The organism is Agathobaculum butyriciproducens, from assembly GCA_003096535.1.
GTDB classification, from domain to species: domain Bacteria; phylum Bacillota; class Clostridia; order Oscillospirales; family Butyricicoccaceae; genus Agathobaculum; species Agathobaculum butyriciproducens.
The window spans coordinates 1-102,650 of the sequence record QEKJ01000008.1 but is presented as its reverse complement, the minus strand read 5'-3'; the positions used below and the strand labels follow the sequence as shown (position 1 = coordinate 102,650).

At 55.0% G+C, this 102,650-nt stretch carries 78 protein-coding genes, 3 tRNA genes, 1 rRNA gene and 2 pseudogenes; 40 read left to right on the top strand and 44 right to left on the bottom strand.

Annotated features, from left to right (window positions below; all coding sequences use genetic code 11):
* Both C7386_RS07955 and C7386_RS07950 read left to right on the top strand, forming a co-directional pair.
* Nucleotides 1-672 (top strand): extracellular solute-binding protein (locus C7386_RS07955; protein WP_116705246.1); only part of this gene is annotated, 672 nt, incomplete at its 5' end.
* Between the two features lie 181 nt (nt 673-853).
* The gene (locus tag C7386_RS07950) at nt 854-4,444 is read left to right on the top strand and encodes an S-layer homology domain-containing protein (RefSeq protein ID WP_116705245.1); all 3,591 of its coding nucleotides are present in this window, start codon (nt 854-856) and stop codon (nt 4,442-4,444) included.
* 424 nt (nt 4,445-4,868) lie between these two features.
* Here C7386_RS07950 and C7386_RS07945 read toward each other — a convergent pair whose 3' ends face one another.
* Both C7386_RS07945 and C7386_RS07940 read right to left on the bottom strand, forming a co-directional pair.
* On the bottom strand, nt 4,869-5,126 hold the full coding sequence (locus tag C7386_RS07945; RefSeq protein ID WP_116705244.1) for an HPr family phosphocarrier protein: 258 nt from the start codon (nt 5,124-5,126) through the stop codon (nt 4,869-4,871).
* A 14-nt stretch (nt 5,127-5,140) separates the two neighbouring features.
* Nucleotides 5,141-7,006, bottom strand: a complete 1,866-nt coding sequence (locus tag C7386_RS07940) for a PTS mannitol transporter subunit IICBA (protein WP_116705243.1) — start codon at nt 7,004-7,006, stop codon at nt 5,141-5,143.
* A gap of 462 nt (nt 7,007-7,468) precedes the next feature.
* Between C7386_RS07940 and C7386_RS07935 the strand changes: the two genes are divergently transcribed.
* The 4 genes from C7386_RS07935 to C7386_RS07920 all read left to right on the top strand — a co-directional run bounded on the left by C7386_RS07935 (nt 7,469) and on the right by C7386_RS07920 (nt 12,738).
* On the top strand, nt 7,469-9,514 hold the full coding sequence (locus C7386_RS07935; protein WP_116705242.1) for a BglG family transcription antiterminator: 2,046 nt from the start codon (nt 7,469-7,471) through the stop codon (nt 9,512-9,514).
* Nucleotides 9,515-9,727: 213 nt separating this feature from the next.
* A complete protein-coding gene (gene pfkB / locus C7386_RS07930; protein ID WP_116705241.1) occupies nt 9,728-10,657 on the top strand; it encodes a 1-phosphofructokinase in 930 nt (309 codons plus the stop codon).
* 43 nt (nt 10,658-10,700) lie between these two features.
* Nucleotides 10,701-11,969: a zinc-binding dehydrogenase gene (locus C7386_RS07925; protein ID WP_116705240.1), complete on the top strand. Its 1,269-nt coding sequence runs from the start codon at nt 10,701-10,703 to the stop codon at nt 11,967-11,969.
* 16 nt (nt 11,970-11,985) lie between these two features.
* Nucleotides 11,986-12,738: a DeoR/GlpR family DNA-binding transcription regulator gene (locus C7386_RS07920; protein ID WP_116705239.1), complete on the top strand. Its 753-nt coding sequence runs from the start codon at nt 11,986-11,988 to the stop codon at nt 12,736-12,738.
* A gap of 438 nt (nt 12,739-13,176) precedes the next feature.
* Here the strand turns inward: C7386_RS07920 and C7386_RS07915 are convergent, their stop codons facing one another.
* From C7386_RS07915 to C7386_RS07905, 3 genes are read right to left on the bottom strand one after another with little or no spacing between them, the layout of a single operon-like run.
* The gene (locus C7386_RS07915; protein WP_116705238.1) at nt 13,177-14,583 is read right to left on the bottom strand and encodes an ATP-binding cassette domain-containing protein; all 1,407 of its coding nucleotides are present in this window, start codon (nt 14,581-14,583) and stop codon (nt 13,177-13,179) included.
* Between the two features lie 3 nt (nt 14,584-14,586).
* Complete coding sequence (locus C7386_RS07910; protein WP_116705237.1) at nt 14,587-15,591, bottom strand: sensor histidine kinase; 1,005 nt, start codon at nt 15,589-15,591, stop codon at nt 14,587-14,589.
* 13 nt (nt 15,592-15,604) lie between these two features.
* The gene (locus C7386_RS07905; RefSeq protein ID WP_116705236.1) at nt 15,605-17,218 is read right to left on the bottom strand and encodes a response regulator; all 1,614 of its coding nucleotides are present in this window, start codon (nt 17,216-17,218) and stop codon (nt 15,605-15,607) included.
* Between the two features lie 220 nt (nt 17,219-17,438).
* On the opposite strand from C7386_RS07905, the gene C7386_RS07900 reads away from it, so the two are divergent.
* The 6 genes and pseudogenes from C7386_RS07900 to C7386_RS13730 all read left to right on the top strand — a co-directional run.
* Nucleotides 17,439-18,596, top strand: a complete 1,158-nt coding sequence (locus C7386_RS07900) for an MBL fold metallo-hydrolase (protein WP_116705235.1) — start codon at nt 17,439-17,441, stop codon at nt 18,594-18,596.
* Between the two features lie 217 nt (nt 18,597-18,813).
* On the top strand, nt 18,814-20,559 hold the full coding sequence (locus C7386_RS07895) for an alpha/beta hydrolase family protein (protein ID WP_165815503.1): 1,746 nt from the start codon (nt 18,814-18,816) through the stop codon (nt 20,557-20,559).
* A 52-nt stretch (nt 20,560-20,611) separates the two neighbouring features.
* Complete coding sequence (locus C7386_RS07890) at nt 20,612-22,087, top strand: sugar ABC transporter ATP-binding protein (RefSeq protein WP_116705233.1); 1,476 nt, start codon at nt 20,612-20,614, stop codon at nt 22,085-22,087.
* Complete coding sequence (locus C7386_RS07885; RefSeq protein ID WP_116705232.1) at nt 22,084-23,070, top strand: ABC transporter permease; 987 nt, start codon at nt 22,084-22,086, stop codon at nt 23,068-23,070. Before C7386_RS07890 ends, C7386_RS07885 begins: the two co-directional genes overlap by 4 nt.
* 57 nt (nt 23,071-23,127) lie before the next feature.
* Nucleotides 23,128-24,162, top strand: a complete 1,035-nt coding sequence (locus C7386_RS07880; protein WP_116705231.1) for a substrate-binding domain-containing protein — start codon at nt 23,128-23,130, stop codon at nt 24,160-24,162.
* 288 nt (nt 24,163-24,450) lie between these two features.
* A pseudogene (locus C7386_RS13730) lies at nt 24,451-24,636 on the top strand (IS3-like element ISLgar1 family transposase); the annotation flags it as partial.
* Nucleotides 24,637-24,645: 9 nt separating this feature from the next.
* Here the strand turns inward: C7386_RS13730 and C7386_RS07875 are convergent.
* The 3 genes and pseudogenes from C7386_RS07875 to C7386_RS07865 form a co-directional block, all read right to left on the bottom strand.
* Nucleotides 24,646-25,494 (bottom strand): annotated as a pseudogene (locus C7386_RS07875) (IS256 family transposase); the annotation flags it as partial.
* A gap of 288 nt (nt 25,495-25,782) precedes the next feature.
* Nucleotides 25,783-25,859, bottom strand: a tRNA-Arg gene (locus C7386_RS07870).
* A 223-nt stretch (nt 25,860-26,082) separates the two neighbouring features.
* The gene (locus C7386_RS07865; protein ID WP_116705229.1) at nt 26,083-27,450 is read right to left on the bottom strand and encodes a TrpB-like pyridoxal phosphate-dependent enzyme; all 1,368 of its coding nucleotides are present in this window, start codon (nt 27,448-27,450) and stop codon (nt 26,083-26,085) included.
* A gap of 541 nt (nt 27,451-27,991) precedes the next feature.
* Here C7386_RS07865 and C7386_RS07860 point away from each other — a divergent pair.
* Nucleotides 27,992-28,960, top strand: coding sequence for a leucine-rich repeat protein (locus tag C7386_RS07860; RefSeq protein WP_116705228.1), 969 nt, complete (start codon nt 27,992-27,994; stop codon nt 28,958-28,960).
* An 82-nt stretch (nt 28,961-29,042) separates the two neighbouring features.
* Nucleotides 29,043-30,329, top strand: a complete 1,287-nt coding sequence (locus C7386_RS07855; RefSeq protein ID WP_110435584.1) for a vWA domain-containing protein — start codon at nt 29,043-29,045, stop codon at nt 30,327-30,329.
* 11 nt (nt 30,330-30,340) lie between these two features.
* Here C7386_RS07855 and C7386_RS07850 read toward each other — a convergent pair whose 3' ends face one another.
* Entirely contained in the window at nt 30,341-33,517 is a 3,177-nt protein-coding gene (locus C7386_RS07850) for an ATP-binding protein (protein ID WP_116705227.1), read from the bottom strand.
* Nucleotides 33,518-33,725: 208 nt separating this feature from the next.
* Here C7386_RS07850 and C7386_RS07845 point away from each other — a divergent pair, with 208 nt between their 5' ends.
* Nucleotides 33,726-34,682: a ketopantoate reductase family protein gene (locus tag C7386_RS07845; protein WP_116705226.1), complete on the top strand. Its 957-nt coding sequence runs from the start codon at nt 33,726-33,728 to the stop codon at nt 34,680-34,682.
* 100 nt (nt 34,683-34,782) lie between these two features.
* Here C7386_RS07845 and C7386_RS07840 read toward each other — a convergent pair whose 3' ends face one another.
* From C7386_RS07840 to C7386_RS07825, 4 genes are read right to left on the bottom strand one after another with little or no spacing between them, the layout of a single operon-like run.
* Entirely contained in the window at nt 34,783-37,572 is a 2,790-nt protein-coding gene (locus C7386_RS07840; protein ID WP_116705225.1) for a molybdopterin-dependent oxidoreductase, read from the bottom strand.
* A gap of 20 nt (nt 37,573-37,592) precedes the next feature.
* Nucleotides 37,593-39,137: a sodium:solute symporter family protein gene (locus tag C7386_RS07835; RefSeq protein WP_116705224.1), complete on the bottom strand. Its 1,545-nt coding sequence runs from the start codon at nt 39,135-39,137 to the stop codon at nt 37,593-37,595.
* A 14-nt stretch (nt 39,138-39,151) separates the two neighbouring features.
* Nucleotides 39,152-39,409, bottom strand: coding sequence for a hypothetical protein (locus C7386_RS07830; protein WP_116705223.1), 258 nt, complete (start codon nt 39,407-39,409; stop codon nt 39,152-39,154).
* Between the two features lie 28 nt (nt 39,410-39,437).
* Nucleotides 39,438-40,112, bottom strand: coding sequence for a cysteine hydrolase family protein (locus tag C7386_RS07825; protein WP_116705222.1), 675 nt, complete (start codon nt 40,110-40,112; stop codon nt 39,438-39,440).
* Nucleotides 40,113-40,803: 691 nt separating this feature from the next.
* Between C7386_RS07825 and C7386_RS07820 the strand changes: the two genes are divergently transcribed.
* The 7 genes from C7386_RS07820 to C7386_RS07790 all read left to right on the top strand — a co-directional run bounded on the left by C7386_RS07820 (nt 40,804) and on the right by C7386_RS07790 (nt 48,230).
* A complete protein-coding gene (locus C7386_RS07820) occupies nt 40,804-41,850 on the top strand; it encodes a methionine ABC transporter ATP-binding protein (protein WP_116705221.1) in 1,047 nt (348 codons plus the stop codon).
* Nucleotides 41,831-42,511 (top strand): methionine ABC transporter permease, encoded by a 681-nt coding sequence (locus C7386_RS07815; RefSeq protein ID WP_116705220.1) that lies wholly within the window; start codon nt 41,831-41,833, stop codon nt 42,509-42,511. Before C7386_RS07820 ends, C7386_RS07815 begins: the two co-directional genes overlap by 20 nt.
* Nucleotides 42,512-42,523: 12 nt before the next feature.
* The gene (locus C7386_RS07810; RefSeq protein ID WP_116705219.1) at nt 42,524-43,477 is read left to right on the top strand and encodes an L-lactate dehydrogenase; all 954 of its coding nucleotides are present in this window, start codon (nt 42,524-42,526) and stop codon (nt 43,475-43,477) included.
* Nucleotides 43,478-43,524: 47 nt separating this feature from the next.
* Nucleotides 43,525-44,415: a MetQ/NlpA family ABC transporter substrate-binding protein gene (locus C7386_RS07805; RefSeq protein WP_116705218.1), complete on the top strand. Its 891-nt coding sequence runs from the start codon at nt 43,525-43,527 to the stop codon at nt 44,413-44,415.
* Nucleotides 44,416-44,478: 63 nt separating this feature from the next.
* Nucleotides 44,479-45,867, top strand: a complete 1,389-nt coding sequence (locus C7386_RS07800) for an FAD-binding oxidoreductase (protein WP_116705217.1) — start codon at nt 44,479-44,481, stop codon at nt 45,865-45,867.
* Between the two features lie 2 nt (nt 45,868-45,869).
* A complete protein-coding gene (locus C7386_RS07795; protein WP_116705216.1) occupies nt 45,870-47,042 on the top strand; it encodes a pyridoxal phosphate-dependent aminotransferase in 1,173 nt (390 codons plus the stop codon).
* A gap of 18 nt (nt 47,043-47,060) precedes the next feature.
* Entirely contained in the window at nt 47,061-48,230 is a 1,170-nt protein-coding gene (locus C7386_RS07790) for a M20 metallopeptidase family protein (protein WP_116705215.1), read from the top strand.
* Between the two features lie 62 nt (nt 48,231-48,292).
* Here the strand turns inward: C7386_RS07790 and C7386_RS07785 are convergent, their stop codons facing one another.
* The 3 genes from C7386_RS07785 to C7386_RS07775 all read right to left on the bottom strand — a co-directional run bounded on the left by C7386_RS07785 (nt 48,293) and on the right by C7386_RS07775 (nt 59,002).
* Nucleotides 48,293-49,594 carry a hypothetical protein gene (locus tag C7386_RS07785; protein ID WP_116705214.1) on the bottom strand — a complete coding sequence of 434 codons (1,302 nt, stop codon included), beginning with the start codon at nt 49,592-49,594 and terminating at the stop codon, nt 48,293-48,295.
* 400 nt (nt 49,595-49,994) lie between these two features.
* The gene (locus C7386_RS07780) at nt 49,995-58,049 is read right to left on the bottom strand and encodes an InlB B-repeat-containing protein (RefSeq protein ID WP_116705213.1); all 8,055 of its coding nucleotides are present in this window, start codon (nt 58,047-58,049) and stop codon (nt 49,995-49,997) included.
* A 314-nt stretch (nt 58,050-58,363) separates the two neighbouring features.
* On the bottom strand, nt 58,364-59,002 hold the full coding sequence (locus tag C7386_RS07775; protein WP_165815502.1) for a GDSL-type esterase/lipase family protein: 639 nt from the start codon (nt 59,000-59,002) through the stop codon (nt 58,364-58,366).
* A 121-nt stretch (nt 59,003-59,123) separates the two neighbouring features.
* Here C7386_RS07775 and C7386_RS07770 point away from each other — a divergent pair, with 121 nt between their 5' ends.
* Nucleotides 59,124-60,029, top strand: coding sequence for a LysR family transcriptional regulator (locus C7386_RS07770; protein ID WP_110435564.1), 906 nt, complete (start codon nt 59,124-59,126; stop codon nt 60,027-60,029).
* Nucleotides 60,030-60,268: 239 nt separating this feature from the next.
* Here C7386_RS07770 and C7386_RS07765 read toward each other — a convergent pair whose 3' ends face one another.
* The 4 genes from C7386_RS07765 to C7386_RS07750 form a co-directional block, all read right to left on the bottom strand.
* The gene (locus C7386_RS07765; RefSeq protein ID WP_116705211.1) at nt 60,269-61,714 is read right to left on the bottom strand and encodes a TrkH family potassium uptake protein; all 1,446 of its coding nucleotides are present in this window, start codon (nt 61,712-61,714) and stop codon (nt 60,269-60,271) included.
* Complete coding sequence (trkA, locus tag C7386_RS07760; protein WP_116705210.1) at nt 61,711-63,081, bottom strand: Trk system potassium transporter TrkA; 1,371 nt, start codon at nt 63,079-63,081, stop codon at nt 61,711-61,713. Before trkA ends, C7386_RS07765 begins: the two co-directional genes overlap by 4 nt.
* Nucleotides 63,082-63,324: 243 nt before the next feature.
* Nucleotides 63,325-64,173, bottom strand: coding sequence for a hypothetical protein (locus tag C7386_RS07755; protein ID WP_116705209.1), 849 nt, complete (start codon nt 64,171-64,173; stop codon nt 63,325-63,327).
* Nucleotides 64,174-64,533: 360 nt separating this feature from the next.
* The gene (locus tag C7386_RS07750) at nt 64,534-66,261 is read right to left on the bottom strand and encodes a phospho-sugar mutase (RefSeq protein WP_116705208.1); all 1,728 of its coding nucleotides are present in this window, start codon (nt 66,259-66,261) and stop codon (nt 64,534-64,536) included.
* A 330-nt stretch (nt 66,262-66,591) separates the two neighbouring features.
* On the opposite strand from C7386_RS07750, the gene C7386_RS07745 reads away from it, so the two are divergent.
* Entirely contained in the window at nt 66,592-69,171 is a 2,580-nt protein-coding gene (locus C7386_RS07745) for a X2-like carbohydrate binding domain-containing protein (RefSeq protein ID WP_165815501.1), read from the top strand.
* 85 nt (nt 69,172-69,256) lie between these two features.
* Here the strand turns inward: C7386_RS07745 and C7386_RS07740 are convergent, their stop codons facing one another.
* Both C7386_RS07740 and C7386_RS07735 read right to left on the bottom strand, forming a co-directional pair.
* Nucleotides 69,257-69,436 (bottom strand): S-layer homology domain-containing protein, encoded by a 180-nt coding sequence (locus tag C7386_RS07740; protein ID WP_207655861.1) that lies wholly within the window; start codon nt 69,434-69,436, stop codon nt 69,257-69,259.
* Nucleotides 69,437-69,448: 12 nt separating this feature from the next.
* Nucleotides 69,449-70,165 (bottom strand): WG repeat-containing protein, encoded by a 717-nt coding sequence (locus tag C7386_RS07735; RefSeq protein ID WP_165815500.1) that lies wholly within the window; start codon nt 70,163-70,165, stop codon nt 69,449-69,451.
* 404 nt (nt 70,166-70,569) lie between these two features.
* On the opposite strand from C7386_RS07735, the gene C7386_RS07730 reads away from it, so the two are divergent.
* Genes C7386_RS07730 through C7386_RS07720 form a run of 3 tightly spaced genes read left to right on the top strand, consistent with a single transcriptional unit; the run spans nt 70,570 to nt 72,572 of the window.
* Entirely contained in the window at nt 70,570-71,478 is a 909-nt protein-coding gene (locus C7386_RS07730) for a hypothetical protein (RefSeq protein WP_116705204.1), read from the top strand.
* Nucleotides 71,406-71,963, top strand: coding sequence for an S-layer homology domain-containing protein (locus C7386_RS07725; protein ID WP_133241586.1), 558 nt, complete (start codon nt 71,406-71,408; stop codon nt 71,961-71,963). The genes C7386_RS07730 and C7386_RS07725 overlap by 73 nt, the downstream gene beginning before the upstream one ends.
* A gap of 15 nt (nt 71,964-71,978) precedes the next feature.
* Entirely contained in the window at nt 71,979-72,572 is a 594-nt protein-coding gene (locus C7386_RS07720; RefSeq protein WP_116705202.1) for a stalk domain-containing protein, read from the top strand.
* Nucleotides 72,573-72,617: 45 nt separating this feature from the next.
* Here C7386_RS07720 and C7386_RS07715 read toward each other — a convergent pair whose 3' ends face one another.
* Nucleotides 72,618-73,583, bottom strand: coding sequence for an S-layer homology domain-containing protein (locus C7386_RS07715; RefSeq protein ID WP_116705201.1), 966 nt, complete (start codon nt 73,581-73,583; stop codon nt 72,618-72,620).
* Nucleotides 73,584-73,588: 5 nt separating this feature from the next.
* On the bottom strand, nt 73,589-74,014 hold the full coding sequence (locus tag C7386_RS07710; RefSeq protein ID WP_116705200.1) for a hypothetical protein: 426 nt from the start codon (nt 74,012-74,014) through the stop codon (nt 73,589-73,591).
* A 374-nt stretch (nt 74,015-74,388) separates the two neighbouring features.
* On the opposite strand from C7386_RS07710, the gene C7386_RS07705 reads away from it, so the two are divergent.
* Nucleotides 74,389-74,475 (top strand) — tRNA-Leu (locus tag C7386_RS07705).
* Nucleotides 74,476-74,526: 51 nt separating this feature from the next.
* On the opposite strand, the gene C7386_RS07700 is transcribed toward C7386_RS07705, so the two are convergent.
* Both C7386_RS07700 and rfbD read right to left on the bottom strand, forming a co-directional pair.
* Nucleotides 74,527-75,801, bottom strand: coding sequence for a dicarboxylate/amino acid:cation symporter (locus C7386_RS07700; RefSeq protein WP_116705199.1), 1,275 nt, complete (start codon nt 75,799-75,801; stop codon nt 74,527-74,529).
* Complete coding sequence (gene rfbD / locus C7386_RS07695; protein WP_110435546.1) at nt 75,798-76,661, bottom strand: dTDP-4-dehydrorhamnose reductase; 864 nt, start codon at nt 76,659-76,661, stop codon at nt 75,798-75,800. Before rfbD ends, C7386_RS07700 begins: the two co-directional genes overlap by 4 nt.
* Nucleotides 76,662-76,792: 131 nt before the next feature.
* Between rfbD and C7386_RS13460 the strand changes: the two genes are divergently transcribed.
* The 8 genes from C7386_RS13460 to nagA all read left to right on the top strand — a co-directional run bounded on the left by C7386_RS13460 (nt 76,793) and on the right by nagA (nt 83,634).
* The gene (locus C7386_RS13460) at nt 76,793-77,071 is read left to right on the top strand and encodes a hypothetical protein (RefSeq protein WP_165815499.1); all 279 of its coding nucleotides are present in this window, start codon (nt 76,793-76,795) and stop codon (nt 77,069-77,071) included.
* Nucleotides 77,072-77,204: 133 nt separating this feature from the next.
* The gene (locus tag C7386_RS07685; protein WP_116705197.1) at nt 77,205-77,975 is read left to right on the top strand and encodes a copper homeostasis protein CutC; all 771 of its coding nucleotides are present in this window, start codon (nt 77,205-77,207) and stop codon (nt 77,973-77,975) included.
* Nucleotides 77,972-78,814, top strand: a complete 843-nt coding sequence (licT, locus tag C7386_RS07680; RefSeq protein ID WP_116705196.1) for a BglG family transcription antiterminator LicT — start codon at nt 77,972-77,974, stop codon at nt 78,812-78,814. The genes C7386_RS07685 and licT overlap by 4 nt, the downstream gene beginning before the upstream one ends.
* A 371-nt stretch (nt 78,815-79,185) precedes the next feature.
* Nucleotides 79,186-79,677 carry a PTS sugar transporter subunit IIA gene (locus C7386_RS07675; protein ID WP_116705195.1) on the top strand — a complete coding sequence of 164 codons (492 nt, stop codon included), beginning with the start codon at nt 79,186-79,188 and terminating at the stop codon, nt 79,675-79,677.
* 19 nt (nt 79,678-79,696) lie between these two features.
* Nucleotides 79,697-79,954 (top strand): HPr family phosphocarrier protein, encoded by a 258-nt coding sequence (locus C7386_RS07670; RefSeq protein WP_116705194.1) that lies wholly within the window; start codon nt 79,697-79,699, stop codon nt 79,952-79,954.
* 123 nt (nt 79,955-80,077) lie between these two features.
* Entirely contained in the window at nt 80,078-81,565 is a 1,488-nt protein-coding gene (locus tag C7386_RS07665; RefSeq protein ID WP_116705193.1) for a PTS transporter subunit EIIC, read from the top strand.
* A 203-nt stretch (nt 81,566-81,768) separates the two neighbouring features.
* Nucleotides 81,769-82,506, top strand: coding sequence for a glucosamine-6-phosphate deaminase (gene nagB / locus C7386_RS07660; protein WP_110435539.1), 738 nt, complete (start codon nt 81,769-81,771; stop codon nt 82,504-82,506).
* Between the two features lie 15 nt (nt 82,507-82,521).
* Nucleotides 82,522-83,634: an N-acetylglucosamine-6-phosphate deacetylase gene (gene nagA, locus C7386_RS07655; protein ID WP_116705192.1), complete on the top strand. Its 1,113-nt coding sequence runs from the start codon at nt 82,522-82,524 to the stop codon at nt 83,632-83,634.
* A 101-nt stretch (nt 83,635-83,735) separates the two neighbouring features.
* On the opposite strand, the gene C7386_RS07650 is transcribed toward nagA, so the two are convergent.
* From C7386_RS07650 to C7386_RS07640, 3 genes are read right to left on the bottom strand one after another with little or no spacing between them, the layout of a single operon-like run.
* Nucleotides 83,736-84,140: an LptM family lipoprotein gene (locus tag C7386_RS07650; RefSeq protein WP_110435537.1), complete on the bottom strand. Its 405-nt coding sequence runs from the start codon at nt 84,138-84,140 to the stop codon at nt 83,736-83,738.
* A 60-nt stretch (nt 84,141-84,200) separates the two neighbouring features.
* Complete coding sequence (locus tag C7386_RS07645; protein ID WP_116705191.1) at nt 84,201-84,779, bottom strand: flavin reductase family protein; 579 nt, start codon at nt 84,777-84,779, stop codon at nt 84,201-84,203.
* Nucleotides 84,780-84,836: 57 nt separating this feature from the next.
* Entirely contained in the window at nt 84,837-86,027 is a 1,191-nt protein-coding gene (locus tag C7386_RS07640; RefSeq protein ID WP_116705190.1) for an AfsR/SARP family transcriptional regulator, read from the bottom strand.
* Between the two features lie 610 nt (nt 86,028-86,637).
* Between C7386_RS07640 and C7386_RS13725 the strand changes: the two genes are divergently transcribed.
* A complete protein-coding gene (locus C7386_RS13725) occupies nt 86,638-86,769 on the top strand; it encodes a hypothetical protein (protein WP_275945119.1) in 132 nt (43 codons plus the stop codon).
* A gap of 296 nt (nt 86,770-87,065) precedes the next feature.
* On the opposite strand, the gene C7386_RS07630 is transcribed toward C7386_RS13725, so the two are convergent.
* The 11 genes from C7386_RS07630 to C7386_RS07570 form a co-directional block, all read right to left on the bottom strand.
* The gene (locus C7386_RS07630; RefSeq protein ID WP_207655860.1) at nt 87,066-87,521 is read right to left on the bottom strand and encodes a DUF4368 domain-containing protein; all 456 of its coding nucleotides are present in this window, start codon (nt 87,519-87,521) and stop codon (nt 87,066-87,068) included.
* 221 nt (nt 87,522-87,742) lie between these two features.
* Nucleotides 87,743-90,727, bottom strand: a complete 2,985-nt coding sequence (locus C7386_RS07625) for an S-layer homology domain-containing protein (RefSeq protein ID WP_116705188.1) — start codon at nt 90,725-90,727, stop codon at nt 87,743-87,745.
* Nucleotides 90,724-91,077 carry a glycosyltransferase gene (locus C7386_RS07620; protein ID WP_116705187.1) on the bottom strand — a complete coding sequence of 118 codons (354 nt, stop codon included), beginning with the start codon at nt 91,075-91,077 and terminating at the stop codon, nt 90,724-90,726. The genes C7386_RS07625 and C7386_RS07620 overlap by 4 nt, the downstream gene beginning before the upstream one ends.
* Before the next feature lie 156 nt (nt 91,078-91,233).
* A complete protein-coding gene (locus C7386_RS07615; protein ID WP_252197209.1) occupies nt 91,234-91,863 on the bottom strand; it encodes a PrsW family glutamic-type intramembrane protease in 630 nt (209 codons plus the stop codon).
* Nucleotides 91,860-92,486, bottom strand: coding sequence for a histidine kinase (locus C7386_RS13720; RefSeq protein ID WP_252197210.1), 627 nt, complete (start codon nt 92,484-92,486; stop codon nt 91,860-91,862). The genes C7386_RS07615 and C7386_RS13720 overlap by 4 nt, the downstream gene beginning before the upstream one ends.
* Nucleotides 92,473-92,835, bottom strand: a complete 363-nt coding sequence (locus C7386_RS07605; RefSeq protein WP_116705185.1) for a DUF4179 domain-containing protein — start codon at nt 92,833-92,835, stop codon at nt 92,473-92,475. Before C7386_RS07605 ends, C7386_RS13720 begins: the two co-directional genes overlap by 14 nt.
* Nucleotides 92,822-93,370, bottom strand: coding sequence for an RNA polymerase sigma factor (locus tag C7386_RS07600; RefSeq protein ID WP_116705184.1), 549 nt, complete (start codon nt 93,368-93,370; stop codon nt 92,822-92,824). The genes C7386_RS07605 and C7386_RS07600 overlap by 14 nt, the downstream gene beginning before the upstream one ends.
* Before the next feature lie 1,008 nt (nt 93,371-94,378).
* Nucleotides 94,379-94,455, bottom strand: a tRNA-Arg gene (locus tag C7386_RS07585).
* Between the two features lie 97 nt (nt 94,456-94,552).
* The gene (locus C7386_RS07580; protein ID WP_110435533.1) at nt 94,553-95,119 is read right to left on the bottom strand and encodes an epoxyqueuosine reductase QueH; all 567 of its coding nucleotides are present in this window, start codon (nt 95,117-95,119) and stop codon (nt 94,553-94,555) included.
* A 35-nt stretch (nt 95,120-95,154) separates the two neighbouring features.
* Nucleotides 95,155-95,787: a GyrI-like domain-containing protein gene (locus C7386_RS07575; RefSeq protein WP_116705181.1), complete on the bottom strand. Its 633-nt coding sequence runs from the start codon at nt 95,785-95,787 to the stop codon at nt 95,155-95,157.
* Nucleotides 95,788-95,798: 11 nt separating this feature from the next.
* Nucleotides 95,799-96,239 (bottom strand): zinc ribbon domain-containing protein, encoded by a 441-nt coding sequence (locus tag C7386_RS07570; protein WP_116705180.1) that lies wholly within the window; start codon nt 96,237-96,239, stop codon nt 95,799-95,801.
* A gap of 203 nt (nt 96,240-96,442) precedes the next feature.
* Here C7386_RS07570 and C7386_RS07565 point away from each other — a divergent pair, with 203 nt between their 5' ends.
* Entirely contained in the window at nt 96,443-97,288 is an 846-nt protein-coding gene (locus C7386_RS07565) for an aminotransferase class IV (protein WP_116705179.1), read from the top strand.
* A gap of 101 nt (nt 97,289-97,389) precedes the next feature.
* Entirely contained in the window at nt 97,390-98,247 is an 858-nt protein-coding gene (locus C7386_RS07560) for an NAD(P)/FAD-dependent oxidoreductase (protein WP_116705178.1), read from the top strand.
* A 57-nt stretch (nt 98,248-98,304) separates the two neighbouring features.
* On the opposite strand, the gene C7386_RS07555 is transcribed toward C7386_RS07560, so the two are convergent.
* The 4 genes from C7386_RS07555 to C7386_RS13455 all read right to left on the bottom strand — a co-directional run bounded on the left by C7386_RS07555 (nt 98,305) and on the right by C7386_RS13455 (nt 102,037).
* Nucleotides 98,305-99,048 (bottom strand): YebC/PmpR family DNA-binding transcriptional regulator, encoded by a 744-nt coding sequence (locus C7386_RS07555; protein WP_110435528.1) that lies wholly within the window; start codon nt 99,046-99,048, stop codon nt 98,305-98,307.
* Between the two features lie 701 nt (nt 99,049-99,749).
* Nucleotides 99,750-101,594 (bottom strand): DNA helicase RecQ, encoded by a 1,845-nt coding sequence (gene recQ, locus C7386_RS07550; protein ID WP_110435527.1) that lies wholly within the window; start codon nt 101,592-101,594, stop codon nt 99,750-99,752.
* A gap of 10 nt (nt 101,595-101,604) precedes the next feature.
* Nucleotides 101,605-101,793: a hypothetical protein gene (locus C7386_RS07545; RefSeq protein ID WP_110435526.1), complete on the bottom strand. Its 189-nt coding sequence runs from the start codon at nt 101,791-101,793 to the stop codon at nt 101,605-101,607.
* A gap of 67 nt (nt 101,794-101,860) precedes the next feature.
* A complete protein-coding gene (locus C7386_RS13455) occupies nt 101,861-102,037 on the bottom strand; it encodes a hypothetical protein (protein WP_165815498.1) in 177 nt (58 codons plus the stop codon).
* A gap of 543 nt (nt 102,038-102,580) precedes the next feature.
* Between C7386_RS13455 and C7386_RS07540 the strand changes: the two genes are divergently transcribed.
* Nucleotides 102,581-102,650 (top strand): 16S ribosomal RNA (locus tag C7386_RS07540); the annotation flags it as partial.

The window sequence follows — 102,650 nt, the reverse complement described above, 5'->3', positions numbered from 1 at the left end:
ACCTGCTGGGACGATCTGCTGTCGCCTGCACTGGCAGGGCAGATTGTGATGGCAACTCCGAAAAGCTCGGGTACCTCGTATACTACGCTGGCAACACTTGTGCAGATGCGCGGCGAGGACAAGGCGTGGGAGTATCTTCAAAAATTAGACCAAAACGTCGGTTTGTACACCCGTTCGGGTGTGGAGCCGGCAGAGCGGGTAAAAAACGGCGAATACGCCGTCGGTATCGTGTTCTCGCACGACGCCTTCCGTGCGGCGCTGGATGGCTATCCCATTGAGGTGCGCAGTCCGGCAGACGGCACCGGCTATGAGATCGGCGCGTGCGCGCTTGTGCGCAATGCACCGGAGCAGGAGCGCGAAAACGCCCGCATCTTTATCGACTGGCTGACCTCTTCCCGCGGAGAGGAATGTTACATCGAAGCGAAAAGCTGCCGCCTTCCGGCAAACAGCACCGCCCGCGCAGCGGACGGACTGCCGCCGCTGGACGAGGTCAAGCTCATCACCTACGATTTGGAGTGGGCAGGCGAGAACCGCACGCGGCTGATTTCGTACTTCGACACGCATATTTACAGCGCGCGAACCTTAAGGCAACACCGCACAATTAAAGCGGCGGCTCCTTGTGCAGGCTCTGGTCGCACTGCCGCGGTGCTTTGCGGAAATTTTGTGTCCTGACTTTGTTGCAGTTTCACGGTAATACATCAAGTATTACCGCAAAACTGTGCCTCGTCAGTACGCAAAATTTACTCGCAAATCACTCTTGTTCAATTATACGGTATTGCCTTAACTTAAAAGGTTTAACATAGACGCGGCGGTATGGCAGCAGCCGTACCGTGAAGAGAAAGGAGAAAAGAAAATGGCTAAAAAATCTTCGCGTATGCGGCGGCTGCTCAGCGGTGTGCTGTCGGCCGTGATGCTGGCAACACTGGTGCCGAGCACTGCTTTCGCAATCGGAAGGACGGATACCGGCTCCTTCCTGACGGGTCCGTACCTGATGACCCCGAAAACAAACGGCATGGTTGTCGTTTGGGAACTGGATAAACCGATGAAGTCCACCATTACCTACGGTACGAGCGATGCGGACAAGAAAACGCTCGAGGTTCCGGTAGAGGAGGGCGAAAAGTTTAAGGGTGAGAGCATGCACATGTATCGTGCCCGCCTGACCGATCTGACTCCGGGTACGACCTATACCTACAAGGTTGAGACCGAGGACGGACAGACTATGGATGGTCACTTCCGCACGCTGCCCGAAAATTCGAATGAGATCCGCTTTGTGGTTGTCAGCGACAGCCATCGCTTTGAAACGGCAACTAAGGTTTCCGATGTGATCGCACAGTTCGATCCGGACTTTATCCTGCATACCGGCGATATGGTAGAGGGCACTGGCTCTCAGAAGGATCAGTTCCCGTACTGGTTCCAGAATGTCGGCTCGTTCCTGCACAATGTGCCGGTTATCTACAACAGCGGCAACCACGATTACGGTGTCTACTTTGATGAGTATGTCACCAAGGTGCAGAAGGAGCAGTATAAGTCCAACGAGACCGGACGCAACGTAGCGTTTGACTGCGGTCCGGTGCATTTCGATATGCTGGACAGCAACCCGTGGTCCCTGTTTGAGCTGAACTCCACCGCAGGAGGCGGCGAGGCGGATGCGGCAACCAAGGCCGTTGTAAACGAGTCGCTCGACTGGCTCAAGGCGGATCTTGCAACCGACAATGCCAAGAAGGCTGACTTCCGCGTTGTTACCATGCACCATCCGTTCGAGGATGATCTGACCCGCAAGTACGTTCCCTCCATCGTGGAGAACGGCAACGTAAATATTATGTTCAGTGGCCATACCCATCTGTATTCCCGCTATGCTTCTGCTGACCCGAAGCGCGGCGCAGATACCCTGTATGTAACTCAGGGCGATGCCCGCATCGGCGACGGCAAGATCGACACCGGCAAGCCGGATCAGCGCCTGAATGACAACTATCCCAACCTGCTTGCAACCGGCAAGGGCGATATGCTCGAAGTAACCGTCAAGGACGGTCTGCTGACCTATAAGAATCTGGGCCTGAGCAGCGACGGCGAGAAGGTATTTGAGACGGTTACGCTGTCCAAGGACGGCGCCAAGCTGGCGTACAGCGATATTTCCATCACCCCGGACACCGTTCAGTCCAACGGCACTGTCACGGTATCCGCAAAGGTGACCAATGTCGGCAAGGGTCTGGCGACTGCCTCCATGTGTGTCAAGGACAACGGCACCGACCGCTGGCTGTATGAGTTCGGCAAGAGCGGCAAGGAGCGCGTTGTCGGTCTGAATCCCGGTGAGTCCGTAACGCTGAGCGCACCGCTGACGCTTTCCGCACTCGGTACGCATACCCTCAAGCTGGACAGCTACACCAAGACAGTCAATGTTACCTTCCGCAAGGCGACCTACGCCTACAGCAACCTGCGCCTGCAGCTTGGCAGCGGCACGGTAAGCGAGCCGACCAGCGATGTCATCTACGCCAAGGCGGATGTGCAGAACATCGGCAATGAGGACGGCACCGCAGAGGCAGTACTGTACATCAACGGCGCAGCCGTTACCTCGCAGAAGGCTGCGCTCAAGGCAGGCGAGACCCGCACGGTTGAGTTTGCCTACAAGGCACCGGCAGGCGGCAGCTATACCGTCAAGGTCGGCAACTCGGCAGAGAAGACCGTTGCCGTGCTCGGTTCCATTCAGGGCACCCCGATCGTAAAGGATAAGTCCGGCAAGGGCAACGACGGCATCATCCGCGGCAATCCGACGCTCGTTAAGTACAACGGCAGCTGGGGTCTGTCTCTGGACGGCGTGGACGATTATGTGGAAATTCCGGATAACAAGAACTATGTGGTAGACAACGGCGTTACCGGCATGGTTTGGGCAAACATCGATCGTCTGGCAACGGGCGATGAGTGGGACCACAACCCGCTGCTGATGAAGGGCGCTTCCATCAGCTACGGCACCAACTACCTGTTCCGCATGGCAGTCCGCAAGACCGGCATGGTTACCTACGGCATCGGCTTTAACAACGATAACGGCGAGTACTTCTGGAACGACGACGAGAATATGGGCGGCGGCGTTACCCTCGGCAAGTGGGTACAGTACACCGGCGGCTTTGATCGTGCAACCGGCGGCGACAGCTACGAGGATACCAAGGCAAGCGGTCACACCGATGCACCGGCTTTTGATTCTGAGATCCGCAACTGGGAAGGCAAGTCCATGTACTCCGGCTTTGCATTCCACCGTCATCTGCTGACGGGCCGCGGCCGCGGCAAGACGCACACCATGCTGACGGGCGACATCGGCCAGCTCCGCTTCTACACCACCAAGCTGACCGCAGAGGAGAACAAGCAGATTTACGCAAATCCGACTGCAAAGGGTCCGGAAAGCGACAAGCTGGTCGTATGGCTGGATTACGCACCGGAGAATATCGTCACCAAGGGCACGCACACCACCGAGTGGCGCGCAATGACCGGCAGTGCAGCAAAGTTTACTTATAACGCAGAGATCACCGGCGCGGCTTCTGCAACCGCAACCGTTGAGACCTCGGACGACGGCAAGACCGTAAAGGCTTCCCAGTCCGCAGAGCTGAAGAACGGCAAGAACACGGTTGATATTTCCGCACTGGGCAGTGCAAAGTATGTTCGCGTTACTACCGTACTGAACTCCTCTGTTGCAGAGAAGTCCACCGATATTCCGGTTATCAACTCGTATTCCATCAAGGCAGGCAATACCAATATCTGGGCAACGCTGGCAGACTGGAACGAGGGCACCTTCACCGATGCAGTAGGCTACGAATCCGATGATGTATTCAACGATTACTCTGTGGATTACGACAACTACGGCACCGTAGGCAAGAATGTCAAGGTTGTTGAGGGTACGGTAAGCACCTTCACCGACATCGCGGGCCACTGGGCAAAGGATGCCATCGAATATGTGACCGATAAGGCGCTGTTCAACGGCACGACCGCAACCACCTTCTCCCCGAACGAGGGCATGACCCGCGGCATGTTTGTCACCGTGCTTGGCCGTATGGCAGGCGCAGATATCTCCGCGTACAACACCCAGAGCCAGTTTGCCGACGTAGACAGCAAAATGTACTACAACGCATACGTCAACTGGGCAGCAGCCAACAAGATCGTTTCCGGCGTGGACGCTTCGCATTTCAATCCGAATGCGCTCATCACCCGTGAGCAGGCTGCGGTTATCATGGATAATTATCTGACTGCCACCGGCACTAAGGTAGAGGAAACCGGCAGTGCAGCTGCATTTGCCGACAGCGCAAGCATCCGCGCTTACGCGAAGGACGCTGTAACCAGAATGCAGAAGGCTGGTCTGCTGAGCGGCAAATCGGGCAACCGTTTTGACCCGCAGGGCACGGCCACCCGTGCACAGGTAGCTGTTATCATGCAGAAGCTGTGTGAAAAGACCGGTAAATAAGCCGGTAAAATGAGAAAGGGTCTCCCGCCATTCGGCGGGAGACCCTTTGCGGCTGTCGAAAAACTCCGTTTTTCGAGCAGCCTCTCGATTGAAACCACGCTTTCAATCGAATCTTGACGAAAAGCCGCGCCCTACGGGCACAATTTTTCGTCCCTTGTATAATTCCCGAGGTACACAAGGTGAATTGCCGCATAGCGGCAAGAGAGGGTGGCCTGGGCCACGCCCCCGGGAATTATGAATTTGCTGTGCAAATTCTATTTTATGCGTGCTGCCGCACGAAAAGTAAAAACGATAGATTGACTTTATCGACAGACTGAAAGGGTCTCCCGCCATTCGGCGGGAGACCCTTTGCGTTCAGAACAGGAAAAACCAGGAGAGGTTATCCCTCTCCTGGTTTTTCAGGTTTGATTGTGTCGAAATTTAGTTACTTGATCTCAGCGAACATCTTCTCGAGCGCAGCCGCTGCAGCCTCCTCGTCCGCGCCGTCGCAGGTAACAGTGATGCTGTCGCCGCCCTTGACGGCCAGACCCATTACTGCGAAAATCTTCTTGAGGTCAGCGGTCTTTTCGCCCTTGGTGAGCGTTACTGCGCACTGGAAGCCCTTGGCGGCCTTACTCAGCAGACCGGCCGGACGGGCGTGCAGGCCTTCCTTATCCTGAATGGTGATGGTAAACTGTTTCATGAAACTCTCTCCTTTTACTGCAGGTGGGTCAGTACAAACTTGATATCCGGGGTTTTCTTCATCATTTCAAGCGCCTCCTCGTCCTCGAGGACCTCGCAGACATGGGCGAGCAGGTCAAGGTGTGCATCACCGACACCGGCAATGCCGAAAATGAGGTATGCTTTCTCGTCACCGAAGTCTACGCCGTCAGGGTACTGCAGCATGACAACGCCGGACTTCTTGACAGTGGATTTCTTTTCGCTCGTGCCGTGCGGGATGGCAACGCCCATGCCCATGTAGGTGGTAACGAGCTTTTCGCGCTCGACCATTGCATCGGCGTAGTCGGCATCGACATAGCCGCGTTTGGCAAGCAGCGCACCTGCGGCGCGGATCGCGGTTTCCTTATCAACAGAGGGTAAGCCAAGCTGAATGTCCTCGGCCTGGATTACAAGGCCCTGATCCTGCGCGGCAGGTTCGTCAGTGGTTTCGGGAGCCGCGGCTTTCGCGGCAGGTGCAGCGGTCAGCGTCTGGTACAGGGTGTCCAGATTCGGGTCCGCAAGGAAGTTGTCAATCGTGATGATCTGTGCCTGCGGTGCACTCCTGCGGGCACGCTCGGCGAGAACACGCTGGCAGACAACGATATCTGCGTCAGCAGGTACGTTATCTACACTGGAGTTAGTGACGATCAGCTCCGGACGCTCGGCCTTGATGCGGTTGTGGAACTTGGTCGCGCCCATCGCGCTCGACCCCATGCCTGCGTCACACGAAAAGACGATCTTGTGCACGTCACCGGCGTTTATCGGTGCGGATTTGATGGCTGCGGGTGCTTCCCCCTTGGCCTGCGCCTTCATATCCTGCATTTTGGCCTGCGCTTCGCTGAGGTTCTGCGCATTGCCGGAAGTTGCTTTGAGAATGACAGACGAGAGTACAAACGATACGGCAGCTGCAAGGACAACGCCGATAAATACCGTCAGAACGGAGTCACGCGGCGCCATCGCCATGTAGGCAATGATCGAACCGGGGGATGCCGGGCCGGACAGACCGGTACCGGTCATGGTGTAGAACAGGATCGCGCAGAAGTTGCCCGCGATCGGAGCCAGAATGATGATCGGATTCATCAGAATGTACGGGAAGTAGATCTCGTGGATACCGCCGAGCAGGTGAATGACAACCGCGCCGGGAGCGGACTGACGTGTGGTCTTGTCCTTGCAGAACAGGCAGTACGCCAGCAGAACGCCCAGACCGGGACCGGGATTGGTCTCGAGCATGTACATGATGGAGCGGCCGGCCTCTGCAGCCTGGCTGACGCCAATTGGGTTGAAAATACCGTGGTTGATGGCGTTGTTCAGGAACAGCACCTTTGCCGGTTCAATAAAGATGGAAACCAGCGGCAGCAGGCTGTGGCTGACCAGAAAATCAACGCCTGCGGTAAGTACGGTGAGAATGGCGGTCATAAACGGGCCGATAACGTAGTAGCCGAGGATCGCCAGCAGCATGCCGAGGATGCCGATGGAGAAATTGTGGACCAGCATTTCAAAACCGGCGGGAATGTGCTCCTCCACGCGGTTGTCAAACTGCTTGATGACCCAGCCTGCCAGCGGGCCCATCACCATCGCACCCATCAGCATGGTGTAGTCCGAGCCGCAGATGCAGCCGATAACGGCGATGCAGGCAATGACGCGGCCGCGTTCCTTTGCGACCATATAGCCGCCCTGACCGGCGATGAGAATGGGCAGCAGGTAGCTCAGCATCGGTGAGACCATCGAGCTGAGCCGTTCGTTCGGGAACCAGCCCTTTTCGATGAACAGCGCTGTGAGGAAGCCCCATGCAATAAATGCACCGATGTTCGGCATGACCATGCCGCTCAAAAACTTGCCAAAACGGGAAATTGCGTTTTTCATAGCTTTTCAACTCCTTATCTGTGTTGCCGCATGACTTGCGGGATTCGGGGAGTCGCTTTCGTTTCGTTTGACTATATTGTACAGGCGGAATCCGGGTCTGACAAGGGAAACTATAGTGACTGATGTCACCGGCGAATGGTGACAAGTGTCGTAAGACTGTCGAAAACGCGCAGGGGAAAGGATGGCTGCTTGTGCAGTCTGCACAGAACAATGGTGACAGCAGAGCGGGTTGTCGGAGTTGTGTCACCGGAAGATGGTGACAAAAAACGCAGGATACGGAACAGTGTCACTTGTGCTGTCATTTTAGAATGTGGTATCATAGAGATAAGTAATTGAGAATGGAAAAGGGAGAATTAACGTATACACGATTGCAAATGAATTTACAAATGAATGCACTATGCTGACAGTGACATTCATTTTCCATTCTAAACCTGTTGGATTTTATAGAAAGGAGCTATCCCGATGTCTGAAACCCTGCCTTCGCTGACTGCGAACGGACAAAAGTTAATCGACCGTCTACTGACGCTGCCGCAGGGCTGGGTGACGGCGGCGATGCTCGCGGAGAGCATCGGCGTGAGCCGCCGCACGGTGCTGCGTGAGCTGCCGAGTGTGGAGCAATGGATTGCCGCAGCAGGCTATCGCTTTGTACGCAGTCCGGGACAGGGACTGCTGCTGGACGAGCCGCCCGCACGCCGGGAGCAAATGCGCGCGCTGCTGAACGGCAGCACAGTCTACGCGGAGCTGCCGCGCCGTCAGCGGCGGCAAAAGCTGCTCGGTATGCTGCTGCAGGCGCGTGAGCCGATGAAAACCGCAGCACTGGCGCGGGAGCTGCTCGTCTCCGAGAGCACACTGGCCGCCGATCTGGACGAAATCGGGCAGTGGGTATCCTCGTATGCGGTGACGCTGCACCGCCGACCCGGTGTGGGCGTATGGCTCAAGGGCGAAAAGCTGTCCTGCCGCCGCGCCGCTGCCGCGCTGCTGCAGAGCAGCCTGACCGAAGAAGAGCTGCAGGCGGTGCTGCGCGGTAATTTTGCTGCAGGCGGCGCATTTGCCGCGCTGCTGAATACGAAAATCGCCGAGCGGGTATGGCAGGTGCTGCAGCAGTTCGAGCAGAAGGAGAAGCTCCGTCTGCCGGATGCGGGTTTTCTGACGCTTGCCATCCACTGCACGCTGGCGGTGCAGCAGCTGCGCGAACAGGGCGGTTCGTCTGCCGCAGTTCACCCGCCGGAAAACGCCGCACAGCGGTTAGGGGCAGCTTTGGGACAGGCGTTCGGCCTGACGCTGCCGACCGAGGAAGTGCAGTATTTAGAGCAGTATCTGGCAGCGTATATCACCGGTGACGATGGCGAAAAATGGGGAGCCGGCGAGATGTACCTGCGCCATCTGACCGGACGGCTGATCAGCGAGGTAGGACGCGCGATGCGCGTGAATTTCTCGGGCTATGCATCGCTGAGAGACAACCTGTTTACGCATTTACGGCCGATGCTGCTGCGCGTGCGTGAGCAGATTCACATGGATAATCCGCAGCTGGACACGATTCAGCGTGAATATCCGCAGTTGTGGGCGGCAACACGCGCCGCATGCGACACCGTCGAGATGGAACTGGCGTTGCCGCACATTCCGGACAGCGAAGCGGCATATCTTGCCATGCACTTTGGCGCGGTGCTCGAGCAGAACGGCGCACTGCGGCAGGCCGCTCGCGTGGTGGTTGCGTGCCCGCTGGGTATGAGCTCAAGTCGATTTCTGGCTTCGCGTATCGAGGGCGAATTCCCGACCCTCAAGGTGGACGGCTGCTGTTCGGTGCGCGAACTCGATCCAGAGCAGCTGCACAGCCGCGGCATCGACCTTGTGATTGCAACCGTGCCGCTCGAGCTGGCGTATCCGTCGATTACGGTCAATCCCGCGCTGCTCGAGCCGGATCGCGCCCTTCTGCGGGATGCGGTGCAGCGGCTGAACGGCACTGTGCGGACCGGCACACCGGCAGAGCCGTCTGCCGCCTCGGCGGCCGAAGGCGGCCTGCGCTACACCTATCGCCTCACGCGCTCGATGGTGCAGATGCTCGACCATTTATGCATCCGGACTGTGTGCAAACCGGTTTCGCGGCAGGGCCTGATTGACGCGGCAAGCCGTCTGTTCTGCCCGAATGAGGACGCATCGCGTCTGGTGGCGCAGCAGCTGCGCCGACGGGAAGCCATGGGCGATACTTATATCAAGCCGCTGTTCGCGCTGCTGCTGCATTGCAGGACAAAGGCGGTATCGGACTGCCGATTCGGCTATTTACAGGCACAGCCGCCGGTCTACGAGGCCGGAAAGATGATTATGGGGGCATTTGTGCTGCTTGCGCCGGATACCGGTGATCCGATTCCGGTGGAGGTCATGCGCATGGTGAGCGCACAGCTGATCGAGGAGCCTGAGCTGATCGAGCGCCTGCGGACCGGTCAGCGCGACGCAGCCGTGCAGCTGTTGGAAGAAAAGCTGGATCGTCTGTTCTCAGAACACGGAAATTAAGCATAAAAGGGAGCGGTAATGCGGAAAATATTCTGCATTGCCGCTCCTTTTGCGCGCAGAACAGAATTTACAGAGAGAATGCGCTCTTGTGAATCATCACAAAAATGAAAGTGATTATTTGTTGAAATAACAGATTGACGCTTGCACAGGCTGTTGGTATTATAATTATAGCTTTCGTTTCAACAGTTTCAAATATCTGAAAGGGGTCATTCCATGATCTATACGGTAACACTCAACCCCGCATTGGATAAAACGGTAGAAATTCCGGGTATGGCGCTTGACACGGTCAACCGCATCACGGAAATGCGCACGGATCCCGGCGGCAAGGGCATCAACGTAAGCAAGGTGATTGCCAAACTCGGCGGAGACAGCCGCGCAGTCGGCATTCTGGGTGGTGAGAGCGGCAGAACGCTCGAAAAGCTGCTCGAAAACGAGAATTTCACCACGCAGTTCCGGTTCGTTGAGGGGCAGACCCGCACGAATATCAAAATCATTGACCGGGTCGGCCACACGAATACCGACATCAATGAGCCGGGGCTGACCGTCACGGACGCAGATTTAGATGCGCTGCTGAACGACCTTCTGGCCGAGGTGCACGCAGGCGACATCGTGGTGCTGGCGGGCAGTCTGCCGAAGGGCGCACCGCAGGACACCTACTGCGTGTGGACGAGCGCATGCAAAAAAGCAGGTGCGCGGGTGTTCCTCGATGCGGACGGCGCTTTACTGGCAGAAGGCTTAAAGGCCGCGCCGTACCTCATCAAGCCGAATGATGATGAGCTGTCGCGTCTGGCGGGCAAAAAACTGGAAACCATCGAAGAGTTGACCGCAGAGGGTCAAAAGCTGCTGGAGAGCGGCATCGAACGGGTGGTTATCTCGCTGGGCGGACGCGGCGCGCTGTATCTGCGCAAGGGCAGCACGATTTATGCTGAGGGACTCAAGGTTCCGGTCGGCAGTACGGTCGGTGCGGGTGACAGCGTGGTGGCCGCGCTGGCGTATGCCGAGTCGCAGGATATGAGCGAGGAGGACGCTGTCCGTCTCTCGACTGCGACCGGAGCCGCGAATGTCATGTGCAGCGGCACACAGGCCGCCGAGCGCTCGGTTATCGAGGAGCTGCTTCCGAAAGTACGTTTTTCCAAGCTGTAATTGTTGAAATCTATTGCCTAAGTGATAAAGGAGAGTTATTATTATGAAAGCAAGGGCTGTACGTCTGCATGCTGCGAATGATCTGCGTCTGGATACCTTTGAGCTGCCGGAAATCCGTGACGACGAAATCCTGGTCAAGGTCGTATCCGACAGCATCTGCATGTCCACCTACAAGTGCGCGATCCTTGGTACCGAGCACAAGCGCGTGCATCCCGATGTTGCCGAGCATCCGGCCATCATGGGTCACGAGTTTGCGGGCGATATCGTCAAGGTTGGCGCGAAGCATCAGGATAAGTTCAAGCCGGGTATGAAGTTCACGCTGCAGCCGGCGCTCAACTACAAGGGTACGATGTGGAGCCCCGGATACTCCTATGAGTTCTTCGGCGGCGATGCGACCTACTGCATCATTCCGGCTGAGGTTATGGAACTTGGCTGCCTGCTCGAGTACAAGGGGCGTGCCTACTACGAGGCGTCTCTTGCCGAGCCGATGAGCTGCTCAATCGGTGCGTTCAACGCCGCTTATCATACCAAGATGGGTGTTTACCATCACGAAATGGGCATCAAGCAGGGCGGCAAGCTGGCTATCATGGCCGGTGCGGGCCCGATGGGTCTGGGTGCGTTGACGTATGCGCTGCACCGTGACGTCCGTCCGTCCATGGTCGTTGTGACCGATGTGAACGAGGACCGTCTGGCACGCGCCGAGGCGCTGTTCCCGCCTGCCGAGGTCAAGGAGAAGGACGGCATCGACCTGCACTTTGTCAACACCGGCAAGATGGAGAATCCGGCGGCAGAGCTGCGCGAAATGACCGGCGGCACCGGTTTTGACGATGTATTCTGCTACGCGCCGGTTGCGGTGGTTGTCGAGCTTTGCAGCGCGGTGCTCGGCCGCGATGGCTGCCTGAACTTCTTCGCCGGCCCGACCGACAAGCAGTTCTCTGCCAAGATGAACTTTTATGATGTACACTATAATTCCACACATGTTATGGGCACGACCGGGGGCAATACGGCGGATATGATCGAGTCGCTCGAGCTGACCGCATCCGGACGTATCGACCCGGCGGTTATGGTGACGCATATCGGCGGTCTGGATGCGGCAGCCGAGACTACGCTCAATCTGCCGAAGATTCCGGGCGGCAAAAAGCTGATCTACACACACCTGACCATGCCGCTTACCGCGCTGACCGATCTGCGGGCAAAGGGCGCGGAGGATGCGCGGTTTACCGCGCTGGCTGACATTGTGGACGCACACAACGGCCTGTGGTGCTCGGAGGCAGAGGAATATCTGCTGGCAAACTTTCAGCAGCACGACTAATTGGAGGAAACAACCGATGGAACAACGCCGCAATGCAATCGTCGAACTGGTCAACCGAGAGGGAAGCCTGAGCTTTGTACAGCTGAAGGAGGCTTTTCCGTCGGTGTCCGAAATGACGCTGCGAACCGATCTGAAGGCACTCGATCAGGCGCGAAGAGTGGTTCGCGTGCACGGCGGCGTCAAATCGGTCGAGGTAGTCGTCGGCACGGACGACCAGTTCGGCAGGCGCACGGCGCGCAATGCGTCGGAAAAGCAGATCATTGCGGAGAAGGCGGCGGCGCTGCTGCGGCCGAATACCACGGTGTTTCTGGATTCCGGCAGCACGGCAACCGCCGTGGCACGCTGTGTGCCGGATGAGCCGATGCTGATCTTCACGAGCGGATTGACGTGCGCGATCGAACTCGCGCGGCTGGAAAAGCCCAAGGTGTCCATTCCCGGCGGCACGCTCAACCGGTTCAGCCACAGCGTGTGCGGCGTGCGCGGCATTCAGGAACTGGAGGGCGTGCATTTCGACCTGCTGCTGCTCGGCGTGACGAGCTACAGTCCGGAGACCGGCTTTGCCTGCGGTGTAGAGGAGGAGGCGCTGCTCAAGCAGACTGTGCTGCATCGCGCGGAGCATGTGGCGGTGCTGCTGGATTCCTCTAAAATTGATCGAAGAAGTACATTCCGCATTTGCGGTCTCGATGAGGTAGATACCGTCATTTCGGACGGCAGACTGCTGCCGGAATTCCTTTCGGCGTGCGAGAACGCGGGCGTAAAAGTGCTGTAAAAGTGAGAAAACCCTGTCTGGTGTTGGAACAGACAGGGTTTCTTTTAGGGCTAAAGTTAGGTATTCGGCTCGTATGCCGGTATGGCGGCGGCATCTTTATATTGGCTCTTGCAAATCGGAACAAAAATTTTGACCTATATCAGAAAATAAGAAAAACCGGTCATTTCTTACGAAATAACCGGTTGATCTGGTACGCCAGAAGGGATTCGAACCCCCGACCTTTTGGTTCGTAGCGCTTGTGAAACTGTTTCAACCGACAAAATATCGTGTAAAACCGTCCCGTTTGGGTCGGTTTCTGCTTTTCGGAACGCTAGGAATTGGGAAAATCCAATGGTGTCCAAAGCGTTCGGACGGTTAATGGACGGTAAAAATAGGTGATTGCTTTTGCGAACTTGATTATACGCTATCTGCAGTTCATTTTTATAAGGCATGCTTTATTCACAACACCGTAACACTTTCACAGTTATCCTGCAGCACTGAGCGGTCATTGGAGCTCCACAGCACGGCGGTTCCTCGTGCGCGAAGTACCGCAATACAGTGCAGCAATTCCGCTTTAATCTGCTCATCAATGGTATAAAAAGGATAGTCCAATACCAGCAGACCAACCGGTGCAAACATGACACGCAGCAGCACAAGCTGATTCCGCATACGATTGGACAGGTGACGCGGATATACGTCCAACCCTTCCGGATCAAAGCCCATCTCTGCTGCAAAATCACGCAGCGCTAGCCGCAGCATTCGACGATTGATCACATCACCGCGTTCACGAAAACGATTCATCGACCGGAATACGATATTCTCTGCCGCTGTCAGATTCTCAAACACGTCCTTCTCCCAAAAGCGCGGTCCCATACAGCAAATCTCACCTGCATGTCGCTGCCGCCAATCAGCTAAATGGTACATCCGGCCGTCCTGCATTGCAATACCTTCCGTCTGCCCCTGTCCGGAAAACATACGGTATATGATACCCCTACCATTTAAACCGCAGCACAGCACCCCTGAGGCTCGCCCAGTGTATAAATCCACAGAAAACGGCGCTATATCATTATCTATCAGACTGATTTCCTGCAGCGAGAGATACAGACGCGGCACGGTCCTTTCCTTCGGAGACACCACCATTGATGAAATACGCAGGCGCTGATGAATACCATAAGCTGTCATATCCTTCCGCAGACGTTCCCAGCATATCATACCGCTGCGCATCACCGCGATACGATCCGCATATTGCAGCACCTTAAATACACTGGAATTAAATACAATGACCGATACGCCTTCATCCCGCAGCTGATGTAGGAAGGCGGCAAACCGTATCAGTTCGTCCCTGTCAAGACCCTCACCGGCCTCCCGGCAGACCAACACCTTTGCACCGCACAGCAGTGCACGGCAGATAGAGATTTCAAGCCGCTGCTCGTTTGTCAGACTGCTGCCGCAGGCGTGCGGCTCACAGCCGATGCCATAGTGTTCAAACACTTGTTTGGACATTTCAGCTATATTCTTTCGGCGTAAAAGTAGATTCTTCCATGAGAATCTACGTAATACGGCCAGATTTTCCGCTGCTGTCATACCATTCACTACGGAAGCCTGATGGGTAATCTCGTAAATTCCCAGCTTGCGGGCTTCGTTCTCCGAACGGTAGCTGACCGGAACGCCATCCAGATAGATCGTGCCCGAAGCCGGGCATAACTTGCCGCACAGTACATCCGCCAGTACAGAGGCACCGCTTTCGCTGATACCCGTAACACCCAGTATTTCACCCGCTCGAAGGGACAGGGAAACATACTCCAGATTCTGTCCGGATGGCTGTGCAGTAACAATCTGCTCCAGATAAAGAATCTCCTGTTTCATGGTTTAATTTCCCCTCATCTGCGGCAGTGTTACGATAACTGTTGTACCGATATCCTGCGTGCTAGCCACATCCACACCGTACTGCATGCCAAAATAAAACTGGATACGGCGGTTGACATTGCGCAGCGCAATACCTGTTGACCGAGAACTGTCTGCTCTGCGTTCAATCGGACCGCTGCGTTCCCTCAGATTTTTGCGCACACGGTGCAGTTCGTCTTCGGCAATACCGACACCGTTATCCTCCACTGAAATCTGCAGACGACTTCCTATACTTTCCACACGCATGGTGATCTTACCGCCGTCTACCCGGCGGTTAATACCATGTGACAGCGCATTTTCTACCAGCGGCTGCAGTGTCATAACAGGCAGACTGCTGTCCATTACGTCTTCATTCTCGATATGCTCCTCATAGGTGAAGCGATCGCCATAGCGATACCGCTGAATGAGCAAATAGTGATGTACATTGTCCAATTCCTGTGCCAGCGTAGCCAGTTCTCCCGGGCTGTTAATGCAGTAGCGGAACAGCATGCCAAGTGCTTCGGCCATCTCCGCTACATCCGCGCTACCTCGCCGCATAGCGCGACTGCGGATAATTTCCAGTGTGTTATACAGGAAATGCGGATTGATTTGGTTTTGCAGCGCGTGCAACTCGGCTTCGGTCTTCAGCGCTCGTGAAATAGATACCTCATGCAGCTTGTCAAACACCTGCTCAAGCATTTCCTGGTCATCCATGTGCAGCAGACGGTCTTTTTCCTCCGGTTCAAGGTAATCCGTATCGCCATCTGCCAGCATATTTTCTAATGCACGCCGTCTGCCAATATTACACCGTAGTTCCGCTGTATAGCTGATGGCCATCGCCAGCAGAGCTGCCGTGATACCGCATATTGGTATAATGCTACGTCTGCCGAGCGTGCACAGCATTCCTGTCATGACACCCAGCAACAGCACAAAGCCGCCCGCAAACAGCCATACACTTCGTTGATTGCGAATCTCTTTCCAATATTTCATGGTGCTTCCAGCCTTATGAATAGAATTTACGGTACTCAGACGGAGTAACCGTAGTTTCCTTTACAAAAATCTTGTTGAAAAACTTGATATCGCGGTAGCCTACTTTCTCAGCAATATCTGCAATGCGCATCTTTGAGGTCTTCAGTAGCTTCTTCGCCTGTTCAATGCGGATATGCTGCAAATACTCGACAAATCCAACACCGGTCTCGGTCTTGAATAGCGTGCTGAAATACGATGTGCTCAGGCACACATGCTTTGCTACCTGCGCCAGAGAGATGCTCTCTGCATAATGCTGCACCACAAAGTTTTTTGCCTGTCGAATCACATTATTCTCCCGATTTTGCACAAACTGACGGCAGTTCTCGAGCATCTGCGTAGTCAGATCTACAAACCGTGTTGCAAGTTCTTCGCAGGAATAACCGCCGCACAGTACGTCAAACGGCTCTAGCAGCCGAGGTGCCCGGGCCTGCTCATCACGCGGCAGCTGTTCTGCCGCATCATTAAGGCAGGACAGCATCTGCTCCAGCAGAAAACAGCGGCTGCCTGGTACGATATTCTCGCTTTCCCACTTGCTCCATACCCGGCGAATGAGGGCAGCGGCACTGTCCGTATCCATGTGCTCCACCGCATCACTCAGCGAGTTTTCCCACTCGCCGGTATAAAACATGACGATTTCCCGCAATGCAGCATCGGTCTGTTCATTGAACACCAGCACCGAGCTTTGCCGCTTTTCTAGACGCCACTTGAGCGCTGTTTTCGCCTGCTCTACCGCAGTCGGAATATTTTCGGTATCGCCGTCCAACAGCTTACTTGCTGCACCGGTCAAATGGATCAGATGATTGACGCTGTTCAGGCTGCGAATCTCCTGTCTAATAGCACGGAGCAGCGTCTCGCTTTCGGATTCAGCCTGCTCTGCGGAATAGGACAGCAGGCATACTGTATCCAGATGATCAGAAAACGCCGCTAGCAGAGTGCTGTGCTCCTGTGCAAGCGCTCGAATGTGCTCGAGCGTATCGCTCGCCTGATTGACCAGTGAACCGGCCTCATCGGACGATGCCGTAAAATTGCTGTCAATGCAGAAGGTCACACACTGCAGTTTTGTGTTATCCAGCACAAACAACTCACCGCCATGCCGTTGGGAACGTGTCGGCGTATGTCCGGTCTTCCATACAGTATGCACGTATTGCTCCCGCAGGGTATCCATACTCTCCTGCAGTTCATTCTGTACACGGGCTGCCTGCTGCCGCTGCTCGGCCCGCTCGCACAGTTCATGATCCAGTTTTTCGAGTGCTCGGTTCAGTTCGGCTTTCTTGAGCGGCTTGAGCAGGTAATCCCATACGCCGAAACGCAGTGCTGTCTGCGCGTATTGGAACTCGGTATAGCCGCTCATCACAATAAAATTTATAGCCGGGAATTCCTGCTTGGCGCGTTCGATCAGTTCCAGTCCGGTCATGCCCGGCATACAAATATCCGTAATGACAACATCTGGATGGAGTTCCTCTATCTTTTTCAACAGTTCTATGCCATTGCACGCTTCACCGACTATCTCTGCACCGGGATAGGTGATTAGCGCACGGCATAACTCAACAATATCAAATTCATCATCCGCAATGATAATCCTCAACATGGCGATTCCCCATTCTCTCTTTGCGCGGGTGTTCTCTTCTTCTGATAATAGAGTACCACAAAATTTCTCACGATTCAAATTTTTACGGCAGGTTCAAAAGATACCCCCTGTGAATCCAAAAAACGACCTGTTCTATCTGTCCGCCAGTCTGCTATACTGGTTACAGTGAGAGAACCCCACTGGCATTCTCTTCTTTAACACAGCAAAGGAGTTTTGCGTTATGGGAAAAACCGCTATCCCATCTGTTTTTCCGGCAGAGGGTACTTACGAGCTGTCCACACTTCATGTAAATCTTTCTTGCGCGGCATCGCATGCCGTAATCCATTACACCATTGACGGTACCGAACCGACAGCAGACAGCCCGATTTACCACCGTGAGGCAGGTCTGATTCCGGTCAAGCACACAGATGGAGCAGAATCTATTACTATCCGCGCTTTTGCACAGGCAGACGGTCTGCAGCCAAGCGATACTGTTGCGTTTACCTACCGTTTTGCCTGCCGCCCCAAGGGCGTATTCCGCCATTCACTGCTGCGTGAACCGTCGGATACGGCTGCCGGTCTCATCCGTATTGAGGATTTCGATCTCGATCGTATGTATCTCATCATCGGTCAAAAACGCGCTGCACTGATTGACGCTGGCTGGGACTATGACGGTGATCTTCCGGCGCTATGTCACGCGCTCACCGGCGGTCTTCCGGTCGATCTGCTCATTGCACACGGTCATCCCGACCATGTTGCACAAGCTGGAAAATTTATTGAATACGGCTGCAAGGTCTATGCTCCCTATGCTGACAAATCTATGAAGCAATTGGACTGCGGATTGGACTTTACCCATATTGAGGATTTGAAAGACGGCATGCGCTTTGACCTCGGCGGCACCGTACTGCAAATCTATGCTACGCCCGGACATACTCCCGGCAGCGTTGTTATTTTAGATGAAAACACCGGTGATCTGTTTGCATCCGATTCGTTTGGCAGCAATCGCCGTGAAATTCCGGACAGTGCATGGCTCCAGCTGAGCGGATACTCGCTGGAAAGCTGTCTGCGCTCTCTGGAGGCTTTTCTTGATGCCGCAGGAAATAAATGCAAACGCATTTTCACCGGTCACAACGCAGAAATGATGGACGCCCAACAATATTTGTCCACCTTGCGCAAAGCTATGCACAACGCTGTGGATAACGGTGCAGCCTGTCTTTTTCCCTCTCTGCGCAGCGCAGCCGAGTCGTTCGGCTCCGGCTCTATTGCCGTAGAAGGTGACTGGCGGCATGATCCAATCTGGGCTGCGGCTAATCTGCAATTCCTGTACGATACCGACACACAACAGGATCCACCACGTTATGCACCCGGCTTTGATCCAACGATCAAAACCATACTTTGACATCATTCCCCACATCTTTCATCTCATCTCTCTTCTCTGCCGCCGATCGGTTCTCCGGTCGGCGGTTCTTCTTTGCGCGAGTGAATATGGGATGATTTTTACGCCTCTCTGCCAACTTCGAAAAAACACCCCCATAAATCAAAAAATACCCGCATTGGAAAATCGATTAGAAACCGGTATGCTTATATCATCAAAAAGAAACACGGGAGGGAAAACGATGAAACGTGAATATTGTCTGGATATCGACGGCAACGTATATACCATTGGTGATCTGAATATGTTTCTTGACAATAAGGAGCCAATCTCCTATCCGGCAGCTGACTCACAGAATCCGACTAGGCCCTTCTTTACCGGAACCATCCGGCAGGAAGTCGAGGTAAACGGCGTAAAGCGTTCGTTCCTTCTGTATATTCCGCAGCATTATCCCATTTCGGGTGCAGGCATTTTCCTCTATCCGGATGACGACATATCTGCCGAAGATTATCTGGAAAATAGCGGCTGGAAGCCGGTTGCCGAGCAGACCAATGCCGCATTGATCGTGCTTGAATCCCGTTCCGGCGGCTGGAATAAAAAAGATATTCAAAGCGAAATCAGTTATAGCGAAGCGGTTTTCAAAAAATCCATTGCCCGCGTGTATTTCAGCATGAACGAAGCCACCTACTACTGCATGGGTTTTGGAAACGGCGCTTACGTTGCAGCAGCATACGCTATGCTCAACTCGGCATTGATTGCAGCTGTCGCTCTGGATGGAGACTACGACCTGCATCCAGATTTAATGGCACAGCTCCGCAGCATTCGCTCTGACCGAGACGCAAACAAGTCCAAACTGGATGTGGCGATGCCGGCCTGGCTGATTGGAAAAGCTACTCCTCTGTTGGACAGCCTGAAACGTGCAGCCGATGTCAGCGACGAACAGCTTTACAATGATGCTGCATACATCTATCGTCAAAATCTCAAGCAGTATTTCGACCAGCCGAACGGTCTGCCGATGGTGGAAATCTGGCACACCGAACCTGGTCGATGGAATCCCGAAGCAGATGAAAAATACCGTCGCATGGCAGAATTTGTGCTTCGATTTAAACGGTGGTTGAGCACCGGCAACGGCGATTTCCGACCCGCTCGGACATGGCAGGACATGAGACTTCACCGCTTCACCGCCGAGATAGACAACAGACAGCGCGAATGGTTCGTATACGAGCCTACGGCACTCCGTGCCGGCAAACTGCTGCCGTTGGTACTGGCCATTCATGGATACAGCTGCACCGGCGAACTGTTTGCAGAAAACAGCAGTTGGCACGAGTTAGCCGAACGGCGTGGTTTTCTTCTGGTTTATGTTTCCGCTTTTCCTGATAACGGCATCAGTGGTGGACACACCGTGCCGCTTCCTTCGTGGAATGCGCTGAATATCCACGCGCAAACCGATGATGTGAAATACATTGACTATGTACTGAGCAGTGTTAAAAACTCCTATCCGGTTGACTCTGAACGTGTTTACGTTTCCGGTCACTCCAATGGCTCTCTGCTGACGCAGCGACTGATGGAGGAACGACCGCTTGCATTTGCAGCCTTCGGACCACAGGGCGCACCCTATCATATGGGATTGGACGGTACTGCTGTTGATCGTACTATCCACAAGGATGGCATCATCCGTCCGGTATGGCTGATGATGGGTGCCGAGGATATCGGTGATCAGGACAAGTTGGACTGCGGCTCGATCAACGACCGTTTTCTCGATATGATGTGTGAGCTGAACGATCTCGATCGCACAGGTGGCATTGACCGTGAAAACGGCAAGTATCATACCCGCACCTTTGTGAACGCAGAACGCGTTCCGCTGGTAAAGTTCACCGGCATCACAGACACGCCGCATACCTATACTCCGGAATTTGCCCAGCTTTACTGGGATACGTTTTTCTGCCACTTCCGCCGAAAATCCGACGGAACGATCATTTATACAGACTAAGCGCTTTTAGAGGAAAAAGATTGGAGGGATTCCTATTAGCACGATACTGGAAATGCGGGACATCACGAAATCGTTCCCGGGTGTGAAAGCCCTCGACGGCGTGAACCTGAAAGTGGAAAAGGGTACTGTCCACGCACTAATGGGAGAAAACGGCGCAGGCAAATCTACACTGATGAAAATCCTGTTCGGTCAACAGCCTCCTGACAGCGGTACGATCCTGTTTAACGGACAGGAAGTCCACTTCAAATCAGTAAAGGAAGCGGTAAACGCGGGCATCTCGATGATCTATCAGGAACTCAGCCCGATCAAGGAACTTTCCATTGCGGAAAACGTATTCGTCGGCCGCTATCCGAAAACCAGAGCGGGTGCGATCGACTGGAAAACCATGTACGATTCTTGCCAGAAGATCTTTGACCGCTGGGGACTCAATTACAATCCTCGCACCAAGATCAAGATGCTCAAAACTGCAGATATTCAGATGATTGAAATCATCAAGGCTATCTCGTTTAACGCACAGCTTGTTATCATGGACGAACCGACTTCCTCCATCTCTCAGAACGAGATCGAGATGCTGTACGACTTCATCCGTGCTCTCAAGCGTGAAAACATCACCATTATTATCATCACGCACAAGCTGGATGAGGTATACACCATCGCAGATGAAGTTACCGTCCTCCGTGATGGTCAGTATATCGGCGCCAAGCCGATTGGTGAACTCAGCCGTCCCGAGCTGATCAAGATGATGGTAGGCCGCGAAATGACCAACCTGTTCCCGCCCAAGGACATCGGCTACGGCGATGTTCTGCTGGAGGTCAAAAACCTCAATAACGGTGCCAAGGTAAAGGACATCTCCTTCCAGCTGCACAAGGGCGAAATCCTCGGCTTCGCTGGTATCGTTGGCGCCGGCCGTACCGAGACCATGCGTTCGATTTTCGGACTTGATCCATGTGAGTCCGGCGAGATATACTTAGAAGGTCAGCAAATCAAAATCCGCTGTGTACGCGATGCCATTAAGCACGATATTGTAATGGCGACCGAAAGCCGTAAGGACGACGGTCTGGTGCTCTGCCGCTCGGTAGAGGAGAACATCATGCTGCCGTCGCTGTACCGTCGTTCCAAGGGCGGTATCCTGGATGTAAAGAAAGAGCACGAAATCGCAGATTCTGCTTCCAAGCGTCTGTCGGTTAAGACCAGTTCACTGTCCACGATGGCTAACTTCCTGTCCGGCGGCAATCAGCAGAAGCTGATCCTGTGCAAGTGGCTGCTGATGGATCCCAAAGTGCTCATCCTCGATGAACCGACCCGAGGTATCGATATCGGTGCAAAATGGGAGATTTACAACATCATTATTGATCTGGCAAAGCAAGGGGTAGGCGTAATTCTTGTTTCGTCCGAAATGGAGGAAGTCATCAACCTGTCCGACCGCGTGATGGTCATGTGTGAGGGACAGATCAACGGCTGCCTGCATAAAGAAGACGGCATTACGCAGGAAAAGATCATGACTCTGGCATCGGAGGTTCAAAAATGAATAAGAAAAAAGAAGGATTGTTCAAAGGCGCATCTGTTGCGGAACTATACAGTAAATTCGGTGTTGTACTGATTCTGATCCTCTGCCTGATCATCGGCACCATCCTTTCGCCGGAATTCCTTACCGGCTCCAACCTGATGAGCGTAGCGCGAAATGTCGGCGTTTACGCAATCATTGCACTCGGCATGACCCGACTGCTAATTGGCGGCGGTGTTGACCTTTCCGCTGGCTCCAACGTAGCATTCTGCAGCGTTATTGTTGCGGTTATCTACGCACAGACCGGCAGCACGCTGATGGCCGTTATTGCTGCTATCCTCTGCGGTATGATCATCGGCGCGATCAACGGTTACTTTGCAAGCTATATTGGCCTGATGCCCTTTATCGTTACACTGGCCACCCAGATGACAGTTCGTGGTCTTGCTTATCTGGTAGCAGGCGGCGCTCCGGTTTACGGTGTCAGCAGTTCGATCGTATTCCTCGGTCAGGGCAATATCCGCGGCTTTCCGATGCTACTGATCGTTGTACTGGTAGCAACCGCAATCATGCTGTTTGTTATGACCCGCACCTCTCACGGCCGTTATCTGTACGCCATCGGCGGCAACCCGGAAGCAGCAAGCGCATCCGGTATCAACGTAAAGCGTCAGGTATTTGTCAACTACATTATCATGGGCCTGATGTGTGCCTTCGCCGGTATTCTGTATGCAGGCCGTACCAACAGCGGTCTGCCGGCAGGCGGCGTAAACTTCGAGTTTGAGGCCATCATCGGCAGCGTACTCGGCGGCACCAGCATGGCAGGCGGCATCGGCAACGTGGCTATGTCCATCGTAGGTATTTATGTTGTAGGTATTATCAACAATGTTATGAACCTGTGCAGTGTCAACGCATTCTGGCAGCAGGTTGTAAAGGGTATCGTTATTCTGATCGCGGTACTGCTCGATATCTTCACTCGCAATGCGATTATGAAATCCACGAAAAAGCGTTAAACTGCTTGTATACGGATTTTATGATAGAACCATGAGAAAGAGAACGGAGGAAAAAGAATGAAAAAGAGATTACTGGCGACATTATTGGCGGCAAGCGTAGCACTCTCCCTGGCAGCATGTGGACGGGGCGGCAGCTCCTCCGGCGGTGACTCCGCAGACGGTGAGCAGGCACTCAACAAGCTCGGTTATATCTCCGCTGCGTGGAATGATGATTACTGCAAACGTCTGAATGACGCAATCGTTGAGCATGGTCCGGAATACGGCTTTGAGGTTGAAGCACTGAACGCCAGCCCGAACGGTATGATGGACGTTACCGGCTATATTGAAGCCACCGAAGCACTGGCTCAGAAGAACATCGATGCTATCCTCTGCCAGCCACTGTTTTCCGTGCCGGATATGCTGATGCAGTTCCAGCAGAAGGATGTTAAGGTTGGCTTTGTCAACATCGTACCGCAGATTTCGGATTCCAGCAAGGATCTTGATTTCTGCTACGCGGGCAGCTCGGAGGAAGCAATCGGTGCTCAGCTAGCGGAAGCTATGTCCCCCGGCTTGAAGGATGGCGCAAAAATCTGTGTTATCTGCCTGCCGTATGGTCAGGACAACGCCGCAGGCCGCCTGAAGGGCCTGCAGGACTGGTTCGCGGCAAACCGCCCGGACGTTGAAATTCTCGAGGTCAACTATGTAGAGCGCAACGAGGCTACTCTCGCACAGAGTATTTTCGAAGACTGGATCCAGAAGTACGGCGTTGGCGGCTTTGACGGCGTAGCAACCCAGAGTGATATGCAGACGCAGGGCATCGTGGAAAGCATGAAGGCTCTTGGTCTGGACGCTACCAACTTTACGCTGGTCGGTATCGGCGCTTCCACCAGCCAGTGGATCACGGATGGTGTGGAATATGCAGATCTGTATCAGGATGCACAGGTTGAAGCCAAAGCTGCACTCGATATGATGCGTCATATGGTAGATGGCACCACTGATGAACTGGAATTTCTGGATGGCGCTCCCTGCAAGAACTTTGTAAGTGTTCCGATGACTACGGTTAATGCAGATAATGCAGATCAGTTCACTGAAGAAGCACTGGCAGCAAAATAACACCATTTCTTCTTGTTTATTAAACCAATCCCCCCTAATGAAAGGCGCGGCACATCGTGTGCCGCGTCTTAGTTTGTCAAGAAACCCGGTTGCGCATTAAGCTACAATTGGGTTTCTATCATATTTAGAACAAGTCAAAAGCAAGAAACGGAAATAATCCTTCCATTTCCATATCGCTAACTTTTTCAAATTCATAGCAGCAAACTTAAACTTCACCCAGTTTGTCACCTGAGCCAAGCCTCTGTACTGTGTATAATGCATAAAGCGTTTGAACGATTTCCTTCTGTACAAGATTTGATTATGCACTCAGATCAGGGCTGGCAGTACTAGCACGCATTTTACCGGAGCGAACTTCAAAAGTATGGAATTATTCAATCTATGTCCCGAAAGGGCAACTACTATGACAACTGCATTATGGAGACCTTCTTCGGCAGGCTGAAAAATGAAATGTTCTATGGCTTAGAGAAGGATTATCCCCGCCGTAGGCGCCAGCCGGATTCCCTTGAGTGTCTCAGCGAAGGATTTCTTCTCTTTCTGCGGCACATAGGCCAGAATATTCCGCATGAAATGCACCTTGCAGCGCTGCCATGAGGCTCCGGAAAAGGACTCACGGATTGTCGAAGCCAACCCAGAGTGAGCATCTGAAATGATAAGCCTGGGCGTGGACAGACCACGGTCCTTCAGATTCTGAAACAGCACTCCATAGGAACTTCTGGATTCATCGGTCATGGGTTCAACGGCGATGATGTCTCGATGTCCATTTTCGTCCACACCGCACACGATAAGTACCACTATGCTAACAATTCTGCCATCTACACGAACTTTTTCATACAGTGCGTCCACCCACAAAACCGGGTACACCGTACCGGCAAGAGAGCGATTACGGAACTCCTCGACCTGCTCATTCAGTCCTTTTGTCATCTCACTGACCTGGCTTCTGGATAGATTTTCAATGCTGAGGCTATGCGCCAGCTTCTCCATTTTCCGGGTAGACACGCCCTGCACGAAGGCTTCCTGAACCACCTGTACGAGCATGGCTTCACTGCGCTTGCACTCCGTGACGAAGAACGGAATGTAGCCGCCCTGACGAACCTTGGGCACCATGAGGTACATTGTTCCCATCCGGGTATCCAAGCGGCGTGGACGATAACCGCTGCGGTAGCCGCTCCTGCCGTCCGTGCGCTGGCTTTTCTCTGCTCCCAGCTGCTGATTGACCTCTGCCTCCATCAGTTCTGTACACAGCCATTCCAGCATACTCAACATCGGATCCGGCTGCGTCACACATTGCAGTAGCAATTCTGTCAGATTTGTGGTATTCTTTTTGTGAGCCATTAGGGTCTCTCCTTTATATCATGATTTTTTCGACAACTATCATTTTACAGGAGCCCTGATGGCTTGTCTATTGCCTATTTGCTTTTGCGAACTTGATTATACGCTATCGATTTGAAAAACCACTTTTAACAAAAGAGAGACATAGCAAAAGCCTCAGACGATAAAATGTCTGAGGCTTTTGCTATGTCCGCATGGACGGTAAATAGACGGTAAAAATTTTTTCTTCGATTTCTATTTGTACAGAAAATAAGAAAAACCGGTCATTTCTTACGAAATAACCGGTTGATCTGGTACGCCAGAAGGGATTCGAACCCCCGACCTTTTGGTTCGTAGCCAAACACTCTATCCAGCTGAGCTACTGGCGCATACAAGATCTATTTTCCTTCGCTGTCGGCGTTTCGTTTTGTCGTTCTCGCTGACTGCCTTATTATAATATCACGGGTGGGGCCTAATGTCAACAATTATTTTCAGATTTTTTGAAAGTTTTTTCGGAAACCTGTTTTCGGCAAAACAAAGCCGCCTGTGGGGGAACAGGCGGCTATATACAGCAGAGAAATTGGAGGTCTGCCATATACCTTATATTGCGTTTTATTCCTGCGGCGGAATGGTATCGAAGCCGATCTGCAGCTCTTCATCGGTGGGAATGTGGTTGCGCATGGTGCCGTTGTGATACGCCTCGTATGCTGCCATATCAAAGTAGCCGGTACCGGTCAGACCGAACAAGATGGTCTTAGCTTCGCCGGTCTCCTTGCACTTGAGCGCTTCGTCGATTGCGGCGCGGATGGCGTGGCTGGACTCCGGCGCCGGAAGAATGGTCTCCACCTTGGCGAACTGAACTGCCGCGTCGAATACATCGGTCTGCTTGACCGAAACCGCCTCCATATAACCGTCGTGGTACAGCTTGGAGAGGATCGGACTCATGCCGTGGTAGCGCAGGCCGCCTGCGTGGTTGGGCGCGGGCATGAAGCCGTTGCCGAGCGTATACATCCGTGCGAGCGGCGTAACGTGGCCGGTATCACAGAAATCGTAAACATACTTGCCGCGGGTAAGCGACGGGCAGGAGGCCGGTTCCACCGCGATGATGCGCGGGTCGGCCTTGCCGAGCAGCTTATCCTGCATGAACGGGGAAATCAGGCCGCCGAGGTTGGAGCCGCCGCCGGCACAGCCGATCACGATATCCGGATACTCGTCGAGCATTTCCATAGCCTGCTTGCTCTCCAGACCGATGATGGACTGGTGCAGCAGCACCTGATTGAGCACGGAGCCGAGTACATAGCGGTAACCCTCGTGCGTAGTAGCCACTTCTACGGCCTCAGAAATCGCACAGCCGAGCGAACCGCCGGTGGTCGGATCGTGTGCCAGAATAGCGCGGCCTGCCTCGGTCGTATTGGACGGAGACGGCGTTACATTCGCGTCAAAGGTTTGCATGATGGCCTTGCGGAACGGCTTCTGCTCGTAGGAGACCTTAACCATGAATACCTTCAAATCCAGTCCGAAGTAAGCGCATGCCTCAGAGAGTGCAGTACCCCACTGACCGGCACCGGTCTCGGTGGTAAGGCCCTTGAGGCCCTGTTCCTTGGCGTAGTACGCCTGTGCGATCGCGGAATTCAGCTTGTGGCTGCCCGAGGTGTTGTTGCCCTCAAACTTGTAGTAGATCTTAGCCGGGGTGTCCAGCGCCTTCTCCAGATTGTACGCGCGGCACAGCGGAGACGGACGGTACAGCTTATACATATCGAGCACCGGCTCGGGGATATCAATGTAGCGGGTGTCGTTGTCCAGCTCCTGGTGCGCCAGCTTTTGACAGAAGATGGGATACAGCGCTTCTTCCGGCAGCGGCTGGTGCGTGCCCGGATGAATCAGCGGGTCCGGCTTTTCCTTCATGTCCGCCCGCAGGTTGTACCACTGCTTGGGCATCTGGTCTTCGGTCAAATAAAGTCTGTGGGGGATCTTAGCCATGGTGATTTCTCCTTTACAAATTTCAGATAGAGTGGAGAGATGGTGAATAGTTTCACTCTCAATTTGTTTTACAAAATAAAAAGCTCCTGTCCCAGATTTCTCTTGGGACAGGAGCGAATACGCTCTTGCGGTACCACCCAGATTGACGCAAACTGCGTCCACTCTGCTCACACATCAAACAATGCGCGCTCCCCTGATAACGGGCGGAGTCCCCGTCGCAGTTACTTGGCCGAAGCCGTTCGCCTTGCCCTGCTGAAGTCCATTCACACGGTCCTTGCCTGCCGCAATCACACCGCCTGCGGCTCTCTTGGAGGTTCGGTCTCCCTGCTACTCGTCTTCGTCATTGGTTTGTGTTGGTTTACTTGGTATGGTCACAGTATATTCGCAAAACAGTGGATTGTCAAGTATGATTTGCGAAAAACAATATATTATTTCTGTTATAAATTCTTATTATGAGAATGAAGGGCGCAGTATCGTCTTTTTCTGCACACTGTGCTATAATGGGTAGCAGAATGAAAAAGCAGAAAGGACATGAGTGCAAATGCGGGTGATCGAGGGCGAAAACGAACTGCGGCTGACCTGTTCGCGGAGTGCGAGCGGCGGCATTGCGCTTTTGCGGTGCGAAACGCAGGACGATATTGTGCGTCTGCCGGATGAGATAGACGGTGTGCCTGTTACCGAGGTCGGCGCGTATGTACTCAGCGAGCGGGCCCCCGATCTGACAGGCAAGGACACGTTCGCTGTCCGTATCACCTGCGGCGGCACGGAGCCGAAGCACAATGCGGCGGCTATCCGCACGGTTACGCTCCCGAAGGATGCAAAAAGTGTTGGCAGTTATGCATTTTATAACTGCCGAAACCTTGAACGCATCGAACTGACTGATTCCGTCAGCGAGTTCGGCGGCGGTGCGCTGATGAACTGCATGAGCGTGCGCGAGGTCGTTATCCACGCCGAGCCGTCCGCGCCGACCTGCCTGCCCAGGCTGCTCGGCGAGTACGCCGGAGAACTCGATGTGCGGTTTGATGAGCACGCGCGGTTGCTGTTCCCCGAGTACGTCGAGGAACTGGAGGACCTCAGTCCGGCGCATATTTTTCAGCGGCGCATTCACGGTGCAGGATACAGCTACCGTCAGTGCTTTGACAGCGGTGTGCTGAATTTTCGGCAGTATGATGCTGCCCTGAGCGAACTGCTCGAGCGGCACGATTTTTCGGTCGCGGCACGTGTAGCCGTGCGGCGGCTTGCCATACCGTTTGCGATCTCGGATGCCGCAAAAGCGGAGTATCTTACGGTTTTGCGCGCACACGGCGGCAATCTGGCGCAGTCCTGCGCCAAGACAGGTGAGACCGCTGCCTTGACCTTCCTGCTGTCGCTCGGTGTGCTCTCTGCCGCCGATGTGGATGCCGCGTGCACGTCTGCCCGCGAAGCAGAGCAGACCGCCGCACTGTCCGTTCTGCTGTCAGCCGCCGGCAAAACGCAGTCCAAGGGACGCGCCAAATCGTTTGAATTATGATATAAATATATAGAAGTTATCAATAAATCCGTAGGGCACCCCGCCCTACGATGCAAGATGAACCTGTGAGGTGATGTTTTCTATGTCGCAGTCCTCCCGCTGGACTTCTATCGGACGCGAAATCCTGTTTTCCGCCCGCACCGAACTGTACATGAACCTGCCGTTCCTCGATTCCGCGCTGGCGGCACTGCCTGCGGCAGACGGTTACGATACACCCACGCTCGCTACCGACACGCGCGTGCTGTTTTTCAGCGGTGCCTGGCTGGCACAGCAGTACGAGCGCTCCCGCGCGAACGTCAACCGCGCCTATCTGCACACGCTGTTCCACTGTCTGCTGCGCCATCCCGGAAAGACACGCGGACGCGATGCCGATTTGTGGGATCTGTCGTGCGATATTGCGGTCGAAAGCATGCTGGATTCGCTGGATTACCGCTGCCTGCAGGCGGAAAAGGTGTCAGTTCGGCGGCAGAATATCTACCGTGAACTGCGGGACGAGCTGCCGGTCCTGACGGCTGAGGCGGTCTATCGCCACTTTCGCCGCACGCGGCTGAATTCGTATGACTGTGCCACGCTCACGCGCGTGTTTGCGACAGACGAGCACACGCTGTGGTACAAGGAGGATGACGATCAGCAGGAGCGCCGCTGGCAGCAGCAGGCCGAGCGCACGCAGACCGCGATGGAGACGGTTTTCGCGAACAAGGCGGAAGGCGGTCAGGCTGTGCGGGAGCAGCTTGCCGTTTCCACCCGCAAAACGACTGATTTCCGCGCGTTCCTGCGCCGGTTTGCCGCTCTGCGGGAGGAGGTCTCGGTGGATGCGGATTCGTTCGACTACGGCTACTACGCCTACGGGTTGCGTCATTTCGGAAATATGCCGCTTATCGAGCCGTTAGAGACGCGGGAGGTGCGGAAAATAGAGGATTTCGTCATTGCCATCGATACCTCGATGTCCACCTCCGGTGAACTCGTGCGCGCGTTCCTCAGCCGCACCTATGAGCTTTTGCAGGAGAACACCAGCTTTTTCCGGCATTTCAATCTGCGTATTCTGCAGTGCGATGATCAGCTGCGCTCGGACAAAAAGGTGACAAATGCGCGGGAACTTGCGGAATATATGGAGCATTTTGAACTGATCGGTCAGTCTGCGACCGATTTCCGTCCGGTTTTCGAGCACGTTGACCGCTTAAATGCCGAAGGCGCGTTCCGCCATCTGCGCGGCCTGCTGTACTTCACGGACGGACTCGGCATCTACCCGAAAAAACGTCCGAAGTACGATGCGGCGTTTGTCATGCTTGAAGGCGAAGCCTATCCGGATAAGGTGCCGTCATGGGGGATTCGGGCGGTAATCAGCGAGGATGCGTTATCTGTAGAATGAAAAAGGACGCTTTACGCGTCCTTTTTTGCAGTTCGGTTATTTTTCACCCATTCGGCGATCGTCTGCTTGACCTTCTTTATCTGCAGCGGCTTTGCCAGATGGGCATTCATGCCTGCGGCGAGGCACTTCTGTGCATCCTCGTAAAAGGCGTTTGCGGTCATGGCGATGATGGGCAGCGTTTTCGCGTCCGGTCGGTTGAGCGAGCGAATGGTCTTCGCAGCGTCAATGCCGTTCATCACAGGCATCATCACATCCATGAGAACCGCGTCGAATGTGTCCGGTGGATTGTTCTGCACGATCTCCACAGCCTGTTTGCCATCCGTGACGACAGTTACGGTCGCTCCTTCGTCGGTCAGCAGAATCTGTGCGATTTCGGCGTTGAGCGCATTGTCCTCGACGAGCAGCAGCTTGCAGCCTGCAATGCTGATATCCGGCGCGGCATGTGCGTCCGGTGTCTGCTCAGGAGACGGTGCAATTTCAAACGGCAAAGTGATTACAAAGGTGGAGCCGACACCAAGCTGACTCGTGACCGTAATCGAGCCGCCCATCCGGTCGACAAGCTCCTTGGTGATGGTCATGCCGAGACCGGTGCCGTGATAATAGTTGCGCGCGTCCTGCTTTTCCTGCGTGAACGGTTCAAAAATATGGTCAACAAAGTCCGGACTCATGCCGATACCCGTATCCGAAATCGTCCAGCGATAGGTGCATTTGCCGTCCTGTTCACCGAGCGAGTCCGTATGGGTGGTGATTTTACCGCCGGGACGGTTGTATTTGATGCAGTTGCTGTAAATATTGAGGAAAATCTGCCGCAGATGCAGCGGACTGCCGTAAATATACGGATACGGAATGATAGATTTGTCCTTTTCGTACTCCCACTTAATGCCGGCTTCTTCGGCGCGGCCGATGATGATGGTAATGATATCGCGGGTCAGCTCCACCAGACTGATGCGCTCGTGCGTAAGGACGGTCGTGCCCTCCTCCAGCTTGCTCATCTGCAGCACATCGTTGATGAGCGACAGCAAGTGATTGGCGGAAATCTGCATTTTTTTGTGATTTTCCAGCAGCAGCGCCTTGTCATCAAAGTGGGTTTCGTCCACCTGCAGCAGACCGATAATGCCGTTGAGCGGTGTGCGGATATCGTGACTCATGTGCGAGAGAAATTCGGTTTTGGTGCGGTTCGCAATACGCATTTCATCGAAGGCGGCCTGCAGACGGGCGTTCTCTTGCTCGTCGCGGGCGTGCATCTGCGAGGTATCCTGCAGCAGGATAATCGCCGTGACCATCGGCATTTCGGCATTGATTTCCGGATCAAACACGGTGGTCTGCGTCATCAGCACGGTTTTCTGTACCCAGCGGATAGCGCCGTCATCCTCCTGCACGCAGTATTCCACCGTGATGTGTTTTTCACCGGCGGCAAAGCGCTTGAGCAGACGGGCACTGGTATCTGCCGTGCGGTAGCTGCCGAGTGTTGCCGGTGTGACGCGCTTGCGGTACTCGTCGCAGTAGTCGCGGTAGGAGCAGGGAAGCGGGTAGTCAAGGAACAGCGCCCGGTCCGAATCGCTCTTGCCCGCAGGTGAAATGTTGCGCTCGAGGGTGTCGCGCGTGAGGTTTACCGTGTAGATTGTGCCCGCCATATCGAGCAGCGCGTCCACATAGCTGTCGTTCTCAAGGATAGACTGCTTTAGCTGCTCGTAGTACAGCGTCAGCTGCTCCTTCGGGTCGATGGCTTGGTCGGCGTTCAGCCGGATGGTCTCGAACGCGAGGATAAAGTGGTGCAGCACACCGGCTTCATCCCAGTCAATCGGAAGAACGGTCAAACGGCTGTAGCGGCTTTCCTCGGCCGCGTTGTACTGCAGTTCGAGGGTATCCTCTGCGCTATGCAGGCTGCGCTGCAGTACGTCAAGCTGCAGCGCAGAACGGACGCGGCTGCGCTCGCTTTTAGCAGCCTGTTCCTCGGCAATCTGCTCGACGGCGCCGGTGTAGCTGCCGTCCGATGCCAGAAAAAAGCTCTCGCATGCGCGGATGGTGCGGTAGGTGTCCAGATGCGCATCGCAGTACAGACAGTCGGAAAAGCTGCGGTGCAGGCGGTTGACCTGCTTCAGCAGCTGAAAATCCAGCCGCTTTTCGGCGGCGGCTTCCTCGCGCTTGACGTGGTTTTTGTTGATGTACATGTTTTTGTCCGCAAGGTCAAACAGATCGCGCATATTGCTGTCCGGATTGTCCGATGCAAGCGCAAAGCCGGCCGCATAGCTGAGCGGTGTATCCGGATGCTGTCGGGAATCCTCAGCAAGCTGTTTACGAACATGGGAGAGTAATTTCTGAAGCGCATCGGCATCCGGTCCGTGCGTTATCGCGAGGAACTCATCGCCGCCTGTACGGCCGACAAAATGCTCCTCGGGCATGGCCGCACGCAGCGCGACCGCAAATCGCCGGATGTATGCGTCACCGGCCTCATGACCCATGCTGTTGTTGATGCGGCGCAGATTATTCAGGTCAAAGCTGCACACGCCGGTTTCTGGCGCAGGCGGCGTCGGATCGTCGAGCAGCTCCTCGCACTTGTTCTTGTTGGGCAGGCCGGTCGCGGCATCTAGATAGACCTTATGCTGCAGAGCGCGGTTCATCGCAGCCGTATGCAGCGCCTGAAACAGCTGGTAGCCGATCAGCAGCATGAGCACAACGATATCCGCTGTGATGTACTTCTCCAGAGCGGAAAGCGAGGTTGCCTTGCGCTGCGAGTACGCCTCCGCCAGACCGGTCGCGTCGTCGCAGATGCCGAAAAAGGTTTCGCTGATGGGAATGATGTCTGTGTTATTTGAGCCGACTGCGCGCACGCGGCCGATCTCCTGCTTGAGTGCTTGAAAATAGTCATCCAGCTCCTGCATTTTGCTTTGGAAGGCATCATTGTTCAGCCGCACGAGGCTGAGCTCGTCGCTGCCGAAGCGCAGTCCGTCGATAAACGCGTCAATATCTGCGATCATGCCGTCCTGCGGCTGACCGGAGATTTCCAGCTTGACGATACGCTGGGTCTTGCCGCGCACGAGTCCGGCGTAGTTGATGATACGCGCGGTGCCCTGAATACCGGAAACGAGGTTCATCATCCAGACAATCAATATAGCCAGCACGACTGCCAGCGCGCCAATGGCGGCGTTGACGATGCCGGTGCTTTTCTTTTGGGGTTTGCCAGCCATGTGCAATGACCTCCTTGCAGGCTGTCGAATTTTGTCGAACAAATTAGACAGGTGAGAAAGTTATATATAAAATCATTATATCGTGAAAAGGGAACAGATGCAATGACAGAAGCGGAGAATCACGCGCTTCACAGAGATATCCACAGACTTGTGGATACATTGCCGATTTTGTGCTATAATGCAGAAAAAGCAATCGGAGGAACAGAGGATGAAGCTGCGTTATATGATTATCGGTGCCGGTGGCGTTGGCGGACCGGTAGGCGCGTATTTGAGCAAATCCGGTGCGGATACCACACTTATTGCACGCGGAAAGCATCTTGCGGTCCTGCAGGAGCACGGCTTGACGCTTGTATCCGGAGAAAATGAGCGCGAGAGCATTCCGGTCAAGGCGATCGACATGGACGGCTTTCTTGCCGCGAGGGAGCAGGGCGCTTCCGCGCCGGATGTGATTTTCGTGTGTGTCAAGGGATACTCTCTCGCGGATACCGTGCCGTTCATCCGCAAGGCAGCAGGCAGGGACACGGTAGTTATTCCGGTGCTCAATATCTACGGCACGGGCCGTGCCCTGCAGGCGGAGCTGCCTGAGCTGCTCGTCACGGACGGCTGCATCTACATTTCGGCCAACAGGATTGCGCCGGGCGTCATTCAGAAGCACGGTGCGATCTGCCGTATCGTGTACGGACTGCCGAGCCACAAGACCGATCATCCGGTGCTGCAGCAGGTCGAGACTGACCTCAAAAACGCCGGGATCGACCCGGTTTATTCTCCGTATGTCGAGCGCGACACGCTGCTCAAATTTGCGTATGTGTCGCCGAATGCGGCCTGCGGACAGTATTATCACGCGAAAGCTGCGGAAATGCAGCATCCGGGCGAGGTGCGCGACAGCTTTGTGAGCCTGATAAAAGAGGTCGTTGCGCTGGCGGACAAGATGGGTATTCCGCTGGAGAGCAGGCCGGGGGAGCTGGTCGAGCGCAACCTGCGCATTCTGGATGCGCTTGCACCGACCGCGTCTACCTCTATGCAGCGCGATATGGAAGCCGGCAAGCAGTCCGAGGTGGATGGTTTGATTTATCAGGTTGTGCGTCTGGCGGAGCAGTACGGCGTGGACGTGCCGGAGTATCGCAAAATCGCAGAGGCGGTAAAAAAACAGACGGAAAATAAGTGAAAACGGCAAAGACCCGGAATCTTCCGAAAAAGATTCCGGGTCTTTGCGCTATAGGTGGTGATGCTGTTTCGACTGTCATTGTAAACAACGACAAGAAATTTCACTGTACACCGTCCGACGGACGGTGACATTCGCAATCCTTTTCGAGCGCCTGAAGCTGCTGCTCCATGGTTGGCACCTCACACTTGCCGGTGCGGATGGCTTCGCGCACGACTTCGGGCGACGCAGGCACCTTATTGATGCGCACGCCGATGGCACGCGACACGGCGTTCAGGATAGCCGGTGTGACGGGCACGGTCGCAACCTCGGAAATGCCTTTCGCGCCGAACGGGCCCTGCGGTTCCGGGTCCTCGATTAAAATGATCTCGTAATCCGGCGTATCCTCGGCGCGCGGCAGACCCAGCTGACGGTACAGCGTCTTGACCGGATAGCCGTTTTTCGTCGGATATCCCTCGGTCAGTGCGTAGCCCTGTCCCATCGAGCACGAGCCGTGCATCTGACCCTCGATGATATGCGGATTGATGGCGCGGCCGACATCGTGCGCCGCGATGATTTTGAGCAGCCGGACCTCGCCGGTTTCTTTGTCCACCTCGACAATGGCGGCCTGCGTGGCATACGCATACGCCGGAAAATTGCGGTATTTTGCACCGCGCTGCTTTGCACCCTCAAAATCACCGATGGCAAAGCACGGGTCGGAGGCATAGTAATATTCCGCGCGGCGTTCCTCGCCCGGCTGCCATGGACGGCTGTCTAAATCCTGCTTGAGCTTGACACACGCCTCATATACCGCACGGCCGCCGCACAGCGTCTGCCGCTCGGAAACCGACTCGCCGGTCGGGATGGTCAGCTCGGTGTCGCCGTTCGTGATGAAGATATTCCCTATATCCATGTCCAGCGTTTCCGCCGCGATCTGCGTCATGGCGGTACGGAAGCCCTGTCCCATATCCGTGCCGGAAACGATCATGTGCAGATGGCCGTCACCCTGCAGAATCAGCTTGCACGCACCGTCATCGGTGAAGATGCCCTTGCCGACGCCGACATTCTTGAATCCCGAGGCCATTCCCCAGCCGAGCACCTTACTGCCCTTGGGATACTGTCCTTCGTACTCCTTGAGCGCCTTTTTCAGGCTTTTTTCGCATTGATTGATGGTATCTATCATACCCATGCTGTATTTGAGCACCTCACCGCCGACTGAGGTCGCACCCGGATAGACGGCATTGCGCCGGCGCAGCTCGAACGGGTCGATATCCAGCTTTTCCGCCATCATGTCCATCGCAGTTTCAATGGAGATCGCCGCCTGATTGATACCGTAGCCGCGGAACGCGCCGCCCTGCAGATTATTGTTGCGGATCGCCGAGCCTTCCACCTTGACATTGGGAATGATGTACGGGCCGCCGCTCATCAGCGCGCCGGTCATCAGCGTGCCGTAGCTTTCGCATTCGTACGGGCCGCCGTCCGAAAACATGCGGCAGTCCAGATACTGGAACTTGCCGTCCGGCGTAAAGCCGATCTCGTAATCCGTATGGTAGCCGTGGCGTTTGGTGGTGAGGATCAAATCCTCCTTGCGCGTCAGCGTAATCTTAACCGGCTTGCCGCAGGCGTGAGCGGCAACAACCGCCGGTGCTTCGAGAAATGAGTCGCATTTTTTACCGAAGCCGCCGCCGAGCGGTGTCACGATAACGCGGATATCCTCCTCTGGCTTGTCCAGAATCTTTGCCAGCATACTGCGGATCTCGAACGGCGCCTGTGTGCAGGAATAGAGGATCGTTTTGCCGTCCTGCACCATGCCGATAGCCGAAACAGGCTCCATGCAGGCGTGCTCCTGCGGCTCAATATCCTTGGAGACGTTGAGCTTGACGATATCCGTCCGCTGCTTTGCCTGCTCCACATCGCCGCTGACGCGGCCGGTGTGCACGATGAAGCTGTTTTGGCGGTAGCCGTCCGCCATGGTGTAGATACCGGGCAGTTCTTCATAGTCGATTTTGACCAGCTTGACGGCCGCTCTCGCGTGCGCCGCCGTATCCGCGACAACCAGCGCCAGATGGTCACCGAGAAACCGCACCTCATCCGTGCAAAAGACCGGCTGCTCCGGCGTCCATGTGCCGACCTTGTTCATGCCGGGCACGTCAGCCGCCGTCACGATGCGCATCACACCTTCCGCCTGTTCGGCGGCGGAGTAGTCCACCGTGTTGATCTTTGCGTGCGGTGCCGGCGCCCAGACGAACGCACCGTGCAGCAGGGTATCCGCGCCGATGTCCTCAGCGGTGAGGTCGTCGCAGAATTTCAGTTTGCCGCCGGTCTTGTCCATGCCGTCCACATCCCAGATCGACTTGCCGACTGCGGAACCGGTGATTTCGGGCACGACCTGATTTTCCCCGACCACAATAACCGTGCTTTCGTGGCTGCGGAAGCTGTCGATATCCGGATCTTCCCCGCGCAGCCGCGCTGCTGCCAGCTTGACCGCCTCGATAATTTTGACGTAGCCGGTGCAGCGACAGTAGTTGTTTTTCAGCCCGTCGCAGATTTCCGGCTCGGTCGGGGCCGGATAGTGCAGCAGCAGCGCCTTTGTCGCCATGACCATGCCCGGTGTGCAGAAGCCGCACTGCACAGCGCCGACATCGAGAAACGAGTGCTGAATCACCTGCAGCATGGTGTCGTTCGGTGCGTTTTCGATGGTCTCAACGGCTTTGCCGTCCAGTCGGCGCACGAGCGTCACGCATGAGCGCGTCAGCCTGCCGTCCACCAGCACGCTGCACGCGCCGCAGTGACCGGTGCTGCAGGCTTCTTTTGTGCCCTTCATGCACTTTACATTGCGGAGATATTCGAGCAATGTGCGGTTTTCACCGTCTTCTATTTCAATTTGTGTGCCATTGAGCGTAAATCGTAGCATGGGATTTCGCCCTCCTGCCGTTACTTGATTTTTGCTTTGATGCGCATGAAGCGTCTGTGACCGGAGTCAAGCGCCTCGTAAAAGTCCTCGCTGTCCTTCGGGTCATCCTTTGTCAGCTTAGAGACCACATACATCAGCACGAACGCGGTCGCCAGACCGATCGTGCCGTACCACACATAGCCGAGATCCCAGACGAAGAAGGTCAGGCAGATGATGATCGCACCGACCGAAATCGAGGTGATAGCGGCTTTTCGGGTTGCCCACTTGCAGTAAATGCCGAATACCAGCGCCGGGAACAGCGATTCGACCAGGGAATCCGCGAAAATCATCAGATTGTAGACGTATTCCCAGTGCATGAGCGATACGGCAACCGTTACGGCACCGAACAGCAGAATTACCACGCGGATAACCGAGGTTTCGGATGTCTTGAATTTGCAGTGACCGATACCGACCAGCAGGTCCTTGTAGATGATAGAGGACATGACCATCAGCAGCGCATTTGCAGTGGACAGACCGACCGCCAGTACGCCGATGAGGAACACGATCATCAGAATCTGCGCGAGCAGACCGTGCGTGCCCGCGATGATGTTGCACATATACGGGATAACCAGTTCGGTTTCCGAGCTGGTAAGGTCAGGCATGGCAGCCAGCGCGACCAGACCGATGAGCATCGTGCCGCCCCAGACAATGATCTGCAGGAACGGTGCAAGGAACGCCATCTGACGCTGGTCCTTCAGACCCGCGCTGTAATAGCCGGAGCGCACGAACACCTGTGGCAGCAGCAGCGTGTAGCCGAATGCACACGCAAGCGGATAGCTGACGCGCGACGGATAGGTGCATATGCCGATCGGACCCGGATAGGAGAACCAGTCCGGTGTCTGCACGCGGACGGTCTGGAATGCCTCGATGATCGAGCCGTTGAATACGATCTTGAGCGTTACGAAAATAATTGCCCACAGCGCCAGAATGAAGAACCAGCCCTGTACAGCATCCGCCAGTGCGGTGGATTTTACGCCGCCGAGCATTACGAATACCGTCATGATAATGCCGCAAATGAGCGTAAACGTCTGCGAGGATACCGCGCCGCCGGTGGCCACCTCAGCTGCACGTCCGCCGGCTACCAGTACCGCCGAGATAAACGGCACGGCGCAGATAATGTAAACAATGTCGATGATAACGGTCAGCGCCTTGGACTTGTAGCGGCAGAAGAAGAAATCCGCCGGGGTGGTGAAATGTTTCTGCTGGTTGACCAGCCATACCTTGGTCATCGTGAAGTAGCAGATGATCGGGAACATGGAGTAGATGCACATTTCCGAGAAGAAGTAGCCCAGTCCGTAGCGGTAATACGCGCCCGGGCCTGCAAAGAACACCCATACACTCATGCACGAGGCGATGTACGTCATGACCATGACCGGCCACTTGAACCGGCCGCCCTGCAAGTCCACGCGGCCTGCATCGCGCTTTTCCTTCCATGTCGTGTAGCGTGCGATAGCGATCAAAAACAGAAAGTAGACCGCAAAAACGATCCATACTGTCTTGCCTGAAAGTAAACCCTGTGTTGTCATTTCTCTAATATCCTTTATCTGTCCTGTTTCGTGTCGGAAACGGTGCTGTCCGCTGCCGGTCCGTCCTGTTCCTCATCCTCGATGAGAGGATATTCCTTTTCGGTCAGCTTGCAGCCGATATACACGGAGAGCACCGTGCCGACAAAGCTGATGAGGCCGTGTATGATGCAGGCCGTTTCGCTGCCGTAGGGCGGGAAGCCCGGGAAGTTATAGAATACCCAGAAGAACAGCACAGACGCCAGCCAGATTTTCTCTGTTCTGCCGATTTTCATTTTGTGTCACCTTGATTTCTCTATCATTTTATTTTTGCGAACGCCACTCGCCGAGCAGCGCATCCGAATCCACGACAAGTCCCAGATGCAGCGAGATCATGCGCAGCGCAGGCTCTTCGAGGTGCTCGGAGCCGCGGGTCAGGTCGCGCGGCACGACGACGCGGAAATCGCGGTTTGCGGCATCGAAGGCGGTGTTGATGACGCAGCAGTCGGTCATGCAGCCGGTGAGCACCACGCGGCGGATGCCAAGGTTGCGCAGCAGCAGCTCCAGATCGGTCGGATAGAACGCGCTCAGGCGCTTTTTGGTCGTTACCATGTAGTCCTCGTCGTGCACATCGATGGACATTCTGTTCCAGCGTGTGCCTTCGATGGCGTGCTCTGCGATGTTGGGAATCTCACCGACCGTAACCGGAAACACCATGCGCCACGCAGACGGAAACAGTTTTTCGTCTGCGCCGCCCTTACGCAGCGTTGAGCGGACATGGATGATCGGCAGACCGAGCGCGCGTGCTTCGTTCATGAAATGATTGAGCGGTTTGATGATCTCGCGTCCTCGCGGAGACGGACATGGACAGTCCGGGTCGGTTGACAGGTGTCCATCGTGCATGTCAATCGTAATGACAGCCGTATCGCGGCGATTGAGGAAAACCTGCTGTAATTGCTCCGGAACCTCCTTTTCGATGCTGTCAAAGTATGCTTTCATTTGATTTTTCTCCTTCCCGGCAAAACGCCGCAGCAATCTGTGCGGCGCTGTCAATAGCGGTATTGGAGTTATTATAGCACATATGTCATGACATGTGCAAATGTTTTGGTCGGGTTGGGGAAAATCGTGAAGGGATGGAGGCGATGCGGCTATCTGTGTCGCTCCGCGAAGGGAGCAACTAAGGAAATCACTGGCGAGGACTACAACAAGTAAATTTCAATCCACGCTCCGGCGCCGCGCGGCATATCGCCCTGCATGAACTGCTCGGTACCCAATATGCCTGCCAAGAAGACCACTTTGAATTACAGCAAACTGCTGAAAATATCAGTTAAATCCCATAGATTTTACTGACTTGATTTATACAAAACTGGCAAAACCGCCAGAAAACAAAATTCCTACAATTCCGAGGTTGACACTGGGGATTGACTGTGTTATTCTATAACCAACAAATCCAGTAGGGAATCGGAAGGGAGCGAGTAAAATGTTCATCGTAAACGCACGAATGTCGGGTCGAATGTGTATGAACATGCTGTATTATGCTCAGATGCTGCCTGACCGACAGAATATGAAATTACTTTGAACCGGCTTGCCTGACGCTGCGCGTCCTTGCGGATTCATTGCATTTTCTGAAGCGGGGAGCTGCGAGCTTCCCGCTTTTTTGCGCATTTAAGAGGAATAAGGAGGAATTTTCTTGATAGAATTGTCACATATCTCGAAGGAGTTTGTGAGCGGCAAGCGAACCGTTCATGCGGTGCAGGATGTTTCGCTGACGATTGACAAGGGCGAAATTTTCGGTATGATCGGCTTTTCCGGTGCGGGTAAATCGACGCTGGTGCGCTGCATCAATCTGCTCGAGCGACCGACCTCTGGCAAGGTGATCGTAGATGGTCAGGATATGCTGTCGCTCTCGGCAAAGGAGCTGCGGCAGGCCCGCAAGAAGATCGGCATGATCTTCCAGCACTTCAACCTGATGCCCTCGCGCACCGTAGCCGGCAACGTAGCGTATCCGCTGCGCGGCAGCGGCCTTTCTAAGCAGCAGATTGCGGAAAAGGTACAGCGCCTGCTTGATCTGGTCGGCATCGGTGATAAGGCGGAGGCGTACCCCAAGCAGCTGTCCGGCGGTCAGAAACAGCGTGTAGCAATCGCTCGCGCACTGGCCAACGACCCGAATGTGCTGCTCTGCGACGAGGCTACCTCGGCACTCGATCCGCAGACCACCAAGGCGATTCTGCAGCTGCTCAAGCACCTGAATGAAACGCTCGGCATCACGGTCGTTATCATCACCCACGAAATGGCGGTCGTCAAGGAGATCTGCCACCGCGTAGCCGTTATGGAGCACGGCAAGGTGGTCGAGTCCGGCGAGGTGTTCAACATTTTCGCCAACCCGAGAGAGGACATCACCAAGAACTTCATCCACACGACCTCCAATCTCCGCAAGATCGAAGAACTCATCGCGGAGGATTCGCCGGTCGTCAAGCTCAATCCGGGCGAGCTTATCGTGCGCCTGAGCTACATTCAGCGCAATGTATCCGAGCCGCTCATCTCGACGGTATCGCGCAAATTCGATATTGTGCTCAACATCATCTTTTCGGATATTGCCATCGTGCAGGATGCACCGATCGGCGGCACGGTAGCCATCATCAGCGGCGAGCGTGAACAGATCACGCAGGCAATCGCATATCTCATTGAGAAAAACGTAGGAGTGGAGGTCATCAAGGATGCAAGAGTTTCTGAATAACATCATTCCGAATGTAATGGCAAAGCTGCCGGACTTCTACGCGGCCATCGGTGACACGCTGCTCATGGTGGTCTGGTCGGGTGCAATCTCGTTCGTGCTCGGGCTGACGCTGGGCGTGCTCATCACCGTCACCAAGCCGGGCGGCATTCTGGAAAACAAAATCGTCTATCAGATTCTGGACAAGCTGGTCAGCCTGTTCCGTTCCATTCCGTTCATCATCCTGCTGACATGGGTAATGCCGGTGTCGCGTGCCATCATGGGCACGGCCATCTATGTCCGCGGCGCTATCGTACCGCTGGTATTCGGTGCGGTGCCGTTCTTCACCCGTCAGGTGGAGAGCGCCCTCGCAGAGCTGGACGGCGGCCTCGTCGAAGCGGCTCTCTCGATGGGCTCCACGCCGCTGGAGATCATCTTCCGCGTTTACCTGAAGGAAAGCGTTGCCGCCATCGCGCGCGGCACAACCATCACGGCCATCAGCCTGCTGAACCTGACCGCAATGGCGGGTGTTGTCGGCGCGGGCGGTCTGGGCGACTTCGCTATCCGTTACGGCCACGACCGCAATATGCTGGACGTTACCAACGTCACCGTGCTGGTCCTCGTCATCATCGTTTGCATTATGGAGTTCGCTGGCGGCAAGGTCGTCAAGAAGAACACGCACTAAGGAGTGTCTGACATGAGTATTTCCAATCGCAAAGTTGTTATCGTGGGCGCGGGCCATGTCGGCTCCCACGTTGGCTATGCCCTTATTTCCCAGAGCCTTGCAGACGAGATCGTCTACATCGACTCCGACCACGCAAAGGCAGTTGCACAGGCGCTCGACCTGACCGATGCGACCAACTATCTGCCGGTCCGCACCAAAGTCATCGCCGGTGATTACAGCGATGCAAAGGACGCGCAGATCATGATTATCTCGGCGGGCCCGCTGCCGACCGGCAATCAGACCCGCATGGATACGCTGGGTCAGACCATCGCCATCCTGAAAGATGTAACAAAATCCATCAAAGAATCCGGTTTTGACGGCATTATCGTCAATATCTCCAATCCGGCGGACGTTATCACGCATTACATCCAGCACACGCTGAACTGGGCACCGGAGCGCATCTTCTCCACCAGCACCACGCTGGATTCCGCAAGACTGCGCCGCGCCATCGCACAGGAGATCGGCATTGACCAGAAATCCATCACCGCTTACGCGCTCGGCGAGCACGGCGAAAGCCAGATGGTCGCATGGTCGGCTGTCACCATCGCGGGCAAGCCGCTTTCCCAGTGGCGCGAGGAGTATCCGGACACCTTCGGCAAACTCGACCTGGATGCGCTTGCTGACGCAGGCCGTGAAGGCGGCTGGACCATCCTGCGCGGCAAGCAGTGCACCGAGTTCGGCATCGGCGCTTCTGCCGCAGAGGTCGTTCGCGCCATCTTCTACAACGAGAACCGCGTTCTTTCGGTTTCTGTTCTGTTGGACGGCAAATACGGTCAGCACGATGTGTACGCCAGCGTGCCCGCTATCGTGGGTCGCGACGGCATCGCAGAGATCATTGAGCTGCACCTCACCCCGGAGGAGCAGGAGAAGTTCAACGCATCCTGCAAGACCATGAGCGAGAATTATCAGCTGTCGCTCACATTATAAAAGCAGTCAATTAAAAATTTTATTTCACAATAATGGAGGCACCTAAAATGAAGCTCAAAAGAATCATCGCACTGTCCCTGTCCGCAGCGACCCTCGCCCTGTCCCTGACCGCCTGCGGCGGCTCGAGCAGCGCAGCTTCCGATAATGCACAGGCATCCGACAGCAATTCCGGCGATGCCGTAACCGTAAAGCTCGGCGTAGTAGGCAGCATCTACGAGGATCTGTGGACCCCGGCCAAGGAAAAGCTGGCTGACGAGGGTATCGACCTTGAGTTCGTACAGTTCTCGGACTACGTTACCCCGAACAACGCACTCGCTAATGGCGAGATCGATCTGAACGCTTTCCAGCACCGTATTTACCTGCAGAGCGAGATCGACAACTACGGCTACGAGATTGAGAATATCGGCAACACCTTTATCATCCCGCTGAACCTGTACTCCGACAAGGTTAAGTCGGTTGATGAGCTTAAGGACGGCGACACCGTAGCCATTCCGGACGATGTAACCAACGGCGGCCGTGCCCTCAAGGTTCTGGAAGCAGCGGGCCTGATCAAGCTGAAGGACAGCGCAGAGTTCAACCCGACCATCGACGACATCGAGACCTACAACACCAAGATCACCATCGAGGAGCTGAAGGCTAACGTAATCCCGTCCACGCTGGCTGACGTTACCGCAGCTGTTGTAAACGGCAACTATGCACTGGATTTCGGCCTCAAGACCGAGGACGCCATCTACAAGGATGATCAGCTGGACATCGAGGAGTACTGGAACCTGATCGCAGCACGTTCCGCTGACCTCGAGGATGCGGACAAGCTGGAGACCTACAAGAAGGTCGTAGCAGCGTTCCAGTCCGATGAGACCGAGAAGGTATTCAACGACCAGTTCGGCGGCTACTTCATCAAGGCAGGCTGGGATCAGGATCTGCTGGCAGACAAGTAATGCATAATCGTTCCCAATGCCGCCGGAAACAACCGGCGGCATTTTCGGCAGGAGGAAACAGCAATGGAAGTAAGCAAACAGGCTTTGCAGAATATCATTTCGGATGAAGAACGTCTGCTTTTCGCAGAAAATATTCCGGCGGAATACCTGAGCGATGCGCTCGGCCGCCGCACCGGCACGGCGGATGCGCTCGTGTTCGCGCTCTCGACCGAGGAGGTCAGCGGCGTGCTTCGGTATGCCAACGAAAACGGCATCCCGGTCACGCCGCGCGGCGCGGGCACCAATCTGGTAGGCTCGACAATCCCGCTGTTCGGTGGTATCATTCTGGATGTATCCCGAATGAACCGCGTGCTCGAACTTGACCGCGACACGATGACGGTCACCGTCGAGCCGGGTATGCTGCTCAAGGATCTGCAGGCGTATGTCGAGGAACGCGGTCTGTTTTACCCGCCCGACCCGGGCGAAAAGGCCTCGAGTATCGGCGGCAACATCAGCACCAATGCGGGCGGCATGCGTGCAGTCAAGTACGGCGTAACGCGCGATTATGTGCGCGGGCTGGAGGTCGTTCTTGCGGACGGCACGGTGCTGAAAGTCGGCGGCAAGCAGGTGAAGGATGCGAGCGGACTGTCGCTCAAGCACCTGCTCATCGGCTCGGAGGGCACGCTGGCCGTTATTACCAAGTGCCTGCTGCGCCTTCTTCCCAAGCCGGAGACTACGGTGAGCGTGCTCGTGCCGTTTGCCGACCTCGGCACGGGTATCCGCAGCGTGCTGACGATTTTGCAGGCGAACGCCAACCCGACCGCAGTCGAGTTCATGGAACGCAAGGTGGTCGCGCTCGGCGAGAGCTTTTCCGGCGTGCAATATCCGCGCCCGGATGCCGGTTCATACATCCTGCTGACGTTTGACGGTCACGAGAGCGAGGTCAACGCGAATATCGAGCGCGTGCGCCGCCTTGCACTTGACAACGGTGCCATCGACTACATCGTGCTGCGCAGCGCTGAGCAGGCTGCCGACATCTGGAAGGTGCGCGGTGCGCTCGTTATGGCGGTCGAGGCCGTGTCCGAGCAGGAGCCGGTGGACATCGTGGTGCCGATCAGCCACACGGCGGATTTCGTTCGCTATATCAACGAGCTGGAAGCATCCTCAGGCGTGCGTATGATCGCGTTCGGTCATGCGGGTGACGGCAACGTGCATCTCTGCGTGGTGCGCGACGGCCGCGACCAGCAGACATGGGAGCGCGAGCTGCACGAAAACATGGAGCAGGCTTACGCTAAGGCGTATTCTTACGGCGGCGTAGCCTCGGGAGAGCACGGCATCGGCATTTCCAAGCGGTCGTACTTCCTGCGGGAGACCGCGCAGGAGAATCTTGCCGTGATGAACACCATCAAGACCGCTCTCGACCCGAAACATATACTGAACGATCAGAAATCTTACATTGTGGGAGGAAAATAACCATGCAGAGCTTATCTGAACGCACCGCCGGCTTTACCGACTCGGTCATCCGCCGCATGACGCGCGTTTCCATGCAGTATGACGCGGTAAACCTGTCGCAGGGTTTCCCGGACTTTGAGCCGCCGAAGGAGCTGCTCGACCGTCTGGCGCAGGTGGCCTACGAGGATTACCACCAGTATTCCATCACCTGGGGTTCGCAGAACTTCCGCGAAGCGCTGGCCGCCAAGCAAACCTATTTCATGGGCCGCAGGATCGACCCGAACACCGAGATCGTTACGACCTGCGGCAGCACCGAGGCGATGATGGCTGCGATGATGACAGTCACCAATCCGGGCGATAAGGTTATCATTTTCTCTCCGTTTTACGAGAACTACGGTGCGGATACCATCCTGTCCGGCGCAGAGCCGATCTATGTGCCGCTCGTGCCGCCGGATTTCCACTTTGATGCGAACGTGCTTGAGGACGCGTTCCGTCAGCACCCGAAGGCCATCATCCTGTGCAACCCGTCCAATCCGTGCGGCAAGGTGTTCACCCGCGAGGAGCTGGAGATTATCGCGTCTCTCGCGGAGAAGTACGATACCTACGTTATCACCGACGAGGTGTATGAGCACATCGTATTCGCGCCGAACAAGCACACCTATTTTGCCACCCTGCCGGGCATGTGGGAGCGCACGCTGTCGTGCTCGTCGCTCTCCAAGACGTACTCGGTTACCGGCTGGCGACTGGGTTATATCATTGCCCCGCCGGAGATTATCGACCGTGCGAAAAAAGTACATGACTTCCTGACTGTCGGCGCAGCAGCACCGCTGCAGGAGGCTGTCGTTACCGGTCTCAAGATGGGCCAGGACTACTACGACGACTTGCAGGCCAAGTACACACAAAAAAAGAAGCTGTTCCTGAAAGGTCTGGACGATCTCAAAATTGCCCATACCGACCCGCAGGGCGCGTACTATGTTCTGCTCGATATTGCCGAGTTCGGCTACGAGAGCGATCTTGCGTTCTGCGAGGATCTGGCGCATTATGTCGGCGTAGGCGCAGTTCCCGGATCGAGCTTCTTCCGTGAGCCGGTCAACAACCTGATTCGCCTGCATTTTGCCAAGAAGGACGAGACGCTGCTCGATGCACTCAACCGTCTGGAAGGTCTGCGTGATAAGATCAAACCGAAACACCGATAAACAGGAGGAAAAGCCGTCATGGATGTAAAGAAAGCCGCAGCGGAAACAAAGGACTATATCGTATCCATCCGTCGGGAATTTCACCGGCACCCGGAGCTGAGCCTGCAGGAATTCCGCACGGCACAGCGCATTGAGGAGGAACTGGACAAGTTCGGCATTCCGCACACGCGCGTAGGCGAAACCGGCGTGCTCGGCACGCTGAAGGGCGCAAAGGACAACGGAAAAGTGCTGGTTCTGCGTGCGGATATCGACGCGCTGCCCATTGAGGAGACGCATGAGTGCGTCTATCGCTCGGAGAATGCAGGCGTCATGCACGCCTGCGGCCATGATGCGCACGCGGCCTGCCTTCTGGGTGCCGCGAAAATCCTGTCGGAGAACAGAGACGCGTTCCGCGGAAAGGTCCGTCTTGTGTTTCAGCCGGGTGAGGAAATCGGAAAAGGCGCAAAGCCGTTTGTCGCAGCCGGTGTGCTGGAGGGTGCCGAGCGCGTGTTCGGTCTGCACACGGCATACGATTTGGAGGCAGGCACGGTAGGACTCAAACCGGGCATCAACAACGCCGCAGTCGATCATTTCCGCATTCGCGTGCACGGCAGGTCCACGCACGTTTCCACGCCGCATATGGGCGTGGATGCGCTGTATATCGCCAGCCAGATTGTTGTGGCAGTGCAGGGACTGGTTACGCGCCGCACTTCACCGACCGAGCCGGTGATTATCGGTATCGGCAGGTTGAACGCGGGCACGACCTACAACGCCGTGGCAGCATTTGCTGAAATGGAGGGCACAACGCGCACTATTTCGCAGGAGAGCCGCGACCGCGTTCGCGCACAGGTCAGTGAGACCGCGCAGAGCATCGCTGCGCTGTACGGCGGCACGGCGGAAATCGAGTGGACGGACTTTGCCGCTGCGCTCGTCAATGACCCGCAGGTGTGCGAGGAAGCTGCTCAGGTCGTGGACGAGCTGCTCGGAGAAGGACACGTTGTCACTGACCGTGAGCTGTCGCTCAGCGGCGACAATTTTGCCGAGTTTGAGCTGTATAAGCCGGGCGCGTATGCGTATCTCGGCACCAGCAATCCGGATTTTCCGCACACGATGATCACCAACCATAACGGCGGCTTCGATGTGGACGAGAATGCACTTGTGACCGGTGCCGGTCTGTATGTCGGCTACACAGTCGCGCGGCTTGGATAAAGAAAACGCTCAGCTATCAAACGATAGCTGAGCGTTTTGCTTTTGAAATTACAGTTTTGAATTTACATCCCGCACTCAAGTCCGTTATACCGTGTCACCACAAACGGATAGCTGAGTGTTTCAGGCTGGATGCCAAGCTGCCGCAGACCGGCGCACAAATCCTCGACAACCTGCATATCGTGATCGCGCTGCGCAACGGACAGTTTCATTTTATCTCCATACGACGAGATCAGCAGCGCAAACGGCTGCACGGCGCACGGCAGGATTGCGCCGTAATCGAGTACATACGGACGGCAGCTTTCCGGCAGGGCGAACCGGCCGACATTGGTAATGAGAAAGCTGTCCTCGAGCACAAAATCAGTCGTGACCTTCTGTGCCGCCTGCATTTTCTCTGCGAGCGGCATGTCTGCCTCATGCAGCGATTCACAGCGGTCTGCGGCGGCTTTTGCACGATAGAGCAGCTGTTCGCGCTGCATCTGATCCTTCAAAAACGCCTTCGTGCGCCGGAACACTTCGTCATTCGGCAGATCGCGGTATTCCGGAAAATACGGCAGATCGATAAAGCAAATAAAATACCGCGTGGTAAGCGTCGGCAGCAGCGGACGCAGATCGACCGGAATCTCCGCGATAACCGGCTTGTCCGTTCCGCCGAACTTATCATCAAACGCTTTCATCATCAGCGGAGCCAGTACAGACAGCGGACTGACACCGATGGACTTTGCGTAATCGTGCAGCTGAGAAAACGGGAACGTCACCTCGGTGACGACCTCGGAGCCGTCAGCGCCCCACTGTACCTCGGGGGCATGAACAGCCGCCGGCTTTTTCCAGATGCCATCCGGCGAAAATTCACGGTCTGCCAGCTGCTCGTAGCCGTTTGCGCTCTCCTCGGGAGACCAGCGGGTATCCATGCCGCGCACAGAGCCGTCATTCTCAACCGGGAAACCGCAGTTTTTCAGGTACTGGAACAGTACACAGCGGATAAACTCCTCGAATCCGCGTCCATCCGAGATAGAGTGCTGATACTCCATATAGATGGTCTTGTCGTGGTAGCCGACGAGAAATAAGTATCCGTTCGTATCCTTGGAGCCGATGGTGTAGCGGGTGGATACACCGTCGAACGGCAGCACTACGGCGGGCTGCACGTTGCGGCGGTAGCGGAACGCGGTCTCGGTCGGCTCGGCGGTCAGCATCATGTGCGGAAAGCGCAGCAGTGCCTGCTCGACGGCTTCGCGCAGCTTGTCCGGGCGCACTTTATCGCGCATGCGGATGGTGTGGCGCGGCACACAGGCGACGGTTTCATGGGTGTTATACAGGAAGATTTTTGCATAGCTGTCCGTGCGGAGCAGCGGGTCATTCATGGTCATTATAGCATTCTCCTCAAAGCATAATCCGGCGCATCTTATATGGTAATTTCAGTATATCACCCTGCAACGACGTTGTAAATCAAAATGAGTCGAATTTGCACAGTATTATGCAAATATAGAACATGATGTACGATATAATGAGCCGCGAGCCTGAAAATACTTGCGATTCGGTTGGCAGAGTATATCACGCCGGAGAAGCTGACATATGAGCATGGAATTTCTGTCGCGGCTGTTCGATTCGTTCTCGCGTGAGCGTATTCCGTGTGAGAAGCAAAAAAACAAGCGACACTATATTTCGATTGGTGTCGCTTGTGTGCGTTTTCAGGCGCTGTCGGTATTGTCTGCCCTTGCAGGGCGGTTGTTCATACCATATCCGTTGGGGGGTATGGATCGGATGGGATTACTGGTCGGTGTAGCGGCTGAGGATAACCGCTACCTGAGCACGGGTTGCGGTGCCGTTCGGCACGAGCGTGGTCGGGGTAACGCCGGTTACCAGACCGTTGCCGTTCGCCCAGCTCATTGCTTCAGCAGCCCACGACTCGACAGAAGCCGCGTCTGCGTAGCCATCGAGTGCTGCGCTGCCCTGCGGCGTATGACCGCGATAGGTATCGTAGCGGTACAGGATGGCCGCCAGCTGCTGACGGGTGATCAGCGTATCCGGCTGGAATCTGCCGTCGGTGAAGCCGTTGACAATGCCGTTTTCGGAGGCCCATGCGATGGCTTCTGCGTACCACTTGCCGTCCGCCACATCGGTGAACTGTGCGGTGGAAGCGGCCTTGCTGCCGCTCATGCGGTAGAGCACCTGAACCAGCATTGCGCGGGTCATGCCGTCATCCGGACCGAACCTGGTTGCAGTCAGGCCCTTGAACCAGCCGTTCTCGAGTGCAGTGTTGACCTCGTTGTAGAACCACTTGCGCAGGTTGACATCGGAGAAGTCGCTGCTGTACTCGTGGGTGATAACGAAGGTGGAGAAGTGGGTGGTCTTAAAGGTAGCCTTTCCGGTCGCTGCATCATAAATGACAGGCAGCTTCTCGAACGAGCCGTCCTCAGCAAGATAGTATGCAACCAGATGCGCGGCGTTCTCGCCGCTCTTGAGGCTGTATGCTACAGAAACCGAAGCCGTGCCGTTCAGCGCGTGAACGCGGGTTGCAGTGCCGTTTTTCGGCTGTACCTGCGCAGAAATGTTCAGGATGGTGCTGTTCTTCGGCAGGTATTTGCGCTGTGCGTCCGTCAGGGAGGACTTGTCAGCGGAAGCGATCGAAATACTTGCCATACCATCGGCCTGTGCGGCGCTGCCGAGTGCGGTCAGCGTCTCACGGTCGAGTGCAACCGTGCCGTTCGGCAGGGTAAGCGCTGCGCCGTTCTTTGCACCGGCGAGAGCAGCTACCACATCACCGGTGAGCGATACCGTGCGTACGGTGGAATCTGCGGACAGGTCAAGCGTCAGCGAATCCTTGCCGGAAACCGCAGTCAGCTTGGAGCTGTCGGCGGAAACTGCTGCGATGCCGTTCTTTACCTCAACCGTTGCGGGAACCTTGGTGCCGTCCGGCGAGGTAATGGAGGACGAGCCGCTGTCGGTCGGAGCCGGTGCAACAGCGCCGCCGCCTGCTCCACCGCTGCCGCCTGCGCCGCCGCCGCTGCTCGGCTTGACGGCAAAGGCTGCGGTAACTGCAACGTCATTCGCCGGCATGGTGAAGGTGTAGGTCAGGGTGGACGCGGAAACCGTCTTGTCGAGCGCGGTCTCCGGTGTCAGCGTCAGGGTTTTCAGCTGATAGCCGCTTGCGGGTGCAGCGGTGAGCGTTACCTTGTCGCCAGCCTTGGCGCGTGCCGCAGAAGCGGAAACGCTGCCGTTTTCGGCCTTGCCGGCCGTAATTGCGTAAGTTTTGTGGAACAGATTGTCGGTGTTGACCGTCAGAGCTTCCGTTACGTTGCGGATAACCGCTTCAAAGCTGCCGTTATTCTCGGTGACGGAAACAACGGCATTCGGAGCCGCCTTCTCGAGTTCGGACTTGATCTCCTCGGCGGTGCCAACACAGTTTGTGCTCGGCGTGAGCGTCAGCTTGAGCGTGCCGTTCGTGCGAACCTGAGCGGATGCGCTGTTGACTGCACCGGTGTCGTTCGGCTGAATCGGCGTGGTGTAGGTGAATTTGCCGGTGCCGTTCGTGCCGGAAATCTTGGCATCGTACTGTACAAGGTCGGTGAAGTGAACGCGGATGGTCTGGTTGCCGCTCAGCGTGTGCGTGTAAATCGGATCGACCAGATTAGCACCGTCCGCCTGTACAGGTGTTTTGCTTTCCGCAGCAGCGAGATCGCCCTTGGTAACCGTCCACTTTTCAACCATCTTGCCGGTGTTCGGTACTGCAGTGAAGGCGATTACACTGCCGTTCGGCTGATTTTCGCCGGAGGTAATCGTGCTGCCATCGATAGCAGCGGTCAAGCTGCCGTCTGCCGCAGCCGTACCGAAGTACGGGAAGTACTTGGCGGAAACCTTGAAGTATACCGTCACTTCAATATTTTTTGCGGCTCGGATTTTGCCTTCCGGATTGGTCAGGCTGTTGCCGGAGGTCAGCTTGCCGTCTACCTTCCACTGCTCTACCTGATAGCCGGATTTCGGCTGTGCGGTGAAAGTGATTTCTTCGTCCTGATAAATGGTTACGCCTTCGGTCGACATGGTTTTGGTTTCGACCTCATCGCCGTAGATATCATACAGCGTATACGCTACCGTGCCGTTGCCGGCCGCAGCGGTAGCCTTGGCGGTGTAGGGAGCGCTCTCGGCAAATTCAGCGCTGATGGACAGATCGTCGGCCAGTTCGCTGATGGTGTAAATGCCGTTGGTTTCCTTCTGTACGGTGTCGTTTACAATCCAGTGATCGAAGTGATAGCCGCGGTCTGCGCGTGCCTGCAGCTCAACCTTGCTGCCGCCGGGAATCTTGGACAGATCGTCCACAGCTTCGCCGTCTACGGTTGCAATGATCGTGCCATGCTCCATTTTCAGTGTGGTAATCGCAAATGCGGCACGGTCGGTCTTGAGCGAAACCTTGGTGTTCTCGGTGATGGGGAAGGTATAGCTGCCGCCAGCGTTGAGCTTTCCTGCTTCAACAGCCTTGCCGTTTACCTGATAGGTCTCGCCTGTGGCGGCAGCATAGCCTGCCTTGGGCGCTACCGTAATCCGGGTATCGCCGGTGACGCTGTCTCCGCTCTTGAGCGTCTTGGAGGTATCGTCCGGATCAACCGTCTGATAGCTTGCGGTCAGTTCACCTTCCAGTGTCAGCGTGTAGCTGTCGCGCTCAAATACGGCGATCAGATCAATATCCTGCACGCCAACCTCGACAGCGAGCGTGTTGGAGCCGTTGTCGTGCTTGGTGCCTGCCGGATAGTTGTTTGCACCGAATTCCTTGCGGATCCACTGCTTGAAGTGCCAGCCGGTATCCGGCGTTGCGGTGAAGTTGAACTTTGCACCGCTGGCAATGTAAGCCGGGAAATTCTTGAGGCTTTCGGAGCCATTTTCATCCGTGCATTTGAGTGTACCGCCCTGCTTATTCTGAACGGAAGCATTCAGTTTGGTATTGGTGGTCTTGAAGTAAACCAAAACAGATGCCGGTTTTGCAAGGGTCTTGATGGTAACCGAGCTCTTCTCCTTGCTGTTCTCGATTTCCTTGCCGTCATAGGTCCAGTAATCGACTGCATAACCTGCATCCGGCACAGCCGTCAGGGTAACATCGGTGTTTGCGGTAAAGCTGGAGATTGCGCTGCCGTCATCCGCCTTGCCGGCATTCAGACCTGCGGTAATGATCGACGCAGAACCGACAGAGTGTTTGTTTGCGCCTTCGCCAAAGTCCTCGGCCTTGAGAGTCAGGATGTAAGTCAGACCGTTTACCGTGTAAACGCCGGGGATAAAGGTAAATTCATAGTTGTTGTACAGCGTTTCGTTGGTAGCGGTAGTCTTGCACGGAGAAACCGTGTAGTTGCTGGGCGCAATGTTCGGCTCGAGCGTCACCGTGTTGCCTGCGGTGTTGACTGCGGTATAGCCAAGGTGCAGAGCAGCAATCTCATCAGCAGTCATGTTTTTCGTGTCTGCCGCGAGAGAAAGCTGTTTCGAGTCGGTAGGGTTAACCTTATCCTGTGCAACGCCGTCCTTCGGGGTAACAACGCGCAGCGTAACGGCACGCTGAACAACGGTAAACTCGGTTTCCGCAACCGGTTTGGTTTCGCCGTTTGCATAAGCATACAGCGTGTAAGTGCCGACATCCAGCGGATTGGTCAAATCCCGTTGTGTTTCCGAACCGGAAACTGCATACTTGAAGGTCGCGTTATTGACCTTCTGCAGACCATGCGTATCCTTACTCATGCGGGAGAGCGACGGCGTTACCGTATCGCCGTAGGTGAAGCGGGTGACGCTGTTGTTATCCTTGCCGTTGGTGAGCGTCAGCTGGTAGCCGGTCGCGTTCTCGCCAACGAGAACCATCTGACCTTCCGCGTTGCTCATATCCTTGAATACATAGCTGCCCGGATAATACGGGGTAACCGTATATGCGCCGTCTGCGGGCACGACAACGTCCTTGGTGGCCACGCCGTTGGCGCCAATCTCTGCCGCAACCGTGGTGGAGAAGTCCGTGCCGCGAATCAGGAAGCTGAGCGTGCCGGTCGGGATGGTGGAGGTAGCAGACGCGGAACTCATTTTAGCGTTGATGTGCAGCGTGCGGTTGTACGTACCGCCAACCTGAGCAGTCTTCGCTTCAACCGTCAAATCACACTTGGGCGTGCGCTTGCTGTACTGTGTGGTAATCTCAGGCGAGTAAGCGGAAATGCTGAACTCCTTCTGGGCGGTGTTGTCGAAGTAGAGCACATTCAATCGGCAGCGGTAAGTGCCCTTGTCGGCAGAACCGGCGTTTTCGATGCTCAGCGTATCGGAAACGCTGCCGGCAATCTCGGTCCAGGAACCATTGTTCAGCTTCTGCCACTGATAGCTTACGCTGTTGTACTTGCCGCCGTCCGGATTTTTATTGTCTCCGTTATACTTAACCGTTGCGGTTGCCAGAGAATCCGGATAGATCGGCAGAACCGTCTGCTTCTCCTTGCCGTCAATCGTTACCGAAATATCGGGATAGCCTGCTGTGGTCTTGGTACGGCAGGTCAGCGGTTCGCTGTAAATGCTGTTGCGCTGCTGCTCAGCCTTGTTGTTGTTGCGGGTCTGAATCTGATATTCATACTCGGTATAGGGAGACAGGTTCTTATCCGTGTAGCTGAAGGTGTAGGTGCCGTCATCGTGACGCTCACCATCGGTGAACGGAACAAATGCGAGTTCCTTGCGTCCGGAGCCGTCCGGGAAGTTGTAGTAGCGGTACAGCTGGAAACCGGAAACGATCTTGTCGTACGTCCACGTCAGGGTGACGGAATCATCGGTGGTTGCCGCAACATCCTGCTCAAAATCCTCCGGCAGCGGAGACGGAGCCTGCGGCTCGGTTACCGCGTAGGTAACAACCGGGAACGCCTGATTGCCGCTGCGGTAGTTGTAGCAGAAAATACGCCAGTTCATGCCGTAGCCGTACGGTTTGGCTTCAATCGGCATGTTCTGCAGCGAACCGGAGAACGAGCCGCCTGCGGTGTTGACCGATACCTTGCCGGCAGAGCTTTCCGAACCTGCCACAACGCCTGCGGTTACGCCGCCTGCGCCTGCACCGGCTTTCGTTTCGATAGAGGTGGTGTTGGTGTAGTTTTTGCTGTCCGAGGTGGAGAAGCTGATCTCCTGCGTGATGCCGGAGCCGCCGCCTGCCGCGGTGAAGTCAACCTTAGCCGGATCACCGTTATAAGCCTTGGAGTCTGCACTCGGTGCGCTCGGATAGCTGGACGGATCACCAATCGTATGCGTCAGTACGCTGCCCGAAATGGATGGCAGAACGCTGTAATCCTCGGCTATATTTTCGTAGTCGGACAGGTCGATCAGACCGATCGAGGCTTCGTGCGGGATGGAAACGGTGGAGGTTACTTTAGTGTAGCTGCCCTTGCCATCCGGGATGTAGGAGGTATACTCGTAAATCTCCATCGGGATGGAATAGAACGCCACTCTGTCCTCGCCGGAGGTTGTCTCGTAGGTGATGGACTGCTCGAGCGAGGAGGTGTGCTCGGTCTCGTAGGTGAAACCGGAGGTAAAGGCGGCTTCCGCCTCAACGCTGCCGATCTTAACGCCGAATACCGAGAATTCCTGCTCAAAGGAGACGTATGCGCCGACCGAGATGGTAGAGGAGGAGCTGGTGCCGTTCTCGGTGCCCTTCATGCTCGAGTAGGTGGTGGAGGACTCGGCGTAGTTGCCCGAAAGGTCATCACGGTCGAGCAGATCGGAGAAGTACGGAGGCGAAGCCAGTACCGCCAGAACCTGCGGGTCGGAGTAGGTGTAATAGTGCTTGCCGGTGTAGGTCATGTAGCTGGTATCGTCGTCCGTGTTGGCGAGACAGAGCGTGTACGAGCTGTTGACATCGGTTTTTACCGGCTGAGAGCCGTCAAACAGGTTGACGGTCGAAAGTCTGGTTGTACCCGGCGTGCGGGTGGTGTAAGGTGTTGTTTGCGATGTAGTAGCATCTACATAGCCGACAAAAGCCTGATAGGAAGATCTTTTGCGGAACAGTTTATGCCACCAGCTCTTGTAATAATAACGGGTTGCGTACTGGGGAACTTTACCGGTGACGTTGTAGGATTCAGACTGCTTGTCCTCATCCTTGGACATGGTCTGCGTCAGTGTGAACAGCGTACCCGAACCTGCGGTGTTGTTGTCTTTATCCACCGCGGTGGTCACAGAGCCTGCGGATGCATCGTACTCAACGTAGTCGTCATTCGGCATAGCAGGCGTGTTGTCGAGCGCCTGCTTGATATTCAGACCATTCTCATCGCAGGAGATAACAAGGCTGTCAAAGTACAGCAGATCGCTGGTCTTGCCGTCATCGCCTTTTTCGCCTGCGGTCGGACGGGAGATAATCGCCGTATTGGCCGGGCACAGCGGCAGAGAACGGAAAACGTCGGTGCCGTTTTCGATGTGATTCTGCATTGCGCTGTAAATATAGTTTCCGTCCTTATCCTTGGAGAACAGATCGAAATTCTGCGAAACAGACGGCTGGAAGGTGACGCCGTTCCATGCGTACAAACCTACATAGCGTGTATTCTGCTTATTTGCCTTGAGGTCGGCATCCGACTGAGCCGCCAGAATCAGCGTTTTGCCGCCGCCGGTCATATCGCCGAAGGCGAAGGATGCGCGGACCAGATTGCTGCCCTCGTAGGTCAGCGGGAATTCCTGCGAACTCTGCAGCATGTGCGCGCTCGTGGAGCCAAACATTACAACGGCACGCGAGCCCGCGTTCTGCTGCGGACCGTAGTAGTAACCCCAGGTGCAGGCGAGATCGTCTACGCCGTCCTGGTTGACGTCACCGCTGACGAGAGAGATCATGTTGGAAACGACACTGCCCTCACGGAAGAAGTACGTCCACGCCTGTCTCCAGTTAGAGGGATTGGAGTAATCGTTAGTCTGCAGGTCGTAAATCTCAATGCGGGAATTGCCGACCTCCGGCACATAGACCGCAACCTCGTCCTTACCGTCGTTGTCCCAGTCGCCGGTAGCTACCTGCAGGTAGTTTTTCAGCTGATACGGGTTTTCTGCGAAGTTTTCGACCTTTTTGGCAGTCGTGCTGCCTTCGTCGCTGGTGTCGGTCAGATTCGGGTTGCCGATTTCCTTGCTGGTGTCCAGCAGCGTGATCGGCTTGCCGTACTCGCCGGTTTTCGCATCGCCGAATCGCAGGTACAGACCACCTTTCGCGCTCAGGTCACCGGCGTAAACCATGACCGTCTGCGAGGACTTGGCGTCACTGCTCGAGGTGAAATGGCCTGCGGCCACGTCTGCCATAGCGTAATCGGTACCATCCTGCAAATCGGTAGTAGCATTGGTCATGCCGGTCAGATAGCCCTTGGTGGCATAGCCGTCATTGCCCTTGCTGCCTGTCGGGAACTGTGCGTATGTGCCGGTAGAGGTGGTTTTACCCTCAGAAATAGTTTGGTTCTGCTTCTGAGCGCTCAAAAACTGCTGAGCCTTGGTAGATGTGTTATCATCATTGCCGTACAGCGTGCTTTGAAGGGCATTGTCCTTCTGGTTGGACTTGGAAACGCTTGTATCGCATTGCTCTGCGCTTTCACGCTTGTCCAGATTGATTTTATCCGACGGCAGAACATCACTTGTCAGACCAACGGTATACAGCTCGTACACCGGCGTAACCTTGATGGTATTGCGCCCGTATGGGTTGCTGGGGTCGTTGGCATTAAAGCCGTCGGGCGCTTTGCTCGAATCAATACCGAGCGCCGCAAGCGCGTCCGAGCTGCCGGTATCCGCCGCCGCTGCGCGGATATCAAGCGGGCCGCCTATGCCGGCGATAAGAGCCAGTGCCAGAGCAAGGCTTATGCCGCGTTTGAATTTCATGGTATATTCCTCCTTTTCCAATTCTGCGGTGCGGTGGAACGAGCCGCGCCTGCAGAAAAGAGACTGAAAATTGCCTGCGCTTATCATAGCAGCTTTGCAGCCTGCTGTGCGGTCGGGCACACGAAATGTCCGATTTTTGACACGAAATACACCGATAGGAAAAACAGAGTGAACTACGCGTAAATTCTGCAAAAAATGACACACAATCCACAGGAATTATCAACAGGCTGTGGATAAAATGCGGCAAAAAACACCCCGGTTTTGTCAGGTGACAAAACCGGGGGAAAAGATGACGAATGCTTTCGGGCAGGGGGTTAAAGCAGCTCGCGCAGCTTGTCCGCAATGAGCCTGCCGAGCACGGCGTGCTCCTCTGCGGTCAGATGAATCTGGTCCGAGCACTTTGCCGCCGTGACAGCCGAGCCGTCCACAAAGGCGCAGCCGTATTTTTCTGACAGCGTGCGGAACCGTGCGGGCAGAGCATGGATGAGTGCGGCACTGCTTTCGTCAAACATGCCGTAGTAGACGCTGTCTGCAAGGTTTTCGCCCATTTTCGGCGGTGCAACCAGAAGAATCTGCGGTTTCTGCATGGTATTTGACCATAAAAGCGGACTTTGCATCAGCTTGATCGTGCGGTCCATGGCATCGCTGATGGTGAACGGTGAGTGGCCGTACATTGCCTTGCTGTCGTTTGTGCCGAGCATGATAACGATCACGTCGAGCGGATCGTGCGTTGCCAGCAGGGCAGGCAGCATTGCCATGCCGTTTCGGCTGTAATCAATCGGGTCGGTGCTGCAGATGGTGCGTCCGCACAGACCTTCCTCGATAAAGTGCACGTCCGGGAACTGAGCCGCAACCACACCGGTGTAACGCTTGTCCGCGTCCAGGCGGTGCATGGGATCGTCGCCCTGATAACCCCAGGTGTTGGAATCGCCGTAGAACAGTACATTTTTCATTTTTACGCTCTCCTTTATCTCTATCATAGCATGAAATTGAGGGAATAGATAGGAAAACCGCATTGTATTTCCGCACAGACATGCTACAATAGATACAGATTATTTCCCGGAGGTTTTTCCTATGACCCTGCAGCAGTTGACCTATCTTGTCACTGTGGCCGAATGCGGCAACATCACGGACGCCGCCGAGCGGCTGTTTCTCTCGCAGCCGAGTTTGAGCGCCGCGATTCACAATTTAGAGAAGGAGATGGGCGTTACCGCCTTTGTGCGCTCAAACAAGGGCGTAACCGTCACGCAGGAGGGCGAGGAGCTGCTTTCGTTTGCGCGCATGCTGCTCGAGCAGGCAGACATCATGCAGGAGCACTTCGGCGTGGGCAAAAAGCGCGTGCCCAAGTTCTGCGTGTCATGTCAGCACTATTCGTTCGCGGTGAACGCATTCGTCGAGGTTGTCAAGGAGTACGACGCGGACCAGTACGGTTTTATCCTGCGGGAAACGCAGACCGGTGAGATCATTGATGATGTGGCGTCGGGCAAAAGCGAGCTGGGTCTGCTGTATTTGTCCGAGAGCAACGAAACCGTGCTCTCCAAGCTGCTGCGCAAAAGTGAGCTCGTGTTCGAGGAACTGTTCACTGCCGCACCGCATGTGTTCATCAATAAGGACCATCCGCTCGCAGACCGGAAGTGCATCACGCTCGATGAACTGAAGCCCTATCCGTATCTGATTTTTGAGCAGGGAGACCGCAATTCCTTTTATTTTTCCGAGGAATTGCTCAGCATGCTCGACATGCCGAAAACCATTCAGGTCCGCGACCGCGCAACACTGTTCAGTCTGGTAATCGGACTGAACGGCTTTACGGTCAGCTCGGGCATTATCGACCGCAAGCTGAACAGTCCGAGCATTATCGCGCGGCCGCTCGAGATGGAAGGCAGCATGCGCATCGGTCTCATCCGCAAGAAAAACGTGGTATTCAGCCGCTATGCGGACTCCTATGTGAAGGCACTGAAAAAGCATCTGTCGATAGATTAAAACTGCGAAGGGCGGCAGATAAGACGTATTTGTCAACCGATAGCTTTCGTGGCAGGTTATTGTCAGACAGAAAAAGCACCATCGTGTTACCCAAAGAGATAGATACCCATGAGCAACCGGCCCCCATCTCGACATATTCTGTCGCGATGATTCGGGTGTGTCGGTGGAGCACCGGAATGATTCGTGGTCGTTCGACATCGCAAAAGCCGCTAAACGGTATACGTTTAGCGGCAGTTTTTTTATCGGTTTCTTCTCCACGTTTCCGGCGCAAACAGCAGAAGCATGGGGAACAGCTCCAGACGACCGGCGAGCATATCGAAAGTCAGCACGATTTTACTCAGCGGGTGCAGTGCACCGAAGTTGGCTGCAGGACCGACCTGATTGAGTCCCGGACCGACGTTATTGATGCAGGTAACGACCGAGGTGAAGCTGGTTACCATATCCTCACAGTGCAGACTGACAATGAGGATGGAAGTGGCAATGACGATCAGATATGCCACAAGAAAGGCGTTGACCGAGCGCATGACCTCATGCTGGACGCGCTGTCCGTCCATTTTATGCACGCGCACCAGACGCGGATGAATCAGCGACATCATTTCCTTCTTTACGCCCTTGAACAGCAGCAGGATGCGCGAGCATTTCATGCCGCCGCCGGTCGAACCGGCACACGCGCCGATGAACATCAGCAGCACAAGCAGCAGCTTGCTGAATGCAGGCCACTGGTTAAAGTCCACGGTTGAAAAACCGGTGGTCGTGATGATAGACGCAACCTGAAACAGGGAATGGTGGAAGCTCTCGCGCAGCGAACCGAAGCAGCCGCGCACGTTGAAGGCGATCAGCGTGGTAAATACGGCAATCACGCCGAGGTACACGCGAATCTCCTCGATTTTGAACAATTGCTTGAATTTACGGGTCAAAAGCAGAAAATACGCGTTGAAATTGATGCCAAAAAGGATCATAAAGACCGAGATGACATTCTGCAGGTAGGCGCTGTTGTAGTGCGCGATGGAATTATTCCAGTTGCCGAAGCCGCCGGTGCCTGCCGTGCCGAGCGAAACGCAGATGGCGTCGAACATCGGCATGCCGCCGAACAGCAGCAGAATAATCTGCAGAACGGTCAGTCCAAAGTAAATCGCGTACAGGATAAGCGCGGTATCGCGCATGTGCGGCGATATTTTGGAGACCGAGGGTCCCGGGCTTTCCGCGCGCATCAGATAAATGGTCTGACCGCCTGCCAACGGCAGGACGATCAGCATGAACACCAGAATGCCCATGCCGCCGACCCAGTGCATCAGGCAGCGCCATAGCATAGAGGCATGCGAAAGCGCCTCCACATCGCCGAGAATGGTAGCGCCGGTGGTGGTGAAGCCGGATGCGGCCTCGAAAATCGCATCTACTGCGAACGGAATCTCGCGGCTGAGCACGAACGGCAGGGCACCGGTCACGGCCAGCACCAGCCAGCACAGCGCGACTGCCACAAAGCCTTCGCGTGCGTAGAACTTGGTGTTTTTCGGCTTGTATTCACACAGAATGCCTGCGCCGACCATACAAATCAGTGCGGTGGCGATATAGGCAGGCAGCTCGGGTTCACGGTAAATGACCGCGGTAAATGCGGGCAGCAGCAGGAACAGGGACTCAATGCCCATCAGCCAGCCGATCAGATAGCGGACGATTGCGAAATTCATTTTTCGCGCCCTCCGGCTGTCGGCAGGAAGATATCCTGAAGGTCGTTCATGCCCTCGAAGGTGGAAACGACGATAACCGTATCGCCTTCATGCAGCACATCGTGGCCGCGCGGAATGATACGCTTGCCTCTGCGGTTGATGCAGCACAGCAGAACATCCGGACGAATCGGCATATACTGCAGGGGAACACCGGTGAGATGGTGCGCCGCAACACGGAACTCAAGCGCTTCTGCGCCGTCCAGCTGATGCAGGGTCTCCACGTTGGAGCCCATCGAGTTCTGCATCGCGCGGGTGTACTGGCTGATCAGCTCGGCGGTGGTCTGCTTGGGGCGAATCACCTTGCCGATCGGCATGCTGGCAATGACTTCCTCGAAGTTCACACGGTTGACCTTGGTGAACAGCTTCGCACGGGAATGACGGCCGGCGTGCAGCGCAAGCAGGATGTTCTCCTCGTCCATGCCGGTGAGAGCCGCGAAGGCCTCACAGGTTGCCAGCCCCTCCTCATCGAGCAGGTTGCGGTCGGTGCCGTCGCCGTAGATGATGGTCGCGTGCGGGAGCATTTCGGACAGTGCCTCGCAGCGCTCGAGTTTGTTTTCGATAATCTTGACTGAAATGCCGGAATTCAGCAGGATTTTCGCAAGAAAGTACGAGATTTTGCCGCCGCCGACCAGCATCGCAGAGGAAATGCGCTTGACCGGCAAACCGACCTTCTCGAAAAATTCGCTCTGCTCGTGCGGCGGAATGATAACCGTGATGTTGTCGTTTTCGCGCAGGATGAAGTCGCCCTTGGGAATATAGGTCTGACCGTCGCGGCGGACCATACACAGCAGCACGTCCGTGCGGAGCAGCGGATTGACCTCGCAGACCGCCATACCGTCCAGGCGGGACTCGTGCGGGATTTTGAGGTCGAGCAGCTCGATGCGTCCGCGGGCAAACGTGCTGACGCGGATGGCCGACGGGAAGCGGATCAGACGCGAAACAACACGCGCGGTGGACAGCTCGGGGTTGATGACCATCGAAATACCCAGCTCATCGCGGATAAAGCCGAGGTCGGATACATATTCCGGATCGCGCACACGCGCAATGGCGTGGCAGCCGGATGCTTTACGAGCGATCAGGCAGGAAAGCAGATTGATTTCGTCATGGGTGGTAACGGCGATTAGCAGGTCGGTATCCTGCACGCCGGCTTCACGCAGAACGTGATAGCTGGTGCCGCTGCCCTTTACTGTAGCAAGGTCGTATGTGTTGGAAAGTTCATCCAGACGGCGTTCGGACAGGTCAATCAGTGTCAGGTCGTGTCCGGCCGCGCTGAGCTGTCCCGCCAGCTCCGAGCCGACTTTGCCGCAGCCTACAATAATGATGCGCATAGCGCACCTCCGATCTATTTCTCTATAGCTGTGCTCTGTTGACACAGTCTTGATACGCATATAGCGATTATAGCGGTTTGACCGAGAAAAAGCAATATCCAGACAGGAATTTTGCAGGAGTTTAGCGGAAAACCGACAAATAGGGAGAAATGGTCGGTGTATAGCTGATAATAGTATGTCCGAAAAAAAGGAAAAACCACCCGAACGGGTGGTTTTCACTGCGGATTAAAGTTCCGCGACAGGTCACTTAAACTGTGTATAAGTGGTATCGCTTGCGTAGCCGTCGCTGTCGGTCTGGTGCATGGAGACCAGATTGCCGTTATCATCAAAGGTACGGGTATCGGTCGAGAGGGTGCCGCCTTCGATGGTCGAGCGGGTGGTCTGCGTTTTGCCGTCCACCGAGTACACGGTGAGCACCTCGAACACGACGCCGCTCTCGTCTACGGTGACCGACTGGATGAGCCGCCCCTGACTGTCGTAGCGGTTGTCGGTGGAGGAGGTGATATTGTCCTCGCCCTCGTAGGTGCGGGAGGACAGCACGTCGCCGTTGGTGTTCATGCCCATGCGGACGACCATCAGCTCGTTGCCGTCTGCGTCGTAAACCGTGTTGACGGCAGAGGACTGACCGTTGTCCACCTCGGTGTAAACCGTCTCGGAGGAGGCCGAAAGTTCGCCGTCTTCGTAGTTTTCCGTGCGCAGAACGCGGTTTTTGTCGTCATAGCTGCGGCGATACTCCGAGGTGGAGTTGTTGGTCTTGTCGGTGGTGATAGCATCCGTGCAGTTGCCGTTTTCGTCGTAGGTGTAGTCCGTGTAGGTGAAATTGAGCGGTTCTTCCTCGCCTTCCACGGTCTGCATGGTGTAGGAGCGGAAGGTGCTGCCGTCCTTGTCATGGCAGTTGACCGTGTAGCTGCGGTTGCCTTCCTCCGTACGCAGCTCCAGTTCATAGGAGGCAGCACGCGGCAGAACGGAAGCCAGCTGTGTCGGCACCTGCTCCATCACGGCAATGCGGCATGCAGGCGTGCGGTCATACGCGATGGTGGCACCGAGCACGATGACCGTGCTTACAATACAGGAAATAATGCGTTTGATCATATTTTTGTTCCCCTAAAATAATTAAGGCAATACCGCATAATTGAACAAGAGTGATTTGCGAGTAAATTTTGCGTACTGACGAGGCACAGTTTTGCGGTAATACTTGATGTATTACCGTGAAACTTCGGCAGCGCGGACGGAACTCGCGCAAGGAACCGAAGCCAAAGTCAGGACACAAAATTTCCGCAAAGCACCGCGGCAGTGCGATCGGAGCCTGCACAAGGAGCCGCCGCTTTAATTGTGCGGTGTTGCCTTAAGGTATAATAATTTCGGTAATCAAGGTGATTCCGGAAAAATGCAGCCGAACCGGAATTCGGCTGCATTCAGCGTTGCTGGATTTTTACTGCGGTGTTGCCTCAGTTACTTTACGATTTCCTTCGCTGCAGCGGTCAGAGCCTCGACCTTTTCTGCGGCCTCGGCCTTGTTCTCGCCCTTGGCCATGATGTAAACCTTGACCTTCGGCTCGGTGCCGGACGGACGGATGATAAAGGTTGTGCCGCCCTCGAGCTCGTAGTACATCACGTTCTGACCCTTAAGCTCCATCGGCTCGGACTTGCCGTCTGCCATGCAGGTGCGGGTGCCCGGCATGTAATCGCGGGTGTAATCGACCTTGTGGGTGCCGATCTGGGTCAGCGGCTTGTCGCGGAGCTCCTGCATGAGCTCCTTCATGCGCTGCAGGCCGGAAACACCCGGCATAACGATCGAAATGGTCTGTTCGCAGTAGTAGCCGTACTTTTCGTACATCTCTTCCATTGCGTCGTACAGGGTCTTGCCCTGGGTACGGTAGTAAGCCGCCATCTCGGCGATCAGCATGGAAGCGGTAACGGCATCCTTGTCGCGGGCATAATCGCCGCACAGGTAGCCGTAGGATTCCTCAAACGCGAAAATGTACTCGTGCGAGCCGTCCTGCTCGAACTGCTTGATCTTCTCGGCAAGGAACTTGAAGCCGGTGAAGGTATCAAAGCACGCAACGCCGTTCTTTTCAGCCGCCGCGCGTGCCATCTCGGTGGTAACGATGGATTTGAGCACCGCCGGATGGGCAGGCATGGTGTTCGTCAGCTTCTTTGCGGTGATGATATAATCGGTGAGCAGCACACCGACCTGATTGCCGGACAGGGTGACATACTCGCCGGACTTGTCCTTGAGGACGATGCCGGTGCGGTCGGAGTCCGGGTCGGTGCCGATGATCAGATCAACATCGTTCTGCTTTGCCAGCGCGATGGCGAGCGTAAAGCCTTCCTTGTACTCCGGATTCGGGTTCTTAACGGTCGGGAAGTCGCCGTCGATCTTCATCTGCTCCGGCTCACAGATAATGTGCTTGTAGCCCAGACGGCGCAGGATCTCGGGCACCAGACGGTAGCCGGCACCGTGGAACGGCGTGTACACCAGCTTGAACTCATCGGCAACCTGCTTTACGCAGTCCGGATTTACCGCAACTTTAATGACTTCGCCGAGGTAAGCTTCGTCGGTCTCCTTAGACAGAATACGGATCAGACCGTTTTTGACGGACTCATCGTAGTCTGCAGTTTTTACACCGGTGAAGATATCGGTCTTTGCCATTTCGCTGGCAACCACGTCTGCCTCGGCCGGAGGAAGCTGTGCGCCGTCCTCCCAGTAAACCTTGTAGCCGTTGTACTCCTTCGGGTTGTGGGAAGCCGTGATGTTGATGCCTGCGATGCAGCCGTAGTGACGGACAGCGAAGGACAGCTCCGGGGTCGGACGCAGCTCATCGAACAGCAGCGACTGGATGCCGTTTGCGGCCATGATGCACGCAGACTGCTTGGCGAACTCGGCCGAGAAATGGCGGGAGTCATATGCGATGGCAACGCCGCGGTCCATTGCGGCCTGACCGTTCGATACGATCAGGTTTGCCAGCCCCTGTGCAGCCTGACCGACGGTAAAGCGGTTCATGCGGTTGAGGCCGACGCCCAGTACACCGCGCAGACCGGCCGTGCCGAACGACAGCGGCGCAAAGAAACGGCTTTCGATCTCTTCCTGATTATCTGCAACAGCAGCCAGCTCGGCATGCTCGTCCGCAGAGAGGGCAGAGCAATCCAGCCAACGCTTGTATTCCGACATATAATCCATTGGTATCACCTCATCGTGTTAGTTGGCGCATCGCCGCTTTCAGCCGACGGATTGCCACTATCTAAATTATACAATATCCGGCTGTCAATGCAAGGGGTTTTGCGCGAATTTGTGAAAAGATTCCATGAAGCGGAGTAATGATATACAAAACGGCAGAGCAGAAATTGTACGTTCTGTGAGAATACCGGAAAATTCTGCGAAAATGTGAAACCAAAACCGGCAGCAGGCCGTCTCTTTAGACAAAAGCCCTGTCTCGAGATAAAAATAACAGTACACAAATAAACAAAAGAATGGTAGAATAAAGGTAAATTATAATAAGAGGTGATAGCTTTGAAAAAAGTCCTTTCCGCCGTACTGACAGCGGCGCTGCTGGTCAGTACCGTGCCGGCTGCCTTTGCGGCTTCGGATATTGATGGCCACTGGGCAAAGTCCTACATTACCGAGCTGCATGACAACGGCATTATCAATCCGTCTGCCAGCACGGGCAACTACGGCCCGGATGACAAGGTAACGCGCTGGGAGTTCATGCGCTATATCAACCGCGCGTTCGGCTTTACCGAAAAGGCGGATATCAGCTTCTCGGATGTCAATTCGAGCGATGTTTTCTACGAAACCGTGCAGATTGCGGTCAAGCAGGGTTATATCAACGGTGTCGGCAACAACCGTATGGCGCCGGAGGGCACGCTGACCCGAGAGCAGGCGGCAACCATCCTCGGCCGACTGCACAAGTACACGCCGACGGCTGACCTGTCTGCGCTGGATATGTTCTCTGATCGGGCCAAGCTGAGCGATTACAGCAAATCCTACGTTGCGGAAGCGGTCAAGCAGGGTTATATCAACGGCTACACGAACGGTACCTTTAAGCCGCAGGGCACGCTCAGCCGAGGCGAAATCGCCAAAATGCTGTACGGCTATATGGGCACCTCGCTGAATAAGAACGGCAACGTGTATTCGCAGGCTACGCTCAAGAGCGATACCAAAAACGTTACGATTTCCGTACCGTGCACGCTGGCCGATGCGGATATCAAGGGCAATCTGTACATCACCGAGGGCGTTCTGGCGGGCAATGTAACGCTTGAGGATGTCACCGTTGCGGGCGATATCATCGTCAGCGGCGGCAATGTAACGCTGGATGGAGTTTCCGCACTCGAGATGGTCGTCTCCAACCCGACCGGACTGACCCCGCAGGTCATTGCGACCGGCAACACCAATATCGGCACCACCGAGGTAAAAACCTCTGCAACGCTGACCGAGAGCAATCTGGCAGCGACTGCAGGCGGCTTCTCCGATCTTAAAATGAACGGCAGCAGCGTCAGCCTGACGCTGGATGCAGCTGTCTGGGACGTTGCCAATGAGCAGACCGGCACCATCCTGACGACCGGCAGTACCTCCATCAGCACGCTGACCGCGAACGGAAGAACCACTGTCACCGGCGGCGGCTCGGTTCAGAAGGCGGTGCTCAACTCCAACGGCTGTGAACTGACCATGCAGCCGACCAGCGTTGAGCTGGCGAGCGGCGTCACCGCGAAGATTGCCGGCAAGGACGTTGCGGCGTCCACCAGCGTTTCGGTTTCTCCGTCCACGCTGTCTATCGACGTGAACAACAAGGACGCGATCGCGTTCTCCTACGAGTTCACCTTCAACGCGGACAAGAACGATCTGACCCGTGTTTCGGTCAACGGCACCAATCTCAAGCAGGGCACGGATTACAACCTGCTGAGCGACAAGAACGGCATTCGCGTGTACAAAACCTATCTGTCCACGCTCAAGGCGGGCACCTACACCGCAGAACTGACCTTTGAGGACGGCTCCAAGGCAGCCATCGGTCTGGCGGTCAGCAACTCGGCACAGAGCGCAGTCAGCCCGAGCCAGATTACCTTTGACAAGTACGAGCAGTCCGCAAACTATGCCGATCAGACCGTAAACGTCGTTCTTCCGGCGGGCACGCGTCTGGATTCCGTCAAAATCGGCAGTACGATGCTCGAGCGCGGCACGGATTACACCTATAATGCAACGAACGGCACGATTCGTCTGCTCAAGGAGACGCTTGCCAAGAAGAGTAAGGGCACTTATACGGTTACATTCGTACCCAATCAGGGTTCGTCCTTTACCTGCTCGCTGAGCGTGGTAGATACCGCGCCGGTGAACGAAGTGGTTCCGGGCACGGTTGATTTTGACGCGAACACCTCGTCCGGCGGCTACGCCGATCTGGTGGTAACGCTTAACATGGTAGACGGTGCAAAGCTCAAGAATATCCGCTCGAACGGCAAGACGCTCGAGGAGAACTGGCAGTACAAGATCGAGGGCAGCAAGGTCACGATCAACAAGTCTGCGGTTGCGGAATTCGGCAAGAGCGGTGCATCCTATGCGGATTTCGTTTTTGTGATGAGCAAGGGTCAAAGCCCGACGCTGCGTGTCAACTACGTTACCACTTACGCGCTGACGGCTTCCGTAGTCGATGATCTCGGTCTGCCGATTTCGGGCGCGTCCGTCACCTTCACGCCTTCGGACGCGGAGAGCGGCACGGCAGCGCAGACGCTGACCACCGGCTCGGACGGCACGGCAACTGTTTATGTCAAGCGCGGCTCATACGTTGTAACGGCAACGCATTCGCGCTTTACCGCGGCGGTTACGCAGACGGTCAAAATCTCTGCAGGCCGCACGGTCAAGCTGACCGGCGAGATTCTCGAGAATGTACAGCTGGTTGTCACCAACGCGTACGGCGCACCGCTGTCCGGTGCGGTTGTCACGGTTGGCGGCAAGAGCATCACCACCGGCACGGACGGCACGGCGTCGTTCAGCCTCAAGCGCGGCAGCTATGTGGCGCAGGTGGCGTGCACCGGCTACTCCGCACAGAGCGTACAGCTTTCCGTAACCGATTCGATTCGTGAGCGCGTACAGCTCAAGTAATTTCTCAAAAATGCAAGCCGCCCGGTTTTCCGGGCGGCTTTTTTGTGCGCTTTTACAGGCGGATGAGGGATAGGGCGCAAGGGCGTCAGAACGGCGCACAGCGGCTTGCGGTTGGGGTGTGATAGAGAATAAGGGCGGCCTTCTGACGGGTGATGGACTGGCGCGGTCGGAATGTTCCGTCATCATAGCCGGTTACAATACCGAGCGCCGCTGCCAGACAGACACTCTCGTTCTCGCAGTCGGAAAAGGCCGCTGCCGGAGCCACGGAGGCATTCAGCTACACCTTTTGATACAGCTTGACCGCCAGTCTGCAGAAATCCACGCGCGTGATATTCAGCCTGGGATAATAGAAAGAAAGCGAAATATCATGTTCCCGAGCGGCTTCCAGTTCCGCCTTGGCCCAGCTGCTTTCCTGCGAAGCGTTAGCCGGAAGTCGGATTTCACCGCCTTTGCCGTCCAGCTGGTAAAGCGCGGTGCCGCGCTTGCCGATGTAGCGGCTGTCCGTCCAGCTGAGCTCGTCGAAGTCGTGACTGCCGACAAACTGGCCGGTTTTGTCAATCAAACCGTACGTTCCGTTGCCGATTGCTCCTTTTCGGAAACCAATCCACAAAGTACTGCCGGTCTGAATTGGCATCAGGCCATTCGTAAAATGCGGCGTGGATACAGCACCGCAAGCGCCGTCGATATCATCGCGGATAACCTTCATGTTTTCGTCGAGCAGCACAAGTGACGGAATATCATACTGCTCGGCAGACTGCTGTACTGTAGCCGTCAGCGGACGTTTCGCATAGACACCGATGAAGAAACGGTCATCGCCTGCCATGCTGAAATAGGTGCCTTTGACCGGCGTCTGAATCGGTGTGACCGTTCCGCTCGCATCGGCATAATAGAACGAAGAAGCCTGGTTTTCATAACGAGTCAGCAGAAATCTGCCGTCTGACAGCACATCGATTGTGGTATATTCTGCGGGAACGATCATTTTTCCGGTTTTCAAATCGGCAATACCGTACAAGCTGTCGGCAGAAATTTTGTACAGATTTTTTTTCGGCACGAGCGCATACGCTGCTATGCGGGATTGGCCGCTGTCCGCGGAAAGATAATCTGCGGAAGTATCTGCCTGCTACTGCTGCTGCAACTGTGTTAAAGCAGTGCTCGGTATCGATACCGCACCGGCTCCCGCCGCCATGCTGCCCGCGATCAGCGCGGCTGCACATAAATAACGCCATCGTTTCATAAAAATACCTCCTGCCTGTGAAGTCCTTCGCTTACTATAACCGTTAGACGAGGAAAAATGCGACAAAGTTCTCTCAAAAAATTTATTTTCATGTCACAGTTGACAGTGCAGAATGGTTAGGTTATATATATGGTATAAATTCATCTGGCAAGGGGATAGGGAACATGAAAAAACGAATGGTTTTGCTGTCTGCACTCGTGCTGTGCGGCTGTATGCTGATTGGCGCCGGAGCCGCAGATGCCGCATCGCAAACACAGCTTACGCATCAGGCAATTACGCATTTTCAAAAAAGCCCACCAGAAGAGGATACCAGTTATCCGGGATATCCGACATGGAAAACTTGGCAAATTGACAGCTGCGAGGTTTTTCCGTGTCGACTGATCGAGGAAAAGGACATCTGGGAGCTGATATTTACCCCGAGTGACGATAGAAGCCGATGGATCTGTGCGGTCGATCTGTCCGCCGGAAAGATCATCACACCGCTGTTCAACGGCAGCATGTGGAAAGCTGCGAATGATCAGCTGCTGCTGGAGACCGGCGGCACGTATCAGATGTGTGACCTGAACGGCAGCTTGACCGATGTATCCATTCCTCATGCTGGTCATGTACTGGCAGTTGATGATCAAGGATATGTCCTTTGCCAGTACCCCGTCACCAGAACTGTGCGGACCGATAGCGGCACAATGCCGTACACGTTCCATCAGTACACGCTGCTGGGACCGGATTTTACCGTCCTGCAGGACGGCATCGACCAGTATTACAACGTTGGTCAGTATGATTGCTCTTGTGATAGCGAACTATTTTATAACGACCTTGTCGCCGTTCGCGTGGGCGCGACTGACTGGTATCTGCCGGACGGCGGACCGTGGCCGCGGCTGTATTTCAACAGTAAATATATGTTCATCGACCGCAGCGGCAAGATCGTCAGCAACGCGCGCTATGATGAAGTATCGAACGAAAACGATCGCTGGTTTGGTTGTCACGGTCGACCGAGTATCTGTTGGACAGCAACGGAAATGAGCGCGAACAGGCGAATTACTGCTATGTTCCCAGCACTTGGGCTGAAAATATAGTCGAACAAGCGGAGAAAGACGGACTCCGACTGTCCTATCATACACCATACCGCCTGAATATCCACCGCGATGAATTCTGCAAGCTGGCTTGGCAAACCATTCAGACGGTAAACCCAAACATCAATCTGCCTGAACTGGCACAGCCGTTCTCCGACTGCGATGAAGACATAGTACGTCAGATCGCGGCACTCGGTATTGTTACCGGTTATGAGGACGGCACTTTCCAGCCCACGCGCGAGCTTTCCCGACAGGAAGCGACGGTTATCCTGCAGCGCCTTTATACGGTGCTGTATGGAAAGATCGAAGTCAGTCCTACGCTCTATGCTGACAACGGAAGTATTGGCGCATGGGCAAAGGATTCTGTCTATGCGATGAGGCAAACCGGTATCATGCAGGGCGTAGGAGCGAATCGATTCGATCCGAAGAATGGCTATACTTGCGAGCAGTCGATCATCACTATGCTGTGCATGACGCAGAAGGCGTAATCAGGGAGGAAAATCATGCGTATTGTGAAAAAATACTGGCTGCCGCTGCTGGCGCTTGTGCTTGCGATTGGACTGGCGGCCTGGCGAATCGGCTATCTGGAGCGGACGAACACGTCGCTCAGCATAGAAATCGGCAGCAGGGAAGCCCTGCAGAACGGAGAGCCGATCACGCTGGAGAACCCGGTTATTCTGTACAAAAACGAGCCATATATCCCACTTTACGAGGTTGTAGAGCGCCTTGGCGGTACGACAGACGGCAAAACCTACACACTGCACGGTGCTGAGACCGCTGTCTCCGGCGTGGAACGAAATGGTATACTGTACACACCGTTTTCGTACCTGTGGGACAGTCATATTCCGCAGATACGGTGGGATAAGAGCCGCAACCGCGTTATCATCACCGAGGCACCGGATGAAATTCCACTGACCCGCCGGTGGCTGTTCTGGCGGCACAAAACTGTGCGCGGACTGCGTGTCGGAGACAGCGAAGCACGGTTCCTCGATCTGTACGGCTCACTTGACGCACGGGACGAAATGATGATTGACTTGCTGCATGTCACCATCGAAAACGGTGTCGTCACCGAGATTTCCATGGGACGTTATGAGTAAGCAAAAAGGACTTCGTAAAAACGAAGTCCTTTTTGGTATGGCTGGTTATTTGATGATTTGATACATGCGCTCGATGGTCACAATGGACTGCTCTGCGGTGTAGCCGTCGGTTGGGCAGAACCGATTATTTTCCTTGCCCTGCATGATGCCGGTCTGGCGCATGGCGTAAACGCTGCCGCGTGCCCAGTCCCCAAGCTGTGCATCATCGGCGTAGGCAGGGTCGGCAATCAACTCGGTCTGGCCGCCGAGTGCTGCGTACAGGCGGTCGAGCATGGTGGCCGCCTCCTGGCGGGAGATGGTCTTGTACGGACGGAAGGTGCCGTCCTCGTAGCCGGTGACAATGCCGAGTGCGGCGGCATTATTCACGTTCGGGTCGTCCCTGCAATCGGTGAACTTGGTTTCCAGAGCCGGAATCTCCTTGTTGGGATAAATCTTGTTGTACAGGTTCATCGCCAGCATGGTGAAGTTTTCGCGGGTAATGTCCAGCTTGGGATAGGAGAATGACTCAGTGAGACCGTGCTCTCCTGCGGCAGCTACTTCGGTTTTGGCCCAGCTGCTGTACTCCTTGACGTTTGCGGGCAGCAGGGTTTCGCCGCCCTTGCCATCCAGCAGATAAGATTTTGTGCCACTGCTGCGTGTGCCGATAAAGTGCTGATCGTACCAGAAAATCTGGTTAAAATCGTGCTTGCCGACAAATTTTTCGGTTTTCGGGTCAAACAGACCGCAGGTGCCGTTGCCGTCCGCGCCTGCCTTGCCAACACGTTCCCACTTGGTGCTGCCGGTCTTTGCGATGAAGAAATCGGCGTACCAATCCGGTATCATGTCGATGTCATCGAGGATGATGTTCATGTCTTTGTCGGCCAGAGCAAAGAAGGTGACATCCTCAACCTGTGTGGTTGGACCATCGCCGGAATACGGGTCATATACCGGCTTTTTCTCGTTTTTGAAGAGCACGAACACATTGCTGTTTGGCTCATACGTCGCAAGCTCATAACCGGACGGCAGCTTCATCGGCGTCAGTTTGCCGGTTTCATCGGCGTCAGTTTGCCGGTTTCATCGGCGAACCAGTAGTTGGGGTGATGATCAGCGTCGTACTGGCTAACCAGTGTTTCCGTGCCGTCAAGCGCAATGTAATAATCGTACTCCACAGGAACAACCAGCTTGCCGGTTGCTTTGTCCAGAATACCATACTTGTGTGTGCTGTCAGCTGTTAGGTTAACCAAATACTGTTTCGCGTTGAGGTTCGAGAGGATAATTTCGCAGTTTTCACCGGTAAAGCCGAGCGTTTTTACCTGACCGTAATCCTTGATCTCCTGCTGTACCTTAGTCATAGCCGATTGCAGCGTATCCTTTGCCGCACTGGGCAGTTCCGCCGCCTGTGCCGAGAACAGCAATGCACCGCTCACCACAACACCGAGTAACGCCTTCTGAAACCGTTTCATATTTTTTCCTCCTTTTCACTGTTAATGCTTATACTCTCTATCCTGTATATGACAATAACGAATGCCATCGACAGCACGGCCGTTGCTGCGGTGGGGTCATTGCCATATATCAGCTTAGACGTTTGTTCCGTATGGTTTGTTCCGCCTGTTTCAAAATTTTTTCTCGGACATCGAACCGGTACGCCAAATGCATAGCCGGAACGCATGGAACGCGTACCGTATGCGCGTTTCTGCACAGAAGAACTGTTATATTTATTGTATAGCTTTTTACGGAAGGACGCAACAGGAAAGCAGCAGAGGCGGGATTGAAAAATCCTCAAACCGGCGGCGCACATGTTTGACAGACCGTGCCCGTTCTGGTATAATATTTACACGCCGCCATGGCGGAACTGGTAGACGCAGGGGACTTAAAATCCCCCGGCCTTAAAACCGTGCCGGTTCGATTCCGGCTGGCGGCACCAGAAAAACCCCGTATTTCTTACGAAATACGGGGTTTTTCCTGTCAGTTTGATTTAATTTTTGTTAAATACAGACTTATTCAGTGCGCCGTCCTGATGCGCCACGATCGTGGTGCAGACAGCGTCGCCGGTGATATTAACGGCAGTACGCGTCATATCGAGGATACGGTCGATACCCATGATCAGGCCGATGCCGGCAACCGGCAGACCGACCGAATCGAATACCATTGCCAGTGTAACCAGACCAACCGACGGCACGCCTGCGGTACCGATGGAGGCGAGCGTTGCGGTTGCAATAACGGTCAGATAATCCGCAGGGCTCAGCTGGATGCCGAACGCCTGTGCAACGAATACAACGGCAACACCCTGCATGATGGACGTACCATCCATATTGATGGTCGCGCCGAGCGGGATGGTGAAGGACGAAATACGGCGGTTGACGCCGATTTTTTCCTCCAGCGTGTCGATATTCATCGGGATAGTGGCGTTAGAGGTTGCGGTCGAGAACGCAAAGCCCATAACCGGAGCGAATTTCTTGAGGAAACGCAGTGGATTGAGTCTTGTAAGCAGCGCCAGCAGAATCTGGTATACGCCGCAGCACTGGATGAACAGCGCCAGCAGCACCGCGCCCATGTACTTGAACATTGGCACCATAGCGGAGAAACCAAGACCGGCAAAGGTCTTAGAGATCAGGCAGAATACGCCGATCGGCGCAAGACCCATGACCATCATGGTCATTTCCATCATAATATCGTTGCCCTGCTGGAAGAAGTTCGTTACCAGCTGGGTCTTATCCTGCAGCTTGGCGAGGATAACGCCGACGATCAGTGCAAACACGATAACCTGCAGCATTTCGCCGTTGGCGAGTGCACCGATCGGGTTTTTCGGGATGATGTTCAGCAGGGTTTCCGCAAAGCTGACCGAATCCGAAGAAGCAGCGACTTCGGCGGTTTGGATCTGCGACATATCCAGACCCATGCCCGGCTTGATCAGAAGACCGATGCCAAGCGCAACGGCAACCGCCATCATCGTGGTGAAAATGTAGAAGCCGATGATCTTTACGCCGACCTTGCCGAGCGTTTTACTGTCGCCGATGGCGGTGGCGCCGCAGATCAGCGAGCAGAATACCAGCGGTACGACCAGCATCTGCATCAGGCGGATAAAGCCCTGACCAACAACATAAAAAATGCCGTTTACCAGCACGTTCTGCACAAAATCCACATCAGCTGCGAACATGTTGAGCGCAATGCCGACGATTGCACCGGCGATCAGCGCGATGAAGATCCTTGTAGTCAGACCGATTTTCTTTTTCTCTTTTACTTCATTCATTTATTTACTCCCGTCTGCCGGTGGGACATGTATTCGCTCAGTGCGTCATGCCAGTCCGGCATTTGATATAAACCAGTGATGCGCAGCATCATATTGTCCAGCAGCGTAAAGCGCGGGCGCAGCGCAGTGTTCTCGGAGGCCGAGGTGACCGGCACGTTTTCCTTGCCGGCGAGACGCAGAATTTCGCGGGCGTACTCTGCGCGGGAGCACGAGCCGTCGCACGATGCGTGAAACAGGCCGTACTCGCGGCTGTGCATCAGGCAGTCGATAAAGCCGGCGAGCGCTTCCGCCGAGGTCGGGGAGGAAATCTCATCCTCCGGCAAATGGACCGCGCCTTCCTTTGCCGCCGTATCGAGCACGCGGTCAACAAAGTCGTACGAGCCGACGCCGTACAGCCACGACGAACGCACGATAACATGCTTGTCGGTCAGCTCACGCACGAGCTTTTCACCGGCGTACTTGCTCTTGCCGTACATCGTGGTCGGATGGGGATCGTCGAACTCACAGAAAGCCTTGCCCTCGTCGCCGCCGAATACGTCGTCGGTCGAGATCTGAATGAATTTTGCGTCGATGCGTCTTGCAGCGGTCGCCAGATTGCGGGCGCCGATGGCGTTGATCTTATACGCTTCTTCGGGGTTCTCCTCGCAGGCCTGCACGTCGGTCAGACCGGCACAGTTGATGATGACATCCGGATGGTTAATATCGGCAAAACGACCGACAACGGATACATCCTCGACCGCTACATCACGGTCACTGGTTACCAGCTTATATGCTGTGTTGCCGCCGAAACGATGACTAAGTGCGGAACCCAGTCTGCCGCTTGCTCCCGCGATCCAAACGCGGGTCGTAATACTGTTCATAAAACACCTCTCCTGTCGGCTCGGTGCAGCGGAACTGCTCCGGCGCGCATTACCCATTTTATGGGCTGTATATTCAGTATAGCACAAAATTGTTAAAAAAACAACAAAATATGCGGTCTATTTGCATAAGTATGCTCGAATTCCTGCAAACTATCCGATTTGTGCAAAATTTCTTTGCATTTTTATACAAACTGACAAGACAACTCAGCCGAAGAAAAGAAACAGCCAAAAACGCGGAGAATTTTTTGGGAATATGGACGGCAAATATCCGTCAATGCCATGATATCCGTACACCGATCGACGGTATTCGCGGCATGGTCGAGATCAGCCGCCATTATGCGGAAAATGCTGTAGATCACCTCTCTGCATACGAAGCAGGGAAGTGGTTTATTTTATATGAAAACATCTGATTTTTATTGTGCAGAATGCTGAAAAAACCTGCGTTGACCTATATGGTTTTTGGTGATATAATTAACCGATAACAGTGTGGATTGAATCACATAATTTGCCAAGCGTTATTCTGTCTCGAAGGAGGAGCAGGAAATGAAACCGGTTCTGGAGGTTTGCACCCACTCAGTCGAGTCTGCGGTAAGCGCGGAGCGCGGCGGTGCTATGCGGCTGGAGTTATGCGCCAATTTAATGATCGGCGGTACTTCGCCGGATGAGGATCTGTTCCGCATGGTGCGGGAACGGGTTTCCGTACCGGTTCGTGTGCTGCTTCGTCCGCGCTGCGGCGATTTTTTGTATACGGAAAGCGAATTTGAGCTGCTCTGCCGTCAGGTGAAGCGCTTTGCCGCGCTCGGCGCGGACGGCATTGTCATCGGCGTGCTCACGCCGGAGGGCGATCTTGATGAGGAACGTATGGCCAAACTGATTTCGCTTGCAGGCGGCTGCGGTGTGACGCTGCACCGTGCGTTCGATGTCTGCCGCGACCCGTTTGCGGCACTGGAAACCGCAAAGCGGCTGGGTGTGGATACCATTTTGACCTCAGGGCAGCAGGCGGACTGCACCGCAGGCGCGGATTTACTGCGCGCGCTGGTTGCAAAAGCAGGAGAGGACGTGCAGATTCTGGTCGGTGCAGGCGTAAACGCCGATGTTATCCGCGATTTGCAGCCGAAAACCGGCGCAAATGCGTTCCATTTATCCGCGAAGCGTGTAGAAAACAGCAGAATGCAGTTTCGGCGCGAAAATGTGCCGATGGGGCTGCCCGGACTGAGCGAATTCAGTTTGTGGCGGTGCGACGAAAATGCAGTCCGTGCGGCGCGTGAAGCGTTTGATGCGTGCTGCGGTGCGGGTCAGGAGGCGCGGACGTGAAAATAGAAAAGGTACTCAACAACAATGTTGTGGTCGCGCTGGATGAAAACGGTGCGGAGACTGTGCTTATGGGGCGCGGTCTGGGCTTCGGCCGCCGCGCAGGTGACGAAGCACCGCCGGACAAGGTGGAAAAGCGGTTCACGCTGCACTCGGATCAGCTTTCCGACCGGTTCCAGCAGCTGATAACAAGCATTCCGCTGCCGCATTTCCTGATGAGCGAACGCATTATCAACCATGCGAAGATCGCGCTCGGCAAGGAGCTGTCGGACAGCATTTACGTTACGCTGCCCGATCATATCTCGGCGGCCGTCAACCGCTATAAGGAGGGCATTGTACTGCCTAATCCGCTGCTGTGGGACATTCGGCAGCTGTACAAGGACGAATTCCGCGTGGGTCTCAAGGCGAATGAGATCGTCAAGGAGGAGACCGGCGTGGAGTTCACCGAGGACGAGGCAGCGTTTATCGCGCTGCACTTTGTCAATGCACAGCTCGGTGGTGAAATCCGCGATATTTACGACATGACTTACCTGCTGAAAGCGGTTTTCGGCATCGTTTACGACGAATACGGCTTCCGGCCGGACCATGAATCGCTCAATTACTACCGGTTTGTCACGCACCTGAAATTCTACGCGCGGCGCATCGTCAGCGGCGAAAAGTACGGGGACGAGGATGCCGATCTGCTCGAGGTCGTGCGGTTCAAGTACCCGCGTGCCTACGCCTGCGCGGACCGCATCCGCGCCTATGTGCAGACGGAAAAAGGGTTTCATTCCGGGCAGAATGAGCTGCTGTATCTCACCATCCATATCGCCCGGGTGATGGAGCACCCGGATGAGAAATGATTCTCACAGGGCAGTGTCAAACCGGCGGCGCTGCCCTGCTTTTGTGCAAAGTGTCGAAAAACAGGGCGAAAATTTGGCAGTCGATTCGACAAAATCTGCTTGTAATCGTGAGAAACTTTTGTTATACTGCAATTAACAAGTAAACAGTATCCGTTTGAAATGGATTGTTACCGCTTCGGCGGGCAAAACCAGATTTCTCGCAGGAGTTGCCATCAAAGGGCAAGTTGTATCTGTGCAGAAGTTTGGTTCTTTTTATTTTCTGTATGTTTTCGGACAAAATAGGCATACTTAAGGCAACACCGCACAATTTACGCGCAAATCACTCTTGTTCAATCATGCGGTATTGCCTAATCAAAAAGGTTGTGAGCAAAATGTTTGGTAAACTGAAAAATCTGTTCGGCGGTGATACCGGCATCACCATCGCAGCGCCCACTGCGGGCACGGTCGTGGCGCTCGAAAGTGTACCCGACCCGACGTTCGCACAGGGCATTCTCGGTCCGGGCATTGCGATCGAGCCGGCCGAAGGACGCATCGTTGCTCCGGCGGACGGCACGGTGGATGTGATGTTTGAGACCGGCCACGCCGTTTCCATGACGACGGCGGACGGCGCGGAGCTGCTCATCCATGTCGGTATCGACACCGTACAGCTGGAGGGAAAGCACTACAAGGCGTGCTGCAAGGCAGGCCAGCAGGTCAAAAAAGGCGATGTCCTCATCGAGTTTGACCCGGCGGCCATCAAGGCTGAGGGCTATCAGATTGTAACGCCCATCCTCGTGTGCAACCCGGATGCGTTCACCGTGGAGCCCGCCGCGGGCGGCACGGTCGCCGCAGGCGATGCACTGCTGACATTGAAGAAAAAGTAACGGAAAGGGAGTATTTTTCATGAAAACCGTTGAATATACCATCAAGGATGCACTGGGCATCCACGCTCGACCGGCGGGACTGCTGGTCAAGGAGGCAGGCAAGTTTGCCTCGAAAATCATGATCGCCAGCCCGAAAAAGGAAGTCGATGCCAAGCGCATCATGGGCGTGATGAGTCTGGGCGTCAAGTGCGGCGATACCGTAAAGATTACCATCGAGGGTGAGGACGAGGAGGCCGCTGCAGCTGCAATGCAGGCGTTCCTCGAGAGTAATTTGTAAGGATTTCATTTCGCCGGGTGTGAACGGCGATGAAATAGGGGGACGGAAACGGAGTTCGGCTCTCCCATCCGTCAACACAATCGGCCGCTTCGGCGGTCCACAAAATAAGGAGGGGAAACTCTTATGATGAAAAAACTGCAAAAGCTGGGCAAGGCCTTGATGCTGCCGGTAGCTGCGCTGCCGATCTGTGGTATCCTGATGGGTCTTGGCTACGCGATCGCTCCGGGCGTTATGGGCGTGCCGGGCGCGGCAACGAGCGGTGCACTGTATAACATTGGCTTCCTGCTGGTAAAGGCAGGCGGCGCGCTGATTGACCATATGGCATTGCTGTTTGTCATCGGTGTTGCAGTCGGACTATCCGACGACCGTGAGGGTACCTCGGCACTGGCCGGTCTGGTATCCTGGCTGATGATGACCAACCTGCTGAGCACCGGCGTTGTTACTACGCTGATGCCGGCCATCGCAGACGATCAGGTCAAGACGCTCGCGTTCGATAAGATCGAGAACGTCTTTATCGCGATCATCGCAGGCGTCATTGGTTCTGCGTGCTACAACCGCTTCAAAAATGCGAAACTTCCGGACTGGCTGGCATTCTTCAGCGGCAAGCGCTGTGTTGCCATCGTAACCGGTCTGGTCTCCATTCTCGTATCCGTTGTTCTGCTGTTCGTATGGCCGATCATCTTCAGCGCTCTGGTAGCTGTTGGCGAAGGCATCATCGGCATGGAAGGTATCGGCGCCGGCATCTATGCATTCCTTAACCGTCTGCTGATTCCGACCGGTCTGCACCACGCACTCAACAACGTATTCTGGTTCGATACCATCGGCCTGGGCGACCTGTCTCACTACTGGGCCGGCGACATTACCGGTCAGAACGGCGTTACCTGGAGCCTCGGCATGTATATGTCCGGCTTCTTCCCCTGCATGATGTTCGGTATTGCCGGTGCGGCTCTGGCTATGATCAAGGCTGCGAAGAACAAGAAGGCTGCTATCGGTCTGGTCCTGTCCGCTGCCATCTGTGCATTCATCTGCGGCGTTACCGAGCCGTTTGAGTTCGGCTTCATGTTCCTGTGCTTCCCGCTGTATGTTGTTTATGCAGCTCTGTACGGCATTTTCACCATCATCACCTACTATGTCGGCTTCCGCGCAGGCTTCTGCTTCTCCGCAGGCGCGACCGACCTCGTATTCTCGTCCTTCCTGCCGGCAGCGAACAACACGCTGATGATCATCCCGCTGGGTATCGCAGCATTCGTTGTATTCTATCTGGTATTCTACTTTGCGATCACCAAGTTCAACCTCAAGACCCCGGGCCGTGAGGATGAAGAAGCCGACTTCGCAGAGGTTGACAAGAATGCCAAGCTGGCAAATAACGACTTCACCGCTATTGCAGCTGCAGTCCTCGAAGGTCTGGGCGGCAAGGAAAATGTAGAATCTCTGGATAACTGCATTACCCGTCTGCGTCTGGAAGTCAAGGACGGCACGCTCGTCAACGAGAAGAAGATCAAGGCTGCAGGCGTGGCTGGCGTAATGCGTCCGTCGCAGACCGCAGTTCAGGTTATCATTGGCACCAAGGTCCAGTTCGTAGCCGACGAAATGGCAAAGATGCTGAAGTAACACTGAAAGCAATTCAACGCAGCCTGAAGTGCTCGCACACGGTTTGGAAATACAGCCGCGTGGGAACACCGAATGGTTAAGAAATCGCAACCAATCTAACTAACCTATCTTGTTTGCATATCACGATTGCGCTCCGCGCAATGGAAAGGGCGGGCACATTGCCTGCCCTTTCTATTTCCGGAGACAGAAGAAAGAGGTATTCCATGAAAATCATTCGCGCTAAGGATTATAACGACATGAGTCGCAAGGCAGCCAACATCATTTCGGCACAGGTTATTCTCAAACCGGATTCCGTACTCGGTCTGGCGACCGGTTCGTCACCGATCGGCATTTACGAGCAGCTGATTAAATGGTATAACAAGGGCGATGTGGATTTCGGCGGCTGCACGACCTTCAATCTGGACGAATATCGCGGCCTGACACCCGATCACGACCAGAGCTATCACTATTTCATGCACAAAAACTTCTTCGACGCGGTGAATGTGCCGGCAGAGCGCATCAATCTGCCGGACGGCGCGCAGCTTGACGCCGAGCGGGAGTGCAAGCGCTACGATGCAGCCATTAAGGCGGCGGGCGGCATTGACCTGCAGCTGCTCGGCATGGGCCTGAACGGACACATCGGCTTCAACGAGCCGGACGAGTATTTCTCCAAGGGCACGCATTGCGTGAACCTGACCGAGTCTACCATCGAGGCAAACAAACGCTTTTTCGCGTCGGCGGATGACGTGCCGCGGCAGGCGTACACCATGGGCGTGCAGACCATCATGCTGGCACGGCGCATCGTGCTGGTGGTTTCGGGCGAAAACAAGGCGGAAACCGTCCGCGAAGCGTTCTTCGGCCCGGTAACGCCTCAGGTTCCGGCATCCATCCTGCAGCTGCACACAGATGTTTCCATCGTAGCGGACGAGGCGGCACTGTCTAAGTGCGGCGATTTGCTCTAAAAAGGAAGAGAAGTTATGGAATTTAGCAATTTGAGGGTATATCAGCCGGACGGCACGTTCAAAACCGGCGGACTGTCCATCTCGGGCGACCGGATTGCATCCGCAGAGGTGAGCGCGGATGCGGTGGATATGGGCGGTCTGTACGCCGTGCCCGGACTGGTCGATCTGCATTTTCACGGCTGCATGGGCCACGATTTCTGCGACGGCACGCATGAGGCTATCTCCACACTGGCAAAGTATCAGGCACAGATCGGCGTGGCCGCCATCTGTCCGGCGACTATGACCTATCCGGAGGACAAGCTGACACAGATTGCCGAAGCCGCCGCAACCTATCAGGCGGAGAGTAATGACGCGGCGCTTGTGGGCATCAACATGGAAGGCCCGTTCATTTCCGAGGCGAAAAAGGGTGCGCAGAACGGCGCTTATCTGCATGCGCCGGACGCGGCCATGTTCCGCCGGGTGCAGGAAAAAGCCGGCGGTCTGTTCAAGCTGTGCGATCTGGCACCTGAGCTGCCCGGTTCGATGGAGACGATCGATGAGCTGGCAGGCGAGGTGCGTATCTCGATTGCGCATACGACAGCGGATTATGACACCGCCTGCGAAGCCTTCAAGCACGGAGCCCGGCAGGTGACCCACCTGTACAACGCCATGCCGCCGTTTTCTCATCGGGCACCGGGCGTCATCGGTGCGGCCTTTGACAACGATAACGTGGCAGTTGAACTCATCGCGGACGGCGTGCATGTGCATCCGTCGGTCGTTCGCGCGACCTTCCGGCTGTTTGAGAACCGTGTTATCCTGATCTCGGACAGCATGATGGCGACCGGACTCGATGACGGCGAGTATTCGCTCGGCGGACAGGCGGTTACCGTGCGCGGCAACCTTGCCACCCTGCACGACGGCACGATTGCGGGTTCCGCGACCAACCTGATGGACTGCGTGCGCTCGGCTGTTAAAATGGGTGTTCCGCTCGGTCAGGCGATTCGTTCCGCGTCCACCAATCCGGCGCGCGCTATCGGCGTTGAGCACGATTACGGCTCGCTCGAGCCGGGCAAGCTGGCGAATGTGCTCCTGCTGGATGAGGAGCTGAACATTCACACGATTCTGCTGCGCGGCAGAATGCTGGGCTGAACAGCGATTTGATAAAGAAATGAAATGAAAAGAAACCGGCATCGGAAGATGCCGGTTTTGCGTTGTTTTGGGTTGCATGGTGCGGAAAACTGGAATTTGACTTAATATCCATGGTCAACATGCTGCCACTTTCCGCCATCTGTTCTAACTAAAATCCACTTCCAATCACTGTATGTACTATTTGGATTCAATGACCCGTCTCCACCAGATGAATCAACATCGAATGAAGATAATAAAACAATGACTTCATCTGCATTGTTTCTGTCTGCCCAATCTTTATGATCTTTCGTGCAGTCATCTCCGGCATAGTAAATTTCTGTGAGAGTGCATCCTTTCCAGTCACTCTTAAACTCCTTTTTTATTGTGTCAATAGCGGCTTTAATATCCTCTTCTGAATAGCTCTCAGATTCAACATTATGAGTTTTTACTTCACTGACATCTCCACCACAAGCACTCAAACCAAATAAAAGCATAATACATAGCATTGTACATACTATTTTCTTCATACAAGACCTCCTTAAATTCCGATTTGATATTTCAGCCAATAGTATGCAGTTGAAAACGCCTTACTTCTTCCTCTTTTTCTTCTTCTGCACGCTGTATCCGAACTTGCCGAGATACTTGCCAAGCGCAAAATACTCGCCGTGGGAGTACATAATCAGGTTCGCATCGTTGATATGAAACCGGTCGTTTTCGTCCAGATATTCGTCATCAACCGTCACGCTGACCACCTCGGCGATGAACATGGTATGGCTGCCGAGTGCGCGGCTCTCGGTGACGCGGCAGGCGATGTTGACCGGGCTTTCCGCGATAGCGGGTGCGCTGACATGCTCAACCGGCATGGGCGTCAGACCGGTTTTCGCAAATTTATCCACATCACGGCCGCTGACAACGCCGCAGTAGTCGCACGCGCGCGCCAGCTTTTCGGTGGTGAGATTGATGACAAATTCACCGGTTTTTTCGATAATATCGTAAGAATACCGTGACGGACGAACCGAGATCGACACCATCGGCGGGTTGGTGCAGATCGTACCGGCCCACGCTACCGTGATGATGTTGGGACGGTGTTCTTCATCGGCAACGCTGACCATCACCGCCGGAACGGGATTGAGCATGTTGCCGGGCTTCCAGCTTTGTTTACCCATGTTTATCTCCTTTATTGTGCGTGGGATAGACGGCACGCAGTTGTTTTGAAAGTCTGATTATGCCAGCGGCTGCACCGTATAGCGGAGCCGTGCGGGCGAGTGCGGATACCGACGGTAAAACGCGCTTACCAGTCGGTCGGCAACCATGCGGCTGTTTTCGTAATTCGCCTGCGGCAGCAGGATGATATACTGCGAAATGCTGCATCGAGCGATTACATCGCCGCGGCGCAGATTGTTCTGGACAAGCACTTGCAGATTATTCATTGCGGGGTCCAGACTGCGGCGTGCAAGCATTTCGCCGTCCTTGCCGGAGACCGACAGCAGGCAGATATTCGCTGAATGGCCATTTCGCGCGATCGAACGGGCTTCGGAACGGTACAGAATCTTGAAAAAGTCGTATTCGCATACCATGGCGCCGCCGTGCGGCGCAGGCTCCTCAAGCTGAGAGCAAACCTCGTCCATGGTCAGTGTGCGGTCGTTTACGGTGCGTGTCGCCTGACGATACAGTGTGCGCAGCGTCTCGGACGGCATGACGCCGAAATGCGCAAACAGCTGCTCGCTCATTTCCTCGTAGACCGACATAGCGCCCTTCATATCGCCGGTGCGGAGCAGACCGCGCATGAGGTGCTCATACAGATCCTCCTGATACGGCTCAATATGAATCGCCCGACGGCACAGCGCAACGGCTTCGGCTGTGCGCTCCTGCTTTTCGAGCAGCTCGATCGCACCGGCTGCCGCACGGGTGTACAGGCTGTGATAGTAGGCCACGATTGGAATAGTCCAGATTTCATCGGTCATGCGCGGCAGCGGATCGCCGGCATACAGTGCCAGTGCAGACTGATATTCCGCCAGACGGACATCGTCATCTCCGGCGGCTTCGGCGGCATGAAAATGCGCCTCAAAATCCTCAATATCGAGGGAAAGCGGCATAACGTTGTTCCAGAAGTATCGGCCTGCTTTGCGGCGGATGAGCAGGCGGCCAAGTCCCGGCTGCAGTTTGTCCAGCGCGGTGCGAATGCGGTGAAAGATTGATTTGAGCGCATTTCCGGGATCCGCGCTTTTCTCGCTGTTGCTCCAGTATAGATGGATTAGCTCCTCCTGTGCGAACGAGCGGCCGTGGTTATACAGCATATAGGCCAACAGTGACCATACCCGGCGGGAGCGGTCGTCGCTGTCGGAAATGGTGCGGTCGCCGTATCGAAGGGTAAACTGCCCGAGCATCTGCACTTGTAATGTAGGTCCGTTCATCTTTGCTCCCCACCTTTGTATGATGTGTTCGCAGATTGACGCGTATGACCGCTTACAAAGTCATACGGCATATATTAGAAATATACCACGAAACCGGCAAAAATGCAAACCGGAGAACAGGGAACAGCGGAGCTCCTGCAGGTGCAGCCGCAGATTTGCGGGAGAACTGTCGTTGAGAAAGAATGTATAAAATAACGCGATAGATGAATTGATTTTGTGAAAAATACGAAAATACAGTATGATTTGCAGTAAAACGAACGCACGTTCTTTATTGAATGCTCGATTTCTCTGTCCGGATAGGAGCAAGGACAGGGTATCTTCTGAATAGCATGGACAAATGCAGCTTCAGCGATTTGGAGAATCCTTGCAACTGATTGGCAGAAGTGCGGCTATAAGGGCAACTCAAAAGCGGAAAGGAGATTTTTGAGATTTATCCGCACTAAGAATAACCGTGCGCCGGACGGAGAGGACCGGTACGCTGTCAGATCGACCTGCTTCTTAGCGGAAGACCGGAATACAATCGTACTGCAAGAAGATGGTTTTATTGCTGCCGGACGCATCTCTGCGCAGTGCGATATGGACGCTCAAGTAAAGGAGCTGCTTCAGAGTCGTGCCGCAAAGATATAAGACATTTTACACCTCAGCAGCCGAGCGGGATATTACGGAAAAGCTGATGTACATTATGCAGCAGTATCGGGATACCGCTTTGGCAGAACGGTGGGACAACGCCTTTGCACTTTGATACAGGAGAATTTGACTGTATTTCCGGCTAAGTATCCGCTGTATGATGTAGAGCCGTGGAGTTCTGCGGGAATTCGACAGTATGCTACGCGAAATGACGTGATTTTGTATTCGGTTGATGAAATCCACAGCTAAGTGCACATTCGCAGTGTTTGCACACGCGGTCGAAATTTGGATTTGCATCTGTCGGAGCAGAGCGAAAGCATAGAGTAAAACGAAAAGAGCGGCAAGGCAGCTCCCGATAAGAAAACATCGTGAGGAAAGAGAGAACGGTATAGCTTCGGCTGTACCGTTTTCTCATTTTTCCATTGATGCCGTGACTTTTGACATTTCCAAGGATCCGATACCCTTGTAGTAAATATCGATCTCCTGCATCCGGTTCTTGCCCTTCGGGTCGCTGGCCGCATGGACGATGATTTTCTCCACGAACTCATGGAGGATGCAGGGCGTGAGCTCCGGGATATCCGTGTACCTCTCCACAACGGAGAGAAAACGATCAACATCCGCCGATTTGCTTTTCCCTAGCTCCACTTCTTTCCGAAGGGGACTCGTCAGCACCTTGAGCTCCTGTCCTTCCTTCTCATAGTCCGCAGAGAGCTTCTGAAAGCGTTCATCGGAGAGCTTGCCCGAAATGTTGTCCTCATAGAGCCGCTTGAAGATAGCATCCAACTCTGTGATCCGCTTTTCGGAATCGGCAAGCTGCCGTTTCCGCTTTGCAATATTCCGGTCACGTTGCCGCAGGTCACTGTCCATGACCAGCCTCACAAACTCGTCCTTACTGCGGGAGGCGAAGGAAACGATCTCCCGCGGGAGTCGCTGATGGCTGAGGCGCAGATGTGCCGGAAGGCGTTCTGCCGGGAATAGCGAAAAGAGAACAGCGCAGCTTCGGGGCGAGATGCCCGTCCGCTGCGCTGTTCGATGTTCGCTTATGGGGTCAAGGCAGTGGCTTTACTGCTTGGCCGTATGTCAGCCGATCACTTCTTGCAGCGCCAGAGGAAGGTCACGATCTGCGCTCTGGTGCAATCCGCGTCGGGGCTGAATGTGGTGTTGGTGGTTCCCTTGGTGATGTCCTCCTTGACCGCCCACAGTACCGCGTCGGCATAGTAGGCGGTGGACTTCACATCGGCAAAGGGATTGGCCGTACCCGCTGCCGGGGACTTCTCAGAGCGCCACAGGAATGCGACGATCTGGGCACGGGAGCAGGTCATGTTGGGGCTGAACGTGGTGTTGCTGGTGCCCTTGGTGATGCCGTTTTCTACCGCCCACAGCACAGCGTCGTAATAGTAGCTGCCCGCGGGGATGTCGGTAAACGGCATGGTGCGGGTTTCGGGTTTGGGACTGCCAGCGGCACGCCACAGGAAGGTCACGGCCTGCGCACGGGTGCAGATGCCGTCCGGGGAGAAATGGGTATTATCGGTTCCCTTGGTGATGCCGTTTTCGACTGCCCAATCCACGGCGTCCTCATAATAGCTGCCGGTAGCTACATCCACAAATACGCCGGTCTGGGGGTTGCCGTTGGTCTTCACAAAGATGACCTCGATGGTATGGGTTCTGCGGACATTCTCAAAGGTGTAGGACTTCACCGCGCCGATGCTCTTGCCGTCGATCTTGACGTTGGCGACAGCATAGCCCTTATCCGGAGTGATGGTGAAGGTCTGATCCCGGCCCTCGCGGACGCTGACGCTGCCGGAGGGAGAAATGGAGCCGCCAGCCCCGGCAGTTGCCTTGATGGTGTAGTAGCTGTAGCCGCTGCCGCCACCGCCATTGTAGCGCCAGTGTGCCGTATAGCTGCGGTTGCCGGTGCTGCCCTTCGGGATGGTGACGGTCATATTATTCTCGCCGTCAAGCCCCGTGCCGCTCCAGCCGGTGAAGGTATAGCCGGATTTGGTAGGATTCTTGAGGGTGAAAGCCACCGTTTCAATGGTGTAGGTGTCTGGATTGCCCTCCACAGTGCCGCCGGCCAGATCATAGGTAATCGTGTACTGGTTGACTGTCCACTGCGCCGTCAGCGTGGTTACGACCTCCGGAACGCTTTCACCGGGGGCGTACAGGTTTCCATCGCTGCCAAGCCACTTGAAGTAGCTGCCTGTATTTCCGTCCGGGCGGGTCAAACCGTCGGACGCAGGCGCGGTAAACTCGCTGCCGTTTTTCACGATGATCTGAATAGCATCGGAGCTACCGCCCAGCTTGCCGCCGTTCAGGTCAAGGGTAACGACCTTCAGTCCGCCAGAGCCCAGTGTGTCAGGGTTCAGGACTTCAAGGACGGGGCGGAAACCGACGTACGGGGCGGAGTACGTAGCAGAGTTGCTGCTCCAGCAGCGGGCCGAACCGAGCCCGCGAACCGCACGGAGCAACGCGCCGCCAAAATAAGTATCCTGCCCCCACGAATACAGTATATTCCAGTTTTGGATATATCTGCTGTTCTTGTTCAGCATCGTGTCCCATTCGTTGCTTTGGGGCACGCCGCGTTCGGAATTGCCCGAACCTGTAAAGTTACTTCCCACAGACGGCGCACGCAGCGTATAGTCCACGCCGCCGCTGGCATAATCTTTGCCGAAAATCAGATTTGCGGTATTCAGGGTATCCCAGCTTACATCATTCGTTACGGCATGATCCGCCACAAACAGGCTGTGGGGATATTTGTTCTGCTTTGCATACTCCTCGGTGGTTGCCATCTCCGATGTGAGCCTGTAGGCGTCCACCGTCCCTGCGTAGGTAAAGGGCACATAGTGCAGGGTGCTGTCCGGCAGAGTGCCGTTTGCCGTTCCCGGAATATTCATCGCCGAAAGGTCAAAATAATATCTGCCGCCGGAAGCAAGGGAAAACTGCTCATCCATCTGCTTTCCCACCGTCAGCGCAATGTTTGTAAAATTGCTTGCGTAATCGGTTTTGCGGTCGCCGTTATACTGTTCGCTGAAAACCTTCAGGGTATAGCTGCCCGGTGCAAGGTCGGACGGGATTTTGATTTCAACCGTTCCGCTTTCGGCAGTAGGCTGCGCCACTCTGCCATAATACTGTGCGCCATTGTTATCCGCAATGATGACAGAGATATATTCATTTGCCCCTGTGGTCGCCCCGTTGTAATGCAGCGTAACGGTATCGTCGGGGGCGGCATCGGCAGTTTTTTCCGTTACGGCAAAATTGCGGTTGCTGTCCTTCAACGTCAGCTTCCATTCGTTGCCGCTGTATTCGGGAATCGGGGTCAGCCCTCCGTTGGGCTTTCCGCCCACGGCGGCAGATGCAAAAAGGACAGAGTTCAGATTTAAGTTAAAAGCGGGACGAGCCGCCCAGACACCGCTCACGACGTAAGCGTACACAGGCCCATCGCCGAAGACCACGCCCGCATAAGTGGTAAAGATTGCGTAAGGCGAGCGAAGCCACCACACACCGGCGCTATTGCCATAATTGGCAATACGCGCATTGTCATCGGTAAAACCGTATGCGCTGTTTTCCGCTTCCTCTGCTGAGAGGAAAAATACCTTGTCCCCGTTTAGGATATTTTCAGAGGCGGCAAATGATATGCCACCGGTACTTAATGCTTCATCGCTTTTCGTGGTTGCAAGCACCGCACCCTGCTCGCCGTTGGAAAAACTACTGCCATAAAAGTTATTGCACCACGTTTTCGCCGTACTGCTTTGCCATGCGTTGCTGGTATTTCCGCTGTTATCAAAATACACGTCTCCGTACCTGCCTGTCCCAAGCAGCGCATCGGAGAGCAGGAAAAGGCCGCTTTCCCCGGTGTTGGTCTGGTCGTCCAAAACCCGCCATTTGATTGGTTCTTCATCCCATGTTCCGAAATAGATGTTATCGTTCTGCCCGCCGCTGATATTGGCGGCAGTCCCGCTGTCCACAAGCTGGATCGCCTTGTCGTTTTCTGCCCCCGCCGCAAACGCCACGGTGGGGAGCATACACGCCGCCATGCAAAGGCAGAGCAAGATACTGAGTATTCGTTTTTTCATTGGCTTTTCTCCTCCTTTTCGTGTCGGGTGGGCTTGTCCGTCCCGTCTTTTTTCTGATTTTCTCTTTTTCTGAGCTGGAAGCACAGCGCGGTGATGACCACTGCCGCTGCAAAGGAGACAACGGCCACCAGCACGTAGCCCCCCGCGTCCTCCCGCAGCAGCATCGCGCCGAACGCACCCCATGCTTCCGGTTGCCCCGGAGCGACGACCGTGCCCGCCGCCTGCATCAAGACCGCGAACAGCAGCATACACATAGCACTCAGTCCATAGATGCCGCGCCGCTGCCTCCGGCGGGTGTTTTCCCGCACCCGCTGCTTGACGAGTGCGACCCGTCTTGCAGTATCGTACATTTCGTTTGCCCCCCCTTCCGGTTTGTCTGGAACTGTGATAAAAACCCTTTCACTTATATAGGTACAAAAAATCGAAAAAACTCTCACCCAAAACGCAAAATTTTTCAAAAAAATTGAGAGCCGCCAAAAAGCAGCTCTCAAGGAGGGAATGTTCGGTTATTTCCTCCGCGATAAGCGGAAAGCGGACAACCTTCCCACCGCCACCAGCAGCACCGGCAGGGCGTAGGCGATGTACTGCGCCGCGCCGCCGTAGGCGATGAGCAGATTGTAGATGGCGTGGAGGGTGATGGCCGCGCCCAGCAGCCCGCAGGTGCCGGCCACCTTCAGCCACGTCCGCTGCCACGTGTATGCAAGGCCACCGCCCACGATCAGGCCGCAGAGGACGTGCATCGCGCCCGTGCCGAAGCCACGGAAGAAGATGAAGGAGAAGCGGTCCGCGCCGTTCTGGATGAGATAGCAGACGTTTTCAAAGGTGGCGAAGGCGAGGGCAATCGTGATGGCGACGGGCTTGATTCTATCCCCCTCCGGCTCAAACACCAGAAGATAGAACACCAGCGGCAGCAACTTCATGATTTCCTCCACCACCGGCGCAATCTCCGCCGTGGCGGCAAGGGCGTCCGCCTGACATACCGCCGCGAGGAAGGTGTTGATATAGGCCGAAAGCAGGCACACCCCCATCCCGGCAATGCAGAACAGGAAGAAGCGGAGCTGCCGCCTGCCCATGCACAGGGCGGCCACCAGCAGGGGAGATACCATGCAGAGGAAGATGTTTTCGATGTAGGTCATGCGTCCACCGCCCTTCTCGTGGCGGGCAGCAGCCCCAGAATGGCAAACGTCAGCAGCATATCGCACCAGAAGGTGGGGCTTGCGGGAGAAGTATCCGGCCAGAAGCAGCCCGCCGTCCAAAGCAGATATTCCGAGACAGCAAAGCACAGCACCCCTATGTGAAACCACCGCATATTCCGCGCCGCGCCCGTCTGCCCATTGGCGTATACCAACCCCCGGATGGCGCAGTAAGAGAGAACGATCATCATGCCGCACCAGATCAGGTTGGAGAGAATATCCCCGAAAGCACAGTAGAACGTCAGTAGCGGCACGCCGAACGCAGGCGCGAGCCACGCCCTGCGGCAGCGGAAGCCTCGCTCATCTGCTCCCGCCAGAGTGGCCTGCAAAATGCGCAGGAAGATGAGGCTGGCCACCCAGCCGAACTCCGACACATAAAAGACCCGGGGCGTGGTATCGAACAGCAGCAGATACAGCGTCCAGTAGAGCGCGCCGAGGGCAAAGCAGCCGTAGAAGCAAAGCAGCAGGAAGTAAGCCTGCCTGCGGCTTTTCCGGTAGGCGATGCCCGAAAGCAGCGCGCCGACGAACGTGGTCAGTAATTGCAGCAGGTTCTCAATCAGCTCCATGAATCCCCTCGCGTTCTTTGTTCTGATCGTCCTCCCGGTTCATCTGCCGCAGCCGGAAGCACAAAACGGTCACGCACACGCCGAGTAAAAACGCCAGCAGTCCGATGACAATGTATCCCAGGGCCGCGCTGCCGTGAAAGATGCTGGCCGCCGTTTCAAAGCCGGAATAATCACCGGTCTGGATGCTTGCGGCAATACCGGGCATGGCGAGGGACGCACCGATGAGCAGAGCAAGGCACGCCGCCACGGCGGAAGCCATGGTGATCGTATTGTACCGCCGCCGTTTCTCTCGCTCAATTTTGGCGATGCGCCGTTTTGTCTCCGCGACCCGTTCCTCATGACTCCGCATTTGTGATCCCCTCCCGTTCCAGCAGCCTTCGCAGGCTCTCTTTTCCACGATACACCATATTGGTGATCTGCTTTACTGTCTTTCCCGTGACCTCCGCCGCCTGCGCGTAGCTCATATCCTCGAAATAGGTGAGATAGAGCGCCTCCCGATAGTCCGGGTTCATTTCTTCCATACAGAGATGCAGAACGCGGTTGCGTTCCTCCGTCCGGATAATCTCCTCCACCAGAAGCCGCCCATCCGGCTCGCCGGTCAGTTCGTCAAGACTGAGCAGGAACTTCTGCTTGCTTTTGCGGCGCAGCGCCATGTGCCGCGCCGCCTTATAGACATACGCCTTGAAGCCGCCATCTCGAATGCGCGGCTTTTTCGTGAACAGATAGGCAAAAACGTCAAGCATCAGCTCCTCCGCCTCGTGAATGTCGTGCAGATAGCCGTCGATATACAGGGTCAATGAATCGCCGTATTTTTTCATCAGGGCCTCCAGCCCCGCGTCGTCACCGTTCAGATATTGGCGGTACAGGCTCTCGTCGCAGACCATAGCGTTCACTTCCTTTTTTGCGGATGCTAAAATGCAGAGGGCTGTCCGTCAGGTGCTTGTCCTGACAGGCTCGAGGTGCCGTCCCTTGAAGCGCGGGTCAGAAGTTTTTTCTGCGTCCTCCGGGATCGCCCATGAGCGCCCGAACTGGGACACGCCGGAGATCCATCCCTCGGCGCAATGCTGGTTGCCCCGACGCCCTGATACGCCCCAACGGCAGGACGCCTCCCGAACGGAGATATAGCCCTTGCCCCCGTTCATACCGCACCTCCGCATGGATAATACTCAACATGATGCATTATATACGAATATCCGAAGAAACACAAGACTACCGGCGAAGTGTTCAGCGAAAAGTTGCGGATAAGATTGCTGTTTTTGAGAGAGTCCTCCGCAAGCTGGCCAAAACGGCTTGTTGGGATTGCAGTATGGGGAGAGGAAAATACGGGGCACGAAGTAGTCAGCAAGCACAGCAAGCGAGTACTCGCTTGCGGATTTTGCGCTGTTCAGGTCCCTTGCCCGAACAGTCAAAATTGCTTGCTGGGGCGCGGGTCTCCGGTGGAGACCTCAAAGCGTGAAACGCTTTGAAGCGCTGACCGAGCCGACAGGCGAGACCATCCCAGACCCTTATGAAGAACGGAGGGCGGCGCTGACCGCCGAGCGTCAGAAGGCGCGGCGGGAGGAGCAGGACTACGCCGCCGTGCGCCGGAACGTGGAGGAGTTCCTGTCCCCGCCACGGCAGAAGGATATGGAACTGAAATGCCCCCTGGGACAAACTTTTTGCCGCGATCTGCGTTTTCCCCTGAGCTTTTGCCGAAACGTCAGATATAATGAAGATATAAACGATTTTGAAGGAGGTGAACCCCATGACAAGAGGCGAGGCATTGCCGCTCTTTTTTATCGTTCCGGCTACCACATAGTAGCCTGCGCAGTAGCCTCGATTTTACTCCATGAAAGCTGCCCCCCAAACCGTAACAAAAAACCGCCCATTCCAACGGAACAGACGGTTATCAGTGGTACGCCCGGTGCGATTCGAACGCATGGCCTTTGGAGTCGGAGTCCAACGCTCTATCCAGCTGAGCTACGGGCGCGAGTACATGATATAGTATACCAGTCTTTCGCGCGTTTGTAAAGCGGTTATTGCGGGGTATTTCGGTCGGATTGTGCCGAAATACCCCGATTTCCGTCTTACGCCTGCGCGTCGTCCGGCTTTTTCTTCTTTTTGCGCTTGCGGTAGCGGTCCTCCTCGGAGAAAACACAGCCGCAGTAATTCTGCATGTACAGACCAAGCTCACGCGCCTTGTCCTGTCCCTCACGGAAGCGGGGAGAGAAATCGCGGTGCAGGTACTCCACACCGTATTTTTCGGCCATTTGCTCGCAGATTTGGCGCATCAGCTCGTGATTCTGGTACGGGCTGACAAACAGGGTAGAGGTAAACCGGTCGTAGCCATGCTCGGCGGCGTAGCGCGCGGTTTCCTCAAAGCGGAGCGCATAGCAGGTCGCACAGCGGTTGTCCCAGTTGGGATAAACAGCTTCGATGAACTTGCGCAGGCCGTACTCGTTCTCAATCTCCAGCTTGAGATCAATGCTTTTTGCATACTCAACGAGCGTATTCTTGCGCATTTTGTACTCTTTCATCGGGTGAATGTTGGGATTGTACCAAAAGCCTACCGGCTCGATGCCCTCCTGCCGCAGCGTGTCGATACACGCAATGGAGCAGGGCGCACAGCAGATATGAAGAAGTGTTCCGGACAAAAAATCAAACCTTTCTGAAAAGTATTCGTGTTATTTCACGCCTTTTTGATCGGGTGGCGAAGGACGGTTTTGCGTTTCTCCGGCGCGGTTTTGCGCGGGTCGGAGAGATAAATCTCGTGGTGCAGCCGTTCGGCGGTGAGATCGTTTGCATAGCCGTTCTGTGCGAGATACTCGTCCATCACCGCAACAGACGCAGGCTCGTCGTCATAGGAGCCAACGTGCATGATCTGCACGCACAGACCTTCCTCAATCGTCAAAAACTCGGCTGAGGAGCAATCCAGCTGTTTCTTTTTTGCAGCCGTCTGTACCGCCCAGTCAAAATCCGTCTTGGTCACAAAATCCGGCAGACGAATGACGGAAATCCAGTGGAAACTGGATTTATCCGCATAATTTACACCGTCTACATCATCCTGCCGCCAGAAACCTTCCAGCGGCGGAACAACATATTCAAAGAAGCCTGCGATTTTATAATCGGTCTTATAGCTCATTTTCAGCGTGTAGGCCACGGCATACAGTACGCTGATGGCCTGCTGATATGCACCGCCGTCCTCGTTCGGGTCGCCAGTGCCGCGCACGGCAATGTAGTTCATTGTTGGCACTTCGACAAGCTGCGGCTTGCTTTTCGGCATGTAGAGTTCTCTATACTCTTTTTTGAAGTCGAATGGCATAGCGTTCTCCTTTATTTCTTCCAGTGCTTGAGGGTCGGCACGATGGCTTCCATATGGGCGCGAACCTGCTCTGCAGGCCAGCTTTCGGTTGCCATATGCGTTACGCAAACGTCAATCAGCTGCTCTTTCGTGGTGTATTTGAAGGTTCCGTCGACATAGCACCACATGCAGTAGTCCTCGTTAAAGGAGCCGTCCGGCTCTTTACTGGTGATGGAATCTTCAAGCGGCATGCCGCAGCATTGGCAGATCAGCTGCCGCGGAGAGCCAAGCAGCGTATTGATCGACACGTTAAAGAACGCGGAAAGCAGCTTGAGCGTTTCGACATTCGGCGTGGTTTCACCGGTTTCCCAGCGGGATACCGCCTGTCGGGTGACAAAAATTTTTGCAGCCAGTTCGTCCTGTGAGAGACCTTTTTCGGTTCTGAGATGATATAAAATATCCTTTGTATTCATAATCGAACACCTCCGAGAGGTAAGTGTATCATAGGATCTTTTTACGGACAAGCAACATGCGGTTGCGGTATCGGACAACGCCTGTCAGCAACCTGCCGGCTTAATTATTATACCTCGTTTCCGGCCTACTTGCAAACCCTGTCGAAAACCGTTATACTGAGATTAGATTGACCCGGAATTCTGATCAAAGGAGGAATATTCTCATGAAGGATATTGCATACTATAACGGAAAAATCGGCCGCATTGACGAGGTGCAGGCGCCTATCACCGACCGCGGTTTTTACTTCGGCGACGGCGTTTACGATGCGGCAATGGTGAACAACAAGAAGATCTTCGAGCTTGAGGATCATCTGGACCGCTTTTACAACAGCCTGAAGCTGCTCCGCATTGAGCCGCCGATGCAGCGTGACGAGCTGACAAAAACGCTGAACGAGCTGGTGTCTCAGCTGGATTCGGATGCGCCGCATATGCTGTACTGGCAGTCCACCCGTGCAGTGGCACATCGCATGCACGCGTTCCCCAAGGGCGGCAAGGCCAGCCTGATGGCATTTTCCGAGCCGTGCGGACTGGACCGCCAGGATCATCCGTACAAGCTGATTTCGGTCGAGGACACGCGTTTTCTGCACTGCAACATCAAAACGCTCAACCTTATCCCGAACTGCATGGCGATGCAGCAGGCTGTTGAGGCGGGCTGTGACGAGGTTGTATTCCACCGCGGCGACCGCGTGACCGAAGGCGCACATTCCGGTCTGGCGATGCTCAAGGATGGCGTGTTCTGCACGCCTCCGGCGGATAATCTTATTCTGCCGAGCATTACGCGCAAGCATTTCCTTACACTGTGCGACAAGCTCGGTGTGCCGACCCGCATTGCACCATTTACTGTGGATGAGCTGAAAAATGCAGATGAGGTGATGATCCTGTCCACCGGCACGCACTGCGTCGGCGCATGCGAGCTGGACGGCAAGCCGCTCGGCGGCAAGGATCCTGCGCTGCTCGATAAGCTGCAGAAGGCGTATCAGCAGTGGTTTGACGAGGAAACCGCAAAATAATGGAGAATTGAAAATGGATAATTGAGAATTAACTCAATAACGCGCATTGCGTGTATCCGTCATTTTCCATTCTCAATTTTCAATTTGGAAAGGACAAAAGAATGCCCAACATTGTTATCATTGGCGGCGGACCGGCGGGACTGAGCGCTGCGATTTATGCGGTACGCGCCGGCATGCAGGCAACCGTTCTGTATAAGGACGGTGGTGCGCTGGCCAAAACGGACAAGATCGAGAATTATTTCGGCTTTATTGAGCCGGTTTCCGGGGCAGAGCTGCTCGAGCGCGGACAGAAGCAGGCTGAACGTCTGGGTGCAGTTTTGCGGCAGACCGAGGTAACCGGTATTGAGTATGCGGCGCAAGGCTTCACGGTTAAGACTGCGGACGGCGTGTTTGACGCGGATGCGGTCATTCTGGCAACCGGTTCGCCGCGTGCTGTGCCGAAAATCGAGGGCGTAGCCGCATTTGAGGGCCGCGGCGTCAGCTACTGCGCCATCTGTGACGCGTTTTTCTATCGCGGCAAGGACGTTGCCGTGCTCGGTCAGGGTGAGTATGCGCTCGAGGAAGCGCGGGTGCTGCTGCCGGTGGCGCGGTCCGTTACGCTGCTGACCGATGGCAGCGAGGCTCCGGCGGATTTGCCGGATGGTCTGCGCGTGAAAACGCGCAAGGTAAGCGCGATCGAGGGCGATGAACTGGTGTCGCGCGTGGCGTTTGCCGAAGGAGAATCGCTGCGCGTTTCCGGCGTGTTTATCGCCTATGGTACGGCCGGCAGCGGCGATTTTGCCCGCAAGCTGGGCGCGCAGCTGGACGGCACGCACATCAAGGCGAACGCCGACGGCTCGACGGCTGTGCCCGGCCTGTTTGCGGCCGGTGACTGCACCGGCGGTCTGCTGCAGGTGGCAAAGGCCGTAGCGGATGGCGCCGAGGCTGCAATGAGTGCGGTGAAGTTCGTGAGAAAGTGAAGAAAGCACCGCATACCTCGGTATGCGGTGCTTTTTTATGCGGTTTTGACCGGGGCATTAGCCCTCGTAATCATCCTCATTCTCCCAGTTGTGCCAAACTGCCTGCACATCGTCGTTATCCTCGAGGTTGTCGAGCAGCTTGCGCATCTGCGCCATATCCTCTTCCTTCTCAAGGGTGATGTAGTTCTGCGGAACCATCTGCAGCTCGGCCTGTGCGAAGGTGTAGCCTTCCTTCTCAAGTGCCTCACGAACGGTAGAAAAATCATCCGGAGCGGTGTAGATTTCGAAAACGCCTTCCTCAACGAGAAAATCCTCAGCGCCTGCGTCGAGCGCCTGCATCATAACAGCGTCCTCGTCCAGACCTTCGCTCTCCATAATGATAACGCCCTTCTTATCGAACTGCCAGGATACGCAGCCGGAAGCGCCCAGACCTGCGCCGTACTTGTCGAACAGGTGACGAACGTCTGCAACGGTGCGGTTCTTGTTGTCCGTCAGGGTCTCAACAACGACTGCAACGCCGCCTACGCCGTAGCCCTCATAGTTGTTTGCCTCGTAATCGACCTGACCGTTTGCACCGGAGTACTTATCGAGCGTGCGCTTGATGTTGTCGTTCGGCATGTTGTTGGCCTTTGCCTTTGCAATGCAGTCGCGCAGGCGAGCATTGAAATCCGGATTAGCGGAGCCGCCTTCCTTGATTGCGATTGCCATTTCACGGCCGATTTTGGTGAAAATCTTTGCTTTTTTTGCATCGTTTGCGCCCTTACGCTTTGCGATGTTATTCCACTTGGAATGTCCCGACATGGTGAGTGTCCTTCTTTCTTTTATATCATCTAAAATATTAACTGTATAACACGCAGAACAATTTTAACAGGTTTTTCACTATTCTGCAAGTCCTGCGAGTATATTTTTCACGTTTGCGGTGCAGAATAGCATTGCAAACGAAACGAGGTGAGCCAAATGAGCAAGCAGAACAAGAACCGGAACCAGCAGGGTCAGCAGAATCAGCAGCAGAATCAGAGCCAGCAGAATCAGAAAAACGATCAGCAGAACGGCTGATATTTTTTCCTGAGCCGATGGGTGTGCCTGTCGGCTTTACTTATTTTTATCTATTCGCTGAAGATTTCGGAATGGGTGCAGTCCGGACGGCTAGGGGGTCCGCCGCACCTGCGGCGGCGGGCACAAGGGTGGACACCAAGGTTTCCACCCTTGTGAATCCCGTTTCCTTTATTTCTTAGTCTGGCGCAGATCAGAGAGCGGCGACCGCTTCGAAATAGGGGAACGGCAGAGGATTTTTACTTCTGTACCTTTCTCAACCTGTTCGCAGTGTCAGATTCCTTACTGCTATACATACCGGCTGCTCTGCGCAACTCGTTCGTCTGGTGGCTGCGGACGGCACCTGCGGATTTAATCATTGATAACATTTAACATGTATCGTTCATTATTTGGTACTGATGATACCGTCGCGTAATTCTCCATTCTCCATTTTCAATTCTCAATTTGCTTTACTTTCCGAGGTTTTCATCCCGGTATTTCTGAATCGCTGCCAGAAACTCCTTGCCGTATCGTCTTGCCTTTGCGTCGCCTACGCCGCGGACGGACAGCAGATCGAACTCGCTTGACGGCTGTTTTGCAGCCATATCAGCGAGCGTTGCGTTGGAAAAGATAACGTACGGCGGCACGCCTGCGCGTGCTGCAAGGCGGGTTCGCACATCACGGAGCGCATCGAACAGCTTTTCGTCCACATCTTCCGCAAGAGCCGCGTACTGTTTGGCTGCTGCCGGCTTTTTCTCCTTGGGCAGCTTGACGCGGAATTCACCGCGTCCGCGCATGAGCGCATTGCCGCTGCGGGTCAGTACGAGCACGCCCATACGCTCGGAATCGACGATCAGGTGGCCGCGCTCGAGCAGCATGTCAATCAGCCGACGGACATACACGGCGGTGCTGTCCGGCATGATATTATAGGTGGAAAGTGTATCCAGATGGAACTGCGTGATTTTTTCGTTCTTGCTGCCGGTCAGAATGGCCGAAACGACGGTTTTGCCGAACGCACGGCCGCGTTCATCCAGACGGTATACGCACGAGAGGATTTTTCGTGCGTCCATGGTTGCATCCACTTCCTCGAAATTCGTGTCGCAGCTGCTGCAGTGTCCGCACGACAACGGCGAATTTTCACCGAAATAGCGCAGAATGTAATGCCGCAGGCACTCGGTGGTGGTGCAGTAGAACGTCATCTGCTTGAGGCGTTCGCGGTCGCGCGCGATGAGCTGCTGACGGGTTGTCTCGTCAATGGTTTCGTCCTCGGTTTCATGGCTGCGCTCAATCAGAAACTCGGCCATGCGCACATCCTGTCCGCTGTACAGCAGAATACAGTCGGCGGGCTGACCGTCTCGACCGGCACGGCCGGCTTCCTGATAGTAGCTCTCCATATTTTTCGGCATATTATAGTGGATAACGAACGATACGTTGGATTTGTCGATACCCATGCCGAATGCGTTGGTAGCGACCATAATGGTCTTGCGGTCGTACAGAAAATCGTCCTGATTCTCGCGGCGCTCGTCAGGATCGAGGCCCGCGTGATAGCGGGTGGCGGGCAGACCGCGGCTGAGCAGCAGATCGCAGATCTCCTCCACGTTTTTGCGGGTGGAGCAGTAGACGATGCCGCTTTTATCCTTGCGCTCGTTCAGCAGCTGCAGCAGCTTCATGCCCTTGGAGGTCGGCTGTTCGACAGCAAAATACAGATTTGGACGGTCAAAACCGGTGGTCTTGATGAAGGGTTCGTGCAGACCGAGTGCCTGCACAATGTCGTCACGAACCTCAGCTGTTGCGGTTGCCGTAAACGCGGAAACGAGCGGCCGCTCAGGCAGTTCGGCGAGAAAGTCGAGGATTTTGAGGTAGCTTGGACGAAAATCCTGTCCCCATTGAGAGATACAGTGCGCTTCATCGACTGTGACCATCGAAATCGGTACGCGCTTGGCAAATTCGAGAAACGAGGGAGCGGTCAGGCGTTCCGGCGCAACATACAGCAGCTTGTATTGCCCTCGTCCGGCGAAGTACAGCGCGTCGCGGAATTCCTCCGCACTCATCGCACTGTTGATGCACGCGGCAGGAACGCCTGCTTCCACAAGCGCACCGACCTGATCCTTCATCAGCGAAATGAGCGGTGAAATGACCAGCGTCAGACCGGGGAACAGCATAGCGGGCACTTGGTAACAGATGGATTTTCCCGCACCGGTCGGCATAATGCCGAGCGTATCCCGGCCGGAAAGGATGGCGCGAACCAGCTCGTCCTGTCCGGGACGGAACGAATCGTAGCCAAAATATTGTTTGAGAATGTCCTGTGCGGTCATGTTCTGCTCCTTACATATAATAGTTATAACTGCCGGCGGCTTTCTCGATTACGGTACGGCTGTTTTGCGTGACAGGCACATCGCCGTTATATGGCGCAACGCCGTCTTTCTGCGCAAACCGTTCTACGATTGGCAGGCTCGTTCCGTCGGCAAATACCGAAATGGTGATTTCCTGACCGGGCAGATATGGTTCAGCCATCAGCGTATTGCCATAAATTTCAGCACTGAGAAGCAAATCGCGGGTTTTGATAAAGTTGGCAGACGTATCACGGCGTACAACGCCCTGACTGCCGCGCCTGCTGCAAGCGTCGCGCGAATGCCCGGTACGGTATCTGAAATACCCGGTCTAAATCCGTATACAGATCGGGATTGGAAACCGGTGTTGCAGCGTCCACGCCGTGCGTCCACAGGCAGTACGCGATATCTGCGCCGCTGGACTTCATTGGCTTGCGTGAACCGTTCACTGCAGGTGGTTTGTGATCCTGATAGAGAACCGCGATTTTTATGGAATCACTTCTTTATATAGTATCGTGCAATTATCTTATCACGTTTTTAGAAAAATCTCAATAGTTTGAAAAAAGTGCTTGACATTTGATCTTGGATTTGGTATCCTATTAAAGCTGTCTCTGAGAGACAAGCGCAAAACCGAAAAGTTTGATTTAGAACGGCTTGATTCTTCAAAAAAGAATTTGAAAAAAGTTCTTGACAAACGCTTCCGGTTTTGATATAATAAATAAGCTGTTGATGAGCAGTTAAGAACAACGAAAAGTTGTGAAAACTCTTTGAAAACAGCAGATTGTACCTTGTAAATTAAACAACGATGTGCTTAAACTTTTGTTCGATATGAACAAGGTTGTAGTGCGAACCTGAAATTTCGAGAGTTTTTTTACTCTTGGTAAATCGCTGGAAGTCACAACTCCAGTTAAAACAAAGTGACACGTCAGACTCTAAAGTCGATTTTAAGAACTTCGGTTCTTTAAATACAATTTTTAGAGAGTTTGATCCTGGCTCAGGATGAACGCTGGCGGCGTGCCTAACACATGCAAGTCGAACGGA

Bases quoted from the DNA above. Each gene is read 5' to 3' on its own strand.
- C7386_RS07565 (WP_116705179.1), top strand. From the start codon at position 96,443: ATGAAGGATATTGCATACTATAACGGAAAAATCGGCCGCATTGACGAG.
- C7386_RS07670 (WP_116705194.1), top strand. From the start codon at position 79,697: ATGAAAACCGTTGAATATACCATCAAGGATGCACTGGGCATCCACGCT.
- C7386_RS07900 (WP_116705235.1), top strand. From the start codon at position 17,439: ATGGGAAAAACCGCTATCCCATCTGTTTTTCCGGCAGAGGGTACTTAC.
- C7386_RS07770 (WP_110435564.1), top strand. From the start codon at position 59,124: ATGACCCTGCAGCAGTTGACCTATCTTGTCACTGTGGCCGAATGCGGC.
- C7386_RS07895 (WP_165815503.1), top strand. From the start codon at position 18,814: ATGAAACGTGAATATTGTCTGGATATCGACGGCAACGTATATACCATT.
- C7386_RS07640 (WP_116705190.1), bottom strand. From the start codon at position 86,027: ATGAACGGACCTACATTACAAGTGCAGATGCTCGGGCAGTTTACCCTT.
- C7386_RS07880 (WP_116705231.1), top strand. From the start codon at position 23,128: ATGAAAAAGAGATTACTGGCGACATTATTGGCGGCAAGCGTAGCACTC.
- C7386_RS07785 (WP_116705214.1), bottom strand. From the start codon at position 49,594: ATGACCATGAATGACCCGCTGCTCCGCACGGACAGCTATGCAAAAATC.
- C7386_RS07685 (WP_116705197.1), top strand. From the start codon at position 77,205: ATGAAACCGGTTCTGGAGGTTTGCACCCACTCAGTCGAGTCTGCGGTA.
- C7386_RS07855 (WP_110435584.1), top strand. From the start codon at position 29,043: ATGTCGCAGTCCTCCCGCTGGACTTCTATCGGACGCGAAATCCTGTTT.
- C7386_RS07750 (WP_116705208.1), bottom strand. From the start codon at position 66,261: ATGGATTATATGTCGGAATACAAGCGTTGGCTGGATTGCTCTGCCCTC.
- C7386_RS07910 (WP_116705237.1), bottom strand. From the start codon at position 15,591: ATGAAATATTGGAAAGAGATTCGCAATCAACGAAGTGTATGGCTGTTT.
- C7386_RS07545 (WP_110435526.1), bottom strand. From the start codon at position 101,793: ATGGCTGAACCATATCTGCCCGGTCAGGAAATCACCATTTCGGTATTT.
- C7386_RS07915 (WP_116705238.1), bottom strand. From the start codon at position 14,583: ATGAAACAGGAGATTCTTTATCTGGAGCAGATTGTTACTGCACAGCCA.
- C7386_RS07825 (WP_116705222.1), bottom strand. From the start codon at position 40,112: ATGAAAGCATACTTTGACAGCATCGAAAAGGAGGTTCCGGAGCAATTA.
- C7386_RS07605 (WP_116705185.1), bottom strand. From the start codon at position 92,835: ATGCGGAGTCATGAGGAACGGGTCGCGGAGACAAAACGGCGCATCGCC.
- C7386_RS07815 (WP_116705220.1), top strand. From the start codon at position 41,831: ATGCAAGAGTTTCTGAATAACATCATTCCGAATGTAATGGCAAAGCTG.
- C7386_RS07925 (WP_116705240.1), top strand. From the start codon at position 10,701: ATGAAAGCAAGGGCTGTACGTCTGCATGCTGCGAATGATCTGCGTCTG.
- C7386_RS07935 (WP_116705242.1), top strand. From the start codon at position 7,469: ATGTCTGAAACCCTGCCTTCGCTGACTGCGAACGGACAAAAGTTAATC.
- C7386_RS07945 (WP_116705244.1), bottom strand. From the start codon at position 5,126: ATGAAACAGTTTACCATCACCATTCAGGATAAGGAAGGCCTGCACGCC.
- C7386_RS07805 (WP_116705218.1), top strand. From the start codon at position 43,525: ATGAAGCTCAAAAGAATCATCGCACTGTCCCTGTCCGCAGCGACCCTC.
- C7386_RS07710 (WP_116705200.1), bottom strand. From the start codon at position 74,014: ATGAAACGGTTTCAGAAGGCGTTACTCGGTGTTGTGGTGAGCGGTGCA.
- C7386_RS07905 (WP_116705236.1), bottom strand. From the start codon at position 17,218: ATGTTGAGGATTATCATTGCGGATGATGAATTTGATATTGTTGAGTTA.
- C7386_RS13455 (WP_165815498.1), bottom strand. From the start codon at position 102,037: ATGAAGTCCAGCGGCGCAGATATCGCGTACTGCCTGTGGACGCACGGC.
- C7386_RS07720 (WP_116705202.1), top strand. From the start codon at position 71,979: ATGCGTATTGTGAAAAAATACTGGCTGCCGCTGCTGGCGCTTGTGCTT.
- recQ (WP_110435527.1), bottom strand. From the start codon at position 101,594: ATGACCGCACAGGACATTCTCAAACAATATTTTGGCTACGATTCGTTC.
- C7386_RS07890 (WP_116705233.1), top strand. From the start codon at position 20,612: ATGCGGGACATCACGAAATCGTTCCCGGGTGTGAAAGCCCTCGACGGC.
- C7386_RS07780 (WP_116705213.1), bottom strand. From the start codon at position 58,049: ATGAAATTCAAACGCGGCATAAGCCTTGCTCTGGCACTGGCTCTTATC.
- C7386_RS07940 (WP_116705243.1), bottom strand. From the start codon at position 7,006: ATGAAAAACGCAATTTCCCGTTTTGGCAAGTTTTTGAGCGGCATGGTC.
- C7386_RS07730 (WP_116705204.1), top strand. From the start codon at position 70,570: ATGAAAAAACGAATGGTTTTGCTGTCTGCACTCGTGCTGTGCGGCTGT.
- C7386_RS07920 (WP_116705239.1), top strand. From the start codon at position 11,986: ATGGAACAACGCCGCAATGCAATCGTCGAACTGGTCAACCGAGAGGGA.
- C7386_RS07765 (WP_116705211.1), bottom strand. From the start codon at position 61,714: ATGAATTTCGCAATCGTCCGCTATCTGATCGGCTGGCTGATGGGCATT.
- rfbD (WP_110435546.1), bottom strand. From the start codon at position 76,661: ATGAACAGTATTACGACCCGCGTTTGGATCGCGGGAGCAAGCGGCAGA.
- trkA (WP_116705210.1), bottom strand. From the start codon at position 63,081: ATGCGCATCATTATTGTAGGCTGCGGCAAAGTCGGCTCGGAGCTGGCG.
- C7386_RS07775 (WP_165815502.1), bottom strand. From the start codon at position 59,002: ATGAAAAATGTACTGTTCTACGGCGATTCCAACACCTGGGGTTATCAG.
- nagB (WP_110435539.1), top strand. From the start codon at position 81,769: ATGAAAATCATTCGCGCTAAGGATTATAACGACATGAGTCGCAAGGCA.
- C7386_RS13460 (WP_165815499.1), top strand. From the start codon at position 76,793: ATGCTCGAATTCCTGCAAACTATCCGATTTGTGCAAAATTTCTTTGCA.
- C7386_RS07845 (WP_116705226.1), top strand. From the start codon at position 33,726: ATGAAGCTGCGTTATATGATTATCGGTGCCGGTGGCGTTGGCGGACCG.
- C7386_RS07700 (WP_116705199.1), bottom strand. From the start codon at position 75,801: ATGAATGAAGTAAAAGAGAAAAAGAAAATCGGTCTGACTACAAGGATC.
- C7386_RS07865 (WP_116705229.1), bottom strand. From the start codon at position 27,450: ATGGCTAAGATCCCCCACAGACTTTATTTGACCGAAGACCAGATGCCC.
- C7386_RS07675 (WP_116705195.1), top strand. From the start codon at position 79,186: ATGTTTGGTAAACTGAAAAATCTGTTCGGCGGTGATACCGGCATCACC.
- C7386_RS07800 (WP_116705217.1), top strand. From the start codon at position 44,479: ATGGAAGTAAGCAAACAGGCTTTGCAGAATATCATTTCGGATGAAGAA.
- C7386_RS07830 (WP_116705223.1), bottom strand. From the start codon at position 39,409: ATGAAAATCGGCAGAACAGAGAAAATCTGGCTGGCGTCTGTGCTGTTC.
- C7386_RS07810 (WP_116705219.1), top strand. From the start codon at position 42,524: ATGAGTATTTCCAATCGCAAAGTTGTTATCGTGGGCGCGGGCCATGTC.
- C7386_RS07665 (WP_116705193.1), top strand. From the start codon at position 80,078: ATGATGAAAAAACTGCAAAAGCTGGGCAAGGCCTTGATGCTGCCGGTA.
- C7386_RS07715 (WP_116705201.1), bottom strand. From the start codon at position 73,583: ATGAAGCTGCCGTCCGGTTATGAGCTTGCGACGTATGAGCCAAACAGC.
- C7386_RS07850 (WP_116705227.1), bottom strand. From the start codon at position 33,517: ATGGCTGGCAAACCCCAAAAGAAAAGCACCGGCATCGTCAACGCCGCC.
- C7386_RS07755 (WP_116705209.1), bottom strand. From the start codon at position 64,173: ATGATCAAACGCATTATTTCCTGTATTGTAAGCACGGTCATCGTGCTC.
- C7386_RS07795 (WP_116705216.1), top strand. From the start codon at position 45,870: ATGCAGAGCTTATCTGAACGCACCGCCGGCTTTACCGACTCGGTCATC.
- C7386_RS07560 (WP_116705178.1), top strand. From the start codon at position 97,390: ATGCCCAACATTGTTATCATTGGCGGCGGACCGGCGGGACTGAGCGCT.
- C7386_RS07645 (WP_116705191.1), bottom strand. From the start codon at position 84,779: ATGGGTAAACAAAGCTGGAAGCCCGGCAACATGCTCAATCCCGTTCCG.
- C7386_RS13720 (WP_252197210.1), bottom strand. From the start codon at position 92,486: ATGGAGCTGATTGAGAACCTGCTGCAATTACTGACCACGTTCGTCGGC.
- C7386_RS07885 (WP_116705232.1), top strand. From the start codon at position 22,084: ATGAATAAGAAAAAAGAAGGATTGTTCAAAGGCGCATCTGTTGCGGAA.
- C7386_RS07840 (WP_116705225.1), bottom strand. From the start codon at position 37,572: ATGCTACGATTTACGCTCAATGGCACACAAATTGAAATAGAAGACGGT.
- C7386_RS07630 (WP_207655860.1), bottom strand. From the start codon at position 87,521: ATGGACAGTGACCTGCGGCAACGTGACCGGAATATTGCAAAGCGGAAA.
- C7386_RS07575 (WP_116705181.1), bottom strand. From the start codon at position 95,787: ATGCCATTCGACTTCAAAAAAGAGTATAGAGAACTCTACATGCCGAAA.
- C7386_RS07790 (WP_116705215.1), top strand. From the start codon at position 47,061: ATGGATGTAAAGAAAGCCGCAGCGGAAACAAAGGACTATATCGTATCC.
- C7386_RS07835 (WP_116705224.1), bottom strand. From the start codon at position 39,137: ATGACAACACAGGGTTTACTTTCAGGCAAGACAGTATGGATCGTTTTT.
- nagA (WP_116705192.1), top strand. From the start codon at position 82,522: ATGGAATTTAGCAATTTGAGGGTATATCAGCCGGACGGCACGTTCAAA.
- C7386_RS07860 (WP_116705228.1), top strand. From the start codon at position 27,992: ATGCGGGTGATCGAGGGCGAAAACGAACTGCGGCTGACCTGTTCGCGG.
- C7386_RS07555 (WP_110435528.1), bottom strand. From the start codon at position 99,048: ATGTCGGGACATTCCAAGTGGAATAACATCGCAAAGCGTAAGGGCGCA.
- C7386_RS07615 (WP_252197209.1), bottom strand. From the start codon at position 91,863: ATGACCTACATCGAAAACATCTTCCTCTGCATGGTATCTCCCCTGCTG.
- C7386_RS07570 (WP_116705180.1), bottom strand. From the start codon at position 96,239: ATGAATACAAAGGATATTTTATATCATCTCAGAACCGAAAAAGGTCTC.
- C7386_RS07950 (WP_116705245.1), top strand. From the start codon at position 854: ATGGCTAAAAAATCTTCGCGTATGCGGCGGCTGCTCAGCGGTGTGCTG.
- C7386_RS07600 (WP_116705184.1), bottom strand. From the start codon at position 93,370: ATGGTCTGCGACGAGAGCCTGTACCGCCAATATCTGAACGGTGACGAC.
- C7386_RS07625 (WP_116705188.1), bottom strand. From the start codon at position 90,727: ATGAAAAAACGAATACTCAGTATCTTGCTCTGCCTTTGCATGGCGGCG.
- C7386_RS07650 (WP_110435537.1), bottom strand. From the start codon at position 84,140: ATGAAGAAAATAGTATGTACAATGCTATGTATTATGCTTTTATTTGGT.
- pfkB (WP_116705241.1), top strand. From the start codon at position 9,728: ATGATCTATACGGTAACACTCAACCCCGCATTGGATAAAACGGTAGAA.
- C7386_RS07620 (WP_116705187.1), bottom strand. From the start codon at position 91,077: ATGTACGATACTGCAAGACGGGTCGCACTCGTCAAGCAGCGGGTGCGG.